Genomic DNA, 113678 nt, shown 5'->3' on the forward strand with positions numbered 1-113678 from the left:
GTTCTTCCAGCCAGAATTCGGTTGGCCGTTTTAGGGCCGCTTCGCAGCCCAGCGCGGGGCAAGCCCGCTCACTACAGCAACCCGTTCATAACAACCGGGCTGCTCACCACAGGAAAATTGTCGCTACTTGCTGCAAATGACAAGGTTATTTCACAGCTGTGAAAGCTTGTGCGTTGTTGCCAAAAACCGCCTTTTCACCCCGCGCCAACGCCTAGTATCGAGTCCTCGTGCGCCCCCACTCACATGGACTGAAGAATGATCAACCGACCCGAGAAAGCCGTCTCTCCCCGCGTCAGTGAAACCCGTGCGCCGGAACGCATTTTTGATGCGGCGCTGAACAAGGCAAAGACCCTGGCCGCCACCGGGGCCGGCGACAAACAGCTCAAGCCGGACGACTACAAGGAAGTCACCGCCCTGCCCGCCAAGCTGGATATCGACAAGCTCAAGGTGGTGTCCGAAGACAAGGACGCCGGGGTCATCTACTTCGAGCAGGACGGCAGTAAATTCAAAATCACCCGCGAAGGCGCCGAGAACGTCCAGGAAGGCTTCGACCTGCTCAAGGGGCTGCATTTCGGCCATGCCGTGGCACCGGTCAACCAAGGTGGGCCGGATGAGGGCACACCGCTCTACGACCTGTTGCACACCCTGGCCGAAACCCAGGGCACACCGGCCGGCAAGGAAATCCGCGAAGCCCTGGGCAACCCCGATCAACAGCTTTTGCGCGAAGACGACCCGACCGTGCGCCTGGCCAATATCAAGTCGGTGGGCGAAGCCAAGGACGGTGTGGTCAAAGTCACCCTGGAAAACGGCCAGACCCTGGTGATTTCCGAAACACTGACGCCCCAGGCCTTTGCCAGCTACAACAGCGCCGGCGTGACCAAGGAAGCGCTCAACGACGGCAAGGCCAAGGGTTACGAAGCTGTCACCAGCCTGCCCGGCGACCTGGACTTCAGCCAGCTCAAAGTCGTGTCCGAAGACCCCAAGTCCGGGGTGATCCTGTTCGAGCACCAAGGCAAGAAATACATGATCAGCCAGTCCGAGGCCGCCCTGCCGCAGCCGGGCGCGGACTTGAGCAACCCCAACCCCAATGCCGGCAGCAGCCTCTACAACTTCCTGCATGCCGTGCACAAAAGCGAAGGCTCCCAGGCCTTCGACTACATCAAGAACGCCCAGTCCCTGCCCGGCCAGGAACTCCTGCGCAAGGACGAAGCCAGCCTCAAACTGGGCGATATCAGCAAGGTCGATGCGCCCATGGATGGCATCCTGGTGGTCAACCAGGCCGACGGCAAATTGCTGGTGGTGTCCAAGGACATTACCCCGCAAGCCTTCGCCGCCTACACCACCAAGGGCCAGACCCTGGCCGGTATCGAGAAGGCCAAGGGCGATGGCTACAGCCTGGCCGGGCCGGACGCCTACCTGGCGTCCACCGAAGACATCATGAGCGTCGGCGGCGTGGGCGATTACGGCCCCGGCCTGATCGCCTTTACCCAGCACAAGCCGGGCGGTGCCGAGGAAAAAATCGTCGTCAGCGAAGACACCAACCCGCAGATGTTCGAGCAGATCTCGGGCTACCGCACCGACATCGCCCAGCAAACCACCGACGTCGACAAGCTGCGCGCCGACAACGGCCTGCCGCCGCTCAAGGACGTGTCCGTCGACAGCCTGGCCACCACCGAAAAGGATGAAAGCGGCAACTCGTTGTCGGTGCAGGACCTGTCGATGAAAACCCTGGTGGACAGCTATCGCGCCGGGGTCAAGGACGGCAGCATTGGCAAGGACGACCCGCGCGCCAAGTTCCTGCGCGCGGTGGAAGCCAAGAGCATGGCCGACAACGGCATGTCGATCATCCCCGAGCACGGCTTCGGCAACCAGGGCATCGCCACCACGCCCATCGACGTGACCTCGCGGGATGTGCGCGACAACATCTTCGACACCAAGTCCATCGACAAGACCATCGGCGAACTGCTCGGCGACTCGACCATCCAGGCGGATATCAAGGCCAATCACGACGCAGCCCTGGGCAAGGTCGACGGCGGCCAGGCCAAGGTCGACGAGGTCCGCCAGAAACTGGTCGACAGTACCTCCTCGGAGCATTTCACCCAGTACATCAAGGCCCTGCAGGACGACGGCAAGACCGAGCTGGCCACCCAGGAAATCCAGACCGCCTACACCGCCCTCGCCGACATCGACCCGGCCAAGGCTGACAATTTCCTGCAAAACCTGCAGATCGACGGCTACACCGATGCCGTCGAAAAAATGATGGACGACCCGAGCAAGATCAGCGACGACAACACCGCCCTGGCGACCACCGACAACACCCTGGCGATCCTCTCCATGCTCAAGGGCGGCGCCGATGGCCTGCCACGCCAGGCGCTGGGGGTGTATTCCAAGTTCGTCGACCAGTTGCTCAAGGACAAAGGCGCCGCCGCCGACTTCGGCAAGGCGATGATTTCCCTGGGTGACACCTGGCAGAAAAACGGCGTGATCAGCTTCAGCGACATCGAACACGCAGTGAGCAAGGAGATCATGCCGAGCCTCAGCGACGAGAACCGCAGTGCCTTCGTGAAGAACCTGACCTTCCTCAAGGACAACGGCGTGCTGGGGTCTGTGGGCGGCGCCATCGGCATGGGCCGGATCGTCTACCAACTGGCGGGCCAGGGCGGCAAATTGGCGGACACGCCGATGAAGCGCCTGGGGATTGCCAACGACTTCCTGGGCTTCCTTGGCACCGGCTCACACTTCGCGACCCTGGGCCTCAAGGTCTACGACAAGCTGCGGGGCACCAACGCTTACCAGTTGATGGGCTTCGATCGCTCCCTGCCCGACCTGTGGGCCAAGCCCGGCGAGGGTTACCACGCCCTGCCCAAGGACGCCGAGGCGGTGCAGAAGAAGTACTTCGAGATCGTCGACCAGGCCATGGACGACGGCAAGGACGTGGGCAAAGTGCTCAACAGCGGCGGCTGGAGCGATGAAGGCGCGAAGAAGGTCCAGGAAGGCATCGAAAAAGGTATCGCCAGCCGTGGTGGCGTAGCCGGCGCGGGCTTTGGCGCCAAGTTCGCCAGCAGCGCGATCAAGGTGATCGGCATGGCCACCGACGTGGCCGGCGGTGTGATCAGCGTGGTCCAGGCGGCCTTTACCCTGCGTGATGGCGTGCGCGAAAAGGATCCGGTGAAAATCGCCTCCGGCTCGCTGTCCATGGCCGGTGGTGTCAGCAGCCTGGTGGCGGCAGGTGGCGGCGTGCTCACCACCCTCGGTGTCACCGGTCGCATCATTCCGTTCCTGGGGCCCGTGGGGTTCCTGATCTCCGGGGCGCTGTCGTTCGTCGGCGCAATCCTCAGCACCGTGCAGTCACACAAGCTGCACAAGATCTCGATGCAGAACTGGGACCAGATCCAGGACTTCAAGCAGGATGGGTTGCTCAAGCCGAACGGTGATGAAGCCTATGTGTGGCTGCAAACCTACCTGTCCGACTGGGGCCAGCGCGATGCGCCGCAGGACCAGAGCATCTTTGATTTCCGCAAGGAAGAATGGGATGCCCGCTCGAGTATTCGCGGTGGCGATCACCGGCGTGATCACCCGGACTACATTGGCGACGGGAACAATCGCAATTCAGAGGACTATAAGTATTCGCTGAAACCGTCGGAATGGACCAATGACAACCACGACATTATCTGGCGGGTCGGCGACGGTTACGGTGGTGAATACCACGATGTAGACAAGCCCTGAAACCTGATAGACGGGGCCCGGTTTGGGGAACCATCAGTTCCTGTCAAAACCCAACTGCCGGTACAACGTTTTCATATCGTAGTAATCGGTGCTCTTCACGATTTCACCGCCCTCGATCCTGATCACGCAGCAGCCATCGACATTGATGGTCTTGTGCGAGGGGCCATGGCCGAACAGCTCGCCCTCATGGGTTCCCGTCATATGCCACTGGATCGTCCCGCCAGGCTCGCCAAGGCTGATCAAATCACTGATGACCTTGAAATCGGGCAAGGCCTTTCTGATCAGGTCGAAGAAGTTACCCAGCTCGTGCCGTCCTCGCATGATTTGCCCCGCGGCCTTGTCCTCATAGACAGTAGCCTCTGAAAAAATCGCGAGAAATCGTGCCTTGTCGGGGGTAGACCAGCTGTCGGCCCACTCCTGGATCAATTCACGGTGTTGATCTGTCATGTCGAAACTCCTCGGAAAATTGGATAAGTGCAGCGACACCCGTCGGGTTGCCGCTTGCGTCCATCGCCCGTGACAGATACACCTTCAGCTCCTGCTGAGCAGATACTCCCTCCGTACCAACGCGCTATACAAGCGTAGTACGCACGCCGCCTAAATCAATCGTGCCGCCACCAACCAATCCGCCACGGCCTGGAACGAGGCGTCCGGCACCGGGTCTCCGGGCACGGTTTTCCTGGCGATGTCGGCCGCCAGAGCCTTGTCCGGTGCATGCGGAATGCCCAGGTCATACGCCTCCTGCAACATCAACAGTGCTTCCTCCGGCGATGCCCGGCAGACGATCACCGGCACCGGTGTTTCCCCGCGCACATAGCGCACGCCAATTACCCAGCCATCGGTGGTGCCGATCATCATCGAGGCGCGGTTCAAGCCCAGTTTGGTGGCCAGCGCCTGCATTTCGTTGCGCTGGCGCCGGCGCTCGCTCTTGATCAGCGGGTCGCCGTCGATGTCCTTGCGTTCGCGCTTGGTTTCGCTGCGGGTCATCTTCATGTCGCGACCGAACAGCCAGCGCTGCATCATCACGTCCACCGCGCCCACCACAATGAACGCGCAGAGCACGGTGAACACCAGCGGCTTGAGCACCAGGAAGAACGTCGATTCCATGCACTCGGCGCCGCAACGCGACGATTCCATCAATGCCTGCAGCGCATGCTTGCCCACCACGTAGAACGCGATCGCCAGCACATGCACCTTGATCAGTCCCTTGATGAACTCCACCAGGTTGCGCAGGGCGAAGATCTTCTTCATGCCCTCTGCCGGGTTGATGCGCTTGAACTCGGGTTTGATCGGGTCCACCGAGAACACAAAGCCGCGCATGGTGATGATATTGGTCAGGATCACCACGCCTGTAGTCACCGCCATCACCGGCAGGGTGATGCCGATCACCAGCTGTTCGGCGTGGTCGAGCACCCTGGGCCACACCGTCGCGAAGGGTTCGATATAGATCTGCGCAGTGAGGTCGATCAGCGCCGTGACCTGGGCCTTGGCCCGCGGCGCGAGGATCGAGATGCACAGCGTACAGAACAGGATGACCATGCCCGACACCAGGTCCTGGCTCTTGGCAACCTGGCCTTTCTTGCGCGCGTCCTGGAGTTTCTTGTCCGTGGCCGGCTGGGATTTCTCTTCGCTGGTATCGGCCATGGGCTACTCCATGCCTGCCAGGGTCTTGAGCAGTTCGACGGTGCCGCGAAACTCCGCCAGTTGGTCGAGCATCAACGGGATCAGGAAGCCGATGTAGATCACCATCAGGATCGTGAAAAACAGGTTCTTCACCGGCAACGACAGGTCGAAGATGTGCAGGTTCGGCGCCATGCGCGAGAGGTAGGCGAGCATCAGGTCGGTGACCAGCAACGCGATCAGCAACGGCGACACCATCAGCACGCCGACGCGCATGATCTGGTCGAGGATCGACAACACCGCCAGCAACGCCGAGCTGGCGAAGACCGGCGTAAACGAGGTCACCGGCCAGAGCTGGTAGCTGTGGTAATAACCGTCGACCATCAGGATGAACCCGCCGGACATGAAGAACAGCGTGATCAGCATCACCGTGAGCAAGGTCGCCATTACGCTGGACTCCCCGGACGACAACGGGTCCACCAGTTGCGCCATGGTCGAGCCGCGTTGCAGGTCGATCAACTCCCCCGCCACCTCGGCCGCCCAGAACGGAATACCGAACAACAGGCCGATGAGGATGCCGATCAGGAATTCCTTGATCAGCAACCCGGCGATAAACACGCTGCCATGCTCCGGCATCGACGTCAGCGCTTCGAACACCGGGAAGAACATCGGGATGGAAATCGCCACGGCCACGCAGCCGCGAATCATCCCGGTGAGGCCCAGGCGGTTGAACGCCGGGGTGATCACCACCACGCCCATGGCGCGGCAGGCGGCGAGCGAGGCGGAGCTGATCACCGGGTAGGCGACTTCCAGGAACTGCGCGGTCAGGCTGGCATCCATGGGTGGTCAGCGCGTCCACATCGGGAAGTTATCCAGCACTTGGCCGCCGAGTTCCGCCACTTGCCCGGCGAGTACCGGCCCCAGGAACACGATGGTCAGCAACACCGCCACCAGCTTCACCACCTGGGGCAGGGTCTGGTCCTGGATCTGCGTCAGCGCCTGGAACAGCCCCACGCTCAACCCCACGATAATCGCCACCCCCAGCGCCGGCGCGGAGAGCATCAACACCGTCATCAGTGCCTGTTTCATCAACGATAAAAACACATCCTGGCCCATCACCCACCCTCTCTCTGCCCCCCTGCAGGAGCCGGCTTGCCGGCGATGGCGGCCTTGAGTATTGCAGTGTTCTCAAGGGCCTCATCGCCGGCAAGCCGGCGCCTACAAGGGTCAGCCGTAACTCAGAATCAAACCGTGCATCAGGCGCGACCAGCCGCTCAGGGACACGAATAAAAAGATCTTCAGCGGTATGGATATCAGGTTCGGCGAGACCATCGACATGCCCATGGCCATCAGCACGTTGGACACCAGCAGGTCCACCACCAGGAACGGGATATAGAGCAAAAAGCCGATCTCGAACGCACGGGTCAGCTCCGAGCTGACAAACGCCGGAATCAGCACCACCAGGTCATCGTCACGCAGATCGGCACGCGCCTCCGGCGACCAGATGGTCTCGGTGGCCTGCACGAAAAAGCCGCGCTCGGATTCATTCGCGAACCGCGAGAGATGGGCCTGCAACGGCGGACGCAAGGCATCACCCAGGTCCTTGAGTTGCTCCACATGCTCGATGTTGAGGTCGCGGCCCTCCACCTGCCGGTACATGTCGCCAATCAGCGGCGTGGTCACGTACACCGAGAGGATCAGCGCAATGCCGTACAGCACCAGGTTAGGTGGGGTCTGTTGCACGCCGAGGGCGTTGCGGATCAGGAACAGCACCACCGAGATCTTCATGAAACCGGTAAGCGTCACCACCGCCAACGGGATCAGCCCGATCGTGGCAACGACCAGGATGATCTCGATCAGGTTCGGCTGATAACCGGTCATGGGGTGGCGAAACTCAGCAGGCGCACGCCCAGGCCGTCACCGATTTTCACCAGTTGGCCCTGGCCGACGCGGCGGCCGTTGACCAGCAGGTCGACGCTGTCCACGCCCGGCGTGTTGAGCTGCAACAGGCTGCCTGCGCCCAGCTCGCGCAATTGCGCCAGGGTCAGTTCCAGGCTGCCCACCTGGCATACCAGTTTCAACGGCAAGTCATCCAGCGCCGTGGCGGCATCAACATCGGTCATGGTGTTCTCCGGTTCCAGAAAGGGGGCTTTCAAGGCTTCCTGCAGGCGCAGGACTTCGCCCTGGTATTGGCAGCGGGCTTGCATCCGGCCGTCGAGGTCGAGCAGCAGGCCGGGGCCTTGTTCCAGCATCAGCACATCGCCGGGACGCAAGCTGTGCAGTTCGCCGAGGCTCAGCCACTGCCGCCCCGCCACCACCGTCAGGGTCTGGTGCAGGGCTGGCAACGGGTCAGGTTCGACCCGGCCGTATTGCGCCAGCAACTGCGCCACCCACACGGCGGCGCTTTCGCTCAGATCGAGTTGGGCGCTCACCGCAGGCTGGTTGCCGAAGGTCAGCTCCAGCGCCATCTGCACGGCAAATACGTTCTCGCCCTCGCTGGTTTCGAGCAGTTGCACCGGATGACCGAGCAACGGCTCCAGGGTCTCGATCAGGTCGAGCACCGCCAGTTCCAGCAATAAGGAACGCGGCAACGCGGGCAGGTGCTGCACATCGAACGGCAACCCCAGCGGCAACAACAGTTGCTCCAGCGCAGCCGCTGACAAACGCAGGCGTACCGGGGCGCGGCCGAGCACCAGCAGCACGTCACGCGGTGCAGCCAGGGCTTGGGGCTCAGCGGCCCAGCTCACACGCAGTTCCTGCCCGGCGCAACGGCCTTGCCAGGGGCGGCGGCGGCGGTGCAACTGGTTATGCAGGGCCAGCAACGCCGGGTCGTAGTGGGTCAGCCACGGCGACAGTGGGTCGGCAAGGGCTGCGATCATGTGCCGGTGCCTTCATCACGCAGTTCGCCAAGGCGGCGCTCATCGCTTTCGCGGCCTTCCAGCAGGCTTTGCCAGGCGTCGGACTGACGCTGGCGGCTCAGGCGTTCCTGACGGAAAAGATCGCGCTCGCGCTCCTGGCTTTGCAAGGTGGTGGACACGTGGGTGACGTCGTTTTCCAGTTGCTGCTGGTCATCCGACAGGCCGCGCAAACGGTCCTGGGCGGCCTGCCAACTGGCCACCGACAAGCCTTCGATCAGCGAGGCATACACCTGGCGTGCCTCCTCGGCGATGGCTTCGCGGTGCAGGCGCAATTGCTCCTTGGCGTCGGTCAACACGCCGTGGGTGTGCTCGCAGCGCTGTTGCTGCGCAGCCAGTTGGCTCGCGGCCCTTTGCTCACGCAAGACCCGCAAGGATTGCAGGGTGCGCAGTTGTTCGGTTTTCATTCGGTTGTCTCCATTTTCATGCCAAAACACATCGAGGAACCCATGAAGATCCAATGTGGGAGCTGGCTTGCCGGCGATGACGGTCTACCCATCACAGACGTCGCTGACTGCCCCACCGCCATCGCCGGCAAGCCAGCTCCTACACGTACCCACGATGCGAAGCGAGCCGCTCTTGATCTTGCTCTTGCTCTTGCTCTTGCCTTTGATCTTGCTGTTGATCTGAGGCGCCCCGTAAAACCACGCTGGCCGAACGCAGGCTTGAATCCGTGGGTAACCCGGCAGGACGCCGGGTTAGCCGCCCCGCGCCATGGATGGCGCGTGGCGGCGGCCCACGGATTCAAGCCGGAGTGAGGGCATGCCGAGCCTAAGCGAGGCACCGAGTGGTGGGGCGAGGACCTTTTGGTTACTTTTGGGTCCTTCCAAAAGTGACCCGCTGTAAGAGCGGAACCATAAGTCGCCGTTACCGCAGCAATGGATATGTCCCCCCATAGACCGCCATCGCCGGCAAGCCAGCTCCTACAAAAACCAGCATATGCATCCAACTTCATGCCAACACCTGCCGCATGCGGATCAGGGTCTGCTCCAGACTGCTCGGTTCATCAGCGTTCTGACGCAAGAAGGCTTCGATGGCCGCGTGGCGGTTGATCGCTTCGTCGGCCAGGGGGTCGCTGCCGGCGGAGTATTCGCCGACACGGATCAGCATTTCGATCTCGCCATAACGCGCCATCAGTTCGCGGATGCGCATCGCCAGGTGTTTGTGTTCCTCACCGGCAACCTGCTCCATCAAACGGCTGCGGCTGCGCAAGACATCCACCGCCGGGAAGTAGTTGCGCTGGGCCAGTTCGGCGCTCAGGGCGATATGCCCGTCAAGGATCGAACGGGCTTCCTCGGCCACCGGATCACTGGCGGCATCGCCCTCGGTGAGCACCGTATACAGCGCAGTGATGCTGCCGGTGGGACCGGGCCCCGCGCGTTCCAGCAGGCGCGGCAAGGCCGAGAAAAACGAAGGCGGATAACCGCGTCGGGTCGGCGGTTCGCCCACGGCCAGGCCGATCTCGCGCTGGGCACGGGCGAAGCGGGTCAGGCTGTCCATCAACAGCAACACGTTGCGGCCTTGGTCGCGGTGGTATTCGGCCAGGGTGGTGGCGACAAACGCCGCACGCACCCGTTCGGCGGCCGGCCGATCCGAGGTGGCGACCACCGCCACCGCACGCGCACGGGCCTGGGCGTCGAGTTGCACATCCAGCAGCTCGCGCACTTCCCTGCCCCGCTCGCCGATCAGGCCGATCACGATCACATCCGCTTCACTGTTGCGAATGATGCTGGCAAGCAACGACGACTTGCCCACGCCAGGTTCACCGAAGATCCCCATGCGCTGGCCCTGGGCCAGGGTCAGCAGGCCATCGATGGAGCGAATGCCCAGCGCCATCGAGCGCACGATCAATTGCCGGGAAAACGGTGCTGGGGGTTCGGCGTGCAGCGGGTAATGCTGCAAGGCCACGGTCGGTGGCAGTCCGTCGCCGTCGAGGAAATCGCCCATGGGGCTGATCACTCGGCCCAGTTGCGCATCACCGACCGCCACGCCAAGGGTCTCGCCAGTGGCAGTGATTTGGGTGCGGGTGGACAGCCCCTCCATGGAGCCAATCGGCGACAGGATCGCCTCGTCACCGTCAAAGCCGATCACCTCGGCACTCAGGCTGCGGGCGCTGCCGGGGTCGCGCAGTTGGCACAGCTCGCCGATGCTCGCCCCGGCGACACTGGCACGCAGCAGCACACCGCGAATGCTCAACACCGTGCCGTGCATGGGTCGCAGGCGGGCCTGGGCCAGGCGCCCGGAAAGGCGTGGCAGCAACTGGTCCAGGTTCATGCCACGCCCTCTTCGGCGAAAGGCAACAGGCTGCGCCGCAGGTTTTGCAATTGGGCTTCGAGCCCCAACTCCACCGAACCGGCCGGGCTGTTCAGGCGTGCCTGGCCGGCGTGCAACTGTTCATCTGCATCCACCGCAATCGCCAGCCCTTCCAGCGTGAGACGCTGGCGCAACGCATCGACTTCCGCCGGCGGCACCCACAGAGTCAACGCCTGGTCCTGGCGGAACGCGCTCAAGGCCTGACGGGTACTGCGCACCACGCGGTCGGCATTGTCCAGTTCACCCAGCACTTCGCGCACGATGCCCAGGGCCAGGTCGGCCAGGGACGCTTCCAGGCTGCTCAAGTAGTGCTGCACCTGGGACTGGGTCTGCAGCAGCAGTTGCGCCACCTGTTCGGCGCCGGCTTGCCGGGCGCTTTCAAAACCTTCGGCGCGGGCGCTGCTCAGCCATTGCTCGCTGTCGGTCTTGATCTGTTCGGCCTCTGCCTTGGCCGCCTGCAGGAAGGCAAAACCGTCGCTCCACAACGCGGCGTCTTCGGCGCGCAGGATGCGGGCGGTGGGACGACTCGGCAATTCACTCATGGCGTAATCTCCTCGGCCAGCAGGCACGCGGCAGCGGCCTGGACGATTTCCAGGTCACGGGGCACCCGGGCGCCATGGCCCTGGGGGAAGGCAAACCGCAAACGCAGCCAGCCTTGCCAGTCGGCATGCTGGGCATGCAGCCACGCGGCGACACAGCCCTGGCCGTCGCGGTCGATGGCCTCGATCAACTCGCCGGGTTCACGCAGCAGATCCGCCGCGCCGCCAAGTTGGCGCAAGGCCAGGGCTGAAACAAAGACTTCTGCGCCGAGACCTTCGCGCAACTCATTGACCACCTCGCGACGGATCTCCCGGCTCAGGGTCGACGCATGCCAGATCGCCCCGCACAACCTTGGCAAGTGGGCAAACTGTAGTGGCGACAGCAACAGCACCGGCAAGTCGGCCGCCACGGGCGTGGTCAATTGATCCATGGGGGCCAATTGGTAATGGCTGACCAGCAGCTGTTCCAGGCGCTGGCGGAAGCGCGGCTGAGCCTGCATCGCCTGCAACACCGCCTCCGGCAAGTCATCGGCAAAACATCCGACCAGGCTGGACCCGCGCACGAACTGCAAGGGTTCGGCGACAAGCCCCTGCCAACGCTCGAACAGACTCATTCACCCTCCTTGAGCACATACAACGCCTGGGACTGACGGCGCGTCCACTGCTGACGCGCCAGCACCCCCAGGGCACCGAGTGCGATCAACAGCAACGCACCAAACATCAGCCGTGCCTGTGCCAGGTTGTCTTCCAGCAGCCACAGGCCCATGAAGCGTGCCAGGCGCGGTTGCGCCGGGTTCTGGCTGATGGCGACGGCGGCCTTGATGGCGGTCACTGAGACACCGTCGTAGCTCAGCCCGGAAATGCCGTTGGCGACCAGGGTCTTGATCTGCGGGATCAGCGTATTGATGTCAGTGCCTGGGTCGTAGCGCACCAGCACCGAGGCCGACGACGGCGAGATCACGCGCTTGAGCAAGTCGTTGTCCGGCAGCACCACGTGCACACGGGCGGCGACGATGCCGTCGATCTGCGACACCGAGTGCGACAGTTCTTCGCTCAACGCATAGATCATCTGCGCCCGCTCCTGCACCGGGGACGACACCAGGCCGTTGCCCTTGAACACCTCGCCCATGTTGGAGAAGCTCTGCTGCGGCAGGCCGGCGTTGTCGAGCAGGGTCATGGCTTCGGCAAAGCGTGACTCATCGACCACCACCTTGAGTTGGCCGTTGTCCTGGGCCTTGCGTTCTGCCGGAATGCCACCGCGCAACAGCACCGCGACCATGGCGTTGGCGTCACGTTCGCTGAGGTTGGTGTAGAGGTCGGTGTTGCACGCTTGCAACAGGCAGGCGAGCAGGCCGATCAGCAGCAGGCGCAGGGCGCGGTTTGGGCTTGGCATACGGTTATTGACCCTTGAGCAAGGTGTTGGCGGACCCGGAAATCTGCGTCGCACCGCGCACCACCATCTGGGTTTCGATGGAGTAATCGAACATCTTGCCCAGGGAGTGGACGATCTGGTCGACCTGTTGCTCGCCAACCTTTTTCCCCGGTTCGGCGCCTGGAGAGACACTGGCCGTTCGAATCTCCGTCGAGGCCGGCGGCGGCGCCGACGGGTTGTTGGTGAGCAGGTCGGCGCGCTCGGAAAACGCCCGCGTGCGGTCGATGAAACTGTTCATCCGCTCCATCAGGCCCGAGCCGATCTGGTGCGGGCTGGCGCCTTCGGGCATGCCCTTGGCGGTGTTGGCCATGTGCTCGAACAGGTTCTGCGAGGCCCCGGCGGGCCCCGCGCCGGCAGACGGCGGCAACGCCGAAGCGCCAGCGGCGAGACTGATAGTCATAGGGGCTTCCTACTCTTCGTCGTCATCGGACATGGCGTCGTTCAGCAGTTCCTGCATCTTCGGCATGATGATGAACTGACCGCCGATGGTGACCGCCTGGGTGATCAACGCATCGGTGAACTCGGGGTCATCGGCTTCGGTGGGTTTTTCGGACGCCTTGGCGTTATCCACCGCGGCATTGAACTTGGCTTCAGGGCTGGCGCCACCAGGGGCGAGATTGCTGTCTACGGCCGTTACGGACATGGTGCTGCTCCTTTACTGGGTTGGGGTTTCGGTACTGACTTGCGCGCCACGGAACACCCGCACACCGCGCTCGCGCACCACCGGAGTGGCCACGACCCTGGGTTGCAGGTGATCGACATGTTGTTGCACCAGCGCCAGGTACGGCGGAGGTCCGGACACGAACACTTCATCGCCCTCGGGACCGTTGCGCATGGACAGTTGCTGGCCGAACACGTCGAGGTTGCCGAGGTAGGCCTGCAGCTGGTCCAGGTCAAGGGCGCTGGCCTTGAACAGCTTGGTGCTGATTTCGTCACTGGTGTTGAGGTACAGCAGGTTGCCGTCGAAGTACCAGGTGAGGCCGTTGGTGCTGCACAGTGCCTGCAGGAATTCCCCGGCGGTGGCCGCGCGAAGGGTGCTGCGGGCCTTGCCACGGACCTTGTCGGAGAGCACCAGCGGCACGTCGAGGTTGTGCCCGAATTCTTCCAGGGCGCTACGTACATCCTGGTCGACCAGCACGTAGGCGTACGGCTGGGAGAACCACGCGGGCTCTTCGGCGGCGTGAGCAAAACTGGCGCTGAACAGGCATAGGACAGCCAGCAAAAATATGCTTACATGGCGTCCGCCTTCGCCAGACGAGTTGTGACGATGTCCAAGAATTTTCTGCTCGCCAGTACCCTGTTGCTGGCCGCCTGCTCCAGCAAGCCCGCGACCGATTCCGACAAGTCCCTGCAACTGGCCGATGACCTGAGCAAGCGCGGCGACTACGCCAGTGCGGCGGCACTGTACGAGCGTGCCGCACAGCAACCCAGTGCCGGCATCGAGTTGTGGCTCAAGCTCGGCAAGGCCAGGCTCGACGCCAAGGACGCGCCGGGCGCCGAGCGCGCCTACCAACAGGCCCTGGGTTTCGACGTACGCAATGCCGACGCCCTGCTCGGCCTGGGTACCGCGCAATTGCAGTTGGGCAAGACCCAGCGCGCTGTCACCGCCCTCGGACAGGCCGCCGATATCAGCGGCTTGCCAGTCGCCTACACCCGCCTGGGTGTTGCGCAGATCCTCAACGGCCAGGCCGGTGCGGCGCAAAGCGCTTTCGCCAAGAGCCTGAGCCTCAAGCCCGACGACCTCGACAACCGTTGCAACCTGGCCCTGGCTTACGCGCTGGGCGGGCAGTCGCAGCAGGCGTTGGACACCATCGCCCCGGTCGCCCAGTCGCCCCGCGCCTTGCCGAGGCATCAGCGTAATGAGTTGTTGGTGATGGTGCTGGCCGGATATGAGCAGCGGGTGGCTGGCTTGCCGCTGGATGACATTCCGGCTGCCGAGCGGGAGCGGTTGGTGAGTGAGGCCAAGCGTATCAAGGCCATCAGTGATCCGGTGGCGCAGGCTCGCGAACTGGGGCTGGTTGACCCGCGTTGAGCCTGTGATGGGTGGGTTTTGTGTGCTGATCGGGCTCACTGTGGTGAGCCGGCTTACTGTGGTGAGCGGGCTTGTTGTGGTGAGCGGGCTTGCCCCCGCGCTGGGCTGCGCAGCAGCCCCAGTTGAATTCATCGCGCACCTGCAGACGGTCATCAGCGCCTGGTTTTGGGGCTGCTTCGCAGCCCAGCGCGGGGCAAGCCCGCTCACCACAGAAAGCCTGTTCACCACAACAAGCCCGCTCACGACAGTAAGCCTGTTCACCACAACAAGCCTGTTCACCACAGAAAGCCTGTTCACCACAGGAGGGCCATTCACCACAGTCGTAGGTGTGATCTTCAAGGGTCATTGCTTACCCCCTGCCGCTTCGGCCTTGGCTTCTTGCTGATCCTTGCGCCGCTGCAATTGCTCGCGGTCGAAACCTTCGATGTACACCTGCGCCGCGCGGCCTACGGGCGCAGCCATCACCGGGCCGGTCGTGCGGCCTTGGGTCAGGTCCTGCTTGCGCTCGACCATCTGCATCAGGTTCAAGTTATTCGCACAGCCCAATGCAAGGGTCGGCTTGAAGTCTTCGCCCAGGCCGATGGTATCCGTCGCAGGAGGTTGCTGGCATTGGGTCGGCAAGCCATCGGCGCGGTACTCGGACGAGTAGTATGTCGGCGCCAAGTGGGTCTGGCAGCCCATCAGCGCCAGGGGCAACAGCATCAATACGCGCAAAGCAGTCATGGCAGTCCCCCTGATCAATTCATGTAGAAACCGAACGCCCCGCCGCTGCGCGGTCCGGTGGCCGCGGCGGTAGCCGGTTGTGCGTCCAGGGGCGTGGCAAGGGTGCGACCACGCACCGGCTCCACCAGGTAAGGCGTAATGAGGATCACCAGCTCGGTCTCATTGCGCTGGAAGCGTTTGGAGCGGAACAGGTTGCCGAGGATCGGCAGGTCGCCCAACAGCGGCAGTTTCTCGATGTCCTGGCTGCTCTCGCGCTGGAACAAGCCGGCGATGGCGAAGGTCTGCCCGCTGCCGACTTCCACCCGTGTATCGGCGCGCCGCACGCTGAAGGACGGCACATGGAAGTTGCCGAAATCCACGGTGCCGCCACTGACCACGCTGCTGACTTCCGGGCGTACTTGCAGGGCGATGCGACCGTTGGGCAGCAAGGTGGGGTTGAACAACAGCGACACGCCGAACGACTTGTATTCGATACCCACCAGGTCACGGTTGACCGGTACCGGGATCGCCACTTCACCACCGGCCAGGAAGCTGGCGGTCTGGCCGGTCATGGCGGTGATATTCGGTTCGGCAAGGATCTGCAGCACGCCGTTGGCCTGCAATGCGTCGAGCATGCCGTCGATATTCACATTGCCCGAGCCGGCACTCGCAGCCGCCAGGCCACCCGCCGTGGCGGCTGCCAAGGGGCCACCGGTGATCAGGCCGAAAGAGAACGTGCCGTTATTGAACATGGCGTTCCAGTTCACGCCGTAGTGCAGCAGTTCCGAACGGGACACTTCGGCAAAACGCACCCGCAGGTTCACTTGGGCGGAGCCTGCGTACTCGGTGCTGTTGATCGCGCTCTGGAAACCCTGGCCCTGGGGATTGAGCAAGGCATTCAGGTCCGTCGCTTCCGCCACCGAACCCAGGGTGCCCTTGGCGATCAGGCGGTTGCCGGCACCGCTGATCTGCGCGCCGTTGCCGGGGTGCAGGTCCTGCATCGGCGTGGTCACCGCCTGGCTGCCACTGCTGACGACCAGGGTCAGGCTCGCCAGCTGTTTGCCGTCACTGCCCAAGGCGATGAGGCTGGTATTGCCCGGCGCCTTGCCGAAGATATAGATCGTACCCGGCGACACCACTTGCAGGTCAGCCACATTGGGCTCGGCCACCAGCACCGAATCCACCGGCGCGACAAAATGCAGAATCCGCCCCTCCCCCGAGGACAAGGCGATAGAGCCGCCGGCTCCGGCAGCAATGTCCTGCGCCTGGCTCACACACGAAAAAACACTCAGCAACAGCACACAAAAACGCATCATGAGGCAGACGCCAGGGCAGTGACGGAAGCCGCGGCAGGCGCGCGGCGGTTGGAAATCTCGGTGAGGCTGATGGTCACCAGCGCTTGCAGGTTGTATTCGGTGGCCAGCTCGCGGAACGACAACACCGCCAGCTCCAGCTCGCCACGCAACACCAGGCGGCGCAGGCTGCGGCGCAGCTCGGGGTGCACCAGCAACACCGCGCTATTGACCTCGCGGGTGTTGTCACAGGCCTGACGCAGTTGAGCGAGCAAGGCGCGGCTGACTTCTTCGGGGATCAATTCGCGCTGTGGCTCCTGGCGCCGCAAGGACGCACGCAATTGGTCTTCGAGACCTGGCGCCAGCACCAGCGCGCCGATCACCCGGTTGCGGTCGGCGTACTGATGGCTGATCTGCCGCGCCAGCGCTGCGCGCAAGTGTTCGGCCAGGCGTCCGGCGTCGGTTTCGCGGGCGCCCCACTCCACCATGGCTTCGAGCAAGGCACGCTGGTTGCGGATCGACACACCTTCGCCGACCAGCAAGCGCAGGGTTTCGGCTACCCGCTGCAGCGGCACCAGGCGCAGGGCTTCCTTGACCAGTTCGCCGTAGGTCGCTTCGGTGCGCTCCAGCAGCAGGCGGGTTTCCTGGATGCCGAGGAAGTCGGCGGCATAGCGGCGCAGACTGCGTTCCAGCACGCCGCGCAAGACTTCGTCGGGCAGCAGGAAACCGATACCGGCGTTGCGCAGGACATCTTCGTGCTGACGCTCGATCCAGTGTGCGCTGCGGCCATTGAGCGGCGAATCGGCCTGCACCGTGGCAATGTCCAGCAATTGCACATGCACCGGGTCGTCCTGCAACAGCAGGCAGTTGATCGGCAGCTCGCCTTCGCTGACCGGCACGCCTTCCAGGGACACGCGGAAACTGCCCGGGGTGGCCTTGGCTTCCATGTAGATGCCCGGCACCGGCACGTCCACGCCGAGGTCGGTGCGCAGGTCGTGGCACAACGCTTCGACGCGCTGGCGCAGCAGTTGGCGCGGCGCACTCTGGGACACGCCGCTGCCGATGGTCAGCAACACGCGGGTATCGGGCAGCAGGTTGTCGTCCAGTTCGGCCTGCACTTCGACCACCGGCTCCGGTACCTCGACCAGCGCCTCCTGCTCAGGTTGGCGGTGATGCCGGCGATACATCATCAACGCCGCCCCGCCAAACACCAGGGACAACCCGAGGAACACCCAGGTGGGGAAACCCGGCAACAGGCTCACGCCAATCATGATCAATGCGGTCAAGCCCAGCGCGCGATAGCTGGCGCCCAGTTGCTTGATGATCTCGCTGCCCAGGTCCCCGGCTTCGCCGTCGCTGTTGACGCGGGTGACCACGGTGCCCGCCGCCACCGAAATCAGCAGCGCCGGAATCTGTGCAATCAGGCCGTCACCCACGGTCAACAACGAGTAGGTGTGCACCGCCACGCCAAAGGGCATGTCGCGCTCGATCATGCCGATCAGCATGCCGCCGAGCAGGTTGACCGCCAGGATCACCAGGCCGGCGATGGCATCGCCTTTGACAAACTTCATGGCGCCGTCCATCGCGCCGAACATCTGGCTCTCACGCTCCAGGCGCGAGCGGCGGCGGCGCGCTTCGGACTGGTCGATATCGCCGTTGCGCAGGTCGTTGTCGATGCTCATCTGCTTGCCGGGCATCGCGTCCAGGGTGAAGCGCGCGGCCACTTCCGCCACGCGCTCGGCGCCCTTGGTAATGACCACGAACTGCGCCACGGTAATGATCAGGAACACCACCATGCCCACCACCACTTGGCCTGCGATCACGAAGTCGCCGAAGGCCTTGACGATATGGCCGGCGTCGCCGTGCAGCAGGATCAAGCGCGTGGTGGTGATCGACAGTGACAGGCGAAACAGCGTGCTGAGCAGGATCAGCGGCGGCAGCGCGGAGAACTCCACCGAGTGGCCGATGTAGAACGCCACGATCAGGATCAGGATGCTCAGGGCGATGTTGAGGCCGATCAGCGCATCCACCAGATAGGTGGGCAGCGGGATGATCATCATCACAATCGCCATCAACATGAAGGCGACGATGATCACGTCGGTGCGCTGTGCAGCCAGGCGCGCCAGGTTGTTCAGGCGGTTGAGTGCACTCATGCGCCGGCCCTGCGTGCGGCCAGGTAGCGTTTGAAGCACTGGCGCGCTTCGTCCTTGCGCTCGCCGTACCACAAGGCGCGGGCGCGCAGCAACAACAGGCTGGCGGACTCGCCCTCCAGCGCCACCAGGCGGTCCAGGGCGCCGAGGGCGCGGGTCGGGTCGCCGCTGTCGGTGAAGGCCAGCACCAGCGAGCGCAGCAGCACGCCATCGTCGGGCGCGACGTTGACCGCGATCAGCAACATCACCAGGGCGCGCTGGGACTGGCCGTTGCGCCGGTACAGTTCGCCAATGCCCTTGAGCAGTTGCACGGCGTCGTCGTTATCGCGGGCCATCAGGCATGGACCTCCGAGCGTTGCTGTTCGAGGGTGCGGCGCATCTCGATTTCTTCGCCGATCAGTTCGACGGCCAGTTCCTTGATATGCGGTTCGGCGTCCAGGCTCGGCAGGATGTGTTCCATCACATGCTCCAGCAGCTCCAGGGAACGGGCGCTGCCGAACAGCAGCGAGTCAACGCCGGCGGCGCTGGTGAGTTCTTCCAGGTCACTGCGCAGGGAACGGCGAGTCTGGGTCTTGCGGGTCTTGAGCACCGCTTCGAAGGCGGTAGCCTGGCGCGAATTGACCGGGCGCACGGCTTCGACCGGCGCACTGCGTACGTCACTGGGGATCAACGGGCGGGGTTCGACTTTCATGAAAGGACTCGCAGAAACACTGTAGGAGCGAGCTGGCTCGCGAAGGTCGTGAACGATGACGCGGGTTGCCTGGAGGAACGCGCTGGCTGGGCGGTTTTCGCGAGCAAGCTCGCGCCGACAAGGGAGCGCTGGTTTTTCATAGGGTGAAGGTGAAGCGCTCCTCGCCACGGGCGAGGATGACTTGGTTGTTTTCGATGCGCTCCAGCACCCAGTTGTCCGCCAGCGCTGCGCCGGGGTACAGGCGTTTGCCGCTGTCGTTGATCACATAGGGGTGGGTGCCGAACCACACGGCCTGGAAGCGCACGCGTGGCGCCGCCGCGTCGGCCCGCACGGCAACGCGCGGGTTGAGCACGATCTGCTGGCCGTAACGCTGGTCGAAGGCTTGCTGCAAGGCCAGCCACTGCGGTTTCTGCGACTGTTCAAAAGTGCCGGTGGCGCTGAGTTGTCCGTTGCTGTTGGTGACCTTCACGGTATCCAGGTGAGCAGCTTGCAGTTGCTGCTCCAACCAGGCCTTGGCTTGCTCGCGGGAAGACGGTGTTTTCACCGGTGCAACGTCGACAGCGGCGGTTGCGGGCAGCCGTGGTGCTTCGCTACGCACCGCCAGCGCCCCCGCACAAATAAACAGCAGGACGAACGCGACAATCCAAGGGGTTAATTTGCGTGGCGCGTCCGACACTTTCTCAGTGCCTGCAGGCAAGGCCAGGCTCACGCCCGCCGTGCCGATGCGCAACTGCAACGGCAGTCGCGCGCGGTGGCCGCTGCCATGGGGAATTCGCACGTTGCCGGCCAGCAGCACATCACCGCCCAATGCTTCGACCGCCACCTGGCCGCCGTCAAAACGCAAGCGCAGGTGCAGGCCGGCAATGCCGGGATCACTGAGTACCAGGTCGGCAGCCAGGTCGGCGCCGAGGGTGTAGACGGGCTGGTCGAGCACCAGGGAACTGCCCTGATGCAAACCACCGGTCACCGTCAGGGTCGGTGCGCCAGTAGCGGCGACCGGCCCCAGGGAAATCAGGGCTGTCATAGTCGGGTTTGCCCCCTTGAGCATGTGCAACGGGGTCAAGAATCAGGATAAAACGGGCCTGGAGGTAAACGGGCAGCGCCGGCGCCGCCCGTTTGGCGAATCAGTTCTGCGGACGCTGTTTGGTGGCGTCGAGCTCCGCTTTTTTCGCGGTGCTGATTTCAGTGATCTTGGCCGACTTCTCGATAGCCATGTTGAAGGTCGCTTCCATCTTCGCGATAGCGTCGTCGGCGCCGCCTGCTTTTACTGGTGGGACATCAGCCATGTTCATCTCCTTGCATCGATAGGGAAGTTATTCAGTTGCGCAACAGCAAGCTGAAAGTATGCAAACCGGTGAATGCCCAAAACGTCAGACAGTGAGCCTTCGAACCGCCGTTGGTTTGCATGGGACCCATACTACTCACGATCAAAACGCCTTCGCTGTGAAAGCTTGTGAAACGTTTCAGAGGCGCGGTGTGAAAGGTTTGGCTCAACCTGGCGTTGAAAAAAACTCATCGCCGGTGAGGCATGGAACTTTTATTAAAAAACAAAAACACGCTGCAGGCCCCGTTTTACGGGCACTCTTTAGCCATCACCAGAAAGGAGCCGAACAATAAGCGGCGATTCACGCGACCAGAACAGGGAAGCTTCGCAGGTATTTTCTCGACGACTTCACATTTTTCACTAATAGCCTTTTGCCCAACTTTGCAGATATTTCAGTTTGTAACAGAAGCGACTTAATGATCGCGTTTGATAGCTCGTCCCAAGCGGCCTTATTGCTTGGTGACCAACTTTCTTTCGCGCCTGTTAGTGCAACTGCACTAATAACCAAAGGACTAGTTCGCAGGCGGGCTTAATATGAAACTTCCAGGTGATCTATGACCGACATGAATTATTCACCCAGAACGCTCCTCGAAGACGACGGTTGCACAGGGATTCACTTCGGCCCTTATCGACTGCTGCCCCAGCGCCATCAACTGCTCAAGCATGGGCAGCCGGTGAACCTGGGCAACCGTGCCCTGACCCTGCTGATTGCCCTCGCCTCACGGCCCGGCGAATTGCTGCAGAAAACCGAACTGCTCGACATCGCCTGGCCGAAACTGGTGGTGGAGGAATGCAACCTGCGCACGCAGATCAAGACTCTGCGCCGCGCCCTGAATGACGATGACGGGCTCTATATCGCCACGGCGCCGGGCCTGGGTTATCGCTTCGTGGCGCCGACCTGGTTCGAACGGGCACCGAAACCGGTGGTGAAGGCGCCGGTGGTGTTGGGTGTGTACGGCTGCCGCCATTGTCGCGGCGCGGGAATGATGCCGCTGTTTGCACAGATGGGTATGCAGAACAGCTGATAGCCTGAGGTTATTCCGTTGGAAAAATATGTTTTTTCCAACGGAATGTTTGGCGCGGCCCAACCGTTGTCATTCCTGAAACTGCCCAACCCCCCTAACCTTCAGGAACGTTTTTATGAATCGCTCTCTTATGCTCGGCCTGCTCAGTGTCCTCGCGGTCGGTTCCGCCCAAGCCGCGTCACTGCAAGTTCCGGTCAACCTGGTGAGTGCCGATGGCGCACCCCAGCCGGTCGGCAGTGTGACCATCAGCGAATCGGCCTATGGCCTGATCTTCACCCCCGACCTCAAGTCCCTGCCAATGGGCGTGCACGGTTTTCACATCCATGAAAACGGCAGCTGTGAAGCCGGTGTGAAAGACGGTGTGAAAGTCGCGGCGCTGGCTGCCGGCGGGCACTTTGACCCGGAAAAAACCGGCAAGCACTTGGGCCCTTACGCCGACGGTCATCTGGGTGACCTGCCTGCACTGTACGTGAACATGGACGGCACCTCGAACAACCCGGTACTGGCGCCCCGCCTGAAAACCCTGGCGCAGATCAAGGGCCACGCACTGATGATCCACGCCGGTGGCGACAACCACTCCGACATGCCCAAGCCCCTGGGCGGTGGCGGCGAGCGTGTGGCCTGCGGCGTGATCTAAAGGCCAGCACCCTCAAATGTGGACGGCTGTGGTGAGCGGGGCTTGGCTCACCACGGCAAGACCGCTCCCATCGTTCAGATTTTCGTTGCTGGGAAAACCGCACCCAGGTCCAAATGCCCATCCTTGATCGGCGGGCACCAGTAGTACCCCCCGGTCAAGGGGGTACTGATGCGATACAACCCATCAACAATCCCATCTTCCAGCCCACTCATGCGGCGCAGTTGTGCTTCGAACGCATCGAACGAATGGCCAAACGCGAGGAACATCAACCCCGCCTGACCGTTCTCGGCCCACGGCATCGAGCGGCGTACCACGAAGGCTTCCGGGGTGAAGCTCTCCTGAGCGGTGCGTTTGGTGTGCGCGGACTCGGGGGCGTCGTCGAGTTCTTCATTGTCGCCATGACGGCGGCCGATGATGTGGTCGCGCTCCTGTGCAGGCAAGGCGGCGAAGCCGTCGAGGTCGTGCTGCCATTGCTGGATCGCGGCAAAGCTGGCGCCGCTGTCGGTCAGGGCGGCGTCAACCGCTGCGTCGTCGTGGGGGTTTTCGGTGCCATCTTCGTAGTCGGTGAGGTCGAAGCCGGTCTTGTAGCGGAAACCTTCGGTCATCTGCACCAGGCGAAACGCCGGAGCCAGGGCCTTTTCCACAGCGCGGCTGCGCAACAGCAATTCGCCGCGGTCCTCACCGTGCAACCACACCCACAGCGCCTGCTGGGTGGACGGGTTATGCGCGCCCGGCCCGCTGACCGCGGGGAATGTGCGCAGGCCTTCAATGCGGGCGCCCAGTGCGGTAACCAGCGGCTCGCCAAACCCGACCACTGCCGCCGAATCGGTCAACTGCACCAGCGCATCCAGCGCAGCGGGCACGGCTGCCAGGGTATCCACGGCAAAAAACAGATGGCGTGCCTGCAACGGCACCGGTGCGGCAAGAATGCCCGGCTGGTAGTGACTCATGTGAACTCCTTCAAGAAAGCCGCGCAGTTTAACCTTCAGGCGCAGCGCAGCGAACAAGAAAGCGCGCAAGCCTTGCCATAGAGCCTGTTGTTGGGTGACTCTCTAGTCATGTTTTGCAACTATTCCAGGGGTAGCGACATGACCACCAGCAACCTGCTCGCCCAGCTGTTTCCCGTCTCCGCCGCCGCGATTCCCGAGCAGTTCCAACTCGGAGCGCCCATTGAACAGCGTGATTACCTGGTCGACGGCCAGTTGCAGGTCTGGAACGGACCCCTGGCCCAGGTTCTCAGCCCGGTACAGTTGGGCGATGAACGCGTGCATATCGGCAGCACACCGCTGCTGGATGCCGACACTGCCCTTACCGCCCTCGACGCCGCCGTGCGCGCCTATGACCGTGGCCAGGGCGAATGGCCGACGATGCGCGTGGCCGATCGCATCCAGCATGTCGAAGCGTTCCTGCGGCGCATGCGTGAACAGCGCGATGCGGTGGTCAAGTTGCTGATGTGGGAGATCGGCAAGAACCTCAAGGACTCGCAGAAAGAATTCGACCGCACCTGCGACTACATCACCGACACCATCAATGCCCTCAAAGAGCTGGACCGCCGTTCCAGCCGCTTCGAGCTGGAACAGGACACCCTCGGCCAGATCCGCCGCGTCCCACTGGGCGTGGCATTGTGCATGGGGCCCTACAACTACCCGCTGAACGAAACCTTCACCACGCTGATCCCGGCGTTGATCATGGGCAACACCGTGGTGTTCAAGCCGGCCAAGCTCGGCGTGCTGTTGATCCGCCCGTTGCTGGAGGCGTTCCGCGACAGCTTCCCGGCCGGGGTGATCAACGTGATCTATGGCAGCGGCCGCGAAACCGTCAGCGCGCTGATGGCCAGCGGCAAGATCGATATCTTTGCGTTTATCGGCACCAACAAGGCCGCCAGCGATCTGAAAAAGCTGCACCCGAAACCACACCGCCTGCGTGCGGCGCTGGGCCTGGATGCGAAAAACCCCGGCATCGTGCTGCCGGAGGTGGACCTGGACAATGCGGTCAGTGAAGCCGTCACCGGCGCCTTGTCGTTCAACGGCCAGCGTTGCACCGCGTTGAAAATCCTGTTCGTGCATGAAGACGTCGTCGACAGCTTTATCGACAAATTCAATAAGAAGGTGGCCACGCTCAAACCCGGCATGCCGTGGGAAGACGGCGTGGCGCTGACGCCATTGCCCGAGGTCGGCAAAGTCGATTACCTCAACAGCCTGGTCGCCGATGCCGCGCAACACGGCGCCAAGGTGGTGAATGAGCACGGTGGTGAAAGCCGCGGGTCGTTCTTCTACCCGGCGGTGCTGTACCCGGTGAACCCGCAGATGCGCGTGTACCACGAGGAACAGTTCGGCCCGGTGGTGCCAATCGTGCCTTACCGTGACCTGGAGACGGTCATCGAGTACGTGCTGGACTCGGACTTTGGCCAGCAACTGAGCCTCTTCGGCACCAACGCCGTGGAAGTCGGGCGCCTGGTGGACGCCTTCGCCAACCAGGTCGGGCGTATCAACATCAACGCGCAGTGCCAGCGCGGCCCGGACACCTTCCCCTTCAACGGACGCAAGAACTCGGCCGAGGGCACGCTGTCGGTGCATGACGCGTTGCGCGTGTTCTCGATCCGCACGTTGGTGGCGACCAAGTTCCAGGAGAGCAACAAGGCGCTGGTCAGCGACATCCTGCGCAACCGTGACTCGAGCTTCCTGACTACCGACTACATTTTCTAAGAACGGCGCCAAACACATGGTGGGAGCGGGCTTGCTCGCGAATGCGATGTACCAGCAGCGGATGTATTGGCTGACCCACCGCATTCGCGAGCAAGCCCGCTCCCACATTTGATCGCGCACATTCATACAATCGAGGCCACTTTAATACCGATGAATCTGCACCTACCTCTGTTTGCCCGGCGCCTGCTGCGTCCCCTGCTCGACCCCTACCGCCGCTATCGCCATGCCAAGCTGATCCACGCCGTGCGCGTGTCCATCGGTTTGCTGGCGACGATCCTGCTGACCACCGGCATCAACTTGCCCCACGGTGAGTGGGCATCGGTGACGATGCTGATCGTGATCGGTGGCTTGCAGCACCACGGCAACATCGGCAAGAAAGCCGTGGAGCGCGCCTACGGCACCTTGATCGGCGCCAGCGTCGGCTTGCTGCTGGTGGTGCAGCAGGCTTACTTCGGCCAGCCGTTTTTGACCTACCTGTTGATGTCAGCGGTGTGCGGGTTCTTTTCGTACCATGCCATCGGCAAGGGCGGTTACATCGCGCTGCTGTCGGCGATCACGGTGTTTATCGTTGCCGGGCACGGCGACAACCCGATCTCGGACGGCCTGTGGCGCACGGTCGATATCCTGATCGGCATCGTCCTGGCCCTGGCGTTCTCCTTTGCCCTGCCGCTATACGCTGTGTATTCGTGGCGCTACAACCTGGCCAGTGCCTTGCGTGATTGCGCCGCGATCTACAGCCGGATCATCAATGGCCAGTCGGTCACCGATGACGAGCACCTCAAACTGCTCAACCGCTTGAATGCGGCAATGCTGCAACTGCGCTCGCTGATGCCGTCGGTGTCTAAGGAAGTGCGGATATCGATGACCGAACTGGACACGATCCAACGTCATCTGCGCATGTGCATCAGCACCCTGGAGATTCTCGGCAATACGCGCCCGGATCCTCGGGATGAACAGGCGATGGCGCGGATGCAGGTGATGTTGAAGGCCGAGCACCGCCAGATTCGAGTGCAACTGGTGGGAATGGCGCGGGCGTTGAAGTCGGGCGTAACGGAGCGGCTGGAGCGGCCCAGTCACATCACGGGCACCGAACCTACGCTGGATGCGCCGGTGTACAGCGCGCTGGACGGATACCGGTTGTTGACGGTGCAACTGGCAGCAAACGTGGATGCGATGCGCCAGCGCCTGGCTAAAAGCGCCGGGCACTGGAAGATCTAGAAAGGTGGACCGTTGGCGTTTTTACCTACAAAAATACTTTCACACTTTCTCTTACATATTTTTCACGTTTTATTCACATCCCGAGACGTAGGGTGAAGCCTCATCCGTTACAAATGTTGCACATCAAGCCCGCCGCCCCAGCGGGCTTTTTTTTGCCTGCGCAAAACACTGTAAGAGCGAGCTTGCTCGCTCTTACAGGAAGGTCAGCGTGAGGCCTTGGCGGCGGGGGCTGCCGCTTGTTCGCGAATGGCCCGCTGCGTGTCCAGCACCTTGGCCAATGCGGTTTCCGCTTCCGGGCTCTGCTGCGGCACGCGAATCGCCGCCGACACCAGGGTGATCAACTTGGCCATCACCTCGGCATCCGTCGCCGGGCGGCCCAGGCTCATGGAGTTCATCAGCAAGCGCAGTTCGGTACCGGCCATCACGCCGGAAATCGCCTTGAGGGCAAATTGCAGGCGCACCCCCAGCTCATTGCGCGGCAGGTCCGGCAAGGCCAGGGCGAAGGCTTCGAAGAAACGCTGGAACACCGGCTGGTAATGCACCTTGAGGTATTCCTGGATAAATGGCGACGTGTCGCTGTAGACCCGTCCCAGGAAGCGGATGAACGAACGCCCTTCCCCACTGGCGCTGGCCGGATCGCTGCGCTCCAGGCCCATGGCCGGGGCGAACAGCACGCCGAGCAAGGTGTCGCAATCCAGCGGGCCGTCGGATTCGGCCTCGCAGCGTGCCAGCAGTTCCAGGCGCTGTTCGTTGAGAGGTTCCAGGCGCTGCTTGAGCAGGGTTTGCATCAGGGAATCCTTGTCCCCGAAGTGGTAGTTCACCGCCGCCAGGTTCACCTGGGCGCGCTCGGTAATCTGCCTGAGCAGAACGGCGTCATAGCCGTACTTGATGAAGAGAGCCTCTGTCGCATCCAGCAATCGAGTCTTGGTAATGTTTGGAGCGCTGACTTTCTTCGCGACCATAGAAGTTCCACGTGGGAAATATTGTTTTAAAAAATAATTTGATTTTTTATACCGGGGCCGTCGTCCGAAAGCAAGTAGTGACACACCGCCATATGATCGAAAGCCTTTGCAGCCGGGCTCGTTGAGGCGTGTCGAGAGGTTTTTTGGCGGCCTGCCGCCCCGCTGCAAAAATCGTTTCAAAGGGTGAAACCGCTCTATATCCATGGCTGGCGAAGCGGCTGGAACACGGTTAGTATTCAAACAATATTTTAAAAACAAGAAATAAAACCAGTCCGTGACGCGTACCAGGCAGCTCCCGAACTTGTAACAATGCTTTTCCGGGGGACAGCGCGGCACCGTCGAGACTGCAGGCGTAGTCATGATGACAGATACCCACGCGCACCCAGGCTTGATCTCCCTGCAAGGCATCGGCAAAAGCTATCAGCTGGCCGGGCAACACCTGTCCATTCTCAATGATGTCTGCCTCTCTATCGCCAGCGGCGACAGCTGCGGCATTCTCGGCGCGTCCGGCTCCGGCAAAAGTACCCTGCTCAATATCCTCGGCCTGCTGGACCTGCCCAACTGCGGCCGGTACCACTTTGCCGGCCACGATATTTTCAACGCCACACCCGACCAGCTGGCGGCGATCCGCAACCAGCAGATCGGCTTCGTGTTCCAGAGCTTCAACCTGTTGCCGCGCCTCAGCGCGCTGGACAATGTCGCCCTACCCCTGAGTTATCGCGGCGTGTCGCGCCATGAATCGGTGGAGCAGGCCCTGCGCATGCTCGAACAGGTCGGCCTGGCCGACCGCGCCCATCACCGCCCTGCCGACCTCTCCGGCGGCCAGCGCCAACGGGTGGCCATTGCACGGGCACTGGTGGGCAAGCCCTCGGTGATACTGGCCGACGAACCCACCGGCAACCTCGACAGCACCACGGCCCAGGACATCATGGACCTGTTGCTGGCGCTGAACCGTGAGCAACAGGTCACGCTGATCATCGTCACCCACGACCCGCACATTGCCGAGCGCCTGGAACGCAAGATCCTGGTGCGCAACGGTGTGGTGCACGAGGACGGGCGCCTATGACCCAGCAGGTAGAAAACCGCCTGCGGGTCGAACAGAGCCTCAGCCAACTGCTGCATGAAGCGTTCGTCAGCCTGCGCACGCTCGGCAAACGCTCGATCCTGGCGCTGCTGGGTATCGTCATCGGCAGCTCGTCGGTGGTGGCGCTGATCAATATCGGGCACAACGCGGCGGTGGACGCCGCGATGATCTTCAAGGACATGGGCACCGATACCCTGGTCGTCCAGTTCCCACCCAAAGCCGGCAGCAGTATCCCGATGCCCGCCCGCCTCGACCTGGATGCCGTACGTCAAACGGTACCGGGCATTGCCCATATCGGCGCCCTCACGGTGTTCAGCGGGCCCATCGTATTCCACGGCCGCACCGTCAACGCCAACTTCGTCGGCAGCACGCCGGATATCAAGGATGCGATGCGCCTGGCGGTGCAGCAGGGGCGCTTCCTGTCCAGTTTTGATGCCAACGAAACCTACGGCGTGATCGGCGACCAGGTGGCCCAGTCACTGGGAGCGCCGGGCGACCCGTTGCAACTGGGCGACCGCGTGCGCATCAACAATTACCTGTTCTTGATCGTGGGCATCCTGCGCGGCCAGTCACGGGCGATGCTGATGCCGGTGCAGGCCAACGATTCGCTGTTCATTCCCGCCGAAGGCATGCGCCGCATCTATGCCACGCCGCAGATCGGCAATGTGATCATCCGCGCCACGCCCGGCCAAGACATGGAACGCATTGCCAGGGATGCGGCGGCCGCCTTGAGACCCCAGCTTCCCGACCACGATGCGGACATCCAGGTGCCCCAGCAAATGATCGACGGCATGACCCGGCAAAGCCGTACCTTCGCCTACCTGCTGCTGGCCCTTGGCGCGATCTCCCTGGTGGGCGGTGGCGTGGGGGTGATGAACGTGATGCTGATGAACGTCTCGGAGCGACGTCGCGAGATCGGCATTCGCATGGCCCTCGGCGCGCGCCAGCGGGATATCCGCAACCTGTTCCTGCTCGAAGCCGTGACCCTCACCGCCGTCGGCGCCCTGTGTGGCGCGGTGCTGGGCATGACCGCGGCCTGGCTGTATGCCTGGCTGTCGGGCTGGACCTTTGCCCTGGCCGTCGCCGCCTTGCCACTGGGGGTGGGCAGTACGTTGCTGGTGGGCTTGTTCTTCGGCATCTACCCGGCGGTTTCGGCCTCACGGTTGCAGCCGGTGGAGGCCTTGCGCGATGAATAGGTGGCTGCTCCTGCTTGCACTGGTCAGCCTGCCGGGCGTGGCCGCCGACGTAGTGATCAAGCCGTCGGCACCGAGTACGACCCGCAGCGGTTACGACCGCAGTGTCTCGCTGAATGCCCAGGTCACCACCATGACCCTGGGCGATGCGGTATACCTGGGCCTGCGCAACAACCCGGCGATCCGCAGCGCGTACCTGCAACGGGTGGCACAGAAGTTCGACCTGCGCGTGGCCGAAGATGTGTTCAACCCCAAGCTCACCCTCAACAGCTACTACCGCAGCACCCGTGGCTCCGCCGACAATGCGCGCAATGCCAATGTGGCGCCGGCCACCAGCCTGCTCGGCGAGTACGGCACGCGCCTGAGCATGGCCTGGACCCAGCAACTGAGCAACGCCGACCGCGCCGGCCGCTACCGCAGCGACGGCCTGGACCTGGCAATTATCCAACCGTTGTTGCGCGGCGCGGGCTGGGACGCCACCACCGCACCGCTGCGCCTGTCGCGCCTGTCCGAGCAGGCCAACCGCCTGAACCTCAAGGCCACCGTGGCACAGACCATCAGCCAGATCATCGCCACCTATCGCGAACTGCTGCGCGCCCAGGAGCAATTGAGCATCGTGCAGGACGCCCTCAAGCGCTCCGGTACCTTGCTGGAAGTGAACAAGGCGCTGATCAGTGCCGGGCGCATGGCCGAATTCGAAATCGTCCAGACCGAGGCCGATATCGCCACCCAGCAACTGGGCGTGGAAGAAGCGCAGAACCAACTGGACTCCAGCCGCCTGGCCCTGCTGCGCTTGCTGGCCCTGGACCTGTCCACGCCGATCCGCGCCACCGAAGCCCTGGAGGCCAGGCCCATGCAGATCGACAAGCGCCAGGCGTTCAACCTGGCGCAGACCCAGCAGCCGGAATACCTCGCCGCCCTGCTCGGCAGTCAACAGGCTGACCTCAACTTGGTGATCGCCAAGGACTCCGGGCGCTGGCAAGTGGACCTGGTGGCCGGCGCGAACCAGGTACGCGACGCCTACGACAACGATGCCGGCCGCTCCAACAACCGTACCTGGGACAGCTACGCTGGGGTGCAGGTGCAAATCCCCATCGGCGATATCAGCACGCGCCAGGCCGAAGTGCGCGCGCGGGTCAATGTGGAGGACCAGGAGATCCGCATCACCGATGCACGCCAGGAACTGGAACGCAGCGTCAACGACGTGGTGCGCGACCTCGGCACCCGCTGGCGCCAATATGAAATCTCCCAGCGTGCAGTGGAGTTGTCGCGACGCAAGATCGAGATCGAGCGGGAGAAACTCAGCGCCGGGCGCTCCACCAACTTCCAGGTGCTGAGTTACGAGACCGACCTGCGCAACGCCGAAAACGCGCAGCTCAATGCGCTGATCGCTTATTTGAACGCCCAGACCCAGCTCGACTTGACCCTGGGCATGACGCTGGAAAGTTGGGAAATCGCCCTCAATGACTACTAATCAGAAACGCCTGCTGGCTGCTGTATTGATCGTGCTGCTGGGCGGCGCGGGCCTGGCCCTGCGCAGTCCGGCTTCCGATCCGGCCAGCACCACCGAGCAGTGGCTGGCCATCCAGCCCGACGCGCTGGTGCACCGGATCGGCCTGGTGGGCAAGATCGAGCCCGACACCACCATCACCCTCACTGCACCCTTCGACGGTAACGTGCAAGCCAACCTGGTGGAGCAAGGTCAGCGGGTCGAGGCCGGCCAGGTGCTGTTGCGCATGGACCCGGCCACCCTGGAGGTGCAACTGCGCGACGCCCTCTCCGCCCAGCTCAAGGCCCGGCGTACCGTGCAAGAGATGCAGGACTGGGACAGCAGCCCCGCTGTCGGTCGCGCGCGCCGCAGCCTGCGCACCACGGAAATGAACGCCGGCAATACCCAGCGCAAACTCACCGAAAGCGAAAACCTGTTCAAGCGCGGCATCATCCCGCGCAACGAACTGGACGACCTCAAGCAACAGGCCCAACAGCAACAGCTCGACCTCGCGTCCGCCCGCAGCGAATTGCAGCAGGCCATCGACCAAGGCAAGGGCGAATACCGCCAGATCGCCGACATGGAGCTGACCAACGCCACGGTGAAGTACGAAGCCCTGCACACGCTGCTCGAAGGCAAGGACGTCAAGGCGCCGTTCTCTGGCATCGTGGTACCGCCACCCGGCAACACCTCACCCCAGGGTGGCGGCACCAACAATGCCCCGGTGCAGGCCGGCAGCAAGGTTGGCCAGGGTCAGGTGCTGTTCGGCCTGGCGAATATCGAACGGCTGAAAATCGTCGCCAAGGTGTCGGAGCTGGACATCAACCAGTTGCATCAGGGCCAGGCCGTGGAAGTACTGGGGGATGGCTTTGATGGCGAGCGGCTGACCGGTTCGGTGAGCGTGGTCAGTGGCTTGGCGATTGCCAGTGACAGCCAGGGCAGCGCACAGTTTCCGGTGACCCTGTCGATTCCCAAGCTCACGCCGCAGCAGTTGCAGCGAGTGCGGTTGGGGATGAGCGCACGGTTGACCATCGTCACCTACAACAATGCGCAGGCCATTGTGATTCCGAGCCAAGCGATCCAGGCGGACAAGACCGTCGAATACCGCGAGGCGATGGATAAGCCGGTGGAGCGGGTGAAGGTGACCACCGGGCAAGCGACCGCCCAAGGCGTGGAAGTGTTCGGCCTCAAACCCGGTTTCGTGAAGACAAACCCCTTGTAGGAGCCGGCTTGCCGGCGATGACGGCCTGACAGCCGACCTCTCTCCAACTGTTGCCCCGCGATCCAAATGTGGGAGCTGGCTTGCCTGCGAAGGCGGCCTGAAAGCCGACCGCTCTCTAACTGCTGCCCCGCGATCCAAATGTGGGAGCTGGCTTGCCTGCGAAGGCGGCCTGACAGCCGACCGCTCTCCAACTGTTGCCCCGCGATCCAAATGTGGGAGCTGGCTTGCCTGCGAAGGCGGCCTGACAGCCGACCTGGATGTTGGATCTGACCGGGTACATATCCGTTATTTGGGTAACAGCTGCTTTGGGTTCCGCCCTTACGGCGGCTCACTTTTGAACAGCGCAAAAGTAAGCAAAACGCTCTTGCCCCAACACTCGGCACCTCGCCTAGGCTCGGTGTGCCCGTAATCCGACAGGAATTTGGGGGGCCGCCGCCACGCGCCATCCATGGCGCGGGGCGGCTAAACCGGCATCCATGCCGGTTTACCCCCCAAATACCTGTCGAATTCCGGCCAGCGTGTTTGATGGGGCGCTTAAGATCAAAAGCGAGATCAAGATCAAGAGCGGCTCGCTTCGCATCGTGGGTACGCGGTTTTGTAGGAGCTGGCTTGCCGGCGATGGTCGTCAACGATGACGCGGAAAGCCAGAAGGTATGCGGCGCTTTTACGTTTTTCGCCGACAAGCCGGCGCCTACAGGGTGAGTCGTGCGGCCAGTGCCTTGGCTTGCAGTGCTACATCGGTCACCGCCGTGCTTTCCCACCACATCCCGCGCAACGGCGGGCCCATGGCGAACAGGCGCCGGCTGACATTGCCCTCGGCGTCCAGCACCGCGCCCGACGCATCCGCCGCAATCCCCAACGCCAGCGGCCCTGGCTGGATCAGTCCGCGCTTGAGCAACTGCTGCGGCAGCGCACGGGCCACGCGGCGCCAGTCGTATTCGATACCGCTGGAGTTGATCAGCGCTGCGCCCGAGACCTGGGTGATGGCTTGCTCACCGCGATGACGCAAACGAATGGTCACGCCTTCAGCCGAAGGTTCCAAGCCCTTGAAGGAGGCGGCCCGAATCCGCAACCGCCCCTCATCATGCAAGCGCGCCACCAACTGCGCGCTCAACGGCGGCGAGCGGTGGTGATGACTTTCCCACCACGGCCGCACATGCCGCACGAACTGGCGTTTCTCGCGCTCGCTGGCCTGGCTCCACAGCCGGCCGATGTGCGCACGCACGGTGTCCAGCGGCGCTTGCCAATCGATGCCCTGCGCTTGCGCAATGCCGCATTGCCGACGCACCTCGCGCAACAATTGCCGTGGGCTGCGCAGGCGGTGATCCTCACCGAGAAAATCCACCCAGCTCGGCGGTTGCCGGCGCACATGGGGCAGCAGGCCATGACGCGAGAAAATCTCGATCGGCCCGCGATGCCCGGCCTGTTCCAGGGAGACCACGGCGTCGACCATGGTCAGCCCGGAACCGATGATCAGCACCGGCGCTTGTGGGTCAATGCCGGTCATCGCTTGCACATCCCACGGATCCACCGCCGCCGCGTTCAACCCGCTGGACTCCGTCTGCGGCGTACGCGCCGCCGGGAACATGCCGGTGGCCAGTACCGCAAACCCGCCGCGCAGTTGCTGGCCGTTATCGAGGGTCAGCAGCGTTGAGGCTTCCTGCACTTGCAGGTCGATCACTTCGCCGCGCACGTGTTCGACGCTGGATGCAGATTGCGCCTTCGCCTCGGCCAAGCGTTGCTGGGCATACAAACCAAAGATCCCGCGCGGCGGGAACAATTCGCTGATCGGCACGTGCTGCTGGTCCGACTCAGGCCAGCCACCGGCAGCGATGTAGTCGGTGAGCCATTGGGTCAGGTCGTCGGCATTGTCCGGGTCGACGCTCATGCGCGCCGCATTGCCGTTCAGGGTGTGACCCAGTTCGACAGCGCTATAGGCTTCGCCGCGCCCCAGTTCCGCGCGCGGCTCGATCACCAGGATCCGGCGCTCGCCAGGCAGGCGCAGCAGTTGCACGGCCAGCATCGTGCCGCTCAGGCCGCCGCCGATGATCAGTACATCAGCGTTGCGGATGGATTCAGTCATGCAGAGTCGCCCTTACTGTTTGCCCAGATAAATGTCATGCAAATCGCCCCGCGCCAGCAGTTCAGCGGCGCTGCCACTCAAGGCCACGCGTCCAGTATCCAATACGTAGCCGTGGGACGCATAGTTCAGCGCGACGTTGATGTTCTGTTCGGCGATCAGGAAGCTCACCTGCTGCTCGCGGTTGAGCTGCGCGATGATCGCGAAAATCTCCTGCACGATCATAGGCGCCAGCCCCATGGAGGGCTCGTCGAGCAGTACCAAAGTAGGACGGGTCATCAACGCCCGGCCGATGGCAACCATCTGCTGCTCGCCCCCGGAAGTGAGGCCGGCGCGGGTGTGGCGCTTGGTCTTGAGCCGTGGGAACCAGGCGTAGATGCGTTCCAGGTCGTGCTCCATGTCCCTGCGGCTCAAGCGCCGGACAAAACCGCCGCTGCGCAGGTTGTCTTCCACGCTCAGTTGGCCGAACACATGGCGACCTTCCAGCACGTGGACCATGCCTTGGCGCACGCGCTGGCTGGGGTCGATGCCGGCCAGGTCGGCACCGGCGTATTCGATCGAGCCACGGCTGACCTCGGCCCGCTCGGCACGCACCAAGCCGGAGATGGCCTTGAGCGTGGTGCTCTTGCCGGCGCCATTAGCGCCGAGCAGGGCCACGATCGCGCCTGTGGGCACGCTCAGCGACACCCCGGCCACCGCGAGGATCGCGCCGTCGTAGATCACTTCGATATCGTTGACCGTCAGCAGCGATGGCTGCGCGGCAGCGGTGGCGGGTTGGCTCATGATTTATTCATCCCCGGTGCAGGTACGTGGTGTCAGGCCTTTTTCCTTGGCGAACGCGGCCGACTTTTCATCGATCAGCGGGCGCAGCAGCGCACGGTCGGCGGCGATCCAGTCGCTGATCAGCGTCCAGTTGGCGCCGTCCCACTGTTGCACCCGCGCCGAGCCGCCGCCTTCGTGGTCGCGGCACGACAGCTTGAGGTTCTGCATCAGGCCCAAGTAGCCCATGTCCTTCAAGCGCGCATCGTCGATGTTCAGGTGTTCCAGGCCCCAGCGACCTTCTTCGCCATTGAGCGGGCGCTTGCCGAACCTGGCCTGGCCGGTGCGAATCGCTTCCACCGCCACGGCGGCGTTCACCAGGCCGGAGTTGTAGTAGACGCTGCCGAAGTTTTTCAGGTCCTTGAGGTCACTGTGGCCCTTGTCGAGGATGTACTGCTTGAGGCGTTTGTGGATCTCGAAATCAGCCCCGGCCGGGTATGGCGTAAGGGCCAGGTAGCCCTTGGCGGCGGCGCCTGCGGGCAATACGTCTTCGCTGGAACTGGCCCAGATATCACCGACGATATGGTCCACCGGGAAGCCGAAGCGCGCGGCCGTCTTCACCGCGACCGGCGTGGACACGCCCCAGGTGCGCAGGAACACCCAGTCCGGGTTGGCCTGGCGCACCTGGCGCCATTGCGCGGATTGTTCGTTGCCGGGGTCGGCCACCGGGATCTGGATATTTTCAAAGCCGTATTTTTCCGCCAGCAACTTCAGCGGGCCGAGGGTTTCACGACCGTAGGCCGAGTCGTGGTAGACCGTGGCGATCTTCTTGCCCTTGAGCTTGTCGAAACCGCCTTCACGCTGGGCGATGTAGTTCACCAGCGTCGACGCCTCGCTGTAGAAGGTCAGCATCACCGGGAAGTTGTAGGGGAACACAGTGCCGTCGGTGGCTTCGGTGCGGCCGTAGCCGAGGGTGATCAACGGGATCTTGTCCACCTCCGCGCGCTCGCTCAGCGCATACGCCGCCGGCGCGCCGTTGGGCTGGTACACCGCGACCGGCGCGCCATCCAGGCCATTCTTGAAGCGCTCGTAGCACTCGATGCCCTTCTCCGCCGTCCACTCGGTCTCGCACTCCTGCCACACCAGCTTCACACCATTGATGCCGCCTTCGACCTCGTTGATGTACCGCAGGTAGTCGATCATCCCGGCCCACACCTGTACACCGCTGGAGGCGTAGGCGCCCACGCGATAGGTGGCCAGGGGAATGAATTGCTGGTCGGCCGAAGCCACGGCCTGGGGCACAGCACCGGCCAATGCAGCCAGCGCAAAGGCAGCACCGACCATGGAACGTTTCAAGGATGCACGCATGGGAATTCTCTTGAGGGAATGTTAGAAACGCAGCGGCCACTGCCGCAGACGGTCACGCAGGTTGTGCAACAGGCGAATCAAGCCCTCGGGTTCCTTGATCAGGAACACGATGATCAACACGCCAAAGATGATTTTCTGCAGGTTCTGCAATTGGCCCGCATCCACCGAGCCACCGAACAGCGCCTGCCCGGCATGGCTGAGAAAGATCGGCAGCAGGCTGATGAAGGCCGCGCCGACAAAGTTGCCGGCGATGCTGCCCATGCCGCCGATAATGATGATGAACAGGATCTGGAACGAGCGGTTGATATCGAAGCTGCTGGCGCTGGCCGTGCCCAGGTAGGCAAAGGCCCACAGCGCGCCGGCTATCCCTAAGTAGAACGAGCTGACCGCAAACGCCAGGCGCTTGTAGCGCACCACCGGGATGCCGACCACGGCGGCGGCGGTGTCCATGTCGCGGATCGCCATCCAGTTGCGCCCGACCTGGCTGCGCACCAGGTTGATCGCGGTCCAGGTCAGCAGCAGCACGGTCACCAGCGTCAGCAGGTAACGGCCCAGCGGCGTGTTGAGGTCATGACCGAACAGCGCCAGCTTCGGCGCGGAGATGGTCCCGGATGAGCCGTAGTTGTAGAACCAGGGGAATTTGACGAACAGCCACTCCAGGAAAAACTGCGCGGCCAGGGTAGTGACCATCAGGTAGAAGCCCTTGATCCGCGAACTCGGCAGACCGAACAGCAGGCCGACCAAGGCGCTGATGACCCCGCCGCCGAGCAGCGCCACGGGCAAACCCAGCTCCGGCAAGCGCAGCAAAAACCCGTAGGTGGCAAACGCGCCGACGGCCATGAAGCCAGCCGCGCCCACCGAGGTCTGACCGGTGTAGCCGGTGAGCAGGTTCAGGCCCAGCCCGGCCAGCGACAGCACCAGGAACGGGATCAGGATCGCATTCAGCCAATAGTCATTGCCCCACAGCGGCACCCCGATAAAGGCCAGCGCCAACAGGCCGATCAGGGCCCAGGGGATGCGCCGCTGAATCAGCAACAGCGGCGCGGTTTCTTGAGCAACAGGAATCGACATGGTTTCAGACTCGCTCGATGGCGCGCTCGCCGAACAGCCCGGCGGGACGGATATACAGGAAGGCCAGGGCCAATACGTAGGCGAACCACGGCGTGATACCGCCACCGATCAACGGGCCGATGTAGACCTCGGCGAGGTTCTCCGCCGCGCCGACAATCAACCCACCGACAATCGCCCCGCCAATCGAGGTAAAGCCGCCGATGATCAACACCGGCAAGGCCTTGAGCACCACCAGCGACAGCGAAAACTGCACGCCCTGGCGCGCACCCCACAGCAGCCCGGCCACCAGCCCGACGATGCCGGCCACTGCCCAGACGATCTGCCAGATGCGGTTGAGGTTGATGCCGATGGACAGCGCCGCCGTGGTGTCATCCGCCACCGCACGCAGCGACACGCCGATGCGGGTCTTGTTGAACAGCAGCGCCAGCACCGTCACCAGCACCACGGCGGCGGCAGCGGCGATCAGGTCGAACTGGCTGAGCATCAGCGGGCCGACGAACAGCGGCACGTCGTCGATACCCAAATCCAGCGCACGCACCTGTGAGCCCATCACCCCCTGGGCCAGGCCTTCGATAATGAACGACAGGCCCAGCGTCGCCATGAACAAGGTGATCTGCGAACGGTTCACCAGCGGCCTCAGGACCAGGCGCTCGATGAGCAAGGCACCGACAATCATCACGATCACCGTCAACAGCAGCGCCAGGGCAAACGGCACGCCCTGGTCATGCAGGCTGACGAACGTCAGGGCGGCGAACAGCAGCATCGAGCCCTGGGCAAAATTGAACACGCCACTGGCCTTGTAGATCAGCACGAAGCCGATCGCGACCAGCGAGTACATGGTGCCGGCGAGCAGGCCGCCGAGCAGGGTTTCGAAGAAGAACGTCATGGGTTTACGACTCCCAGATAGGCCGCGATCACCTCGGGATTGGCCTGCACGTCGGCTGGCGTGCCATCGCCGACCTTGCGCCCGTAATCGAGCACTACCACGTGGTCGGACAGGCCCATCACCACGCCCATGTCGTGTTCGATCAACACCACGGTGGTGCCGAGGTCGCGGTTTACGTCAGCGACGAAGCGCGCCATTTCCTGCTTTTCTTCGGCGTTCATGCCGGCCATGGGCTCGTCCAGCAGCAACAAGCTGGGGCCTGCGATCAACGCCCGGCCCAGTTCCACGCGTTTTTGCAGGCCGTAGGACAAGTTGCCCACCAACACGTCCCGATGGGCTTGCAGCTCCAGGAATTCAAGAATGCCCTGGGCCCGCAACCGGAACGCCTCGGCTTCCCGACGTGCGCGGGGCAAGCCCAAGGCTTGCTCGATAAAGCTGCTGCGCATATGCCGTGACAGGCCGGTGAGGAGGTTGTCGAGCACGCTCATCTTCTTGAACAGCGCGTTGTTCTGGAAGGTGCGACCAATGCCCCGGCGCGCGGCACCTAACGGGTCGATGCGGTGAAAATGCTGGTCCTCGAAGACAATCTCACCGGCATCGAAGCGATACACGCCATTGAGCACATTGAGCAGCGAGCTTTTACCGGCACCGTTGGGGCCGATCAGCGCGCAGATCTCGCCGCGCGCCACGTCGAAGGACAAGGCATTGATCGCCTTGACTCCCTTGAACGACAGCGAGATATCCCGCACCTGGAGAATGGCCTGGCTCATGCGATGTCCCGTTTGAATTCCGCCAGCCACGACGGCGAAGGGCTGGATTTGAGGGGTTGCCAGATGTACGCCAGGCGCTGGAATCCGAGGAGTTTGCGCACGCGGTTTTTCAGCAGGCGACGCAGGCCGCTCTGCGGATGGGCGATGGCCCAGTCGCACAAGCGACGGCGCCAGGTGCCGTGGGGTGCCAGGCGGCTTTCGATCTCGTCGGCGAGGTGCTGCAAACGCGCGGGCGACAGCAGCAGGCCGGTGGGCGCGACTTCACTGCGATCGCTCCGCGCCGAAGCCTGGCTTTCCGGGAAGGCCAAGCCATGGCCGCTGTTCAGCCACTGCTCCAGGACTACCGCCAGGCCACCCTGCCAATGAGTGCCCTCTTCACTCCACAGCGCGGTCTCCCCCGTGGGATGCCACCAACGTGCGAGGTGTTGCGCTGGCTCCAACGGACCGAGCAACTGGGCGAAGTCCAACAGATTAGCCGACTGCCAATGCCGCACGGTTTGGCGGCTCTGCACATAAGAATGGGTGGGGCGAATGCGCCACAGGTGCTGCTTGAGCACCTCGGCTTCCAGGTTGTCGGCCAGGGTCAGGACCTGCCCGCCGATGGATTGCGCCGCCAGCGCCAGCAACAACAGGTTCGGCTCGAACGCACCGCTCAGGGCCAGCCGCGACTGCTCGCCGAACCCCTGCTGGCGCAAGCCATCGGCCAGGCGCTCGACGTCACGCAATGCGTCGATCCAGCGCCACGCGTACCACTGCCCCTGGCGCTTGTGGCGCAGGGCGGTGTGCAGCGGCGTGATCTGCGCCCAGTGCTGCAGTTGTTCCAACGCCTTGGGCAAGTCGCCGAGCAGTTCGGCGGGCCATTCCAGGACCAGCGGACGTTTGAGTTCGTGCACGCTCATAGGGGTGATGCTCCTATTCAAGTGATGTGCGTGCGGTGGTCCGCTGGCTGTTTTTTTTGAATCGACACCGATCTACTGTGGGAGCGGGCTTGCTCGCGAAAGCGGCAAATCAGTCGACATAAATGTTGAATGTCAGTCCGCATTCGCGAGCAAGCCCGCTCCCACATTGGAATGGTGCAAGGCCGCCAAATCGCGGTAACCGGCCCCCGGATGATTCGCCGCCAACCGCGCACCGTCGCCAAACAACTTCTCGCGCAGCGTGCCTTGGGCATACTCAGTCTTGTACACCCCGCGCTTCTGCAACTCCGGCACCAGCAGGTCCACGGCGTCGATGAAGGTTTCGTGGGTCAGCGCATAGGCCAGGTTGAAGCCGTCGACATCGGTCTCTTCGACCCACTCTTGAAGCAGGTCTGCCACGGTTTCCGGGCCGCCGACAAACAGGGGGCCAAAGCCGCCGATACCGACCCAGTCGGCCAGTTCGTTCGGCGTCCAGACCTTGTTCGGATCCGCCGTGGAGAAGGCTTCCACTGCCGACTGGATGGCGTTGGTGTGCACATGCTTGAGCGGTTCATCGGGCTTGAACTGGCTGAAGTCGATGCCGGTCCAGCCGGAGATCAGCGCCATCGCGCCTTCGTAGCTGACGTAGGATTTGTATTCGTCGAACTTGGCCTTGGCCTTCGCATCGGTCTCGCCGACGATCACCGTCTGCAGGTTGAAGATCAGAATCTTCTTCGGATCACGCCCGGCTTCGGCGGCACGGCGGCGGATGTCGGCGACGGTCTTTTTCAGCAGCACCTTGGACGGCGCGGCGACGAATACGCACTCGGCCTGTTCGGCGGCGAACTGTTTGCCACGGCTGGACGCGCCGGCCTGGTAGAGCACCGGCGTGCGCTGCGGCGACGGTTCGCAGAGGTGAATGCCAGGCACCTGGAAATGTTTGCCGATGTGGCGGATCTCGTGGATCTTGCTCGGGTCGCTGAAAATCCGGCGCTCGCGGTCACGCAACACGGCGCCCTCTTCCCAGCTGCCTTCCCAGAGTTTGTAGCAAACCTCCAGGTATTCCTCGGCGTAGTCGTAGCGTGCGTCGTGTTCGGTCTGGGCTTTCTGCCCGAGGTTCTTGGCGCCGCTTTCCAGGTACGAGGTGACGATGTTCCAGCCGATGCGGCCCTTGGTCAGGTGATCGAGGGTGGAGAGACGGCGGGCGAACGGGTATGGATGTTCGAACGACAAGGACGCCGTCAGGCCAAAGCCCAGGTGTTCGGTGACCAAGGCCATCGGCGCGATCAACGACAGCGGGTCATTGACGGGCACCTGCGCCGCCTGGCGAATCGCTGCGTCGCCGTTGCCGTTGTAGACGTCATAGATGCCCAGCACATCAGCGATAAACAGGCCATCGAACTTGCCGCGCTCCAGGATCCTGGCGAGGTCGGTCCAGTATTCCAGGTCCTTGTACTGCCACGAACGGTCACGCGGGTGCGCCCACAGGCCGGGAGATTGGTGGCCGACACAGTTCATGTCGAAGGCATTCAAGCGGATTTCACGGGACATCAAAGCACTCCGTTGAGGTGATAGTTGCCGACAACCTGGTACTTGCGGCGCAGGGGGTCGTCGAGGGTCGACGGCAGTGCGGTGCGCTGGCCGGTGAGTTCGAATTCGGCGTTGCTCGCGGCGATCAGGGCTTCGGCGGCGGCAATTTGCGCTTCGGTGGCGGCCACCGGGCTGGGATGGGTTTCGGCGCGTTCCAACAGGGCAGCGGCGACATCGACGCGAATCTGTAAGTCGCCAAAGCGGCTGATCACGTAGGGGTCATCGCTTTTCTCGACATGCCGACGGGTGCTGTCCAATAGTTGGCGCGCAAGGCTCAGTGCGGTCATGGTTAAGCTCCTTAGTTCCAGGCGTGGCGCGCGGGCTTCACGCCGTTGAGCACGAAGTTGCCGATCAGGTGGTATTTCCAGCGGGCCGGGTCGTGCAGGGTGTGGGTGCGCGCGTTGCGCCAGAAGCGGTCAAGGTTGTGCTTGCCGGTGACCGAGCGGGTGCCGGCCAGTTCGAAGAGTTTGCTGCTGGCGAGCAAGGCGGTTTCGGCAGAAAGGACTTTGGCCTGGGCGACCACCAGCGAAGCGTGGGCGACGGTGTCTTCATTGGGCTCGGCAAGAGCGCGGTCCACCGCCAGGCCGGCCTTGGCGAGGATGGCTTCGGTGCCGTGCACGCGCCATTCCAGGTCGCCGATGGCGGCGATGGTGAACGGGTCTTGCCAGCCGTGATCCTGTTGGCTGTCGATCCACGGTCGCGCCTGGCGTGCATGGATCTTGGCTTGTTCAAGGGCGCCCAGGGCGATGCCGGTGTCGACCGCTGCCTGGATGATCTGTGAAATCGGGCCGTTGGCGGTGGGTTGGTCGAAGGCTTGGTGAGCGGGGATCACCGCGCTGAGGGGCACGGTTACGCCATCGAGGGTCACGCCGCCGCTGGCGGTGGTGCGCTGACCGAAGCCGTCCCAGCTGTCGATCACACTCAGGCCTTGGGCATCGCGCTCGATAAAGGCGATGAACGCCTGGTCTTTTTCGTTGTTGCCAACCGTAGGCACGATGTGGGCGAACAGCGCACCGGTGCAGTAGAACTTCTCACCGTTGATTTGCGCGGTATCGCCGTGGAAACGAATCTGCGTGTCGAAGGTGCCGGCGTTCTTGCTCTTGGCTTCGGAGAAGGCATTGCCGAAACGATAGCCGGCGAGGATCTTGCCGAAGTAGTAGCGCTTTTGTTCCTCGGTCGCGGTTTGCAGCAGGATATCCACTACGCCCAGGTGGTTTTGCGGGATCTGCCCAAGAGACGGGTCGGCGACGGAGATCAGTTTGATCACCTCGGCCACGGTCACATATGACACTCCGGCGCCGCCGTAGGCTTTGGGAACGGTAATGCCCCACAAGCCGCTGGCAGAAAACTCGTCAAGCTCGGCGACCGGCAGGCGCCGCTCGCGGTCGCGCACGCTGGCATCGACAGCAAAACGTGCGGCCAGACGCGTGGCGACCTCGATGGCTTCCGCGTCCGAGCGGATGATATGGGCAGGGTGTTGAGGGTGGGCTGACATGGGCCGACTCCAGGCTCCGATAAGATACGGAAGCCACTGCAGGAGTCATGCCCGAAGCTGACCCTTAACAAAACAGGCCAGTTACACAATTATCAGGAGAAAAAATGGGAGCAAACCAACAAAGTGTTGAACCTCTGTTGCTCCATCAACAGTTGCTTGTCAAAAGCAACCTTCTCTCACCCATCACATACTAATTAATCTACAACTTGATATATAGCCTGATGCGAGCGCATTTCCCCGCTTTGTTTCTTAATCTTATAGTACGCTGACGCAGAGGTGGCGCCAACAAAGAGCGCATCATACAATCTTCGGGTAACGACTTCCGTTGTAGAGACGATCTCCCCATAGGTAAACCAATCCCACTGTCCATCAGTACCTACATAGAGCGAGTACTCATCGCCAACCTCAATATCGAGGTAAAGAGGAAGGACAAAAGTGGCTCTGTCACCTGCTACCTCCGAACGGGAGATCGTTTCATTTTGCGAAGGAACAATAGCTGGGGCTACGAGAAAATCCGCTCGAGATACTAATACTCCGTTCATATCCATATCCTTATATTGGGTTCTTGACAGTTCAATTATTGCGACAACACCAACAAGTCAACACATAGCGAATATGCAAAAACTTAGTGATTGACGCAAAAACACCATAACTGAAGGAAAAACCAAAAATAAGCTGTCAACTCTCACAGTTGACAAACTAAATAACGACATTCCGTACAAACTTCACGGCGACGTCCCCATCATTGCGATAGGCATGAGGCTGATGGCTGGCGAACATGAAAAACTCACCTGCGTTGATGGTGTTTTCTGCGTCCCCCACCACCAGGGTCAGGCTGCCCTCAAAGACAAATAGCTGCTCGCTCCACCCTTCCAGGTCCGGGTCCGGGCAGTAACGATCACCGGGTTCAAGGCGCCACTCCCACAACTCTACTTCACGCCGCGCGGTGGCTTTGGCCAGCAATACCGCCTTGCTGCCGGTAATTTCACCGGCCCAGGCCAATTCGTTGATCCGGCTGTGGTCACGCACATCCGGGGCCTGAATCAGATCACTGAACGCCACATCCAGCGCTTCGGCGACTCGGTCCAGCGTGGACAGGCTGACGTTTTTCTCCCCCGCCTCAATGGCCACCAGCATGCGTCGGCTGACCCCGGACTTTTCCGAAAGCGCGGTCTGGCTCAGGTCGGCAGCATGGCGCAGGCGACGAACGTTCTGGCTGACGTGCTGCAGGACCGAAGCCCGTTGCGGATTTTCTTTGTGCACTATATTGCTCAATGGGTGGATGTGCGCAGTATACTGCCCAGCGTGCGGCGCATTGTGCGGTCCGTACCTTTCCCTTGCAAGACTGAGCCGCCATGACCACCCCGAATCCTGCCCCGCGTTTCAACCGTTTCAGCAAAGCCGAATGCATCCTGGTGGTGATCACCATGATCTGGGGCGGCACGTTTTTGCTGGTGCAGCACGCGATGACCGTCAGCGGGCCGATGTTTTTTGTCGGTTTGCGCTTTGCGGCGGCGGCGATTGTGGTCGGGTTCTTTTCCTTGCGCACCTTGCGCGACCTGACGCTGTTCGAGTTGAAGGCCGGCGTGTTTATCGGCGTGGCGATCATGTTTGGCTACGGCCTGCAAACCATTGGCTTGCAGACGATCCTGAGCAGCCAGTCGGCGTTTATCACCGCGCTCTATGTGCCGTTCGTGCCGTTGCTGCAATGGCTGGTGCTGGGCCGCCGCCCGGGGTTGATGCCGAGCATTGGCATCATGCTGGCATTTACCGGCTTGATGCTGCTGACCGGCCCGGCGGGCGCTTCGCTGAATTTCAGCCCCGGTGAAATCGCCACGTTGATCGGCGCGGTCGCGATCGCGGCAGAGATCATCCTGATCAGCGCATTTGCCGGGCAGGTGGATGTGCGCCGGGTGACCGTGGTGCAACTGGCCACGGCGTCGTTGTTGTCGTTCCTGATGGTGGTGCCGATGGGCGAGGCGCTGCCGGGGTTTTCATGGTTATTGCTGTTCAGTGCAGTGGGCCTGGGCTTGACCAGTGCGGTGATCCAGGTGGCGATGAACTGGGCACAGCAAAGTGTTTCGCCCACCCGCGCCACGTTGATTTATGCCGGTGAGCCGGTGTGGGCCGGCGTGGTGGGGCGGATCGCGGGGGAGCGTTTTCCGCCGATTGCGATGGTGGGGGCGGCGTTGATTGTGGCGGCGGTGATTGTCAGTGAGATGAAGACCAAGGGGCAGAAGGCCCTCGAATTGCGCGATGAGCGGGAACAGGAACAGCAGGGATGAGGTCCGAATAGTTACAATGGCTGTCAGATTGCCATCGCGGGCAAGCCCGGCTCCCACAGGGGGCGGTGTCGCGTGCCCGAATCGGGTTTCCTGAAACAACGCGAAATGGGCGATTTCAGCTTAGCTTGTAGGATCCTGCCACATGTTGCCGTTTGGTGATCGTTAAAGCGGCACGTATGATGCATCCCAAACTCCTGCAGATTAGAAGCCTATGTCCCTGATAGTTCTACTGCTTCTGCCATTCATTGGCAGCTGTCTGGCGGCCTTGTTGCCGCACAATGCACGTAACACCGAATCCCTGCTGGCCGGCCTTGTGGCCCTGGTCGGCACCCTTCAAGTCGCCCTGCTCTACCCCCAGATCGCCCACGGTGGCGTGATCCGCGAAGAATTCATGTGGTTGCCCAGCCTCGGGCTGAACTTCGTGTTGCGCATGGACGGGTTTGCCTGGCTGTTCTCGATGCTGGTGCTGGGCATCGGCACGCTGGTGTCGCTGTATGCGCGCTACTACATGTCGCCGGATGATCCGGTGCCGCGCTTCTTTGCGTTTTTCCTGGCCTTCATGGGCGCCATGCTCGGGCTGGTGATCTCCGGCAACCTGGTCCAGATCGTATTCTTCTGGGAACTGACCAGCCTGTTCTCGTTCCTGCTGATCGGCTATTGGCACCACCGCGCCGATGCGCGGCGCGGTGCGTACATGGCGTTGATGGTCACCGGCGCCGGCGGTTTGTGCCTGCTGGCGGGCGTGATGCTGCTGGGGCATATCGTCGGCAGCTACGACCTTGACCAGGTGCTGGCGGCCGGCGATCAGATTCGCGCGCACTCGCTGTACCCGGTCATGCTGGCCCTGGTGCTGATCGGCGCCCTGAGCAAAAGCGCCCAGTTCCCCTTCCACTTCTGGCTGCCCCATGCGATGGCAGCCCCCACGCCGGTGTCGGCGTACCTGCATTCGGCGACGATGGTGAAGGCCGGCGTGTTCCTGCTGGCCCGCCTGTGGCCGTCGCTGTCCGGCAGCGAAGAATGGTTCTGGATCGTCGGCGGTGCCGGCGCCCTCACCCTCCTCCTCGGCGCTTACTGCGCCATGTTCCAGAATGATCTCAAGGGCCTGCTGGCCTACTCCACCATCAGCCACCTCGGGCTGATCACCTTGCTGCTGGGGCTCAACAGCCCACTGGCTGCCGTCGCGGCCGTGTTCCATATCCTCAACCACGCCACGTTCAAGGCCTCGCTGTTCATGGCGGCGGGCATCATCGACCACGAAAGCGGCACACGGGACATCCGCAAGCTCAGCGGGCTGGTGCGGTTGATCCCGTTTACCGCGACCCTGGCGATGGTGGCCAGTGCGTCCATGGCCGGCGTGCCGTTGCTCAACGGTTTCCTGTCCAAAGAGATGTTCTTCGCCGAAACCGTGTTCATCACCTCGACTGCCTGGGTGGAGTTTGCCCTGCCGTTGATCGCGACCATCGCCGGTACGTTCAGCGTGGCCTACGCCCTGCGGTTTACCGTCGACGTGTTCTTCGGCCCGACCGCGACCAACCTGCCGCACACGCCCCACGAACCGCCACGCTGGATGCGTGCGCCGGTCGAGATGCTGGTGTTCACCTGCCTGCTGGTGGGGATCTTTCCGGCCCAGGTGGTCGGTTCGATCCTCGCCGCCGCCGCACTGCCGGTGGTCGGCGGTGTGCTGCCGGAGTACAGCCTGGCGATCTGGCACGGCTGGAACGCGCCGATGATCATGAGCCTGGTGGCCATGTCCGGTGGCGTGGTGCTGTACCTGCTGCTGCGCAAGCAACTCAAGCGCGGCCGCTTCAAATACCCGCCGGTGATCAGCTACTTCAATGGCAAGCGCGGCTTCGAGCGCAGCCTGGTAGTGATGATGCGCGGCGTGCGCAGGATCGAGAAACGCATCAGCACCAAGCGCCTGCAGACGCAACTCTTCTTGCTGGTGCTGGTGGCGGTGATCGGCGGCATGATCCCGATGATCAACAGCGGCCTCAGCTGGGGCGACCGGCCGAAGATCCCGGGTTCCATCGTGTTCGTGACCCTGTGGCTGCTGGCGATTGCCTGTGCCCTCGGCGCCGCCTGGCAAGCCAAGTATCACCGGCTGGCAGCCCTGACCATGGTCAGCGTGTGCGGCCTGATGACCTGCGTCACCTTCGTGTGGTTCTCGGCGCCGGACCTGGCGCTGACGCAGTTGGTGGTGGAAGTGGTCACCACCGTACTGATCCTGCTCGGCCTGCGCTGGCTGCCACGGCGGATCGAAGAAGTCTCGCCACTGCCCAGCTCGCTGCGCAAGGCTCGCATCCGCCGCTTGCGTGACTTCCTGCTGTCTACCGTGGTGGGCGGCGGCATGGCGTTGCTGTCCTATGCGATGCTGACGCGCCAGACACCCAACGACATCTCCTCGTTCTACCTCAGTCGCGCCCTGCCCGAAGGCGGCGGCAGCAATGTGGTGAACGTGATGCTGGTGGACTTCCGTGGCTTCGACACCCTGGGTGAGATCACCGTGCTCGGTGCCGTGGCGCTGACGGTGTACGCCCTGCTGCGGCGCTTCCGCCCTTCCAAGGAAAGCATGCAACTGCCCGCGCAACAGCGCCAGTTGGCGCCGGACGTGGCCACCGACCTGGTCAACCCGCGCCAGGCCAGCGACACCGCGCTGGGCTTCATGATGGTGCCGGCGGTGCTGGTGCGCCTGCTGCTGCCGATTGCGCTGGTGGTGTCGTTCTACCTGTTCATGCGCGGCCACAACCAACCGGGTGGCGGGTTTGTCGCCGGCCTGGTGATGTCGGTCGCGTTTATCCTGCAATACATGGTTGCCGGCACGCAGTGGGTCGAGGCGCAGATGAGCCTGCGGCCGATGCGCTGGATGGGCTTCGGGCTGTTCTCGGCGACACTGACCGGGCTCGGTGCGCTGTTTGCCGGCTACCCGTTCCTCACCACTCATACCTGGCATTTCAGCCTGCCGGTGCTTGGCGATATTCATATCGCCAGCGCGCTGTTCTTCGACGTCGGCGTGTACGCCATGGTCGTCGGCTCCACGCTGCTGATGCTCACCGCCCTCGGTCACCAGTCCGTGCGGGCCCATAAACCGAGCAACCAGGCCAAAGTGGTTGCCGCAACGGAAGGAGCCGCCTGATGGAAGAAGTCATCGCAATTGCCATTGGGGTCCTGGCGGCCTCCGGCGTCTGGCTGATCCTGCGGCCACGGACGTTCCAGGTGGTGATGGGCCTATGCCTGCTGTCGTATGGGGTCAACCTGTTCATTTTCAGCATGGGCAGCCTGTTTATCGGCAAGGAACCGATCATCAAGGACGGCGTGCCGCAAGACCTGCTCAACTACACCGACCCACTGCCCCAGGCGCTGGTACTCACGGCTATCGTGATCAGCTTCGCCATGACCGCGCTGTTCCTGGTGGTGCTGCTGGCATCCCGGGGCCTGACCGGCACTGACCATGTGGACGGCCGGGAGCCCAAGGAATGACGTGGATGAATCAACTGATCGTCGCGCCGATCCTGCTGCCGTTGCTCACCGCCGCCCTGATGCTGATGCTCGGCGAGAAGCACCGGCCGCTGAAAGCGCGTATCAACCTGTTCTCCAGCATGATCGGCCTGGGCATCGCCATCCTGCTGCTGTACTGGACGCAACAAGGCGGCCCCGGCTCCATCGGCGTGTACCTGCCGGGCAACTGGCAAGTGCCGTTCGGCATCGTGCTGGTGGTGGACCAACTGTCGGCGCTGATGCTGGTGCTCACCGGCATCATCGGCGTGAGCGCGCTGCTGTTCGCCATGGCGCGCTGGGACCGCGCGGGCACCAGCTTCCACGCGCTGTTCCAGGTGCAGATGATGGGCTTGTATGGCGCCTTCCTCACTGCCGACCTGTTCAACCTGTTCGTGTTCTTCGAGGTGCTGCTGGCGGCGTCCTATGGCTTGATGCTGCACGGTTCCGGGCGTGCGCGGGTGTCCTCGGGGCTGCATTACATCGCGATCAACCTGCTGGCGTCGTCGTTGTTCCTGATTGGCGCGGCGATGATCTACGGCGTCACCGGCACGCTGAACTTCGCTGACCTGGCGCTGAAAATCCCGCTGGTGCCCGAGGCTGATCGCGGCCTGTTGCACGCCGGTGCGGCCATCCTCGCGACGGCATTCCTGGCCAAGGCCGGCATGTGGCCGCTGAACTTCTGGCTGGCGCCCGCCTACTCCTCGGCCAGCGCGCCGGTGGCGGCGATGTTCGCGATCATGACCAAGGTCGGCGTGTACACCGTGCTGCGCCTGTGGACCCTGCTGTTCTCCGGCCAGGCCGGGGCGTCAGCGCTGTTTGGCGGCGACTGGCTGGTGTATGGCGGCATGGCGACCATCATCTGCGCGGCGCTGGCGATGGTGGCGGCGCAGCGACTGGAGCGCATGGCCAGCTTGAGCATCCTGGTGTCGGCCGGGATCCTGCTGTCGGCAGTCGGTTTCGCCCAGCCAAGCCTGACCGCGGGCGCGCTGTTCTATCTGGTCAGTTCTACCTTGGCATTAAGCGCGCTGTTCCTGCTGGCCGAACTGATCGAGCGTTCGCGCTCGGCCAATGACCTGCCGCTGGACGAAGAGATCGATGCGCTGCCCAAGGCCATGGAGTCCCTGCATCCGCGCCCTGGCGTCAACCTCGATGACGAGCAGCAAGCCGTGGTCGGCCAGGTGATTCCATGGACCATGGCCTTCCTGGGCTTGAGCTTTATCGCCTGTGCCCTGCTGATTATCGGCATGCCGCCGCTGTCCGGGTTTATCGGCAAGCTCAGTCTGTTGAGTGCGCTGGTCAATCCGCTGGGCCTGGGCGTCAGTGTCGATGAACCGATTCGTCCCGCCGCCTGGGGCCTGGTGGCGTTGCTGATCCTCTCCGGCCTGGCGTCGCTGATCGCCTTCGCGCGCCTGGGCATCCAGCGTTTCTGGACCCCGGAAGAGCGTCCATCGCCGCTGTTGCGCCGCTACGAGTGCGTGCCGATCTTCTTCCTGCTCGGTCTCAGCATTCTGCTGACGTTCAAGGCCGAACCGCTGATGCGCTACACCCAGGCCACCGCCGTCAGCCTGAACAACCCGGAGCACTATGTGATGGCGGTGATGGCGACGCGTCCGGTGCCAAGCCCTGAAGCCCAGGCGGCCGCGCTGGAGGTGCAACCATGAAGCGACTGTTCCCTGCCCCGTGGTTGTCCCTGGCGTTGTGGGTGTTGTGGCTGGTGCTGAACCTGTCGGTCAGCCCCGGCAACCTGCTGCTGGGCGCCCTGCTGGGCTTTCTTGCGCCGTTGATGATGGCGCCGCTGCGGCCCTTGCCGATCCGCATCCGCCGTCCTGGCGTGATCATCCGCCTGTTTTTCCTGGTGGGCCGCGATGTGATCGTCTCCAACCTGCAAGTAGCCTGGGGCGTACTGATGTGCGGCTCCCGCCCGCCGCGTTCGCGCTTCATCAAGATCCCCCTGGACCTGCGCGACCCCAACGGCCTGGCCGCACTGTCGATGATCACCACCGTGGTGCCCGGCACCATCTGGTCGGAACTGGCGCTGGACCGCAGCATCCTGCTCTTGCACGTGTTCGACCTGGAGGATGAAGCGCCCTTCATCGAGCACTTCAAGACCACCTACGAGCGGCCCCTGATGGAGATCTTCGAATGAGCGCCCTGCTCTCCAATGCGATCCTGTTCAGCCTGTTCCTGTTCTCGCTGGCCATGGTGCTGACGCTGATCCGCCTGTTCAAGGGCCCTTCGGCCCAGGACCGGGTATTGGCGCTGGACTACCTGTACATCCTGGCGATGCTGATGATGCTGGTGCTGGGTATTCGGTATGCCAGTGATACCTACTTTGAGGCGGCGTTGTTGATAGCGCTGTTTGGCTTCGTGGGCTCGTTTGCCCTGGCGAAATTCCTGCTGCGCGGGGAGGTGATCGAATGATGCCGTTATGGGTGGAAATCGTTGTCGCAGTGCTGTTGGTGCTGAGCAGTGCATTTGCGTTGATTGGCGCGATCGGGTTGTTGCGCATGAAGGACTTCTTCCAACGCATGCACCCGCCGGCGCTGGCGTCGACGCTGGGGGCGTGGTGCGTGGCGTTGGCGTCGATCATCTATTTTTCGGTGCTCAAGTCCGGGCCGGTATTGCACGGCTGGTTGATCCCGATATTGCTGTCGATCACCGTGCCGGTGACCACGTTGCTATTGGCGCGCACTGCGCTGTTCCGCAAGCGCATGGCCGGTGATGATGTGCCGGCCGAGGTCAGCAGCCGCCGCTGATTCATCAAGCGAACACAGTAAAAAATGTGGGAGCGGGCTTGCTCGCGAATGCGGTTTTTCAGTCAGCACATCAGCGACTGACCCTCCGCATTCGCGAGCAAGCCCGCTCCCACATTTGGTTTTGCATTAGACAAATGATCTGATGTGCGCCGCCAACTCCGCTAGCTCGGCATCATCCGCCCGCACAAAATCATGGGACGAGATATAGCCCTCATAGGCTTCGAAGAACTTCTCCACCTTGGAGCTGATGGGTCTGAAGGTACTGTCCCCGCCCGTCCCATGCATGGGAAACAGCTTCGCATGCAGGTGATCCACGCCATAGCCTTCCAACATCATCCCCGTACGCGCCACATCGGGAAACGCACGGTCGATCTGTAGCGCGGTTTTCTTCGCTGCAACGGCAAGCCCGGCCAACACCTCATCCGACTGCGCAAACGCATAGCTGCCGTAATGCTGCTTGGGGATCACCACGCTGAAACCCGGTGTATTGGGAAAGATCGACAGGAAAGCCATATGCTGGTCGTCTTCCCACAGAATGTGCGCTGGGGAGGTCTTTTGAACAATGCTGCAGAAGATACAATCCATTTGAATCACCGCCGGTTTCATCGTGGGTTTGGTCGTGTCGACCATCTAAAGCCAGGCTGCGGCGGACGTCAAAGCAAATGGCAACTTTCCGAAATGTCCGAAGGGCGTATGCAATGAGTAAAACCTACACCCCTGCCACCGCGGCCGCCGACGTCGAAACCACGCTCGCCTGGCTTGGCGGGCGCTGGAAGCTGATCATCCTGTTCCACCTGTTCGGCGGCCAGGTGCAGCGTTACTCCGACCTTGAGCGGCTGATCCCGGATATCTCGCAGAAGATGCTCGCCCAGCAATTGCGTCAGCTCGAGGCCGATGGGTTGGTGCAACGCACGGTCTACCCGGTGGTGCCGCCCAAGGTGGAATACCGCATGACCGAGTGGGGCCAGCGCCTGTGCCCGGTGCTGGATGGCCTGCTCAAATGGCAGGCCGCCAAGCCGACGAGTTAGACCGTGGGCACGGTACCGCCGTCGATCACGTACTCGGTGCCGCTGATCGACGCGGCGCGGGGCGAGACCAGGAAGGCGATCAAGTCAGCCACCTCCTGGGGCTTGGCCGGCCGTCCAAGCGGAATACCGCCGAGCGCCTGCATGATGATCTGCTTGCCCCCCTCATAATCGGTTCCCGCCTGCTCCGCCAGGCGCTCCGCCAGTGCCACCGCCGCGTCCGTCTCCACCCAGCCAGGCGAAACCCGCACCACCCGAATACCCTTGGGCGTCACTTCTTTCGACAGGCTCTTGCTGTAGGTCGCCAACGCCGCCTTTGCAGCGGCATACGCCGTGGTCGACTCCGGCAACGGCAACTCCCGCTGGATCGACGTGACATGAATAATCACCCCGGCCCCACGCTCGAGCATCCCCGGCAGCAGCGCCCGATCCACCCGCACCGCCGCCATCAGGTTCTGGTTCAACGCATTAGCCCACTGCTCATCATCGAGCACGGCAAAACCACCACCCGGCGCGCTGGAGCCGCCGAGTACATTAACGATGATATCCACGCCGCCAAACCGCTCCTTCACCGCCTCGGCAGCACTCGCACAACCCGCGGCAGTGCCCAGGTCGGCGGCGATGAAATGCACGCCTTCTGGCGTCGAATCTGCCGCCGAACGCGCGACCGAAATCACCTGGGCACCTTGTTCACGCAACACCGCCACCACGGCGGCGCCGATACCTTTGGTGCCACCGGTGACCAGCGCACGAAGGCCTTTTAGTCCGAGATCAAAGCTCATGGAACCTACTCCTGGGTAAACGAAGACCGCAGGATAGGAACCGGGCGGACAGCCCACAAGAACGCACGAAAAGGTAATGGGCTAACCCAAAAGTGAGTGTCTGGTTTCAGGGGCCCTCGTAGCACGTCCACCTGTAGATACCGGCTGCCGGCGATGGCGGTGTGTCAGTCGCTGTCGATGTAGCTGATACGCCGCCATCGCTGGCAAGCCAGCTCCTACAGTGTATTTACAGGATCGGCGCGCCAAACCTGTTCAGGCGTGGCATCCAGTGATCCAGAATCTCCGCCGACGCCAGCACATGGTGCGCGCGCCCGATCAACAGCCGGCGCGGCACAACGCCGATGTACCGGGAATCATCGCTGTTGTCACGGTTGTCCCCGAGCATGAAATAGCTGTCGGCCGGCACCACCACCGGCCCGAAATTGCGCAATGCCCGCACCGTCGGCATGAACTGCACCGTGCGCTGACGGCTGGCCGCCCGCTCGTTCAGCTTGATCCCCGGCACCGTATGGCCGGGAACGATGGGCTCGCTGATGTCCTGCGCGTCACTGTAGGTGGCAGGCACGCCGTTGACCCACAACACCTCGTCTTTCATTTCCAGGGTGTCACCGGGAATGCCGACGATACGCTTGATCAGGCGCATGCCGTCCTTGGGCGATGAAAACGTCACCACATCGCCACGTTGGGGGTTATCGAGCTTGGCCAGGGAAATGTCCGTGAGCGGCAGCTTGAGGTCGTAGGCCACCCGGTTCACCAACACCACATCGCCCTCCAGCAAGGTCGGGCGCATGGAGCCAGAGGGAATGGGATTCCAGTCGGCCAGGGAGGTACGGAAAACGCCGAAGCACATCCAGAAAATGATTGCGTAACGGTAACGGTTCAACCAACTTCGCATACATCCTCGCACGGCAGAAAGGGGTATCAGGACTGTGTCTTAGACGCCCGGTTGTTGCACGCGAGGATTAAATTAACATTAGCGTCCACGCGCACTAAAAGGAGTTTTCGCCATGGATATCCAATGTTCAGTCTTCATCGCAGCCAGCATCGACGGCTTTATTGCCCGCCCGAACGGTGATATCGAGTGGTTGCACCGACCAGAGTACGAAACCGCCGAGTTGAACGGCGTGACCTATGAACGCTTCATCGCCACGGTCGATGCACTGGTAATGGGTCGCAAAACCCTGGAGAAAACCTTGTCATTCCCCGAGTGGCCCTACGAGGGCACGCCCGTCATTGCGCTCTCCCACCAGCCTCTGCAGATCCCTGCGCACCTGGAGGGCAAGGTCGAGTTGATGGCGGGAGACGTCACCTCACTCGTGGCGACGCTAGCCGAACGCGGTATGAAGCACCTCTATATCGACGGTGGCCAGACGATCCAGGCGTTTCTTGAAGCGGGCCTGATCGATGAGCTGATCATTACGCGTATCCCGGTTGTGCTGGGGCAAGGCATTCCACTGTTCAGCCAGATTGGCAGTGAGCGGGAGCTGCACCATGTGGGCACCTACGTGTCGGACAATGGTTTTGTGCAGAGTCGATATCAAGTGACGACAGGCGCTCACGCCGCGCCATAGGAACGGGAGGTCAGGATGACTCAACACAAGTGAGGGAATGAAGCGGGCACAGTAAAAAATGTGGGAGCTGGCTTGCCAGCTCCCACAATGGATCGAGTGAGCCGTTAAAACGATGTGCAAAAAAACGCCCCGAACCAGTCGGGGCGTTTTCATTCAGCCTTTACCGATCAAGCCTGATCAGCCAACCGCCACGTTGTTCCACCCTTCCCGTCTTCCAACACCACACCCATCGCGGTCAGTTGGTCGCGGATACGGTCGGATTCCGCCCAGTCTTTATTGGCGCGCGCTGCCAGACGCGCCTGGATCAGCGCATCTACCTCAGCCGCATCCACACGCCCTTCGGCGCCGGCTTGCAGGAAATCCTCAGGCTTCATTTGCAGAACCCCAAGCACACTGGCCAGCTCTTTCAGGCGAGCAGCAAGGCCGGCCGCTGCGTCGAGATCGCTCTCGCGCAGGCGGTTGATCTCGCGCACCATCTCGAACAGCACCGCGCAGGCTTCCGGGGTGCCGAAGTCGTCGTTCATCACTTCGGTAAACCGCGCCACGAACGCCTCGCCGCCGGCCGGAGCCACGGCTGGCAAGCCTTTCAATGCGTGGTAAAACCGCTCCAGGGCACCCTTGGCGTCCTTGAGGTTGTCTTCCGAGTAGTTGATGGCGCTGCGGTAGTGGCTCGACACCAGCAGGTAACGCACGACTTCCGGGTGATACTTTTCCAGCACGTCGCGAATGGTGAAGAAGTTGTTCAAGGACTTGGACATCTTCTCGCCATTGATGCGGATCATCCCGCAGTGCATCCAGGCGTTGGCGTAGGTCTTACCGGTGGCGGCTTCGCTCTGGGCGATTTCGTTTTCGTGGTGCGGGAACTCAAGGTCGCTGCCGCCGCCATGAATGTCGAAGGTGTCACCCAGGCAGCAGGTGGACATCACCGAGCATTCGATGTGCCAGCCCGGACGCCCGGCGCCCCATGGCGACTCCCAGCTCGGCTCGCCGGGCTTGGTGCCTTTCCACAGCACGAAGTCGAGCGGGTCCTGCTTGGCTTCGTCGACTTCGATGCGTGCGCCGATGCGCAGGTCTTCGATTTTCTTGCGCGACAGCTTGCCGTAGCCCATGAACTTGGCGACGCGGTAGTACACGTCGCCATTGCCTGGGGCGTAGGCGTACCCCTTGTCGATCAGGGTCTGGATCATCGCGTGCATGCCAGGGATGTGGTCGGTGGCACGCGGTTCCATGTCCGGTTTGAGGATGTTGAGGCGCGCCTCGTCCTCGTGCATCGCGGCGATCATGCGCTCGGTCAGCGCGTCGAACGACTCGCCGTTTTCGTTGGCGCGGTTGATGATCTTGTCGTCGATGTCGGTGATGTTGCGCACGTAGGTCAAGTCATAGCCGCTGAAACGCAACCAGCGGGTCACCAGGTCGAAGGCAACCATGCTGCGGCCGTGGCCGATGTGGCAGTAGTCGTACACGGTCATGCCGCACACGTACATGCGCACCTTGTTGCCATCCAGCGGCTTGAAGACTTCTTTGGTCTTGCTGAGTGTGTTGTAGATCGTTAGCACAACGGCTTCCTTAGAGAATCACTGGCCCCACGAATCACGCAAGGTCACGGTACGGTTGAATACCGGCTGACCTGGCTTCGAGTCCTTGATATCCGCGCAGAAGTAACCTTCGCGCTCGAACTGGAAACGGTCTTCCGGCTGTGCGTCGCCAAGCGATGGCTCGGCACGACAACCAGTGAGTACTTGCAGGGAGTCAGGGTTGATGTTGTCGAGGAAACTGGCGCTGTCTTCGGCCTTTTCAGGGTTAGGCGAGCGGAACAGGCGATCGTACAGGCGCACTTCGCACTCGATGCTGGCCGCCGCCGGCACCCAGTGGATCACGCCCTTGACCTTGCGGCCTTCAGGGTTCTTGCCCAATGTTTCCGGGTCGTAGGAGCAACGCAGCTCGACGATGTTGCCATCGGCGTCCTTGATCGCTTCGTCGGCACGGATCACGTAGCTGCCGCGCAGGCGCACTTCGCCATTCGGTTCCAGGCGCTTGTAGCCCTTGGGCGGCTCTTCCATGAAATCATCGCGGTCGATGTAGATTTCACGGGCGAACGGCAGCTTGCGCACGCCGAGTTCTTCTTTCTGCGGGTGACGTGGCAGCTCGAGGTGGTCGACCTTGTCTTGCGGGTAGTTGGTGATCACGACTTTCAACGGACGCAGCACGCACATGGCACGCGGGGCGTTGGCGTCGAGGTCCTGGCGGATGCTGAATTCGAGCATGCCGTAGTCGACCACGCCGTCGGAGCGGTTGGTGCCGACCATTTCGCAGAAATTGCGGATCGACGCCGGGGTGTAGCCGCGACGGCGGAAGCCCGACAGCGTCGACATGCGTGGGTCGTCCCAGCCGTTGACGTGCTTTTCATCGACCAGTTGCTTGAGCTTGCGCTTGCTGGTGATGGTGTAGTTCAGGTTCAGGCGGCTGAACTCGTACTGACGCGGGTGCGCCGGTACCGGCAGGCTGTCGAGGAACCATTCGTACAGCGGGCGATGGCTTTCGAACTCCAGGGTGCAGATGGAGTGAGTGATGCCTTCGATGGCGTCCGACTGACCGTGGGTGAAGTCGTAGTTCGGGTAGATGCACCACGTGTCGCCCGTCTGGTGGTGATGGGCATGGCGGATGCGGTACATGATCGGGTCGCGCAGGTTCATGTTCGGCGAGGCCATGTCGATCTTGGCGCGCAGTACGCGGGCGCCGTCCGGGAACTCACCGGCGCGCATGCGGGCGAACCAGTCGAGGTTCTCTTCCACCGAACGGTCGCGGAACGGGCTGTTCTTGCCCGGCTCGGTCAGGGTGCCACGGTATTCCTTGGCCTGCTCCGGGGTCAGGTCGTCGACATAGGCCTTGCCGGCCTTGATCAGCTCGACGGCCCAGTCGAACAACTGGTCGAAATACTTCGAGGCATAGCGCACTTCACCGGACCATTCGAAGCCCAGCCACTTGATGTCGCTTTCGATGGCGTCGATGTATTCCTGGTCTTCCTTGGCAGGGTTGGTGTCGTCGAAACGCAGGTGCGTGACGCCACCGAACTCCTGGGCCAGGCCGAAGTTCACACAGATCGACTTGGCGTGACCGATGTGCAGGTAGCCGTTGGGCTCTGGCGGGAAGCGGGTGACGATCTGCGTGTGCTTGCCCGAATCCAGGTCCGCCTGGATGATCGGGCGCAGGAAATTGACCGGGACGGCAGGTCCGGCCTTGGAATTCGAGGTAGGGTCGACAGTGGGCTTGCTCATAGGATCCTTGAACAGACAGGTTCGTGGCCGGTTGGGGCCAGATAAAACAAAGGCGATATCATAGCCGATGCTGTCAAGACACTGACAGAGCGCGGCCAAAAACTGCCGCTTTAATTGCCTCGGCGGTAAAAAACCACCTCGAAATTCCCGTCGGGCACGCTAAACTGCGCCCCTTGGCCGCAGTTTCGCCATACCGGTCGTGGTGCCCAGGCACCCAAACCCACGAATTCCCTGAAAAGAGTAGTGAACATGACTCAAGTCAAACTGACCACCAACCACGGTGACATCGTCATCGAGCTGAACGCCGAGAAAGCGCCGATCACCGTCGCCAACTTCATCGAGTACGTTAAAGCCGGCCACTACGAAAACACTGTTTTCCACCGTGTCATCGGCAACTTCATGATCCAGGGCGGCGGTTTCGAGCCTGGCATGAAAGAAAAGAAAGACAAGCGTCCAAGCATCCAGAACGAAGCGGACAACGGCCTTTCCAACGACAAGTACACCGTCGCCATGGCCCGCACCATGGAGCCGCATTCGGCCTCCGCGCAGTTCTTCATCAACGTTGCCGACAACGCCTTCCTGAACCACAGCGGCAAGAACGTGCAAGGCTGGGGCTACGCGGTATTCGGTAAAGTCACCGAAGGCCAGGACGTCGTCGACAAGATCAAAGGCGTGCAGACCACCGGTAAAGCCGGTCACCAGGACGTTCCGGTAGACGACGTGATCGTCGAGAAAGCCGAGATCGTTGAGTGATATTGCTGATTTCAGACTTGCATCTGGAAGAGGAGCGCCCGGATATCACCCGGGCGTTTCTGGATCTGCTCCACGGCCGCGCCCGCGGCGCCCAGGCGTTGTACATTCTGGGGGACTTCTTCGAAGCCTGGATTGGCGACGATGGGATGACCCCCTTCCAGCGCTCCATCTGCGAGGCTCTGCGCGAGCTGAGCGACAGCGGCACCCCGATTTTCATCATGCACGGCAACCGCGATTTCCTGATCGGCAAGGCGTTCTGCAAAGCCGCAGGTGCCACCTTGCTCAAGGACCCGAGTGTCGTGCAACTCCATGGCGAGCCTGTGCTGTTGATGCACGGCGACAGCCTCTGCACCCGCGACGTCGGCTATATGAAGCTGCGGCGCATCCTGCGCAACCCGATCGTACTGTTTATCCTGCGGCACCTGCCATTGCGAACCCGCTACCGGCTGGCACGCAAGCTGCGCAGTGAAAGCCGCGCGCAGACACGCATGAAGGCCAACGACATCGTCGATGTGACGCCCGAGGAAGTGCCACGGGTGATGCAGCAGTTCGGCGTGCGCACCCTGGTCCACGGCCACACCCACCGCCCCGCCATCCACAAGCTGCAGATCGGCGACCAGGCGGCCAAGCGCATTGTGCTGGGGGACTGGGACAAGCAGGGTTGGGCGTTGCAAGTGGATGAGCAGGGGTTTCAGTTGGCGGCGTTTGAGTTTGTAAACCCGCCGTTGGCGCTACCCGGCGCCTGATACACCGCGTTCCGGTGCGCTTTTTTGTGGTGAGCGAGCTTGCCTCGCGCGGGGCAAGCCCGCTCACCACAAAAGCAGGGACAACCTCCCAGTTAGTGGCCGGAAGCCGCCGGCCCCGCCTTCGCCGTAAACGGCGGCTTCGCCAGCCATACCAGCAGCATCAACCCCATGAACATCCACCCCAGCAACGTGAAGTAATCCACGGTAGACATCATGTACGCCTGGCTGGTGAGGATCTGGTCCAGTTGCGTGTAGGCCTTCTGCCCTGCCCCGCCCAGCGCCTGCAAGGCATCGCGGGTCGCGGAGTCGTAGGTGGTCATGTTTTCGCTCATGTACGCATGGTGCTGGTCCGCCCGGCGAATCCAGATCCAGGTGGTCAGCGAGGCCGCGAAGCTGCCGCCCAGGGTCCGCAGGAACGTCGCCAGGCCCGCGCCGTCGGCAATCTGGCTCGGCGGCAGGTCGGACATCAGGATGCTCAAGGTCGGCATGAAGAACAGTGCCACACCAATGCCCATGAACAGCTGCACCAGGGCGATATGCTGGAAATCCACCTCATTGGTGAAGCCCGCACGCATGAAGCAGCTCAAGCCGATCGCCAGGAACGCCAGGCCTGCCAGCAGGCGCAGGTCGAACTTATGCGCGTACTTGCCGACGAAGGGCGACATCAGCACCGGCAGGATGCCGATCGGCGCCACCGCCAGGCCGGCCCAGGTGGCGGTGTAGCCCATCTGGGTCTGCAACCACTGCGGCAGGATCAGGTTGATGCCGAAGAAGCCCGCGTAGCCGAGGATCAACACGATGGTGCCGATGCGAAAGTTACGGTAGGCAAACAGCCGCAGGTTGACCACCGGGTGTTTGTCGGTGAGCTCCCAGATGATGAACACCGCCAGGGCAATCACTGAAATCGCTGCACCTATGATGATGAAGTTGGATTCGAACCAATCCAGGTCGTTGCCCTTGTCGAGGATGATCTGCAAGGCGCCGACGCCGACGATCAAGCTCAACAGCCCCACGTAGTCCATCGGTTGGAAACTGGTGACCACCGGGCGCTTCTTCAACTGCGAACGCACCACCATCACCGCGAAGATGCCGATGGGCACGTTGATAAAGAAGATCCACGGCCAGCTATAGCTGTCGGTGATCCAGCCGCCGAGGATCGGCCCCGCAATCGGCGCCACCACCGTGACCATCGCCAACAGCGCCAGGGCCATGCCTCGCCTCGCCGGTGGGTAGACAGCTATCAGCAGCGTCTGGGTCATCGGGTACAACGGCCCGGCTACCAGGCCTTGTATGACCCGAAACGCGATCAGTTCCGGCATCGAGGTGGAAATACCACAGAGGAACGACGCCAACACAAACAGCATGGTCGCCCACAAGAACAGCTTCACCTCGCCAAACCGGCGGCTGAGCCAACCGGTGAGCGGCAAGGCGATGGCATTGCTCACCGCAAACGAGGTAATGACCCAGGTGCCCTGCTCCGAACTCACGCCGAGGTTGCCGGAAATGGTCGGCAACGCCACGTTGGCGATGGTGGTGTCGAGCACCTGCATAAAGGTCGCCAGCGACAGGCCAATAGTGGCCATCAACAGGCTGGGTGGCGTGAAGGAGGCGTTATTGCTCATCAGCGTTGCACAGCCTTGGGCGCGGCGATGCTGTTGTCATGGATCAACTGGGTGATCATGGCGTCAGCTTCGGCCAATTGGCGGTCATACACGTTGGTGGTGAACGAGGCCTTTTGTGGCGCCTGTTGCGCCAACACCGGGCCGCTCTGGTCGTGCAGGTCGACGTTGACCACGGTAGAGAGGCCTACCCGCAGTGGGTTCTTGGCCAGCTCGTCGGCGTTGATATGGATGCGCACCGGCACCCGTTGCACGATCTTGATCCAGTTACCGGTGGCGTTCTGTGCCGGCAGCAGGGCAAACGCGCTGCCGGTACCGGCGCCCAGGCTGTCCACGGTACCGCTGTATTTCACGTCACTGCCATAGATGTCCGACTCGATGTCCACCGGTTGGCCGATGCGCATATCGCGCAACTGGGTTTCCTTGAAGTTGGCATCGATCCACAGCTGGTTCAGCGGGATCACCGCCATCAACGCCGTGCCAGGCTGTACACGCTGGCCCAGTTGCACGGTGCGCTTGGCCACGTAACCGGTGACCGGTGCGATCAGGGTACTGCGCGCATTGGTCAGGTAGGCCTGGCGCAATTGCGCAGCGGCAGCCTGCACATCCGGGTGGGAGCTGATCACCGTGTCATCCACCAGCGCGTTGGTGGTTTTCAGTTGCTGCTCAAGGTTGGTCAGGGCGTTCTTGGCCGCAGTGAGGCTGTCACGGGCGTGGGACAGTTCCTCCTGGGAAATCGCCCCGCCCTGGGCCAGGGTTTTACGGCGGTTGAAGTTGTCCTGGGCGGTTTGCACGTCAGCTTTCTGTGCATTGACCTGGGCTTTCATACCGTCGACGTTGCTGTACAAGCCGCGAACCTGGCGCACGGTGCGAGCCAGGTTGGCCTGGGCACTTTGCAGGCCGACGGCGGCGTCGTTCGGGTCGAAGTTGACCAGCACCTGGCCTTCGTGGACCAGGTCGCCATCGTCGGCGCCGATGCTGACCACGGTGCCGGTGACCAGCGGGGTTATTTCCACCACGTTGCCGTTCACGTAGGCGTCGTCGGTGGTTTCGTTGAAGCGGCCGTAGAACTCGTACCAGCCCCACACGCCGACCACGCCGAGGATGACGATCAGCGCCAGGCCGATCAGCATCACTTTGCGTTTGCGTGGGTTGTTGTCTTTGGGTTGTTCGGTTGCGTTGGTGTTTTCGGCAGTGGCCATGACAAATACCTCAAATTATTCCGTGCGAGTGGCTGGGGTGGTCGCTGCCACGTTGTCGGCGCTGTAGCCGCCGCCCAGGGCCTGCATCAATTGAATCGACAGATCGATCTGCGCGGCATTCAGCGTCGCCAGCTGACGCTGGGCCTGCAGCAATTGCTGCTCGATGCTGAGCACATCCAGGTAGTTACCGATCCCGGAGCTGTAGCGCTGCACACCGGTGTCGTAGGACTGCTGGGCAATGTCCGCGGCATGTTGCTGGGCCTGGATCTGCCGGCCGGTGTCGCGCAGTTGCGAAAGGGTGTTACCGATATCGCCCAGGGCTTGCACCAGGGTCTTGTTGTACTGGGCCACGGCCAGGTCGTAGTCGGCGTCGCGGGCGTCCAGGTCGGCGCGCAGGCGGCCGCCGTCGAAGATCGGCAGCGAGATCGTCGGCGCGATGTTGAAGAAGCGGCTGGCCGAACCAAACATCGCATCCCCCAGCAACGACTCGGCCCCGGCGCTCGCGCTCAGGTTGAGGTTGGGGTAGAAGCGGGTCTTGCTCGCATCGATGTTCTTGCCCGCCGCCTCGACACGCCAGCGCGCGGCGATCAGGTCCGGGCGACGACCGAGCAGCTCGGCCGGCAGCACGGATGGCACGGCGACGGCGCTGGGTTTCAGCACGGCGGGCCGCGCCAGTTCATTGCCACGGTCCGGGCCTTTGCCGAGCAACACCGCCAGGGCGATTTTCGCGCTCTGCAATTGTTTCTCTGCATCGATCAGTTGCGACTGGGAGCTGGCTTCCAGGCTTTCGGTCTGCTGGTACTGGTACTGGCTGTCGATGCCCGAGTTCAGGCGGCGCTTGCCCAGGTCGAGCATCTGCCGGGTGCGTTTGAGGTCGTCGTTGGCCAGGTCCCGCACGATATGGGCCTGGCCCAGGTCGCTGTAGGCCTTGGCGACGTTGGCGGCCAGGGTCAGGCGCGCCGCCTGCTGGTCGACCTGGGCGGCACGCGCCTCACCCAGCGCAGCCTCCCAGGCAGCCCGCTGGCCGCCCCAGAGGTCGAAGTTGTAGTTGAAGCTGGCGCCGATGTTGCGCACGGTCGAATAGGCGTCGCCTTCACCGCGTGGGTCCTGGTCCTTGGCCAAACGCGAACGGCTGACGCCGGCACTGGCATCCAGGGTCGGCATGCGGGCAGCGTCGGCGGCATAAGCGGCGGCTTCGGCCTGGTGGGCGCGGGCACTGGCCACTTGCATGTCGGGGCTGTTTTGCAGGGCTTCCTTGATCAGGCCGTCGAGCTGTGGATCGCCGAGGCTTTTCCACCAGTCGGCAGTAGGCCAGGCGGCGCTCGACAGGGTCATGCCGCTGAGGGATTTACCGGTTTGCAGGGTGTTGGCGTCGAGGCGTTTGCCTTGGGTGTCGAGGCCACTGAAGTTGGCACAACCGGCCAGCGTCATCGCCGCCAGCACCAGGCTGAGTGCGCGTGTGTTCATGAATTACCTACCCGCTGGATGACGATGGCGTCACCGGCTGCGACGAGAATTTTCTTGAGGATGTTTTCCAGGGTTTGCAGTTCGCCAGGCTCCAGGGCGCCGGCCAACTCGTTCATCGACTGGGCGCCGATATGCGGCAGCATGTCCGCCAGGCGCTGGCCGTCTTCCGTGAGCACCAGCCGCACCTGGCGCCGGTCCTGCTCGGAACGCTGGCGTGCCAGCAGGCCCTTCTGCTCCAGGCGGTCGAGCATGCGGGTCATGGAGCCGCTGTCCAGGGACAGGTTGCGGCACAGTTCCGCCGGGGTATCGACGTCGAACTGGGCAATGATGATCAACACTTTGAACTGCGCGGCGGTCACGCCATACGGTTCCATGTGGGTGTCGATAATGCGGTCTTTGAGCAGTGCCGCCCGGCCCAGGAGCAGGCCGAGGTGGCAATTGCGAAAGCTGTCAGGGGTGAAGTGGGGCATCGAAAGTCACCTTATTACTGCCTAGGCAGTGAATGTATGACAAGATGTTACTGCTTAGGCAGCGAATGTCAAATGGAATTATTAGCTTGCTTGGTATTTGGCAGACAGGCGGCGGGGTGCGTACGACTGCAGGCGCCGGCTTGCCGGCGATGGCGCCCTTGAAATCAATGCAGATTCAAGGGCCTCATCGCCGGCAAGCCAGCTCCTACAAGGGGGAGTGGGTTAGAAATCGCGCTTGTAGAAGATATCCAGGGAACTGGCCACGCCGCTCGCCACTTCCAGGTAAACCTTCTTGCTCAGCAGGTAGCGCAAGGCAATCGTGCTGGCCGGCTCGAACACCCCTACCCCGTAGCGCAGGCTGAGTTTTTCGGTGATCTTGCCGCTGGCCACCACGGCGGTGTTGTTGCCGCTGCCCTGGGTATCGAGTTCGAAGTCCTGGATGCCGAGGTTCTTCGCCAGGTCCGACGTCACCCCGGCGCTGCCCATCAACCCCAGTCCCAACGCGGCCTGGGCCAGCATGTTGTTGTCTTCACCGGTGGTGCTCAACGGACGCCCCAGCACCAGATAGGACAGTGCCTGCTCCTGGCTCATGGCCGGTTCGGAGAAGATTTGCGTGGTGGGCTGTTCGGCGCTGCCGCTCAGGCGGATGCCGGCGATCACATCGTCGGTCTTGCGGATCGCTTCGATGTCCAGGTACGGCTGGTCCAGGGGGCCGGCGAACAGCAGCCGCGCACGACGCACATCGAGCTTCTGCCCATAGGCGCGGTAGCGACCATCGTTGAGCCACAGCTCGCCACGGGTGTCGAGGTTGTCGCCGATATGCACCTGGCCCTGGACCTTGGCGGTGAGGCCAAAGCCGGAGAAGTTGAGCTGGTCTTCCCCCACCACGACATCGATATCCATGGCCATCGCCATCGGCGGCTTGCCCTCTTCGGTCTGGCTGCCGACGATCACCGTGTCATCGGAGACCTTGACGGTGGACGGCGGCAGCTCGCGCACGGTGATATCGCCACGTGGGATGTGCACCTTGCCGGCAACCGCCAGCTTGTCGTTCTTCAGGCTGATCTTCAGGTCGGGCGCCACTTCCAGCACGGCGTAAGGTTCGACCGTGACCGGCAGTTGCGAGCCTTGCAGGCTGAGGTCCACCACCAGCGCCTGGCCCCAGTCGACCTGGCCCTTGAGGCTGCCCTGTCCCGCCTTGCCGCTGCGCCAAGCGCCGTTGAGCTGCACGCTTTCACCGGCGATCAACGCCTGCACGTTCAGGCCTTCGAGGCTGATGGGCAGTTCCGGACCGGAAATCTGGCCGCCCACCAGGTTCACATTGCCGTTGACCTGAGGGGCCAGCAAGCCGCCGGAGATGCGCCCGTTGCCATTGAGCTTGCCACTGAGGGTTTCCACCATCGGCACAAACGGCCGCGCCACGGCGAGGTCGAGGCCGACGAGGCTGAAGTTGCCGGTGATCGGCTTGTTCTTCGGCAATGGGTTGATCTGCGCCTGCAACAGCAATTCACCGAGCTTGCCGCCGCGGAAGTTCAGTTGCGTGTCGATGCGCTTGGGGTTGAGGGTGGTTTCCAGCTTCAACGTGTCGTAAGGAAAGTCCAGCCACTGGTCCTTGTCCTTGACGCGCAGGGTGCCGCCACTGGCGTCCACCGAGACCACGCCTTTGGGACCGCTGTCCGGCAGGTCCAGTTGCAGGTCGGCATTGAGCTTGCCCTGCCAGGCAAAATCCTTGGGCAAGAACGCCGCCAGGCTGTCGATGGGGAATTGCTTGAGGTGGTAGCGCAGTTTCGGTTCGGGCATCAGCCGCTGGTCTTCGCCACACAGGCTGGCAGGCCCGGACACCCAGCAGTGCGCGGCAAAGGTGAGCTTGCCATCGGCCATGCGCTCGATCTTCGCCGGCGCCTGCAGTTTCCAGTCCTGGCCACCCGCTTGTACGTCACCACTGGCCAGGCGACCGCGCCAGTTGCCCTTGTCGAGATTGCCGTCCAATGCCAGGGCCAGCGTGACCAGCGGGCCGGCCAGGTCCAGTTGGACTTTCTGGTTCTTGATATCGCCCTGGGCGCTGGCGCTCAGGGTGCCGACCTGAGTGTCGCCGGACTGAATGCCACTGCCCTTGAGGTCGATCCTGGCGCGCTGGGCGTTATCCAGGTTGGCATCGAGCGTGAGGCCTTGCAGGCGATTGTCAGCGAAGGCCAGTTGCTGACCCTTGAGGGCGAGCTTGCCTTGCGGGGCGTTGAGGCTGCCGGCGACGTCGAGTCGGCCGTTGACCTGCCCACGCAATTGCGGCCACAACTGGGCCAGGCGCGCCAGCTTGATATCGACCTGCCCGGCCAGGCGCTGTTGCAGGCTGCCACTGCCATTGATGCGGTTGTCGCCCAGGCGAATGTCCAGGTTGGCCAGTGTCCACTGCTCGCCCGCGCCTTCGGCCTTGGCCGCCAGCACCGCGGGTTGCCCGCGCAGGCGGCCCTTGAGGTCAAGGTCGGCATTCAGCGTGAGTTGCTCGTTCTTGAATTCGCCTTTGCTGCGCAACGGCCCGGCCAGGGTACCGGGCAATTCAGCCACCCAGTACGCCGGGTTCAGCGCCGACAGGTCGAGGGCTGTGTCCCAGGCAATGCCATCGGCAAATTGCAGGTTCACGTGGCCTTCGGCCTTGCCTTGGCCGGCGGTGAGTTTCAGCTCGGGCAGGAAGATTTGCTTGAGGTCGCCACTGAACGGCGTGACCACATTGAACTTGCCCGCCGGGCCATCGAGGTCGGCCTTGAGGTTGCCCAGGTAGTTGCCGTCTTTGTAGGATATCTCGCCATTGAACGTACGCAGAGCGACTTGCGGCTCGTCGATCACCGGATAGAGGCGATGCCAGGGGAAGTCCAGCCAGTCGATCCTCGCCTCGGCGCTGAAGCCTTGTTGCCAGTCCAGCTGGGCCGTCAGCTTCAGGCTCTGCTTGTCACCGGCATTCAGGTCCAGGCCGGCGATTTGTGCACCCTTGGCGTCGACCTTGCCTTGCAGCAGCAAGTCCACCGGGCCTTTTTCCGCCGGCAGCACGGCCTTGCCCAGCAGTTGGTAGCCGCGGTTCAAATCACCTTTGGCGGTGAGGTCGAGTTGATTGAGTTGCAGCGTGTCGGGCAGATCGGCGCTGGGCTTGAAACCGTCGGCGGTGATGTGCACTTGGGCTGGGAGATTTTCCACCAGAGGTTGAAGTTCCCCCGTGAGCTTGGCCGGCAAATAGCCGGTGCTGTCGGCGTCAAGCTTGAGGATCTTGAGCAGGTCGCCGTCGACCTTGAGCGCCACCTTCCACGGTGCACCGCCCGGCGCATAAGGCAGGCTCAGGTTACCGGTGGCGCTCAACGGCCAGTCGCCGGTGGGTTGCAGCAGGCCAGCCAGGTCCAGCACCAGGTCATCCCGTTGCAGGTGCACCGAATCAATCTGCATCCCGGCGGCGGTCCAATGCGCCACCAGTTGCAGGCCCTTGAGTTCTTCGCTGCCGTTGAACAGCAGGCTACCGACGCGCACGTCGCCCAACTGGATGGCCACGGGCAGCTTCAAGTCAGGCAGTACGATGGGGCCGCTGCTGTCCTCGGTGCTCGGCGGCAATTGCAGGCTGACCTGTTCCACGTTCAGGCGCTCGATACACAAGGTCATGCGCAGCAGGCACGCCGGCGACCAGTCAAACTGGGGCGCCTGGAGTTCGACGCGGCTGCTGTCCTGCTGCCACAGCAAATGGTCGGCGCTCCACTGGCCGCCCAGATGGCCCTGGAAATTCTCTACGCTCAAGCCCGGTACGCGTGCCAAAGCCCAGCGGCTGCCCGCCTGGGTGCCAAGTACCGCCCACAGTGCCAGCAACAGCACGGCAAGGATGGCCACCACGGCCAGCCCCGCTATTTTCACACCACGCATCACAACTCAGGCCCCATGGAAAAGTGCAATCGAACGCCGCCCGGATCTTCCAGGGCATGGGCCAGGTCAAGGCGGATCGGGCCGACCGGCGAGACCCAGCGGATACCTACACCCACGCCGGTTTTCAGGCTGGGCATTTCCAGGGTATTGAACGAATTGCCCTGATCGATAAAGGTCGCGATCCGCCATTTCTCGGCGATGGAATATTGGTATTCGGCGCTCAGGGCGACCATGTAGCGGCCACCGATGCGATCACCGCGATCGTTCTCGGGCGACAGCGTCTGATACTCGTAACCGCGCACGCTCTGGTCGCCACCGGCAAAGAAGCGCAGCGACGGCGGCACCGACTTGTAGCCATTGGTGGCACTGCCGCCCACCTGGGCACGCGCCAGGAAGCGGTGGTTGTCCCACAAAGTGGTCAGGCCTTTGACCATGGCCGTGCCGTAAAGCAGGTTGGTGTCGGAACCCAGGCCCTCTTTCGCCACCTTGGTATCGAATTGCAGGCGGTAGCCGTTGTGCGGGTCGATGCGGTTGTCACTGCGCAGGTAGGAGTAGCTGATTCCCGGCATCACCAGGTTGCTCAGGCCCGAGTCATTGCCCAGGCGATATTCTTCGCGCTGGTATTTGAGCGAGATCACCCGGGTCCAGCCGCTGGGCAGTTTGCTGTGCCACTCGGGGCCGAGGGTGAGCAATTTACTCAGGGTGTCGGTGTTGGCGATCTCTTCATTCTGATAACCGCCGGCAAAGCGCAGCTTGTCGGTGAGCGGTGGGTCGAGCGGAATGTCGTACCACAGGCCGACGTTCTGCCGTGGCGCCGACAGTTCGGCTTCCCAGCCATAGCTGTGACCCTGGGGGTTGACCCAGTGGCGGGTCCAGTTGGCTTTGCCGCGTGGGCCGACGTCGGTGGAAAACCCCAGGCCCAGGCCCATGGTGCGCGGCTTGCGGGTCTCCAGGCGCACGGCCACCGGGATGACGTCATTGGTCGAAGCCGCCGGGGCGGCGTCCACGCGCACGCCTTCGAAAAAACCGCTGGCCTGCAGGTTCTGGTTGAGTTCGGCGATCAGCTCGGAATCGTACGGCGTGCCGCTTTTGAACGGCACCATGCGTTGCAGCAATTCTTCGTCAAACGGCGTATCACCGGCAAAGCTGACGTTGCCAAGGGTGTAGCGCGGGCCGCTGTCGTAGATGAGTTCGATATCGGCGACACCGGCCTGCGGGTCTACCGAGAGTTTCTGGCGGGTGAAGCGCCCGCTGAAAAAGCCGTAGCGCGACGCCTGGTTCTGGATCAGACGCTTGGCGTCTTCGTAATGGCCGTGGTTGAGCACGGCGCCGGATTTGAGGTCGTTGCTGACGGGCACGCGAAAAGCCTTGAGGTCGGCGGCAGGACCGTCGACCCGAATGGTCACGTTACGCAAATGCACCGGCTCGCCGGGGTCGATGGTGAGGATCAGGCGCGGGTTCTTGCCGCCCTTCACGTCACTTTCGATCTGAGGCTGATAGAAGCCTAAAGCCTGCGCAGCTTTGCGCGCCTGCTCCTCGGCGCCACGGCTGAACCGCAGCAAGGCCTCTTCATCACGATCGCCCACCCCGCCGATATAGCCTTCGATGTTGGCTTTCAACGCGTCGTTTGAGGGTTTGATCCGCACGTCCAGTTCGCTTTGCGCCAACGCGCCGCAGCTTGTGAACAGCAGAATCAAGCCGCTGGTAAATCTTCCTGGAAACTTCATAGGCGCGGATGCTACACGACCTGGGGAGACTCTTTGAACTCGGAAATGTCTGAATAATTCTGTCTTAAGCCGTTGCAGCATGTAACGACTGGGGGTTGGGGTGAAAAAACACGTGCTCCAGGATAGGTCCTACAGCGACCTCACCAATTTCCTCATAGCCCTGACGCTTATAGAAGTCCAGGTAGCGTGAATTGCCCGTGTCCAGCACCACACCGGCCGAATGCGGGTCTTCGGCGCACCAGTTGTGCACGGCCCCCAGCAACTGCTCGCCATAATGTTTGCCCTGGAATTGCGGGTGAATACCCAGCAGTGGCAGCACATGCACCGACTCACTGGGCAGGCACGCCAGCACCGCGTGATGGTAATCGAGGTAGCGCCGCGTACCACGCACCCCCGTGCTCAGCCACATGCGCAATTGCCAGGCCCAGCTCTCGGTGATCCCCAGGCGCCGCTGCGGTGGCGCGATCAGGGCAATGCCGATCAGCCGGTCGTTGACGAACAGGCCAATGGCCGGCAGTTTCTGAAAGAAGTGCTGCTTGACCAGCTCGCGCACGGTGGCGCGTACCCGCTGCTCATAACCCGGGCGCTCGGCTTCGAAGATGTAGGCAAAGGTCGGCTCGTGACGATAGGCCTGATACAACAGGGAACGGGCCTCGCGGGAATAGCCGCTGTTGAGCAAGCGGATTTCGGCAATGGCAGTCGAGGTGTCAGGCATACGGTCAATCTCCCTGGGCACCGCTCAGGAGGCGGCGTTCTTATGGGTACGAACCCACGCAGCACGAGTCGTTCCCAGACATTAGCAGCGCATCTGTCCTACCGCCACGCTGGCCCCCGTCCGACTTGTCCGCTAGCATCGGCCTTTTGCCAGACTGGACTGCCGACCATGAAAATCGTCTCCTTCAATATCAACGGGCTGCGCGCCCGCCCTCATCAGTTGGCGGCGCTGATTGAAAAGCACCAGCCCGACGTGATCGGCCTGCAGGAAACCAAGGTCCACGATGATCAATTCCCGCTGGCTGAAGTGCAGGCCCTGGGGTATCACGTGTACTACCACGGCCAGAAAGGTCATTACGGCGTAGCCTTGCTCTCGCGCAAAGAAGCCTTGAGCGTGCACAAAGGCTTTGCCAGCGACGAAGAAGACGCCCAGCGTCGCTTTATCTGGGGCACCTTCGCCGACGAGAACGGCCACCCGGTCACCCTCATGAACGGCTATTTCCCCCAGGGCGAAAGCCGCGACCACCCCACCAAGTTCCCGGCCAAGCAGCGCTTCTATGAAGACTTGCAGCACCTGCTGGAAAGCCAGTTCAGCAATGACCAGGCGCTGGTGGTGATGGGCGACGTGAATATTTCCCCGGAAGACTGCGACATCGGCATCGGCGCCGACAACGCCAAGCGCTGGCTGAAAACCGGCAAGTGCAGCTTCCTGCCGGAAGAACGCGAATGGATGGCCCGCCTGAAAAACTGGGGTCTGGTGGACAGCTTCCGTCACCTCAACCCGGACGTGGCAGACCGCTTCAGCTGGTTCGACTACCGTAGCCGTGGCTTTGAAGACGAGCCCAAGCGTGGGCTGCGGATCGACGTGATCCTGGCCTCCAACGGCCTGCTGTCACGCGTCAAGGACGCCGGCGTGGACTACGACCTGCGCGGCCTGGAAAAGCCATCGGACCACGCGCCTATCTGGCTCGAATTGAGCTGACAACACCGTGCAGCCAGGTAACTGGTCGGCTGTCGGGCCGCCATCGCTGGCAAGCCAGCTCCTACAGTTAGATCGCGGGGTGACAGTTGGATTGTGGTCGGCTGTCAGGCCGCCTTCGCCGGCAAGCCAGCGCCTACAGTTGAGTCATATTTATGCAACCTGCCTGACTTATTCTTGCGGCACTCCCTTTGGCTTGAGAAGGTGGCGGCATGAGGCTGCGCGTTCTGTTCCTGCTGACCCTGTTACCCCTCGTTTCTGTTGCAGCCCCCCTACCCGCTCCCGACCAAGGACCTGCACTGCGCATCCAAGGTTCCAACACCATTGGCGCAGCGCTGGGTCCCGCGCTGGTCAAAGGCTTGATGGAACACCAGGGCCTGCTGGCCGTGCACAGTGAGCCGGCCGAAGGCGCCAATGAACAGCGCGTGATCGGCAAGACGCGCCAGGGCAAGACCGTCACCATCGAAGTCGCGGCCCATGGTTCCAGCACCGGGTTCACGGCGCTGAAAAAAACCACAGCCGACCTGGCGGCCTCGTCCCGCCCGATCAAGGACAGCGAACTGGTCGATCTCGAACCCCTCGGCGACCTGAAAAGCCCTGATGCCGAACAGGTGATCGCCATCGACGGCCTGGCAATCATCCTCAACCCGCAAAACCCGTTGAACAGCCTGAACACCGAGCAACTGGCGCAGATCTTCAACGGCGAGACCAGTACCTGGGAGGCATTGGGCGGCGTCGGCGGGCCGATTCATGTGTACGCGCGGGATGATCAATCCGGCACCTACGACACCTTCAAGGACCTGGTGCTGCGCCTGCGCGGCAAACCGCTCGTGTCCTGCGCCAAGCGCTTCGAGTCCAGCGAGCAGTTGTCCGATGCCGTCAGCCAGGATCCCCAGGGCATCGGCTTTATCGGCCTGCCCTACGTACGCCAGGCCAAGGCAGTGGCAATTGTGGATGGCGACTCACAACCCATGTTGCCGCTGAACAGCCTGATTGCCACCGAAGATTACCCGCTGTCGCGTCGCTTGTTCTTCTACCTGCCGCCCTCGGGGCACAACCCGTGGGCCAAGGCGCTGGTGGACTTTACCCAGAGCGGCAAGGGCCAGGCGATCGTCGCGGCCAACGGGTTTATCGCCCAGCAGGTGCAGGCGATGGACGTCGAGCCGCGCGCCTCGATGCCCGAGGACTATCAAACCATTTCGCGCACTGCTAAGCGCTTGACGGTGAATTTTCGCTTCGAGGAAGGCAGCGCCAGCCTGGACAACAAGGCACGCCAGGACCTGCAACGGGTGGTGGCTTATATAAAGAGTCACGACAAGCTCGATAAACAAGTCACGTTGGTGGGGTTCGGTGACGCGAAGAATGATCCGCAACGGGCAGCGTTGCTGTCGAAGCTTCGGGCGATGGCGGTGCGTCGGGAGCTGGTCAAGAGCGGCGTGGTGCTAAGGGAGATTCACGGGTTTGGCGCGCAGATGCCGGTGGCGGCGAATACGGCAGATGAAGGCCGGATCAAAAATCGGCGGGTGGAAGTTTGGGTGTACTGAGCATTGGGTTTTGTGTTGCTGCTACTGGCCTCATCGCGGGCAAGCCCGGCTCCCACAGTTGACCGAGTTGCTCAGGAGAACACGGTCAACTGTGGGAGCCGGGCTTGCCCGCGATTGCAGGCGACGCGGTGTTATTGGCCGCTGCGCATCAGCTCTTTAGGCACATACTTGCCGATCTCGAACTTGCCGATCGCCGCGCGGTGCACTTCGTCCGGGCCGTCGGCCAGGCGCAGGGTGCGTTGCATGGCGTACATGTAGGCCAGCGGGAAGTCGTTGGAAACACCGGCACCGCCATGGATCTGGATAGCGCGGTCGATCACCTTCAAGGCTACGTTCGGCGCTACCACCTTGATCTGGGCGATTTCGCTTTTCGCCACTTTGTTGCCCACGGTGTCCATCATGTACGCCGCCTTCAGGGTCAGCAGGCGCGCCATGTCGATCTCCATGCGTGAGTCGGCGATCTTGTCGATATTGCCGCCCAACCGGGCCAGCGGCTTGCCGAACGCGGTGCGGTTGACCGAGCGTTTGCACATCAACTCCAGTGCACGCTCAGCCATGCCGATGGACCGCATGCAGTGGTGGATACGACCTGGGCCAAGGCGTCCCTGGGCAATCTCGAAGCCACGACCCTCACCCAGCAGTACGTTTTCGTACGGTACACGCACATTGTCGAACAGCACTTCGGCGTGGCCGTGGGGGGCATCGTCATAACCGAACACCGGCAGCGGGCGCACGATTTTCACGCCGGGGGCATCCACCGGCACCAGGATCATCGAGTGCTGCTGGTGACGTGGCGCATCCGGGTTGCTCAGGCCCATGAAGATGAGGATCTTGCAGCGCGGATCGCAGGCGCCGGAGGTCCACCATTTCTTGCCGTTGATCACCCACTCGTCACCCTGGCGCTCGGCGCGGGCGGCCATGTTGGTCGCGTCCGAAGACGCCACATCCGGTTCGGTCATGGCGAACGCCGAACGGATCTCGCCGCGCAGCAGCGGTTCCAACCAGCGCTGTTTCTGCTCTTCGTTGGCGTAGCGCACCAGCACTTCCATGTTGCCGGTGTCGGGGGCAGAGCAGTTGAACGGCTCCGGGCCCAGCAGGGAGCGGCCCATGATTTCGGCCAGTGGCGCGTATTCGAGGTTGGTGAGGCCGGCGCCCAGTTCGGACTCCGGCAGGAACAGGTTCCACAGGCCTTCGGCTTTGGCCTTGGCTTTCAACTCCTCCATGATTGCGGTGGGCTGCCAGCGATCACCTTCGCTGACCTGGCGTTCGAACACCGGCTCGGCGGGGTAAACGTAAGCGTCCATGAACGCAGTGACGCGTTCACGCAGTTCCTGAACCTTGGGCGAATAAGCGAAATCCATGAGCAGCTCCCTTCTCTGAGAGGTTGTTTAGGTCATGCAATCGATGCTAGAACAGCGCTGATAATTTACCTAGCCTATTCTCGGCGTGTATTAACATTCATCACCGATATATGATCGACGTATGGCCACCTAACAATAAGAGCGCAACGAAATGAATCTGAGCAAGGTCGACCTCAACCTGTTTATCGTCTTTGACGCGATCTACACCGAAGCCAACCTGACCCGCGCCGGGCAGATTGTCGGCATCACCCAGCCGGCGGTATCCAACGCTCTGGCACGCCTGCGCGAGACCTTCAACGACCCGCTGTTCGTGCGCACCGCTCAAGGGATGGTGCCCACGCCGATGGCGCAGAACATCATCGGGCCGGTGCGCAATGCGCTGTCGTTGCTGCGGGTGTCGGTGCAGGAAAGCCGCATCTTCAACCCGCAACAGGCGGCCAAGACCTACCGCATCAGCATGACTGACCTCACCGAGGCGGTGATCCTGCCACTGCTGTTCCAGCGCCTGCGCCGCCTGGCGCCCACCGTGGTGATCGAAAGTTTCCTGTCCAAACGCCGCGAGACCACCAAGGAACTCGCCGCCGGGCGCCTGGACTTTGCCGTGGACGCGCCGCTGAACACTGACCCGCAGGTGCGCCACGTCAAGTTGATGGAAGACCGCTACGTGTGCGCCATGCGCAAGGGCCACCCCATGGCCAGCAAGGACAAGCTGACCCTGGATGACTACCTGTCGCTGACCCATATCCATATCTCCAGCCGCCGCAACGGTCTGGGCCACGTCGACCTCGCCCTGGGCAAGATGGGCATCCAGCGCAAGATCGCCCTGCGCTCCCAGCATTACCTGATGGCCTCGCAAGTGTTGCAGCAGACCGACATGGTCATGACCGTGCCCGAGCGCTTCGCCCGCCGCCATGAACTGCACTGGTTCAACCTGCCGGTCAACGACGTGCCGCCGGTGGAAACCCACTTGTACTGGCACGAAAGCACCGACCAGGACCCGGCCAACCGTTGGATGCGCGAGCAGATGATCGAGTTGTGCCAGCAGGTGACGGCGCACGAAAAGAAGCTCGACAAACAACAACCCTGAGATTGCCACGCCCCTGCAGGAGCCGGCTTGCCAGCGAAAAACGCACAGTCGCCGCACTTGTCCGGGCTTGCTGCGTCATCGTTGACGACCATCGCCGGCAAGCCGGTTCCTGCAGTGATTCGCTTGACGTTTACGTCAACCTGCCATTAGCTTAACGCCAAGACTTTCTTGAGCGCCCCCATGAGCACGACCTACAGCATTTCCGACCTCGCCCGCGAGCTCGACATCACCACCCGCGCCATTCGCTTCTATGAAGAACAAGGCCTGCTGGCCCCGGAACGTCGGGGCCAGGAGCGCATCTACTCGGCACGCGACAAGGTCAGCCTCAAGCTGATCCTGCGTGGCAAGCGCATCGGTTTTTCCCTGGCCGAATGCCGCGAGCTGATCGAACTCTACGACCCCACCAGCGGCAACCACGTCCAACTCAACAGCATGCTGGCAAAAATCGCCGAACGCCGTGAGCAGTTGGAACAGCAACTGCTGGATATCGAACAAATGAAGCTGGAACTGGACACCGCCGAAGAGCGCTGCACCCAGGCCCTGGCCCACACCATGCGCCAGGCCGGCCATTGATCAGAAGGTAACTGCCATGTCCCTCCCCTCACACGTACGCCTGGTGGAAGTCGGCCCGCGCGACGGCCTGCAGAACGAAGCCCGACCCATCAGCGTGGCGGACAAGGTCCAATTGGTGGACGCGCTTAGCGCAGCCGGCTTGAGCTATATCGAGGTCGGCAGTTTCGTTTCGCCCAAGTGGGTGCCGCAGATGGCCGGTTCGGCCGAGGTTTTCGCACAGATCCAGCGCAAGCCCGGCGTGACCTACGGGGCTCTGGCGCCGAACCTGCGCGGGTTCGAGGACGCATTGGCGGCCGGCGTAAAGGAAGTGGCGGTGTTTGCGGCGGCGTCCGAGGCGTTTTCCCAGCGCAATATCAACTGCTCCATCAGCGAAAGCCTGGAGCGCTTTGCGCCGATCATGGCAGCGGCCAAGCAGCACGGGGTCAGCGTGCGTGGCTATGTGTCGTGCGTACTGGGTTGCCCGTATGAGGGCGAGATCGCGCCGGAGCAAGTGGCGGTGGTCGCGCGGGAGTTGTATGCCATGGGCTGTTATGAGGTGTCCCTCGGCGACACCATCGGCACCGGCACGGCGGGCGCCACGCGGCGGCTGTTCGAGGTGGTCGGCGCGCAGGTGCCACGGGACAAACTGGCGGGCCACTTCCATGACACCTATGGGCAGGCCATCGCGAATATCTATGCGAGCCTGTTGGAAGGGATCACGGTGTTCGACAGCTCTATCGCGGGCCTCGGCGGCTGCCCCTATGCCAAGGGCGCCAGCGGTAACGTCGCGACCGAAGACGTGCTGTACTTGCTCAACGGCCTGGGCATCGAGACCGGCATCGACCTGCCGGCATTGATTGGCGCGGGCCAGCAAATCAGCAATGTGCTGGGCCGGCCTACCGGATCGCGTGTGTCGAAGGCGCGTAACGCCGGTTGAGTCGCTTAGCGGTAAGAATGTGTTACCGCCCTGCTACACATCGAGTAACACGGGAACATATTTTGTCGTATTTGCCGCAGGCCATTTCCCACAAAAAAATTAACTCATTGATTTTAAAGGAATTTAAAAAGTTGGCACGGCTTCTGCTATCTCTATGGCATAACAAGAATAAAAAGCACCAAACCTAATAAAAATAAGACGAAACGACTCTGACATAACAAAAACAACACGGCAGAGACGCAGCTAACAGATTTTTTTGGAGAAGATGTGCTTCGCAGGGTACGGCGTGCCGAAACCCGCAACCGGTTAGAGAAAAATAAAACTACCTCAGGTAGCTACCCACTGGTTGGATCGATAACGAAGAAGCAGATCAGCGCTCAAAAAAATACGTTTGCTCTTGACCCCGGATGGGGGTCGCCAAAAACAGCGGTAAAGGGTAACGGTTGCCAAAAACAACAACAGGCCGCCCCTCAATAATAAAAAAAGAGCACGCAACGACAAATTAAAGGGGACCCTCGGGTCCCCTTTGTGCTGTCTGTCGGAATGCTTATCAGGCGATGCGTCCAAGCTTGTTGGCCCGCCCCTCGTGGCCGCATCAAATTCAGACCTGAGCGCCGTGCGTCGCGCCGACTTTTTCAAGCACGCTTCGTGTCAAGGTTTGTAGATTAAGCCTTTCCTCTCGCGCCCGCTCGGCACCGAGCAGCTTCATTTCGTCATTGTAAAAAACACTTTGCATCGAGCCATCCACCAGTATCTCATCCCTGGTCTTGCCCAACAGGCTCGCCAGTCGGTCGACCACTTCATCATGCTTTGCCTGCCAGGCATCTTTTGTCGCTTGATCTGCAGCGTTATCCTGAACGTCTTGCAAGGCTGAAAGTTCATCCAACGCCGCGCTTTTTTCGTCTATTTCCTCAATAACCGGATCCATCAACGACGCGAATTCTCGTGAGTAGTGGCTGCGAAGATGTTTCTCCCAAAACGCCCTCTCCAAAAAGAAATCAACCTTGTTGCTGATAACACGCTCATCGACGAGCACTTGTGCATAGTGCATCATCGATAGCCGCCTGGCTCACATTAGCTTGCCGAGGAAACAGCATGCCGCGGGATTTGACCGGTAACCCAAGCCTGTCCGCCAGCCTGGTTCGATAGGCAAGAATGACTTCGACCTGCTCAGTAAAACCACGCCCTCGCGCTTCGACATCCCGCTGAGCGATGACGTCTACCAGCTTCAGGCGAAATAGCTGTTCGGCAGTAGCAATAAGCTTGCCTTCCACATCTCCCTCTCCTGCCATCTCGAGCGCCTTGGCCGCCAACAGCTCACTTTCCAGGTTCATGAACTCAACCGAACTGCCGTCCCCACAAGTGATTCGATCATCAGCGACCTTGAATAACGACTCACGAATGGCCTGGCTTTCCTTCGCGGCTTCAAGCATCTCCCAGACCCGCTCCACCATTGCAGGACGGGTCACGCCAGAGGCGTATTCGGCGCAACGGGTGGTGTCTGCCAGCACGGTGAAAAACGCATCCGACTGAGGGTTGAGCTTGACCTCATCCCAAGTCATGCCCCGGCGGACCCGCTCAGTTACGGTAGAGTCGTGCAGCCAAAGCTCTCGCGCTTCGTCGTGCGTAACGTGATCGTCCCATTGAGCCGGATCCAACGGGTCAAGTCGAAGGCGTGCACGGGTCGCTGCCGAAAACGGATTGTCATGCAAGTTGATGCGATCAAGATGCTGGTAAGCGTACTCAGGCAAGGTGGTGATTTGATTTGAATGCAGGTCGATCATGGCCAGGTTGGTCAACTGCTCAGCGCCAGCGGGAAACGTTGTGGTTCCAGTGTTCGCCAGGTAAATCTGGTTAAGATTGCGCAGCCCGTGCAGATTGGCCGCCCACCCCAATTGGCGGTTACCGGAGAGTCTGAGAATCTTCAAATTCTGCATGCTTTCCAGGCGCAAACGGCTCTGTTCGGTCAGTCGGATAGCGTTATTGCTCAAGTCGAGCCTGGTCACCGCGCCGTCAGCAAACTCCGGCAACCGGGTGAGGTGGTTATCGCTCATATTCAGCCAACGCAAGCGCCTGAATGAACTCAGAAAGGGCAAGGAAGCGTCTGTCAGCGCCATTCGAGGTAAAACCAAACTGCCCACATGGTCCATATTGGCGGTGATCAGGGGTAACTCTCCGACAACCTCGTCGGACAAATCGAGAATGTGACCGATGGGCGTTTGATCTGAGGCGAACGCTTGCGGGGAGGAACGCTGCCAGACTCCTTTCAGGGTATTGGCGACTCTGCGCCGGTCCCTGGCAGAACCAACCGCGCCCTCCTTCTGCTCCCAGTCCTTCAAATCGGCATTAAGTTGATTGAACTCCTGCTCAAGCTGCTCCAGTCTTGCCAACATCCCAGCATCGTCAAGCTCCTTGAGGCCCAGCATCTCTTCTACCGCCTCGATGGACTTTGACGGATAGAGCTTTGCCGCTTTCATTTCACACACAAAAGGCCGGCGGCCAGCGCCTCTCAACGGGCTTAGTGGATAACCAAAACGTCCGTCAGCGAGGCGCATTGGCGGTTTATACCCTGGTTTCACAGGCTGCATTTTCAGTAACTTGCGCAATTCATCACGCGGCATCAGCGGCTTCTGCTGCAGCGCTTGTTTCAGGCTCGCGCCACGGTCACCGGCCGTCAACTTCATCACCGTCAAATCCTCTGGCGAAACCGCCGCCTGCATAGCGCCATAGATATCGGACTGCAGGTTCAATACTCCGAACTTGTCATCCCGTACTTCATAAAGATTCTCTGGGCCAAACTTGATCAAAAATCGCTTAGCCGCGACACCCTCCGGCCCTATCGAGTCGACAACGCGCTCGCCTCCTTCGCTGGTCTTTTCCAGCACCTCGATGCGCAGGTCAGATGGCCAGCCAGGCAGCGTCTTCACGCTATGCAGAACCATACGTTGCGTATCGTCATTGCCCAGGGTCTTGCGATAGAGCCCTTCGTAAGCCCGCGCCAAGCGTACTTCTTGTTGATAGCAGCGGGCCTCCTCTGCCAAACGCAACGGTACGCGTTGGTGCTGCTCGATCATCTGCACTTCAGCCTTGCTGGCGTGGCTCAACAGCTCTTGCGCGACACTATCGGGCAGCGATCCGAACGACCGTTTGAGCAATCCGACCGCTGCACCGCTTTCGCTCTCGGTTGCCGCATAACGTTGCGCAAAAAGATCGGCCTGGTGTTTCGCCAATAATGACGCGCTGACACCCGGTTTTTTTTCACTCGCGATTGTCTCGTCGATGTCAAAACGCTTGAGAGTGTCTGCCAATAGTCCCGGTACGGGCCTCTGGTCTACATGCATCTTGCGCAGCATGCTGCTGTCCACCGCAGCCATTTGGCAGATGCGCTCAAGTTTTAAAGGTTGCTGTCCAAGCTTCTGCGCCACTGGCCCCAGGCGCTGCATCAATTGCGGCGTGGTCCATGTCAGCGGATTTTCATATTCATGTATCCAAGCCCCAGCCTCCGTAAGGCGAACCTGCGGCGAGTAGGCTGAAGGGTTTTGCGGATGCACAATCCGGTAGGTGTTACCGGTGCCCGACGGCTCCACCAAGTAATGCCCGTCGTTTTCCGCCAGGTATAAATTATCGTCGTGTTCAAACAACCCGTTTGCATTGGCCTTCACGGATTCGGGCAGTGATACCTGTCGCAGGTAAGGTTTCAGCCCAGGCGCATACAAACGCACATTGGCGTCAGGACAACGGACGTGTGTCAGTGACTGGACAAACGGGGTCTTGATCATCGGCAACAGCTTGGCGCCTACAACTGCCGTCGTCAGATTAAAGGCTACGGCCGAAACATGCGCCCACGCCTCTTTCATGTCGCCCTCTTCCCAAGCCTCTACGCCCGTAGCTATCTCATAGAGCATTTGCACCGAGCCAATCAGCAGCATCAACGGCGCCAGTTGCGGGACGACGAATGAGGCAACATTCAACACGGTCAACGCAATACTGGCCAACGACATCAACCATGCGTTACGGGCATTGTCATCGGCACTGGCGGTGGATACCACCATCGCCCGTGCATTGCTCAATATTAAATCGACTTTTTGCAGAGAATGATCACCCCACGTCCTAGGCATGCTGATGCCATAACCTGTTGACCAAGTAACGGTACGTGCTTTTGCAGGGTCGAAATCTTCGTCTTCGGCATACGTATTGAGTTGATCAAGGTGAAGTTTTACGGTACTAAAAAATTTCGTTTGTTGCTCGTAGGGCACATACTGGCTGAAAAAACGTCGATACTCGCCCGAGCACAATCTCTCGACGAGATCAGTCTGTAGACCGCCAAGATCGGCGTATTCTTTCAACTCACAAATAGGATCTCCAGAAATAAAGACAATACAAGGCGCCCTTTCAAACACTTTGACGCCTAGCACATATCCGAATTTCAGGGGCCCGATAACAATGATCTGCTTTAACTCAACATGCAGCATTTTCAAGTTTGAGAAATGTACACTCTTGCCTCTCCACGTCACATCAGTCTTCCAAAAAGCCAGCTCTTTTAATAGCGTGTAGGCGTCTTGCTTTATATTGCCGAGCTCCAGCGCTACTTCAGCGGCGAATAATAACTGTTGCCTCGTTGAAGCAGTGATTCGACTACGCACCCTTGCGGCACCGTTGCCTGAAACGCCCTCAGGCTTGTCCGGCGGTTTGACAATTGACGTTACATGCGCCAGGTACAGCTTGCCCAAATCCAGGTCTCGACATAAGCCGGCAAACACATGAGGCTTGAGAGGGTCACTACGCGCCAGCACTGTCCCTGCGTTGAGCGTCGTTGGCGCAGGCCGCCGATGAAAGTCGTAATGCGTGATAAGGCTGGAACCGTCGTCATTTGATTCAACGGCTTCATTCGCGGAGAAGTTCTGCAGGGCCGCCTCTATCAAGCTGAGACCTGTGTAGTAACAATACCCTGTTGCTTCAACGCCGGAGACCTTTGACCGATCAGCCGCCATGAATTCCTTACGCGCAAAAAAAACACGCTTTACATCAATGAATCGCCCGGTTTTCTGTCGTATCGCTTCCTGCAGCAAGGGTTCGGCGAATTCGATAGCACCTTTTAAATCCTTTAAAATCCCATCCAGCATATTAAGCGAACCCATACTTCTCTGATGGGCCGCTTCCAAGACTTTCCGTCTGTCCGGGCGCAGCGTTTTATACCAGTGCGGAATATTCAACTCCCACTCATGTAACGCTTGTTTGCGCTTGACTGTTGCAGCGCTGTACCACGATGACAGGCGCGCCTGCACAACGACGCCATGAACACTGCGCGTATCGTTTACCGGATTTTTTCCACTTTGTTCAAGGTCTGCCATGTGGCGAACTCTAATTGGCCGAATGAACGGTCAATATGTGATATTCGAGTGCCAACAGAGAGGTATATAAGCACCTTCAGCCCTGCCCCTTATAAGCTGGCAGGACTGGCAATCGATCAGAAACGATGAAGCCCATAATCGCCAATACTGATCTCGCGCATGCGGAATTTCTGGATCTTGCCCGTCACCGTCATCGGAAATTCATCCACGAACTTGAAGTACTTGGGCGTCTTGAAGTGCGCGATACGTCCCTTGCACCACGTCTGGAGTTCCAGCTCACTGGCCACATGGCCCGGATGGAACTTGATCCACGCAACGATCGCTTCACCGTAACGCTCATCCGGAATGCCAATGACATGCACATCCGCCACCGCCGGGTGAGTGAAGAAAAACTCCTCCAGCTCACGCGGGTAAACGTTCTCGCCACCGCGAATGATCATGTCCTTGTTGCGCCCGGCGATGCATACATAACCGTGGGCGTCCATGCTCGCCAGGTCGCCGGTGTGCATCCAGCCGGCGTCGTCGATGGCCTCGCGGGTGGCGTCGGGGTTGTTCCAGTAGCCAAGCATCACGCTGTAGCCACGGGTGCAGAGTTCGCCGATCTCGCCGCGCGCCACCGTATTGCCGTCGGCATCGATGATCTTGTTTTCCAACTGCGGCTGGGTGCGCCCGACGGTGGTCACGCGGCGTTCCAGATCGTCATCCGCCCCCGTTTGCAAGGACACCGGGCTGGTTTCCGTCATGCCGTAGGCAATCTGCACCTCGCTCATGTGCATCTCGCTGATCACTCGTCGCATCACTTCGATGGGGCACGTGGCGCCGGCCATGATGCCGGTGCGCAGGGTAGACAAGTCAAAGTCGCCCAGCTGTGGGTGATCGAGCATGGCGATGAACATGGTGGGCACGCCGTACAGGCCGGTGGCGCGCTCTTCGGCGACGGCGTTGAGGGTCAGCAGCGGGTCGAAGCCGTCACTGGGATAGATCATGGTGGTGCCATGGGTGATGCAGCCCAGGTTCCCCATGACCATACCGAAGCAATGATACAGCGGCACCGGGATCACCAGGCGGTCTTGCGCGGTCAAGCGCAGGCTTTCGCCGACCATATAACCGTTGTTGAGGATGTTGTGGTGACTGAGGGTGGCCCCCTTGGGGAAGCCGGTGGTACCGGAGGTGTACTGGATATTCACGGCCTGATCGAAGTGCAGGCTGGCCTGGCGGCTGTGCAACTGTCCGGGCGGGACGCCTGCCCCGAGCGCGGCCAATTGCGACCAGGGCAGGAATCCCGGGGGCGGGCTGGGGTCGAGGCTGATCATGCCGCGCAGATCGGGTTTGAGTTCCTGCAACATCGCATGGTAATCGGAGGTCTTGAACGACCCGGCGCACACCAGCCACTGGCAGCCCGACTGCTTGAGCACGTACTCCAGTTCACTGCTGCGGTACGCCGGGTTGATATTTACCAGGATCACCCCGAGCTTGGCGCTGGCGATCTGGCTGATGCACCACTCGGCGCAATTGGGTGCCCAGATCCCCAGGCGGTCGCCGGTCTGCATGCCGAGGGCAAGAAAGGCACGGGCATGCAAATCCACCGTCTCGGCCAACTGCCGCCAGGTGTAGCGGCGCTGCTGATGGCGCACCACCAGGGCCTCGTCCTCGGAATACTGCGCGACCGTGCGATCAAAGGCCTGGCCGATGGTCATGGCCAGCAAGGTCTTGTCCTGAGAGCCACGGCTGTAGCTCTGATTCGGTTGATCCATAACGACCCCTGTTGTCTTTTTTGTAGGTTGACGTAAACGTAAACTACGATTGACAGCGCCGTAACGCAAGCTTACGTTAACGTAAAGGTGAGCGCCCTCCCCTGGCGCCCTCCACACAACAACAAAGCTCACATTAAGGTGCCTGTCCATGAGTTACCCGTCCCTGAACTTCGCCCTCGGTGAAACCATCGACATGCTGCGCGACCAGGTGCAGTCCTTCGTGAGCAAGGAGATCGCGCCCCGCGCGGCCCAGATCGATATCGACAACCTGTTCCCCGCCGACCTGTGGCGCAAGTTCGGCGACATGGGGCTGCTGGGCATCACCGTGCCGGAAGCGTACGGCGGTGCCGGTTTGGGTTACCTGGCCCATGTGGTGGCCATGGAAGAAATCAGCCGCGGTTCGGCGTCGGTGGCGCTGTCCTACGGCGCGCACTCCAACCTGTGTGTGAACCAGATCAACCGCAACGGCAACCACGAACAGAAACTCAAGTACCTGCCCGCACTCATCAGCGGCGAACACGTCGGCGCCCTGGCCATGAGCGAGCCGAATGCCGGCTCCGATGTGGTCTCGATGAAGCTGCGCGCCGATAAACGCGGCGATCGCTACGTACTCAACGGCAGCAAGACCTGGATCACCAACGGCCCCGACGCCAGCACCTATGTGATCTACGCCAAGACCGACCTGGAAAAGGGCCCGCACGGCATTACTGCGTTCATCGTCGAGCGCGACTGGAAAGGCTTCAGCCGTAGCAACAAGTTCGACAAGCTGGGCATGCGCGGCTCCAACACCTGCGAGCTGTTTTTCGATGACGTTGAAGTGCCCGAGGAAAACATCCTCGGCGTGCTCAATGGTGGCGTGAAAGTACTGATGAGCGGCCTCGACTACGAGCGCGTGGTGCTGTCCGGCGGCCCTACCGGGATCATGCAGGCGTGCATGGACCTGATCGTACCCTACATCCACGACCGCAAGCAGTTCGGCCAGAGCATCGGCGAGTTCCAGCTGATCCAGGGCAAGGTCGCCGACATGTACACCCAGCTCAACGCCAGCCGCGCCTACCTCTATGCAGTGGCCCAGGCTTGCGAGCGTGGCGAGACCACGCGCAAGGACGCGGCCGGGGTGATCCTCTACAGCGCCGAACGCGCCACGCAGATGGCACTCGACGCGATCCAGATCCTCGGTGGCAATGGCTATATCAACGAATTCCCCGCCGGGCGCCTGCTGCGTGACGCCAAGCTGTATGAAATCGGTGCCGGCACCAGTGAGATCCGCCGGATGCTGATCGGTCGCGAACTCTTCAACGAAACCCGCTGAAGGAGCGCACCATGGCCACCTTGCACACCCAGCTCAACCCGCGCTCGGCGGAGTTTGCCGCCAACAGCGCGGCAATGCGCCAACAGGTCGACGCCCTGCACAATCTGCTTGCCCATGTGCAGCAAGGCGGCGGCGCCAAGGCCCAGGAGCGGCACACTTCGCGTGGCAAACTGTTGCCCCGCGAACGGATCAATCGTTTGCTCGACCCAGGCTCGCCGTTTCTTGAACTCAGCCAACTGGCCGCCCATCAGGTGTACGGCGAAGACGTGCCCGCCGCCGGCGTGATTGCCGGGATCGGCCGCGTGGAAGGCGTCGAATGCATGATCGTCGCCAACGACGCCACGGTGAAAGGCGGCTCCTACTACCCGCTCACGGTCAAAAAACACCTGCGCGCCCAGACCATTGCCGAGCAGAACCGCCTGCCGTGCATCTACTTGGTGGACTCCGGCGGCGCCAACCTGCCGCGTCAGGACGAAGTGTTCCCCGACCGCGAGCACTTCGGGCGGATCTTCTTCAACCAGGCCAACATGAGCGCCCAGGGCATTCCGCAGATCGCCGTGGTGATGGGCTCGTGCACCGCCGGTGGCGCGTATGTGCCGGCCATGGCCGACGAAGCGATCATGGTGCGCAACCAGGCCACCATCTTCCTCGCCGGTCCACCGCTGGTGAAGGCCGCTACCGGTGAGGTGGTGAGCGCCGAAGACCTGGGCGGCGCCGATGTGCACTGCAAGATCTCCGGCGTGGCCGACCACTATGCCGACAGCGATGAACACGCACTGGCCCTGGCCCGGCGCAGTGTGGCCAACCTCAACTGGCGCAAACGGGGCGAGTTGCTGCAACGCCCGCCCGTGGCGCCGTTGTACAGCAGCGAAGAGCTGTACGGCGTGATCCCGGCCGACGCCAAGCAGCCATTCGATGTGCGCGAAGTGATCGCACGCCTGGTGGACGGTTCGGTCTTCGATGAGTTCAAGGCATTGTTTGGTACCACCCTGGTGTGCGGTTTTGCGCACGTGCACGGCTACCCGATTGCGGTCCTGGCCAACAACGGGATTCTCTTTGCCGAAGCGGCGCAAAAAGGCGCGCACTTTATCGAGCTGGCCTGTCAGCGCGGCATTCCGCTGTTGTTCCTGCAGAACATCACCGGCTTCATGGTCGGCCAGAAATACGAAGCCGGCGGCATCGCCAAGCACGGCGCCAAGCTGGTGACCGCGGTGGCCTGCGCCAAGGTACCGAAATTCACGGTGATCATCGGTGGCAGCTTTGGCGCCGGCAACTACGGCATGTGTGGCCGCGCCTATGACCCGCGCTTCCTGTGGATGTGGCCGAACGCACGCATCGGCGTGATGGGCGCCGAACAGGCAGCGGGTGTGCTGGTGCAGGTCAAGCGCGAGCAGGCTGAACGCGCCGGCGTGGCGTTCAGCACTGAAGAGGAGGCGGCGATCAAGCAGCCGATCCTCGACCAGTACGAAACCCAGGGTCACCCCTACTACTCCAGCGCGCGCCTGTGGGACGACGGTGTGATTGACCCGTTGCAGACCCGTGACGTGCTGGCACTGGCGTTGTCCGCGTCGTTGAATGCCCCCATCGAGCCGAGCCGCTTCGGCGTGTTCCGCATGTAAATGGAGCTGTACCCCATGAGCGATTTCAATACCCTCGAACTGATCACCGACCGCCGTGGCTTTGCCACGCTGTGGCTCAGTCGTGAAGCCAAGAACAACGCGTTCAATGCCCAGATGATCCGCGAACTGATCATCGCCCTCGACCAGGTGCAAGCCGATCCCGCGCTGCGCTTTTTGGTCCTGCGCGGGCGCGGCAAGCACTTCAGCGCCGGCGCCGACCTGGCCTGGATGCAACAGTCGGCCGAACTGGACTACCACACCAATCTGGACGATGCCCGCGAACTGGCGGAGCTGATGTACAACCTGGCCAAGCTGAAGATGCCGACCCTCGCGGTGGTGCAAGGCGCAGCCTACGGTGGCGCGCTGGGCTTGATCAGTTGCTGTGACATGGCGATTGGTGCCGATGACGCGCAGTTCTGCCTGTCGGAAGTGCGCATCGGCCTGGCGCCGGCGGTGATCAGCCCGTTCGTGGTGCAGGCCATCGGCGAACGCGCGGCACGGCGTTATGCGCTGACCGCCGAACGATTTGACGGCCAGCGCGCGCGGGAAATCGGCCTGTTGGCGGAGAGCTACCCCATTGGCGAGCTGGACCAGCGTGTGGAACAGTGGATCGCCAACCTACTGCAGAACAGCCCGGCAGCCATGCGCGCCAGCAAGGACTTGCTCCGCGAAGTGGGCAACGGCGCCCTCACCCCGACGCTGCGCCGCTATTGCGAAAATGCCATCGCGCGCATTCGCGTCAGCGCCGAGGGCCAGGAAGGCTTGCGATCCTTCCTGCAGAAACGTCCACCGAGCTGGCAGTCTCAGGAGCCGCGTTCATGACGACATTGACGACCCTGCTGGTGGCCAACCGTGGCGAGATTGCCTGCCGGGTGATGCGCACCGCCAAGGCCATGGGCCTGACCACCGTGGCCGTGCACAGTGCCACAGACCGCGACGCACGCCACAGCCGTGAGGCGGATATTCGTGTTGACCTGGGCGGCAGTAAAGCCACTGACAGCTACCTGCAGATCGACAAACTGATCGCCGCCGCCCAGGCCAGCGGTGCCCAGGCGATTCATCCAGGCTATGGCTTTTTATCGGAAAACGCCGGGTTTGCTCGCGCGATTGAAGCAGCCGGCCTGATCTTCCTCGGCCCGCCCGCCTCCGCGATTGATGCCATGGGCAGCAAATCAGCCGCCAAGGCGTTGATGGAAACTGCCGGTGTACCGCTGGTACCCGGTTATCACGGCGAAGCTCAGGACCTGGACACCTTCCGCGCCGCCTGCGAGCGCATTGGCTACCCCGTGCTGCTCAAAGCCACGGCCGGTGGCGGCGGCAAAGGCATGAAGGTGGTCGAGGACGTCAGCCAATTGGCCGAGGCCCTCGCCTCGGCCCAGCGTGAGGCGCTGTCGTCCTTCGGCAATGGGCAGATGCTGGTGGAAAAGTACCTGCTCAAGCCGCGTCACGTGGAGATCCAAGTGTTTGCCGACAAGCATGGGCACTGCCTGTACCTCAATGAGCGGGACTGCTCGATTCAGCGCCGCCACCAGAAAGTCGTCGAGGAAGCACCGGCGCCAGGCTTGAGTGTTGAACAGCGCAAGGCCATGGGCGAAGCCGCTGTGCGTGCTGCACAGGCCATTGGTTATGTCGGTGCCGGCACCGTGGAGTTTTTGCTCGACGCGCGCGGCGAATTCTTCTTCATGGAGATGAACACGCGGCTGCAGGTGGAGCATCCGGTGACCGAGGCAATTACCGGCCTGGACCTGGTGGCCTGGCAGATTCGTGTCGCTCAGGGCGAGGCGCTGCCGATCACCCAGGATCAGGTGCCGCTGATTGGCCATGCGATCGAAGTGCGGCTGTATGCCGAGGACCCGACCAATGATTTTCTGCCCGCCACCGGGCACCTGACGCTGTACCGCGAATCCACCCCGGGGCCGGGGCGCCGTGTGGACAGCGGTGTCGAGCAAGGCGACAGCGTGTCGCCCTTCTACGACCCGATGCTCGGCAAGCTGATCGCCTGGGGCGAGGACCGTGAACAGGCGCGACTGCGGCTGCTGGGCATGCTCGACGAGTTTGCCGTGGGTGGGCTCAAGACCAACCTGGGCTTTTTGCGGCGCATTATCGGGCATCCGGCATTCGCGGCGGCCGAGTTGGATACCGGGTTTATTCCGCGTTATCAGGACGAGCTGCTGCCGGCGCCTGGGGACCTGGGCGATGAATTCTGGCAAGCCGCGGGCGCCGCCTATATTCAGAGCTTGCCGCCAGGTGAAGGGCCTTGGGCGGATAAGCGTGGGTTTCGTGCCGGGTTGCCGGCCGAGGTGTCCCTGCATTTGAGCTGCAACGGCCAGGATCGGCTGGTCACTCTGGCCGCGGACGGCGCCCAGCTACGCGGCGAACAGTTGCTGATCGAGCAACAGGGCGTGCGGCGCAGCCATTTGGCGGTACGCCATGACCACACGGTGTATCTGCGCTGGGACGGCGAGATGCAGGCTGTCACGCTGTTCGACCCGATTGCAGCCGTCGAGGCCAACCAGTCCCATCAGGGCGGCCTGACGGCGCCGATGAACGGCAGCATCGTGCGTGTATTGGTGGAGGTGGGTCAACACGTGGAAGCCGGCATGCAACTGGTGGTGCTGGAAGCGATGAAAATGGAACACAGCATCCGCGCGCCCCAGGCTGGAATGGTCAAGGCGCTGTTCTGCCAGGAGGGCGAAATGGTTGCTGAAGGTTGCGCGTTGGTGGAGCTTGAAAGCGCTGGCTAGAACCTCGCTGTGGCTTGAACCACCACGCCGAGGATGCGGCAATCGTCGGTCAGCAGCCGTTTCGGGTAAGTGGGATTGAGCGGCACCAGGTAGCGCTGGCCGCTCTCTTCCAGCAACTGGCGGAAGGTCGCCTGGGGGCTCTCGGCCCATTGGGCGACCACCAGCTTGCCGGGCTCGGCGGCGATGGCCGGGTCGACCAGGATCATCATTCCCGCACTGACGCTCAAGCCGCTGGGCGCGGTCATGGCGTCACCCGTGACGGGCAGCCAGAAGGCGTCGCCCTGGGCATGATAATCCGTCAGCTCGAAGCGGGCAGCGCCATAGGGCGCTCGCTCCTCGCGGATTTCGCACAGCCCTTTCCAATCGTTGACCGGGTAGCGGAAATACGGGTTGTAGCTTTTTTGCGCTGGCGCCTCTTCGGCCCGCTCGCGGATATCCAGCGCGACCTCCAGGTACCCAAGCCCCAGCGCCGCCAGTACCCGATTCATGTCCACCAGGCTTGGCGCACGGCGTTTGTTGAGCCAATGGCCCACGCCGCCCTGGGACATGCCCAGGCGCTCTGCCAGTTCACCCTGCGTGACCTTGCGGTCTTCCATGTTGGCCCTGACCAACGCGATCCAGTTATCCATGGGGGCTGACAATACGTCACGCAGTTTTCCGGGCAATAAACAGTTTGTAGTAATCCATAAAACGACATAAATACGATACGTACTATCATCGGGCATAAGGTTTTCGACACCCACCCAGAGTACCGCCCCTTATGACGACAAGCCCGTACCTCCTGCCTGAACTCCCCGAAGACACAGAGCTGCACGACCTGCGCAGCAGCGGTGCTGCGAAGCGCGCGCTGGACTTTTACTTGAAAGAAGATATGTCGGCATCAGCCCCCGACGAAGCCCTGTTTGCCATCAACCCAGGCATCAGCCAGGAGGAAGCCCTGGTGCACGCCTCGGACCTGCTGCGCAGTGCGGCAGCCACGGCCTATGAATCAGCGAGCTGCCATCAGGGCAGTCATCGGGACCTGGCGTTTTCAGTGGTGTATTTGATCGATATGGCGAAGGCGATGGTGGAGCGGTCGTTGCGAGCGCCAGAGGCTCAGGCGAACGGATAACAGGCGCGAAGAAAAAATATTTCTATCTCATGGATAAAAACATTTGACTTGCAAATGATAATGATTATTATTGGACCTAGCTGATCGCGAGATCAGTCGATAGACCAAGGGACCTTAGGTCGGACTCTTGGAATATCTCCTCATCAGGCTAATCACGGTTTTTGACCCGGCTCTTTGGCCGGGTCTTTTTTTTGCCAGTTTTTCCTGGCATGGCTTCAGGCTAATGAAGACTGTGTGTTGCTTGATGGCGCGCATGGTAGCAAAAGACCATCGCCAAAAGAAAGCCAGTCGAACGCTCTAGCTCACATCTCTGCGAAATAGCGCTTGAGAATCAATCTCATAGATTCTAAGCTGCTGCGGCGTCATGGATGACGCCCCCTCCCCCCGCGCAACAATTTTGCATCCAGTCTTTACCAAACTCCTGTGTAATATAGCCGCCACAACACTCATATTCAGGCAACCAGACTATGACCGTGGCCTTGACCTCCATCAAGATCAGCACCGACTTCGACAGTGGCAATATCCAGGTACTGGATGCCCACGATTCCTACCAGTTGCTGTTGGCAATCGAACCCGATACGCGCAGCGCACACTTCCAGTGGTTCCACTTCAAGGCAGAAGGCATGCACGTGGGCCACACCCACACCTTCCGCCTGAGCAACGCAAGCAAATCGTCCTACCCACACGCGTGGAGCGGCTACAACGCCGTGGCGTCCTACGACCATATCAACTGGTTCCGGGTGCCCTCGCGCTTTGATGGGGAAATCCTGCACATCAGCCTCGAGACCCGCGAGAAACACGCCTGGTTCGCCTACTTCGAGCCCTACAGCCGTGAACGCCACGACTGGCTGATCGAGCAGGCCCTGAGCCGCGCCGACACCCAATTGCTGGCAACCGGCAAAAGTGTCGAAGGCCGTGATATCCAACTGCTGCGGCGTGGCAAGGGCGACGAAGGCCGACGCAAGATCTGGATCATCGCCCAACAGCACCCTGGCGAGCACATGGCCGAATGGTTCATGGAAGGCATCATCGAACGCCTGCAACAGGACGGTGACGCCGAGCTGAAAAGCCTGCTGAAAGTCGCCGACCTGTACCTGGTGCCCAACATGAACCCGGACGGGGCCTTCCACGGCCACCTGCGCACCAACGCCATGGGCCAGGACCTCAACCGTGCCTGGCAGAGCGCGAGCCAGGAGATCAGCCCGGAAGTACTGTTCGTACAACAACAGATGGAAACGTACGGCGTCGACCTGTTCCTCGATGTCCACGGCGACGAGGAAATCCCTTACGTCTTCACCGCCGGCTGCGAAGGCAACCCCGGCTACACCCCGCGGATCGAGGCACTGGAAAAGCACTTCCGCAGCCACTTGAGCGGCCTGACCCGCGACTTCCAGACCACCTACGGCTACACCCGCGACCTGCCGGGCGAAGCCAACATGACCCTGGCGTGCAACGCGGTAGGCCAGAAATACGACTGCCTGTCCCTGACCCTGGAAATGCCCTTCAAGGACAACGACGACGCACCCAACGCTAAAACCGGCTGGTCCGGTGAACGCTCCAAGCAACTGGGCAAGGACGTATTGAGCACCGTAGCCGACATCGTCACAGTGCTGCGCTAACCCCCTTGCCCACCGGCATCACTCCTTGGTGCCGGTCATGCTCTGCAACACACCATCGCGGCGGATCAACCCATGGAACAGCGCCGCCGCCAGGTGCAACAGCACCGTCAGGAACAGCAAGTACGCCAGAAACCCATGGGCCTTGCGCAACACCGCGAACAACGGCGCATTCGCGCCCACCAGTGACGGCAGCTGCACTGAACTGCTGAGCATCACCGGGTCGCCCGCGGCCGAAATCATCGCCCAGCCCAGCAACGGTAACACCAGCATCAAGGCATACAGCACCAGATGGGACGCCTTGGCCGCCAACACTTGCCACAGCGGCAAGTCAGTGGGCAACGGCGGTTGGCGCGTGGAGAAACGCACCACCAACCGCACGATCACCAATGCCAGAATCGCGATCCCCAGCGGCTTGTGCAGGTGAATCAACCATTCATGTCGCTCGGAGACCGAGGCCGCCAGGCCGGCACCGATGAACAGCATGGCGATGATCATCAGCGCCATCAGCCAGTGCAGCAGGCGCGCCAGGGGCGCAAAAAACCGTGGTTGGGCATTCATGGCTTCGACTCCTGAGCGGTGCTGTGCAGCGGGCTGACTTCACCGGCGCGACGCAGGTACGAACTGGCATACGCCGCCGAACGTGCCGCCAGCAACGGGTCATTGGAGGCTTCGATGCCACTGGGCAGAATCAGCGGGTCGAAGTTGATATCGCGGCAATCGCCGTCCGCTTGCGGCTGGCTGCTTTGCAGCACCAGTGTGCCGGCGTTGATGACTTTATGCTCGCCGGTCCAAGCCTTGCTCGCATCGTCCAGCGGGTCGCCGGGGTTGGCCAGGGTCATGTTCAATTGCCAGCGCAGCGGCCCGGCCGACAGGCGCTGCACCAGGTCTTTTTCGAGGAAATCACTCCCGGCCGGCGCGGCATCCCCCGCCGCGTCCTGACTCTGGGGCACTACGCCCCAACGCACGGCCTGGCGCTTGCCATCGGCACCCACCAGGTAAAACGCGTTGATACCGTTGTAGGTTTCAGTCGCATAACTGGCCGACGGCTTGGCGGTCTTGACCCACGCCAGAAACGGCGCGGTCTCGGGGTGGGCGGCAAAAAACGCCGGCATGCTCGCCGGGTTCGGCTTGCCGGTAGCGGGTTCCGGTGCGCCGGCCTTGAGCATCTGGTAGAACGCTTCGGGCGTGCCCACCGGGAACACGGGCATGCTGTTCATGCCTGTGCGCCACTGCTGGCCGTTGGCCTGGCTGAATTGCACGGCAAAACTGCGAATCGGCACGCTGCTGTCCGGTGCATAGGGGTTGCCGCTGGGCAAGGCAAACCGGCCGACCAGCGGGGTCTTGGCCTCGTTGAACACTTGGGCGCTGGAGTAGGCGCGTGCTTCGGGATTGCTTTCGAAATACCCCGCGACACACACGCCCTTGGCATGGTTACGGCGGAAGCCGGGGTGCATGCCATTATTGGTTTCCAGGGCGTTTACCAGGGTTTTCGGGCGCAGGCGCTGTGGGTCGAGGGTGCCATTGACGTAGGCAAATGCCCCCGCCACAACCGCAACCACGGCACCGATTCCCGCCAGGCGCGCGATCAGGCTCGCAGTGCTCAACGGGGGACGGGGCGGTGATGAGTGATCTACCATGAAGGAACTCCAGGGCCAAAGGCCTTAGGGGTGAACATAAGGTCGGAGCATTAAGACGAACGCCGATCGGCTCTATTCCCTGGCCTTCGATTTATTTCCCGTCACGGGGAATAACCTTCAACGCCGTACGTCTCTCTAGTCCCAGCGTAGTAACCAGCCAGATTCCCATGCATGAACTCGACGAACAGTTACGTGAACTCATTCCCAGGCTGCGGCGCTTTGCCGTGTCCCTGACCCGTAACGCCAGCAGCGCGGACGATCTGGTGCAGTCGACCCTGGAACGGGGGATCATCAGTTGGGCCGACAAACGGATCGAAGGCGACTTGCGCGCCTGGCTGTTCTCGATCCTCTACCGGCAGTTCCTCGACGCCCATCGCCGTACCCGGCGCTACGCACGCATGCTGGAGTTCTTCACCGGACGCGACGATGCGCAGCCGTCGGTAGAGCGCACGGTGATCGCCCAATCGACCCTGCAAGCCTTCGATCAACTCAACACCGAGCAACGTGCGCTGTTGCTGTGGGTCTCGGTCGAAGGCTTGAGCTACAAGGAAATCGCCGAAATCCTCGATGTGCCCATCGGTACCGTGATGTCGCGCCTATCCCGCGCACGCCAAGCCCTGCGCCAACTCAGTGATGGCGAAATTGCCAGCCCTTCCCTGCGGATACTCAAATGATCAGCCTGCCCCCCAGCGAACGCGATTTGCATGCCTACGTCGATCACCAACTGCTGGAGAGTGATCGCCGTGTGCTTGAAACCTATCTGGCGGCCCACCCCGACGTCGCGGCCCAGGTCCACGCCTGGCAGCACGACGCGCAGTTGCTGCGTGCGGCGTTGGGCGGTGCCCTGCAACAGCCGGCCAACCCGGACCTGGACCCGGCGCTGATTCGCCAACGCATCAAGCGTCAATCGCGCCGCCACTTCGCCACCGCTGCCGTGCTGCTGATCGCCGTCAGCCTCGGCGGGGTCGGTGGCTGGCATGCCCGTGAAGCCACCCAGCCACCCCAACTGCCGATGGCCGATGCGATGCAGGCGTTCCGCTTGTTTGCCCAGGACGGCATCATGCCTGCCGACTACAAAGGCCAGGGTGGCGGCACGATGCAGGCCTGGCTTGATCGCTACTTCAACCAGGCCCATCGGCTGCCTGACTTGAGTGCTTCCGGGTTCACACCGGTCAGCGGGCGCCTGCTCACCACCGAGCAAGGCGCGGCCGCCATGGTGCTGTACGAAGACCCACAAGGGCGGCGCATCAGTTTCTACATCCGCCCACCGGGACCGGAAAACGGCTTCCTGCCCCGTGGCAGCCGCAGTGCCGATGGCTTGCAGGCCCAATACTGGTCCGGCGCGGGCTACAACTATGCGGTGGTCAGCCCGGTGGACCAGCCCGCCCCGGCGATGCGGACGTTCTAGAAGCTCACGTCGAATACCACATTGCTGGGGCCACTTCGGCGGTGGAGCTGTCACGCCGCGCCGCGCCCACATTGCCCCAGCGCGTGGTGCCGGCGCTTTTGGAAATGTCGCAGGCCAGGTAGTGGGTGCCTGAGATCATGCGTATTAACCTGTAAACCATGTCCCCGGTTAGATATGTAAACGATGTCCCCGGTTTGTAGCGGTTGCATCCGTGACATGCTTTTTCGAGATGGCTGGCAGCACCCTTCTCTATTGGTCAAAATGCGGTGAGCGCCCTAAAGTGAGCGACCACTGAAATACAGAGTGATTTGCATTGGCCGCGCGTTCCCTCATCCGTCGCCTGCTCGGTAAAAAGACCGACCCCCTCGACGCCTCGCCCATCCCTGCGTTCTTTCAGCAAAAAGCCGAGCAACAGGGTTACACCCTCAGTACCGGCCAAACCCGAGCCATTGCAGCCCTGGCGCGTGAAACCCAGCACCTGCTCGCGGGCCAGCCGACCCGCAGCCTGTATCTGCACGGGCCGGTGGGGCGCGGCAAAAGCTGGCTGCTGGACGGTTTTTTCCAGGCCTTGCCGATCGCCCGGAAGCAGCGCGTGCACTTCCATGATTTCTTTGCGCGCCTGCATCAGGGCATGTTCAAGCATCGCGAGCAGGACGACGCCCTCGCCATGACGCTCGATGAACTGCTGAAGGACTGCCAGGTGCTGTGCTTCGACGAGTTCCACGTCCACGACATCGGCGATGCCATGCTGATCACGCGGCTGTTCAAGGCCTTGTTCCAGCGCGGCGTGCTGGTACTGGTGACGTCCAACTATGCACCCGAAGGATTGCTGCCCACCCCCCTGTACCACGAGCGCTTCAAGCCGGTGATCGACCTGATCGCCGCGCGCATGGACGTGCTGGAAGTCAGTTCGCCCGAGGATTTTCGCAGCCTGCCCCAGGCCCGGAGTGCGCAACGTTTTACCAGCGGTCAATACGTCTGGCCGGGAACCGCGAGCCAGCGGGCGGCACTCGGCCTTCCGGCAGCGGACTGCCCGCCCCAACCCCTGGCCGTCGGCAACCGGACCCTGACGTGCCGCCACCACGCAGGGCGCAGCATTGCCTTCACCTTCAACGACCTGTGCGAACAGTTGACGGCAGTGATGGACTACCTGCTGCTGTGCCAGGACTACGACCACTGGACCCTCGACGGCCTGCCTCAGCTGGCAGAGTGCCCGATTGCCGTGCAGCAGCGCTTTATCAACCTGGTGGACGTGCTCTACGACCGCGACAAGCACTTGGTGCTGATCGGCGAACTGCCGCTCGCCGTTGCCATGGGCGGCCAGGCCATCGACCTGGCGCGAACCGCCAGTCGTCTTGGACAATTGCAGCAGGCTGACCCGCAACGCGCGTCCGACCCGGTATCATGAGCGCCATTTACGCCTTCTAGCCGAGTGACCGCGCCGTTCATGAATACCCTCGCCCAACTCAAGGCCGGCCAATTGGCCGGCATCACGCGCCTGGACCTGTCCTGCGGGCTGACCGAATTCCCGCGGGAAATCTTCGAACTGGCCGACTCCCTGGAGATCCTCAACCTCAGTGGCAACGCCCTGCGCAGCCTGCCGGACGACTTGCACCGCCTGCCGCACCTGCGCGTGCTGTTCTGCTCGGACAACGTGTTTACCGAACTGCCGGCCAGCCTGGGCCAGTGCACCAAGCTGAGCATGATCGGCTTCAAGGCCAACCAGATCAGCCATGTGCCCGCCGCCGCCCTGCCGCCGCTGTTGCGCTGGCTGATCCTGACCGATAACCGCATCAGCCAATTACCGAGCGAATTGGGCGAAAGGCCACTGCTGCAGAAGCTGATGCTGGCCGGCAACCAACTGGCGCAACTGCCGCAAAGCCTGGCCAACTGCCATAACCTCGAATTGCTCCGCATCGCCTCCAACCGCTTCACCCGCTTGCCGGAGTGGCTGCTGGCACTGCCCAGCCTGACGTGGCTGGCCTATGCCGGCAACCCGGTGGAAATGGCCGTGAATGTGGCGGGCGACGACGCCACACCTGACATTCCCTGGTCCGAGCTGGAACTGGCCGAAGTCCTCGGCGAAGGCGCTTCCGGCGTGATCCGCAAAGCGCTGTGGAAACCGTCAGGCAATCCTGTCGCCGTCAAGCTCTATAAAGGCAGCATCACCAGCGACGGCTCACCGCTGCACGAAATGCAGGCCTGCATTGCCGCTGGACGGCACCCCAACCTGATCAAGGTAGAGGGCCGCGTCGTCGGCCACCCTGACAACCAGGCTGCGCTGGTGATGGACCTGATCGACCCGAGCTACCGCAACCTCGCGGCCCTGCCGAGCCTGGCTTCGTGTACCCGCGACATCTATGAAACGGGCGCTCGCTTCAGTCTGGAAGTGGCACTGCGCATTGCACGCGGGATCGCGTCGGTGGGCGCGCACCTGCACCGGCACGGCATCACCCATGGCGACCTGTACGGCCACAATATCCTGTGGAATGAAGCGGGAGACTGCCTGTTGGGGGACTTTGGCGCGGCGTCGTTCCATGCCATGGCGGACACGGTGGAAACCAGGGCGTTGCAGCGGATTGAAGTGCGGGCGTTCGGGGTGTTGCTGGGGGAGTTGTTGGAGCGGGTTGAGGACCAGGCGAGTGATGGACTGGTCGCGCTGCAAAAAAGCTGCTGTCAGCCCGATGTGTTGGCGCGGCCGGGGTTCGACGAAATCGAAACCTTGCTGGGTTCTATCCACCACTAAACCAATGTGGGAGCGGTGAGGGGGCTGGTTCCCCCGACGGCTTCACTGAGGATCCAGTGGGGCCGCTTCGCAGCCCAGCGCAGGGCAAGCCTGCTCACCACAACAAGCTTGCTCATCACAGCAAGCCTGCTCACTACAGCAGGCCTGCTCATCACAACAAGCCCGGCCACCACAGCAGGCCTGCTCATCACAGCAAGCCCGCCCACCACGGCAAGCCTGCTCCCACATGTTTACCGTGTTTTAGCCCGCCAGACCGACGAACATATCCTGCACGTCATCATGGTTGTCCAGGCCTTCGAGGAAGGCTTCGACTTCCGCCATTTGCTCATCGCTCAAACCGCTCACCGGGTTCTTCGAGATATAGCCCAGCTTGGCCGACAGTACGGTGAAACCCTGCTCCGGCAAGGCTTTCTGTACGGCGTCGAGGTCGGTGATCTCGGTGATGAACAGGGTGGAGCCCTCTTCTTCGCCGTCTTCGAAATCCTGGGCGCCCGCTTCAATGGCGGCCATTTCCGGATCGGCGTCCGGGCTGTCCGGCGAGGCTTCGATCAGGCCTACGTGGTTGAAATCCCAAGCTACGGAGCCCGAAGCACCCAATTGGCCCTTGCGGAAGGCCACGCGGATTTCCGCCACGGTACGGTTGATGTTGTCGGTCACGCACTCGACGATCAACGGCACCTGGTGCGGGGCGAACCCTTCATAGGTCACGCGGTGGTATTGCACGGTTTCGCCGAGCAGACCGGCACCTTTCTTGATGGCGCGGTCCAGGGTTTCCTTGGGCATCGAGGCCTTTTTGGCCTGCTCCACCACCAGACGCAGGTGAGCGTTGGTCGCGGTGTCGGCACCGTTGCGGGCAGCGATGGTGATTTCTTTCACCAGCTTGCCGAAGATCTTGCCCTTGGCATTGGCTGCCGCTTCTTTATGTTTGACTTTCCACTGTGCGCCCATGACTCACTCTCTTCTATCCATCGCGCCGAGACGTCTACTGGCCGGCGCTTTGGGGGCAGAGTTTATAGGGCAAAAACGCAACGTTCCACCAAAAAACCGTCAGGGTGCCAACTCGAAAAACGCCTGAATCAGGCGCAATGAGCGGCGCCTCTCCATGCAGCCGAGCATGTGCCGGTTGACCAGCCCGTCGCCTAGCAAGCCGACCGCCTGCACCCGTGGGTCCGGGCTGACCTCCATGGACGACACCACGCCAACCCCCAACTCGGCGGCGACGGCCTCGGTCACCGCCTCGCGACTGTCCAGCTCCAGCAATACATTGGGCTGCACACCGGCGGCCAGGCAGGCGTCATCAAAGGTGCGCCGGGTAATGGAGTTGGGCTCACGCAACACCATGATCACCTCGTGCAGTTGCGCCAGGCGAATGCCCTCGGGCTGCCGGGCCCAGGGATGGCCCCTGGGCACCAACGCGCAGATCCGCGACTCGTTCAACGGCTGCAGGTGCAAGCCATTGCGCGGTTCCACTTCGGTGAGTACCGCCACGTCCGCATGCTCGGACAACAGCGCCGCCAGGGTTTCCTGGGCATTGCCCAGGCGCAGGTTGACGGTGACCCCGGGGTAGCGTGCCCGCAGGCTGGCGATCATCGGCATCACAAGGTGCGGTCCGTCGGCCGCCACTTCCAGGCGTCCGGTGAGCAATTGACGGTTGGCCTCCAGCATCGTCTGGGCTTCATCGACCAGGCCGAAGATCGCCCGCGTGATCGCCGCTAGGCGTGTGCCCTCCTCGGTCAGTTCGACACGCCGTGCGGTACGGCGCAGCAATGGGGTCTGGTAATGCTCTTCAAGGGCCTTGATGTGCCCGGTCACCGCCGGCTGGCTGATAAACAGCCGCGCCGCGGCACGGGTAAAACTGCCCTCGCGGGCCACGGCATCGAATGCACGCAGTTGGAACAGATTCATAGCTATCGGCCTCGCTGATAGCTTGCATAACAACAAACAATTTGATTGATGACAAGCCAAACTGCAATTTAGGCGCCGTAGTGTGAATCGACGGCTTTACGAGGATTTGAAATGACCGCGCCGCTCCTGCTCACCCCCGGCCCGCTGACCACCTCTGCCCGCACCCGCCAGGCGATGCTGGTGGACTGGGGTTCCTGGGACGACCGTTTCAACCAGCTCACCGCCAGCGTGTGCGAGCAATTGCTGGCGATCATCGACGGCGCCGGCAGCCACCACTGCGTGCCGTTACAAGGCAGCGGCACCTTCGCCGTCGAAGCCGCCATTGGCACCCTGGTCCCGCGTGACGGCAAGGTGCTGGTGCTGATCAACGGCGCCTACGGCAAGCGCCTGGCCAGGATCTGCGAAGTGCTCGGCCGCGATTTCAGCACGTTTGAAACCGCCGAAGACGAACCCACCACCGCCACCGATGTCGATCGCCTGCTGCACGCCGACCCGGCGATCACCCACGTCGCATTGATCCACTGCGAAACCAGCACTGGCATTCTCAACCCACTCCCGGCAATCGCCCAAGTCGTCAAGACCCACGGCAAACGCCTGATCATCGACGCCATGAGCTCCTTCGGCGCGCTACCGATCGACGCCCGCGAAGTGCCATTCGACGCACTGATCGCCGCCTCCGGCAAATGCCTGGAAGGCGTGCCGGGCATGGGCTTCGTCTTCGCCGACAGACAGGCGCTGGCCGCCGCCCAGGGCAACTGCCACTCCTTGGCGATGGACCTGTTCGACCAGCACAGCTACATGACCAGGACCGGCCAATGGCGCTTCACGCCGCCGACCCATGTGGTCGCCGCCCTGCATGAAGCGCTGCTGCAGTACCAGGAAGAAGGCGGTCTGCCCGCGCGGCATGAACGCTACGCCAGCAACTGCCAGGCGCTGCTCGACGGCATGGCCGAACTGGGTCTGCGCAGCTTCCTGCCGGTCGACATCCAGGCGCCGATCATCGTGACCTTCCATGCACCACAAGACCCGCGCTACCGGTTCAAGGACTTCTACGAACGGGTCAAGGCCAAGGGTTTCATTTTGTATCCCGGCAAACTGACCCAGGTGGAGACGTTCCGCGTGGGTTGCATCGGCCATGTCGACGCGGCGGGGATGCGAGCAGCGGTCAAGGCGATCGCCGAGGTGCTGCAGGAAATGGAAGTGCTCGAGATTTGACCCCCATTCAGGAGCCGGGCTGCCGGCACCTACAGCCCCATTTGCCCCACAGGATTCGTCACCATGAACTATCAAAACCCCAACACCCTCCAGGCCGTTATTCTCGATTGGGCCGGCACCGTGGTCGACTTCGGCTCGTTTGCTCCCACGCAGATCTTTGTCGAGGCGTTCGCCGAGTTCGACGTGCAAGTCTCCATCGACGAAGCCCGTGGCCCGATGGGCATGGGCAAGTGGGACCATATCCGCACCCTCTGCGACCAACCACAGGTTGCCGAACGCTACCGCAAGGCCTTCGGCCGCACGCCCACCGACGATGACGTGACCGCTATCTATCAGCGCTTCATGCCGTTGCAGATCGAGAAGATCGCCGAACACTCGGCCCTGATTCCCGGCGCCCTCGACACCATCGCCCGACTGCGCGTGCAAGGCATCAAGATCGGCTCCTGCTCCGGCTACCCCAAGCAAGTGATGGACAAAGTGGTCGCCCTGGCCGCCACCAACGGCTACATCGCCGACCACGTGGTGGCCACGGACGAAGTACCCAACGGTCGCCCATGGCCAGCCCAGGCGCTGGCCAACGTGATCGCGCTGAGCATCGATGACGTGGCTGCGTGCGTGAAGGTTGACGATACCGTGCCCGGCATCCTCGAAGGTCGCCGAGCCGGGATGTGGACGGTGGCCCTGACCTGTTCGGGCAATGCCTTGGGCCTGACGCATGAGCAGTTCCGAGCACTGGACAGCAGCACCCTCGACGGTGAGCGCAAACGCGTCGAGAAGATGTTCGAAGGCTCGCGCCCGCACTACATGATCGACACTATCAACGAACTGCCGGCGGTCATTGCCGACATCAACCGGCGCCTGGCCAAAGGCGAAATGCCCCAAGGCAACTGATCCCGTTGAATGTCGACCTGCATCAAGCCCTCACCTCGGTCAGCGAGGTGAGGCCTGGCGCCTGTCAGATCAGTTGTATCGCTGGGATATCGACGGCGTTTCTCCCGTCTACGACATAGGTTGGTCTGCTGCAGCAATCCACGGAGCCGCCGTGCCCAAACTGCACCCCCGAAGAGGCCCCCATCACCACACCCGTCCCGCGAGACTCATACAACGCCTGCCAGTTGGTGCGCCGAGCATAAGCCTCTAAACCCAAGCGTTTGAAACCATTGCCAACGTCCTTTCCTTCCTCAACGAAATCCAGCGCCTGATCAAAGCTTTCATGGCCCCTTTCGAGTTGTACACGCTTGATACTGGCGGCATTCATGAAGTTGATGTCCTTGGCCATTTCCGGGTCCTGGTCTTTGGGGGACCAGATCTTTGATCTTTTTTGTGCCCGGTCGATCTCATGCGCAGACAGTGTCAACTTGAACCCATCACGCATGACAACTTGATAGCCTGCCTCGCTATTCTTAATAGACGAATAAATACCTCGGGGATTTTGACCATATTTCATCATGGCCGCCTTTATTGAAGATTCGTTGTCGGTCTTCCTGTTATTCCGATTGAACTCGAGCCATACGTTTTTCGGCCGCTCACCAACTTTCATAGATGAGAGATGAGGAAACTGCGGTGTCACCGCTTCAACTTCATGAACAGGCGTAACAGGCGTCTCAGGTCGCCGCGTATTCGAAGCGTCTGCTTTTTCATTGACGACCTCTGCGTAGCCGACCAATCGCTTAAGCACCTGAAGGAGTGAAGACAGGCCCAGCAGCAAGGTCGCCAGTTCGCTTCTGGAGAACGCAGAGGCGCTCAACAAGGGACTCGACGACGCGGCACTCACCGTGTGTCCAACACCCTGCCTGGAGTTGTCAGGGACCGCTGCTGGTTGCATTGTCGAGCGGGTCACGCCAAGGGGTTCAAGACAAACCGATGAACAGCGAACAGTATTAGAACCTGACAAATAACCATTGACCATATAACTTTCCTTACTCAATAGATGGGTATCACCTGACACGGTGACCCGGCAAATCCTGCCAGCGAGCCCTAAGGCATAACAACCGCACAACTAAAACAAAGTACGTCAATAAAAAACCGAAAACACCTCTGCGGAGACATTATGCCGTTCGTCACCAGGCTTATTTGACAGCCCCATGAAAAGACAGAAACTTCATCAAACTTTTTGACAACAAATAAAATATATAAACCGTGATACTCAAGCGCAAAGCCGTCACCGAATCCAGACATTCCGTCAAGGCAAAATGACAGCCCCCCTCAACGGGCAACGTTTACCGCGGTGGATAAAAGACCACGACAATGGCCCCGACGCCGGGCAATTGCGCTGAAACCGGCATACAGTTAAATCACTCCGTCGCCAAAGAACGGAGGTTCGCCCTGATGAGTGAGGAACCCAGCGATGCCGTGGAAAAACTCCGATACGCGCTACAGCACTATGTCGATCGCGTTGCACTGGTTGATGGTGGTGCTGCTGGCGGTGGTCTATGCCTGCATTGAGCTACGCGGCCAGTTTCCCAAAGGCAGCGGTGCGCGAACGTTGATCGTCGAGATGCACTTCATGTTTGGCCTCACCGTGTTTGTACTGGTATGGCTGCGCCTGTTCGCGCGCAGCCTGGGAGTGGCACCGAAGATCGTCCCCGCCCCGCCGCAATGGCAAAGCCTGCTGGCAACCCTGATGCACGTCGCGCTATACGCACTGATGATCGGCATGCCGATTGCCGGTTGGCTGATTGTCAGTGCCGAGGGGCATTCGGTGATGTTCTATGGCATGGAGTTGCCGCCGCTGATCGGTGAGGACAAGGCATTGGCCAAGCAGATCGAAGGCTGGCATGTGTGGTTCGGCAAGGTCGGTTATTGGCTGATCGGGCTGCATGCGCTGGCGGGGATTGCCCACCATTACATTCTTCGGGACAACACCGCGTTGCGCATGATGCCAGGCAGACCCCGCTCTGCTGACTGACACCACTGCAGGCGCGAGCAAGAACTCGACGTTCCCCTCACGCCGACAGAAGGCCTCGGCGGCCTTGCAGCCCACCGGTGTGGATAAAGATCAGGCGAGTGCCGGGGGCAAAGCGCCCGGCTTCGATCTGTACCTTCAAGGCCAGTAACGCCTTGCCGGTGTAGAGCGGCTCCAAGGGCAACCCGCACGCCTGTTCGGTTGCTTCGATAAACTCGAGCAGCAACGGATCAACCTTGGCAAAACCACCCCGGCTGGCATCCAGCAACTTATAGCCGCCCTGCACGATAGCCTCGACGTTCTGCGCCACACCATGGTCATCCGGCACGGCCATGGCGCCGTACACCGGGTGTGCCCCCGCCTCTGCCAGCACCAACCCCGCCACTGTGGTGCCGGTGCCCGCCGCCAGCCACCAGGCGTCGTAATCAGCCCAGCCCAGTGCATGCAACTGCGCGCGAGCCTGCTCGACCAGCACACCACAACCTATTGCACCGGCTAGCCCACCACCGCCTTCGGGCACGGGATGGAGATGGGGATACCGCTCGCGCCAAGGTTGCCAAAAGCCCGGCTCATGTCGCGCACGATAGCCGCCATACCCCAACCAATGCAGCTGCATACCGAAGGCTTTCAGGTCGTGGAGGGTGGCGTTATCTTGAGGGTCGCCGCGCACCAAGCCGACAGTGGGGAAACCGAAGCGTTTCCCCGCCGCCGCCAACGCGTGCAGATGGTTGGAGTAAGCACCGCCCAGGCTGATGATGCCGCGAGCGGTGTGCGCCTGCGCCAAGTGCCCGCTGAGCTTGAACCACTTGTTGCCACTGATCAGCGGGTCGATGCGATCCAGGCGCAGTACGGCCAACTCGACGCCTTTCAGCCAGTCCAGCTGCAAGGGTTCAAGCGGAGCGTGGGGAAGCCAATCGAAGGGACCCATCGGGAAGGATCTGCATGAAAAACGGGGCGGTAGTCTAACACCGCCCCGTGCGGGGGCTTACAGCTCTGCAGCCAGACGCGAGCCTTGGTTGATGGCGCGCTTGGCATCCAGTTCGGCCGCCACATCGGCGCCGCCGATCAGGTGCACGTTCTGGCCAGCCGCGACCAGGCCGTCCTGCAATTCTCGCAATGGGTCCTGACCGGCGCAGATGATGATGTTGTCCACCGCCAGCACCTGAGGCTCACCCTCGGCGCCAATGCGGATGTGCAGGCCTTCATCGTCGATCTTCAGATACTCGACGCTGTTGAGCATCTGCACGCGCTTGTTCTTCAAGCCAGTACGGTGGATCCAGCCGGTGGTCTTGCCCAGGCCGTCGCCGACCTTGGAAGTCTTGCGTTGCAGCAGGAACACTTCCCGCGCCGGCGCATGGGGTTGAGGCTTGATCCCGGCAACACCGCCACGGGCTTGCAGGTGGGTGTCGATGCCCCACTCTTTCCAGAACGCTTCGCGGTCGAGGCTGGTGGATACGCCCTGATGCACAAGGAATTCCGAGACGTCGAAACCGATACCCCCCGCGCCGATCACAGCGACGCGCTTGCCCACCGGCTTGCGCTCAAGGATCACGTCCAGGTAGCTCAATACCTTGGCGTTGTCGATCCCCGGGATCGCCGGGGTGCGCGGCGCGATGCCGGTCGCCAGGATGATCTCGTCATAGCCACCCGCCGCCAGTTGCGCCACGTCCACACGGGTATTGAGGCACAGCTCCACGTGGGTGGTCTGCAGCTTGCGCTTGAAGTAGCGCAGGGTTTCGAAAAACTCCTCTTTGCCCGGCACACGCTTGGCAATGTTGAACTGCCCACCGATTTCGCTGGCGGAGTCGAACAACGTCACCTGATGGCCGCGCTCAGCCGCCACCGTCGCCGCCGCCAGACCGGCAGGGCCCGCACCGACCACGGCAACCTTCTTGATCTGCTTGACCGGCAGGTAGTTGAGCTCCGTCTCGTAGCACGCCCGTGGGTTGACCAGGCAGGTGGTCAGCTTGCCGCCAAAGGTGTGGTCCAGGCACGCCTGGTTGCAGCCAATGCAGGTGTTGATTTCATCGGCGCGGCCGGCGGCGGCCTTGTTGACGAACTCAGGGTCGGCCAGGAAGGGGCGCGCCATGGACACCATATCGGCATCGCCCTCGGCAAGAATCTGCTCGGCGATTTCCGGCGTGTTGATACGGTTGGTGGTGATCAGCGGAATCTGCACTGCACCGCGCAACTTGGCGGTGACTTTGCTGAACGCGCCACGTGGCACCTTGGTGGCGATGGTCGGGATGCGGGCTTCGTGCCAGCCGATCCCAGTGTTGATGAGGGTCGCACCGGCGCCTTCGATCGCCTTGGCCAACTGCACGATTTCTTCCCAGGTGCTGCCACCTTCCACCAGGTCGAGCATCGACAGGCGGAAGATAATAATGAAATTCGGGCCCACGGCTTCACGCACGCGGCGCACGATTTCCACTGCCAAGCGCATGCGGTTTTCGTAACTGCCACCCCAACGGTCGGTGCGATGGTTGGTGTGGGCCGCGAGGAATTGGTTAATGAAGTAGCCTTCGGACCCCATGATTTCCACGCCGTCATACTCGGCGACCTGGGCCAGCAACGAGCAGGTGACGAAATCCTGGATCTGCTTTTCGATGCCCTCTTCGTCCAGCTCCTTGGGCTTGAACGGGTTGATCGGCGCCTGGATCGCGCTGGGTGCGACTTGCTTGGGGCTGTAGGCATAACGGCCGGCATGAAGAATCTGCATGCAGATCTTGCCGCCCGCCTCGTGCACGGCCTGGGTCACGATCTTGTGCTTCTGCGCTTCGGCTTCGGTGGTCAGCTTGGCCGCGCCGGAATACACGCCGCCTTCATCATTCGGACCAATACCACCGGTCACCATCAAGCCAACGCCGCCACGGGCACGCTCGGCAAAGTAAGCCGCCATGCGCTCGAAACCACCGGGCTTTTCTTCCAGGCCGGTGTGCATCGACCCCATCAGGGTACGGTTGCGCAAGGTGGTAAAACCCAGGTCCAACGGGGCCAGCAGGTGCGGGTAGGCAACAGCGGTCATGGTCAAGCTCCACAACGGATCATCACGGGACGTGACACGCTCGAACGGCGTGCCATCGGTTTATGTCCCACAGACTAAGAGGCAGTGGACGACGGCTCAATGACTGAAACTGACAACTTATTGATCCAAATGCACAGCGCCCCTTGGCAAGCCCGCCCATGGGCCCTACCCTAGTCGCGAACCCTGCACACGGTCTGTTGTCTGTTCCCCCATGCGTAAACTCCTAGCTTTTACCGTCACCATGGCCCTGGTTGCCGCCGTCGCCGCGTATCTGGTCTGGACCCAGGAGCGCCCCGTGGCGCATTACCTGTCGGACCTGCGCATCACCCTCGCCGTCAACGAAGGCCTGCCTGCCGACCGTGGCAACTTGCTGGGCATCCAGCCAGAGCTGTTTCCCGCCGACTATCAGAGCCTGGAACGCCTGCACCTGAAGCTCGCGGCCTACCTGCAAAAAGCCCGCGACCAGGGGCTGATCAACGACAAGACCATCGTGGTGCTGCCCGAACATATCGGCACCTGGCTGATGCTCACCGGCGAAAAGAACGAGGTGTACCAGGCGCTCCACGTCAAGGATGCGATGAACTGGCTGTCGGTGAGCAACCCGCTGCTGTTCGCCCGCGCCTGGATCAGCGCCACGGGCGACAACCGCACCGACGACGCCTACCTGCGCATGAAGGCCTCCGGCATGGCGCGGGATTACCAAGTGTTATTTGGCGGCCTGGCCAAGGAGTTCGGCGTCACGCTGGTGGCCGGCTCCATCACCCTGCCCAACCCGAGCGTCAGCCAGGGGCAACTGCAGGTCGGCCACGGCGCGCTGTACAACGCCAGCCTGGTGTTCAGCGCCGACGGTTTGCCCATGGGCCAGCCGCAGCGCCAGCTTTACCCGATCTACGATGAACGCGGCTTTATCCAGCCCGGTGATGAAAACGTCGTCAGCGTGGTCGACACCCCGGCCGGGCGCCTGGGTGTGCTGGTCGGCAGCGACAGCTGGTACCCGGACAACTACCGCAAACTCAATGAACAAGGCGCGCAGTTGATCGCGGTGCCGGCCTTTGTGCTCGGTCGTGATACCTGGGACCGCCCTTGGCGCGGTTTCAAAAGCGTCTCTACTCCGAGCGAAATCAGCCTCAAGCCCGAAGAGCTCAGCGAGGGCGAAGCCTGGCGCCGCCTCACGCTGATCAGCCAGCCACCCGTCAGCCAGGCCAGCGCGGGCATGAGCGTGTTCCTGCGTGGGCAGTTCTGGGACCTGGGCACAGCCGGGCATAGCTTCCTCAGCAGCAATGGGCAAGTCAGCGCCGATGGTGAAGCCCGTGGCGCGCGCCTGTTGAATATCTGGCTGTGAAACCGGTACGGCTGGGGGACCTCTCGGTGGGCTTCGTGCACACCCTGGCCGATGCCATCCACAGCCACGGCCTGGACCCGCAACCGCTGCTGCTGCAATACGGACTCGACCCGGCGCGCCTCGCCGAGGCGGGGGCACGCTTGTCGATCCCGCGCTACATGCGCCTGGGCCACGCCGCCATCCAACTCACCGGCGACCCGGGCCTGGGCCTGCGCATGGGCCAGCTCAGCCGCTTGAGCCAGGCCGGGCTGGCTGGCGTCACCGCCGCCCAGGCCCCTAACGTACGCGAGGCGGCGCGCACGCTGACCCGCTTCGAAGCGCTTTATGGCTCCAATTATCGCGGGCAGTCGAGCTTCGTCGAGGATGCCGAAGGCGCCTGGCTGCGTTTCTATTCCATCAGCCCCTATAACGCCTACAACCGCTTTGTGGTGGACTCGATCATCGCCGGCTGGCTGCATCAACTGTCAAGCCTGGCCCAGCAACCGGTGCAAGCGCAGCGCATCGAAATCGAATTTGAAGCGCCGGACTACAGCGAAGACTACGAAGCGCTTGGAGACATTCACTTCGGTGCGGACGCCAATCAACTGCGCCTCAACCAGCAAACCCTGGCCCTGCGCAATCCGCAGCACTGCCCGAGCACCTGGCAATGGCTCTTGCAACTGTGTGAAAGGGAGTTGGAGCAGCTCACCCGCACCCGCAGCCTGCGCGAGCGCATTACCCGCTTGCTGGGGCCGATGCTCAATGGCGGCCGGGAACCCGACCTGGAAGAAGTGGCGGCACGCCTGAAGCTGCCAACCTGGACGCTGCGCCGCAAACTGGCCGAAGAAGGCACTCAGTTCCGCGCGATTCTCAACGATACCCGCCGCGACCTGGCCATGACTTACATTCGCGACACGGAACTGGCGTTCGGCGAGATCGCCTACTTGCTCGGTTTTGCCTCGGCCCAAGCCTTTCAAAGGGCCTTCAGGCGATGGAACAACCAGACCCCAGGGGAATTTCGCCGCAGTCAGCGGCATTCCGCCTGAAGTCGGTCTTACAGCTCTGTTGCATCGTCTGCCGGTTCCAGCGGGTCCAACTCAATCGCGTGGTACTCGAGCAGTTCTTCCTGGTAATCGTCCATGGTGGACTCCTTGTTGGCGTTAAAAGCGGCTGCTGATAAATGACCTGCACAGCCAGCCTAAAGTGCCGTCATGACGAAAAAATGTCTGCGCGATGACGTTCCTGCACTCAAGGATTAAACGTAGCAGCGTTGCCAGGATTTAGCACACCCCGCGCGCGCTCCCCACAACCTGCAGGAGCCGGCTTGCCGGCGAAGCGATGGTCGGCCGACTCATCAATAACTGAACAACCGTCATCGCCGTTGAAAGCCTTGGGGGAGGAAGACGTGTGAGAACGTCGGGGAAGCGACCAGCCGCTAAGGGATCAGCGTCGACAAGGCGACCCCGTAGCGGACTGAGTCACTGCGCAGGCGTCGGCAGGGGCGGAATCGCTTCTGTCGGCGGTGGCAGGTCCGGGTTGCTGGTTGGCGGTGCCGGCTCTGCCTGCGGCGCAATCGGCGCAGCCTCGGCAGGTGGTGTGACAGGTTCGGAAACGGCCGGCTGCGCAACGGCAGGCTCTTCCTTCGGCGGCTCGACCTTCTCGGCAACCGGTGCGGCTTTAGGTTCCGGCACGCCCAGTTCGGCCTTCGGCTGCTCGGGAATATGCTCGGCCTTCCTCACTTCCTGCGGCAAGAACACATCCACCAGCGCAAAGTAACGCTCGTAGAACTTCGGCGCCGAAACGGTCTCGCTTGCCACCTTCACCATCGAATCATCGGTAGAGCCGATCGGCATCGACACCGAACCCAGCACCCCAACCCCCAGGCTTGCGGAGTTGTTGACCTTCTTCAGCGCGTAGCGATCCTGCAGGGCGTTGGCGAACATCGTCGAATGGTTGGTGCCTTTGCCATCATCGGCACACACCACGTTGAAGCTGATCTGCAGGTGGGTCTCGCCGGTCTGCTGGAAGCTCTTGTTGCCCACGACCAGTTTCGGATCGCTGCTGGTGATGATGTAGCCCTGGCTCAGCAGGGCGCGCCGCGCGGCTTCGCACGCCGCGACATCGGTCACCGGGTAATCCCGGGAAAACGTACCGGAGTCGTCGAAATTCTCATGTTCGTAAATAGCGGTCTTGGGTGACGAGCAGCCCGCGGCGCCCGCCAACACAAGCGCCAGCCCGAGGCTACGCAAGTGAAATGATGTCGACATTGAAAATCCTGAGGAAAACGGTCTGGGCGGTATTGTGCAACAGAAAGAGGCCTTGGCGCGCGCATTCCTGTCGGTAAAACGTCACAAGCCTACACAGCGGTGCCCACACGAAAAAGCCCCCGGTCTTTTCAGGCCGGGGGCTTCTTGTTCAAACCGACATCAGTACTTCTTGATGTCAGCCTTGGTTTCCAGCTGCTTGCGGTAGGCCGCGAAGTCTTGCTGACCCACACGGGAGGCGAGGAAGCGGCGGTATTGCGCCTTTTCTTCGTCCGTTGGGGCAGCGGCTTCGTTGACGCCGTTCAAGCGCACGATCACCAGGCTACCGTCAGCCAGGGTCACCGTGGTGAAGGTCGGCTTGTCCTTGGCCGCAGGCTTGGGCATGCGGAACAGGGCTTGCAGCACGGCCGGGTCAATCGTTTCCTGGCTACGGGTAGCCGCTTCAGTGACCTTCCATGCCTGGCCGTCGACCGCCTGGTTCAACGGGGTCTTGCCATCGCGCAGGCTGGCGATCAACTCGTCAGCGTGAGCCTTGGCTGCCGCGCTGGCGCGCTCCTTGGCCATCTGCGTGCGAATCGCCGCTGCAACGCTTTCCAGCGGCAGTTGCGAAGGCTTCAGGTGCTCTTTGGCACGCAGCACGATGATGGTTTCCGGGTCCAGCTCGATGGCGGTGCTATTGGCGCCCTCATCCAGCACTTCCGGGCTGAACGCAGCGGTGACCACGGCACGGTTGGCCGCAACACCTTCGCCACCTTCACGGCCAAACGGCGCGGAGGTGTGCACGGTCAGCTTCAGGTCGGACGCTGGCTGGGCCAGGTCGGAGGCTTCGAATGCCGCATCTTCCAATTGCTTGGTCGCTTCGACAAAACGCTGCTCGACCTGCTGGGTCTTGAGCTCTTTGGTCAGCTTGTCTTTCAGGCTGGCAAACGTCGGCACTTGCGGTGCTTCAACGCCCAACAGCTTGATCAGGTGCCAACCGAAGGTGCTGCGTACCGGCGCCGAGACCTGGTCCTTGTTCAACGCATACAAGGCGGCTTCGAAGTCCGGGTCGTAGACGCCAGGGCCGGCGAAGCCCAGGTCGCCACCACTGTTGGCCGAACCGGGATCCTGGGAGAACTCCTTGGCCAGGGCTTCGAACTTCTCACCCTTGGCCAGGCGTGCCTGGATTTCTTCGATCTTGGCCTTGGCTTGCGCGTCGGTGACCTTGTCGTTGACTTCAATCAGGATGTGCGCCGCACGACGCTGTTCAGCGAGGTTGGCGGTTTCTTTCTGATAGGCAGCCTGCAGTTCTTCGTCCTTCACGGCAACCTGGTCGAAGAAGGAAGACTTCTTCAGCTCCAGGTAGTCGATGACCACTTGATCAGGGGTCATGAACTCTTTGGCGTGCTGGTCGTAGTAAGCCTTGACCTCATCGTCGGTGAGTTTCACCGCGGCAGGGTTGGCCTTGATGTTGACGGTGGCGAAGTCGCGGGTCTGTTTTTCCAGGCGGGCGAATGCCAGCACTTCGGCGTCGGTGACGAAACCGCTGCCAGCGATACCTGCGCGAACCTGGCCGATCAGCATTTCCTGGGTCAGCATCTGACGGAATTGCATACGGCTGTAGCCCAGCTGACGGATCACCTGGTCAAAGCGTTCGGCGCTGAACTTGCCGTCCACCTGGAATTCCGGCGTCTGCAGGATCACCTGGTCCAGCGCAGCTTCAGAGAAGCCAAACTTGGAATCGGCGGCGCCTTGCAGCAGCAGCTTGCGATCGATCAGGCCCTTGAGGGCCGCTTCGCGCAGCAGTTTTTCGTCCAGCAGGGAGGCATCGAAATCCTTGCCCAGCTGTTGCATCAACTGGCGACGTTGCATGTCGACGGCCTGGCTCAATTCGGTCTGGGTGATTTCTTCACCGTTGACCTTGGCCACGTCCTGCTTACTGTTACCCGAAGCCTGGAAAATGGCTTCGATACCGGTGAACGCCATCAATGCGACGATGATCCCGATAATGGTCTTGGCAATCCAGCCTTGTGAATTGTCCCTGATATTTTGCAGCATGCGTCCCCCAGAAACGGTTGAACTTCAAAAATAGGCAACCGTGGAGCGTGGGTAGAGTCCGGATAGAAGAAAGGCGCATCCGAGGATGCGCCTTCTCGTAACTGGCGGAGCGGACGGGGGTTTGAACCCACACCCCCGGCGTGGCGACCCGATGGATACGTGGGTCAGCTGCCGCTCCGCTGCCAGGTCGAACCTGCGTTCGACCCGGGTAGGTAAAGGCTTGATCGAAGCTTAGTTAACGGCTTCTTTCAGGGCTTTACCGGCTTTGAAACCTGGTT

Annotated in this window: 105 protein-coding genes (1 of these 105 running past the window's edge); 42 read left to right on the forward strand and 63 right to left on the reverse strand. The window is 61.9% G+C overall.

The window, feature by feature from the left end; all coding sequences use genetic code 11:
* Window positions 1-255: 255 nt before the first annotated feature.
* Window positions 256-3726, forward strand: coding sequence for a hypothetical protein (locus BM70_RS0110055; RefSeq protein WP_025855895.1), 3471 nt, complete (start codon window positions 256-258; stop codon window positions 3724-3726).
* A 33-nt stretch (window positions 3727-3759) separates the two neighbouring features.
* On the opposite strand, the gene BM70_RS31835 is transcribed toward BM70_RS0110055, so the two are convergent.
* From BM70_RS31835 to BM70_RS0110130, 14 genes are all read right to left on the reverse strand, one after another.
* Window positions 3760-4173: an ester cyclase gene (locus BM70_RS31835; RefSeq protein ID WP_025855896.1), complete on the reverse strand. Its 414-nt coding sequence runs from the start codon at window positions 4171-4173 to the stop codon at window positions 3760-3762.
* A 150-nt stretch (window positions 4174-4323) separates the two neighbouring features.
* Complete coding sequence (locus BM70_RS0110065; RefSeq protein WP_025855897.1) at window positions 4324-5370, reverse strand: EscU/YscU/HrcU family type III secretion system export apparatus switch protein; 1047 nt, start codon at window positions 5368-5370, stop codon at window positions 4324-4326.
* A gap of 3 nt (window positions 5371-5373) precedes the next feature.
* Window positions 5374-6186 (reverse strand): type III secretion system export apparatus subunit SctT, encoded by an 813-nt coding sequence (gene sctT / locus BM70_RS0110070; protein ID WP_025855898.1) that lies wholly within the window; start codon window positions 6184-6186, stop codon window positions 5374-5376.
* A 6-nt stretch (window positions 6187-6192) separates the two neighbouring features.
* Window positions 6193-6462 carry an EscS/YscS/HrcS family type III secretion system export apparatus protein gene (locus BM70_RS31170; protein ID WP_016969171.1) on the reverse strand — a complete coding sequence of 90 codons (270 nt, stop codon included), beginning with the start codon at window positions 6460-6462 and terminating at the stop codon, window positions 6193-6195.
* A 111-nt stretch (window positions 6463-6573) separates the two neighbouring features.
* Window positions 6574-7227, reverse strand: a complete 654-nt coding sequence (gene sctR / locus BM70_RS0110080) for a type III secretion system export apparatus subunit SctR (protein WP_025855900.1) — start codon at window positions 7225-7227, stop codon at window positions 6574-6576.
* Window positions 7224-8225: a type III secretion system cytoplasmic ring protein SctQ gene (sctQ, locus tag BM70_RS0110085; RefSeq protein ID WP_025855901.1), complete on the reverse strand. Its 1002-nt coding sequence runs from the start codon at window positions 8223-8225 to the stop codon at window positions 7224-7226. Before sctQ ends, sctR begins: the two co-directional genes overlap by 4 nt.
* Window positions 8222-8668: a hypothetical protein gene (locus BM70_RS0110090; RefSeq protein ID WP_025855902.1), complete on the reverse strand. Its 447-nt coding sequence runs from the start codon at window positions 8666-8668 to the stop codon at window positions 8222-8224. Before BM70_RS0110090 ends, sctQ begins: the two co-directional genes overlap by 4 nt.
* 544 nt (window positions 8669-9212) lie before the next feature.
* On the reverse strand, window positions 9213-10535 hold the full coding sequence (locus tag BM70_RS0110100; RefSeq protein WP_025855903.1) for a FliI/YscN family ATPase: 1323 nt from the start codon (window positions 10533-10535) through the stop codon (window positions 9213-9215).
* On the reverse strand, window positions 10532-11116 hold the full coding sequence (locus BM70_RS0110105; RefSeq protein ID WP_025855904.1) for a FliH/SctL family protein: 585 nt from the start codon (window positions 11114-11116) through the stop codon (window positions 10532-10534). Before BM70_RS0110105 ends, BM70_RS0110100 begins: the two co-directional genes overlap by 4 nt.
* Window positions 11113-11727 carry a hypothetical protein gene (locus tag BM70_RS0110110; protein WP_025855905.1) on the reverse strand — a complete coding sequence of 205 codons (615 nt, stop codon included), beginning with the start codon at window positions 11725-11727 and terminating at the stop codon, window positions 11113-11115. The genes BM70_RS0110105 and BM70_RS0110110 overlap by 4 nt, the downstream gene beginning before the upstream one ends.
* Window positions 11724-12506, reverse strand: a complete 783-nt coding sequence (gene sctJ / locus BM70_RS0110115; RefSeq protein ID WP_025855906.1) for a type III secretion system inner membrane ring lipoprotein SctJ — start codon at window positions 12504-12506, stop codon at window positions 11724-11726. Before sctJ ends, BM70_RS0110110 begins: the two co-directional genes overlap by 4 nt.
* 4 nt (window positions 12507-12510) lie before the next feature.
* Entirely contained in the window at window positions 12511-12945 is a 435-nt protein-coding gene (locus tag BM70_RS0110120; RefSeq protein ID WP_025855907.1) for a hypothetical protein, read from the reverse strand.
* 9 nt (window positions 12946-12954) lie between these two features.
* Entirely contained in the window at window positions 12955-13188 is a 234-nt protein-coding gene (locus BM70_RS0110125; protein WP_025855908.1) for a hypothetical protein, read from the reverse strand.
* A 12-nt stretch (window positions 13189-13200) separates the two neighbouring features.
* A complete protein-coding gene (locus BM70_RS0110130) occupies window positions 13201-13764 on the reverse strand; it encodes a hypothetical protein (RefSeq protein ID WP_025855909.1) in 564 nt (187 codons plus the stop codon).
* Between the two features lie 48 nt (window positions 13765-13812).
* Between BM70_RS0110130 and BM70_RS0110135 the strand changes: the two genes are divergently transcribed.
* Both BM70_RS0110135 and BM70_RS33055 read left to right on the forward strand, forming a co-directional pair.
* Complete coding sequence (locus tag BM70_RS0110135) at window positions 13813-14577, forward strand: tetratricopeptide repeat protein (protein WP_025855910.1); 765 nt, start codon at window positions 13813-13815, stop codon at window positions 14575-14577.
* A gap of 22 nt (window positions 14578-14599) precedes the next feature.
* Window positions 14600-14962, forward strand: coding sequence for a hypothetical protein (locus BM70_RS33055; protein ID WP_155952144.1), 363 nt, complete (start codon window positions 14600-14602; stop codon window positions 14960-14962).
* Here the strand turns inward: BM70_RS33055 and BM70_RS0110140 are convergent.
* The 7 genes from BM70_RS0110140 to BM70_RS33320 form a co-directional block, all read right to left on the reverse strand.
* Window positions 14920-15300, reverse strand: coding sequence for a hypothetical protein (locus BM70_RS0110140; protein WP_043274202.1), 381 nt, complete (start codon window positions 15298-15300; stop codon window positions 14920-14922). The genes BM70_RS33055 and BM70_RS0110140 overlap by 43 nt on opposite strands.
* Before the next feature lie 14 nt (window positions 15301-15314).
* The gene (locus BM70_RS0110145) at window positions 15315-16595 is read right to left on the reverse strand and encodes a type II and III secretion system protein family protein (RefSeq protein WP_025855913.1); all 1281 of its coding nucleotides are present in this window, start codon (window positions 16593-16595) and stop codon (window positions 15315-15317) included.
* Complete coding sequence (gene sctV, locus BM70_RS0110150; protein ID WP_025855914.1) at window positions 16592-18724, reverse strand: type III secretion system export apparatus subunit SctV; 2133 nt, start codon at window positions 18722-18724, stop codon at window positions 16592-16594. Before sctV ends, BM70_RS0110145 begins: the two co-directional genes overlap by 4 nt.
* On the reverse strand, window positions 18721-19056 hold the full coding sequence (locus tag BM70_RS0110155; RefSeq protein ID WP_025855915.1) for a tetratricopeptide repeat protein: 336 nt from the start codon (window positions 19054-19056) through the stop codon (window positions 18721-18723). The genes sctV and BM70_RS0110155 overlap by 4 nt, the downstream gene beginning before the upstream one ends.
* Window positions 19056-19412, reverse strand: coding sequence for a hypothetical protein (locus tag BM70_RS0110160; RefSeq protein WP_025855916.1), 357 nt, complete (start codon window positions 19410-19412; stop codon window positions 19056-19058). Before BM70_RS0110160 ends, BM70_RS0110155 begins: the two co-directional genes overlap by 1 nt.
* 136 nt (window positions 19413-19548) lie before the next feature.
* A complete protein-coding gene (locus BM70_RS0110165; protein ID WP_025855917.1) occupies window positions 19549-20436 on the reverse strand; it encodes an FHA domain-containing protein in 888 nt (295 codons plus the stop codon).
* A 100-nt stretch (window positions 20437-20536) separates the two neighbouring features.
* On the reverse strand, window positions 20537-20698 hold the full coding sequence (locus tag BM70_RS33320) for a hypothetical protein (protein WP_016969018.1): 162 nt from the start codon (window positions 20696-20698) through the stop codon (window positions 20537-20539).
* 601 nt (window positions 20699-21299) lie between these two features.
* Between BM70_RS33320 and BM70_RS0110180 the strand changes: the two genes are divergently transcribed.
* The gene (locus tag BM70_RS0110180) at window positions 21300-21761 is read left to right on the forward strand and encodes a winged helix-turn-helix domain-containing protein (protein ID WP_025855918.1); all 462 of its coding nucleotides are present in this window, start codon (window positions 21300-21302) and stop codon (window positions 21759-21761) included.
* Between the two features lie 115 nt (window positions 21762-21876).
* Window positions 21877-22398: a superoxide dismutase family protein gene (gene sodC / locus BM70_RS0110185; RefSeq protein WP_025855919.1), complete on the forward strand. Its 522-nt coding sequence runs from the start codon at window positions 21877-21879 to the stop codon at window positions 22396-22398.
* Between the two features lie 74 nt (window positions 22399-22472).
* Here sodC and BM70_RS0110190 read toward each other — a convergent pair whose 3' ends face one another.
* Window positions 22473-23348, reverse strand: a complete 876-nt coding sequence (locus tag BM70_RS0110190; protein ID WP_025855920.1) for a Dyp-type peroxidase — start codon at window positions 23346-23348, stop codon at window positions 22473-22475.
* 138 nt (window positions 23349-23486) lie between these two features.
* Here BM70_RS0110190 and BM70_RS0110200 point away from each other — a divergent pair, with 138 nt between their 5' ends.
* Together BM70_RS0110200 and BM70_RS0110205 are read left to right on the forward strand one after the other, a co-directional pair.
* Window positions 23487-25103 carry an NADP-dependent glyceraldehyde-3-phosphate dehydrogenase gene (locus BM70_RS0110200; RefSeq protein ID WP_025855921.1) on the forward strand — a complete coding sequence of 539 codons (1617 nt, stop codon included), beginning with the start codon at window positions 23487-23489 and terminating at the stop codon, window positions 25101-25103.
* Between the two features lie 156 nt (window positions 25104-25259).
* On the forward strand, window positions 25260-26321 hold the full coding sequence (locus BM70_RS0110205; protein WP_025855922.1) for an FUSC family protein: 1062 nt from the start codon (window positions 25260-25262) through the stop codon (window positions 26319-26321).
* A 203-nt stretch (window positions 26322-26524) separates the two neighbouring features.
* On the opposite strand, the gene BM70_RS0110210 is transcribed toward BM70_RS0110205, so the two are convergent.
* The gene (locus BM70_RS0110210; protein ID WP_025855923.1) at window positions 26525-27283 is read right to left on the reverse strand and encodes a TetR/AcrR family transcriptional regulator; all 759 of its coding nucleotides are present in this window, start codon (window positions 27281-27283) and stop codon (window positions 26525-26527) included.
* 358 nt (window positions 27284-27641) lie between these two features.
* On the opposite strand from BM70_RS0110210, the gene BM70_RS0110215 reads away from it, so the two are divergent.
* Genes BM70_RS0110215 through BM70_RS0110230 form a run of 4 tightly spaced genes read left to right on the forward strand, consistent with a single transcriptional unit; the run spans window position 27642 to window position 32271 of the window.
* Complete coding sequence (locus tag BM70_RS0110215; RefSeq protein WP_025855924.1) at window positions 27642-28349, forward strand: ABC transporter ATP-binding protein; 708 nt, start codon at window positions 27642-27644, stop codon at window positions 28347-28349.
* Window positions 28346-29563 (forward strand): ABC transporter permease, encoded by a 1218-nt coding sequence (locus BM70_RS0110220; protein ID WP_043274203.1) that lies wholly within the window; start codon window positions 28346-28348, stop codon window positions 29561-29563. Before BM70_RS0110215 ends, BM70_RS0110220 begins: the two co-directional genes overlap by 4 nt.
* Complete coding sequence (locus tag BM70_RS0110225) at window positions 29556-31034, forward strand: TolC family protein (RefSeq protein ID WP_025855926.1); 1479 nt, start codon at window positions 29556-29558, stop codon at window positions 31032-31034. Before BM70_RS0110220 ends, BM70_RS0110225 begins: the two co-directional genes overlap by 8 nt.
* Entirely contained in the window at window positions 31024-32271 is a 1248-nt protein-coding gene (locus tag BM70_RS0110230; protein WP_025855927.1) for an efflux RND transporter periplasmic adaptor subunit, read from the forward strand. Before BM70_RS0110225 ends, BM70_RS0110230 begins: the two co-directional genes overlap by 11 nt.
* A gap of 691 nt (window positions 32272-32962) precedes the next feature.
* Here the strand turns inward: BM70_RS0110230 and BM70_RS0110235 are convergent.
* The 12 genes from BM70_RS0110235 to BM70_RS0110290 form a co-directional block, all read right to left on the reverse strand.
* Complete coding sequence (locus tag BM70_RS0110235) at window positions 32963-34354, reverse strand: FAD/NAD(P)-binding protein (protein ID WP_025855928.1); 1392 nt, start codon at window positions 34352-34354, stop codon at window positions 32963-32965.
* 12 nt (window positions 34355-34366) lie between these two features.
* Complete coding sequence (locus tag BM70_RS0110240) at window positions 34367-35134, reverse strand: ABC transporter ATP-binding protein (RefSeq protein WP_025855929.1); 768 nt, start codon at window positions 35132-35134, stop codon at window positions 34367-34369.
* Window positions 35135-35137: 3 nt separating this feature from the next.
* A complete protein-coding gene (locus BM70_RS0110245; RefSeq protein ID WP_025855930.1) occupies window positions 35138-36478 on the reverse strand; it encodes an ABC transporter substrate-binding protein in 1341 nt (446 codons plus the stop codon).
* 21 nt (window positions 36479-36499) lie between these two features.
* The gene (locus BM70_RS0110250) at window positions 36500-37549 is read right to left on the reverse strand and encodes a branched-chain amino acid ABC transporter permease (RefSeq protein WP_025855931.1); all 1050 of its coding nucleotides are present in this window, start codon (window positions 37547-37549) and stop codon (window positions 36500-36502) included.
* A gap of 4 nt (window positions 37550-37553) precedes the next feature.
* Window positions 37554-38435, reverse strand: a complete 882-nt coding sequence (locus BM70_RS0110255) for a branched-chain amino acid ABC transporter permease (RefSeq protein ID WP_025855932.1) — start codon at window positions 38433-38435, stop codon at window positions 37554-37556.
* Entirely contained in the window at window positions 38432-39205 is a 774-nt protein-coding gene (locus BM70_RS0110260) for an ABC transporter ATP-binding protein (protein ID WP_025855933.1), read from the reverse strand. The genes BM70_RS0110255 and BM70_RS0110260 overlap by 4 nt, the downstream gene beginning before the upstream one ends.
* Window positions 39202-40104 carry an AMP-binding protein gene (locus BM70_RS0110265; protein ID WP_025855934.1) on the reverse strand — a complete coding sequence of 301 codons (903 nt, stop codon included), beginning with the start codon at window positions 40102-40104 and terminating at the stop codon, window positions 39202-39204. The genes BM70_RS0110260 and BM70_RS0110265 overlap by 4 nt, the downstream gene beginning before the upstream one ends.
* Before the next feature lie 132 nt (window positions 40105-40236).
* Window positions 40237-41652, reverse strand: a complete 1416-nt coding sequence (locus tag BM70_RS0110270; RefSeq protein ID WP_025855935.1) for an LLM class flavin-dependent oxidoreductase — start codon at window positions 41650-41652, stop codon at window positions 40237-40239.
* The gene (locus BM70_RS0110275) at window positions 41652-41978 is read right to left on the reverse strand and encodes an acyl-CoA dehydrogenase (RefSeq protein WP_025855936.1); all 327 of its coding nucleotides are present in this window, start codon (window positions 41976-41978) and stop codon (window positions 41652-41654) included. The genes BM70_RS0110270 and BM70_RS0110275 overlap by 1 nt, the downstream gene beginning before the upstream one ends.
* Before the next feature lie 11 nt (window positions 41979-41989).
* On the reverse strand, window positions 41990-43186 hold the full coding sequence (locus BM70_RS0110280) for an SfnB family sulfur acquisition oxidoreductase (RefSeq protein WP_025855937.1): 1197 nt from the start codon (window positions 43184-43186) through the stop codon (window positions 41990-41992).
* Between the two features lie 194 nt (window positions 43187-43380).
* Window positions 43381-43728: a hypothetical protein gene (locus BM70_RS0110285; protein WP_025855938.1), complete on the reverse strand. Its 348-nt coding sequence runs from the start codon at window positions 43726-43728 to the stop codon at window positions 43381-43383.
* A gap of 157 nt (window positions 43729-43885) precedes the next feature.
* Window positions 43886-44449, reverse strand: a complete 564-nt coding sequence (locus BM70_RS0110290) for a helix-turn-helix domain-containing protein (RefSeq protein ID WP_025855939.1) — start codon at window positions 44447-44449, stop codon at window positions 43886-43888.
* Between the two features lie 92 nt (window positions 44450-44541).
* On the opposite strand from BM70_RS0110290, the gene BM70_RS0110295 reads away from it, so the two are divergent.
* From BM70_RS0110295 to BM70_RS0110325, 7 genes are all read left to right on the forward strand, one after another.
* Window positions 44542-45471 carry a DMT family transporter gene (locus BM70_RS0110295; RefSeq protein ID WP_025855940.1) on the forward strand — a complete coding sequence of 310 codons (930 nt, stop codon included), beginning with the start codon at window positions 44542-44544 and terminating at the stop codon, window positions 45469-45471.
* Between the two features lie 211 nt (window positions 45472-45682).
* The gene (locus tag BM70_RS0110300; protein WP_025855941.1) at window positions 45683-48604 is read left to right on the forward strand and encodes a monovalent cation/H+ antiporter subunit A; all 2922 of its coding nucleotides are present in this window, start codon (window positions 45683-45685) and stop codon (window positions 48602-48604) included.
* Complete coding sequence (locus BM70_RS0110305) at window positions 48604-48948, forward strand: Na+/H+ antiporter subunit C (RefSeq protein ID WP_003192163.1); 345 nt, start codon at window positions 48604-48606, stop codon at window positions 48946-48948. The genes BM70_RS0110300 and BM70_RS0110305 overlap by 1 nt, the downstream gene beginning before the upstream one ends.
* A complete protein-coding gene (locus tag BM70_RS0110310) occupies window positions 48945-50627 on the forward strand; it encodes a monovalent cation/H+ antiporter subunit D (RefSeq protein ID WP_025855942.1) in 1683 nt (560 codons plus the stop codon). Before BM70_RS0110305 ends, BM70_RS0110310 begins: the two co-directional genes overlap by 4 nt.
* Complete coding sequence (locus BM70_RS0110315) at window positions 50624-51112, forward strand: Na+/H+ antiporter subunit E (RefSeq protein ID WP_025855943.1); 489 nt, start codon at window positions 50624-50626, stop codon at window positions 51110-51112. The genes BM70_RS0110310 and BM70_RS0110315 overlap by 4 nt, the downstream gene beginning before the upstream one ends.
* Window positions 51109-51387, forward strand: coding sequence for a K+/H+ antiporter subunit F (locus BM70_RS0110320; protein WP_005789171.1), 279 nt, complete (start codon window positions 51109-51111; stop codon window positions 51385-51387). The genes BM70_RS0110315 and BM70_RS0110320 overlap by 4 nt, the downstream gene beginning before the upstream one ends.
* A complete protein-coding gene (locus BM70_RS0110325; protein WP_025855944.1) occupies window positions 51384-51722 on the forward strand; it encodes a Na+/H+ antiporter subunit G in 339 nt (112 codons plus the stop codon). The genes BM70_RS0110320 and BM70_RS0110325 overlap by 4 nt, the downstream gene beginning before the upstream one ends.
* Before the next feature lie 126 nt (window positions 51723-51848).
* Here BM70_RS0110325 and BM70_RS0110330 read toward each other — a convergent pair whose 3' ends face one another.
* The gene (locus BM70_RS0110330) at window positions 51849-52307 is read right to left on the reverse strand and encodes an HIT family protein (protein WP_025855945.1); all 459 of its coding nucleotides are present in this window, start codon (window positions 52305-52307) and stop codon (window positions 51849-51851) included.
* A 113-nt stretch (window positions 52308-52420) separates the two neighbouring features.
* Between BM70_RS0110330 and BM70_RS0110335 the strand changes: the two genes are divergently transcribed.
* Entirely contained in the window at window positions 52421-52750 is a 330-nt protein-coding gene (locus tag BM70_RS0110335) for a helix-turn-helix domain-containing protein (protein ID WP_025855946.1), read from the forward strand.
* Here BM70_RS0110335 and BM70_RS0110340 read toward each other — a convergent pair.
* Complete coding sequence (locus BM70_RS0110340) at window positions 52747-53529, reverse strand: SDR family oxidoreductase (RefSeq protein WP_025855947.1); 783 nt, start codon at window positions 53527-53529, stop codon at window positions 52747-52749. The genes BM70_RS0110335 and BM70_RS0110340 overlap by 4 nt on opposite strands.
* A gap of 226 nt (window positions 53530-53755) precedes the next feature.
* Window positions 53756-54424, reverse strand: coding sequence for a signal peptidase I (gene lepB, locus BM70_RS0110345; RefSeq protein WP_025855948.1), 669 nt, complete (start codon window positions 54422-54424; stop codon window positions 53756-53758).
* A 112-nt stretch (window positions 54425-54536) separates the two neighbouring features.
* On the opposite strand from lepB, the gene BM70_RS0110350 reads away from it, so the two are divergent.
* Entirely contained in the window at window positions 54537-55100 is a 564-nt protein-coding gene (locus BM70_RS0110350) for a dihydrofolate reductase family protein (RefSeq protein ID WP_025855949.1), read from the forward strand.
* 167 nt (window positions 55101-55267) lie between these two features.
* Here the strand turns inward: BM70_RS0110350 and cysS are convergent, their stop codons facing one another.
* Both cysS and BM70_RS0110360 read right to left on the reverse strand, forming a co-directional pair.
* Complete coding sequence (gene cysS / locus BM70_RS0110355) at window positions 55268-56656, reverse strand: cysteine--tRNA ligase (protein WP_025855950.1); 1389 nt, start codon at window positions 56654-56656, stop codon at window positions 55268-55270.
* Window positions 56657-56674: 18 nt separating this feature from the next.
* On the reverse strand, window positions 56675-58375 hold the full coding sequence (locus BM70_RS0110360) for a glutamine--tRNA ligase/YqeY domain fusion protein (RefSeq protein ID WP_025855951.1): 1701 nt from the start codon (window positions 58373-58375) through the stop codon (window positions 56675-56677).
* 249 nt (window positions 58376-58624) lie between these two features.
* Here BM70_RS0110360 and BM70_RS0110365 point away from each other — a divergent pair, with 249 nt between their 5' ends.
* Together BM70_RS0110365 and lpxH are read left to right on the forward strand one after the other, a co-directional pair.
* Window positions 58625-59128 (forward strand): peptidylprolyl isomerase, encoded by a 504-nt coding sequence (locus BM70_RS0110365; protein ID WP_025855952.1) that lies wholly within the window; start codon window positions 58625-58627, stop codon window positions 59126-59128.
* Complete coding sequence (gene lpxH, locus BM70_RS0110370) at window positions 59125-59874, forward strand: UDP-2,3-diacylglucosamine diphosphatase (RefSeq protein ID WP_025855953.1); 750 nt, start codon at window positions 59125-59127, stop codon at window positions 59872-59874. Before BM70_RS0110365 ends, lpxH begins: the two co-directional genes overlap by 4 nt.
* Window positions 59875-59966: 92 nt before the next feature.
* Here the strand turns inward: lpxH and BM70_RS0110375 are convergent, their stop codons facing one another.
* The 7 genes from BM70_RS0110375 to BM70_RS0110405 all read right to left on the reverse strand — a co-directional run bounded on the left by BM70_RS0110375 (window position 59967) and on the right by BM70_RS0110405 (window position 70968).
* On the reverse strand, window positions 59967-61496 hold the full coding sequence (locus tag BM70_RS0110375; protein WP_025855954.1) for a DHA2 family efflux MFS transporter permease subunit: 1530 nt from the start codon (window positions 61494-61496) through the stop codon (window positions 59967-59969).
* Window positions 61496-62695 (reverse strand): efflux RND transporter periplasmic adaptor subunit, encoded by a 1200-nt coding sequence (locus BM70_RS0110380; protein WP_025855955.1) that lies wholly within the window; start codon window positions 62693-62695, stop codon window positions 61496-61498. Before BM70_RS0110380 ends, BM70_RS0110375 begins: the two co-directional genes overlap by 1 nt.
* 15 nt (window positions 62696-62710) lie before the next feature.
* Window positions 62711-64162, reverse strand: a complete 1452-nt coding sequence (locus BM70_RS0110385) for an efflux transporter outer membrane subunit (protein ID WP_025855956.1) — start codon at window positions 64160-64162, stop codon at window positions 62711-62713.
* Entirely contained in the window at window positions 64159-64632 is a 474-nt protein-coding gene (locus BM70_RS0110390; RefSeq protein ID WP_025855957.1) for a MarR family winged helix-turn-helix transcriptional regulator, read from the reverse strand. Before BM70_RS0110390 ends, BM70_RS0110385 begins: the two co-directional genes overlap by 4 nt.
* A gap of 222 nt (window positions 64633-64854) precedes the next feature.
* A complete protein-coding gene (locus BM70_RS0110395) occupies window positions 64855-68526 on the reverse strand; it encodes a translocation/assembly module TamB domain-containing protein (RefSeq protein WP_043274204.1) in 3672 nt (1223 codons plus the stop codon).
* The gene (locus tag BM70_RS0110400; RefSeq protein ID WP_025855959.1) at window positions 68526-70253 is read right to left on the reverse strand and encodes an autotransporter assembly complex family protein; all 1728 of its coding nucleotides are present in this window, start codon (window positions 70251-70253) and stop codon (window positions 68526-68528) included. Before BM70_RS0110400 ends, BM70_RS0110395 begins: the two co-directional genes overlap by 1 nt.
* 64 nt (window positions 70254-70317) lie before the next feature.
* Complete coding sequence (locus BM70_RS0110405; protein ID WP_025855960.1) at window positions 70318-70968, reverse strand: N-acetyltransferase; 651 nt, start codon at window positions 70966-70968, stop codon at window positions 70318-70320.
* A 168-nt stretch (window positions 70969-71136) separates the two neighbouring features.
* On the opposite strand from BM70_RS0110405, the gene xthA reads away from it, so the two are divergent.
* Together xthA and BM70_RS0110415 are read left to right on the forward strand one after the other, a co-directional pair.
* Complete coding sequence (gene xthA, locus BM70_RS0110410; RefSeq protein WP_025855961.1) at window positions 71137-71949, forward strand: exodeoxyribonuclease III; 813 nt, start codon at window positions 71137-71139, stop codon at window positions 71947-71949.
* 209 nt (window positions 71950-72158) lie between these two features.
* Window positions 72159-73490, forward strand: a complete 1332-nt coding sequence (locus BM70_RS0110415; RefSeq protein WP_025855962.1) for a substrate-binding domain-containing protein — start codon at window positions 72159-72161, stop codon at window positions 73488-73490.
* A gap of 131 nt (window positions 73491-73621) precedes the next feature.
* Here BM70_RS0110415 and BM70_RS0110420 read toward each other — a convergent pair whose 3' ends face one another.
* Window positions 73622-74851 carry an acyl-CoA dehydrogenase gene (locus tag BM70_RS0110420; RefSeq protein ID WP_025855963.1) on the reverse strand — a complete coding sequence of 410 codons (1230 nt, stop codon included), beginning with the start codon at window positions 74849-74851 and terminating at the stop codon, window positions 73622-73624.
* Between the two features lie 151 nt (window positions 74852-75002).
* Between BM70_RS0110420 and BM70_RS0110425 the strand changes: the two genes are divergently transcribed.
* The 3 genes from BM70_RS0110425 (at window position 75003) to BM70_RS0110435 (ending at window position 77427) form a co-directional block, all read left to right on the forward strand.
* Window positions 75003-75938: a LysR family transcriptional regulator gene (locus BM70_RS0110425; RefSeq protein ID WP_025855964.1), complete on the forward strand. Its 936-nt coding sequence runs from the start codon at window positions 75003-75005 to the stop codon at window positions 75936-75938.
* Between the two features lie 180 nt (window positions 75939-76118).
* Entirely contained in the window at window positions 76119-76511 is a 393-nt protein-coding gene (locus BM70_RS0110430; protein WP_010209471.1) for a MerR family DNA-binding transcriptional regulator, read from the forward strand.
* A gap of 16 nt (window positions 76512-76527) precedes the next feature.
* Window positions 76528-77427 carry a hydroxymethylglutaryl-CoA lyase gene (locus BM70_RS0110435; protein WP_025855965.1) on the forward strand — a complete coding sequence of 300 codons (900 nt, stop codon included), beginning with the start codon at window positions 76528-76530 and terminating at the stop codon, window positions 77425-77427.
* A 601-nt stretch (window positions 77428-78028) separates the two neighbouring features.
* Here the strand turns inward: BM70_RS0110435 and BM70_RS33590 are convergent.
* The 3 genes from BM70_RS33590 to BM70_RS0110445 all read right to left on the reverse strand — a co-directional run bounded on the left by BM70_RS33590 (window position 78029) and on the right by BM70_RS0110445 (window position 84532).
* Window positions 78029-78481: a hypothetical protein gene (locus BM70_RS33590; RefSeq protein ID WP_256220882.1), complete on the reverse strand. Its 453-nt coding sequence runs from the start codon at window positions 78479-78481 to the stop codon at window positions 78029-78031.
* Window positions 78450-82778, reverse strand: a complete 4329-nt coding sequence (locus BM70_RS31175) for a dermonecrotic toxin domain-containing protein (RefSeq protein ID WP_256220883.1) — start codon at window positions 82776-82778, stop codon at window positions 78450-78452. The genes BM70_RS33590 and BM70_RS31175 overlap by 32 nt, the downstream gene beginning before the upstream one ends.
* A gap of 116 nt (window positions 82779-82894) precedes the next feature.
* Window positions 82895-84532 (reverse strand): AMP-binding protein, encoded by a 1638-nt coding sequence (locus tag BM70_RS0110445; RefSeq protein WP_025855966.1) that lies wholly within the window; start codon window positions 84530-84532, stop codon window positions 82895-82897.
* Between the two features lie 148 nt (window positions 84533-84680).
* Between BM70_RS0110445 and BM70_RS0110450 the strand changes: the two genes are divergently transcribed.
* The 4 genes from BM70_RS0110450 to BM70_RS0110465 are packed head-to-tail and all read left to right on the forward strand — an operon-like array spanning window position 84681 to window position 90207.
* Window positions 84681-85844 carry an isovaleryl-CoA dehydrogenase gene (locus tag BM70_RS0110450; RefSeq protein WP_025855967.1) on the forward strand — a complete coding sequence of 388 codons (1164 nt, stop codon included), beginning with the start codon at window positions 84681-84683 and terminating at the stop codon, window positions 85842-85844.
* A gap of 11 nt (window positions 85845-85855) precedes the next feature.
* Entirely contained in the window at window positions 85856-87463 is a 1608-nt protein-coding gene (locus BM70_RS0110455) for a carboxyl transferase domain-containing protein (protein WP_025855968.1), read from the forward strand.
* 15 nt (window positions 87464-87478) lie between these two features.
* Window positions 87479-88285 carry a gamma-carboxygeranoyl-CoA hydratase gene (locus BM70_RS0110460; protein ID WP_025855969.1) on the forward strand — a complete coding sequence of 269 codons (807 nt, stop codon included), beginning with the start codon at window positions 87479-87481 and terminating at the stop codon, window positions 88283-88285.
* Window positions 88282-90207, forward strand: a complete 1926-nt coding sequence (locus tag BM70_RS0110465) for an acetyl/propionyl/methylcrotonyl-CoA carboxylase subunit alpha (protein ID WP_025855970.1) — start codon at window positions 88282-88284, stop codon at window positions 90205-90207. Before BM70_RS0110460 ends, BM70_RS0110465 begins: the two co-directional genes overlap by 4 nt.
* Here the strand turns inward: BM70_RS0110465 and BM70_RS0110470 are convergent.
* Complete coding sequence (locus BM70_RS0110470) at window positions 90204-90836, reverse strand: LexA family transcriptional regulator (protein ID WP_025855971.1); 633 nt, start codon at window positions 90834-90836, stop codon at window positions 90204-90206. The genes BM70_RS0110465 and BM70_RS0110470 overlap by 4 nt on opposite strands.
* 131 nt (window positions 90837-90967) lie before the next feature.
* On the opposite strand from BM70_RS0110470, the gene BM70_RS0110475 reads away from it, so the two are divergent.
* Entirely contained in the window at window positions 90968-91318 is a 351-nt protein-coding gene (locus BM70_RS0110475; RefSeq protein ID WP_025855972.1) for a DUF6124 family protein, read from the forward strand.
* Between the two features lie 467 nt (window positions 91319-91785).
* Window positions 91786-92937 (forward strand): M14-type cytosolic carboxypeptidase, encoded by a 1152-nt coding sequence (locus tag BM70_RS0110480; RefSeq protein WP_025855973.1) that lies wholly within the window; start codon window positions 91786-91788, stop codon window positions 92935-92937.
* Window positions 92938-92955: 18 nt separating this feature from the next.
* Here the strand turns inward: BM70_RS0110480 and BM70_RS0110485 are convergent, their stop codons facing one another.
* Together BM70_RS0110485 and BM70_RS0110490 are read right to left on the reverse strand one after the other, a co-directional pair.
* Window positions 92956-93495 carry a cytochrome b gene (locus BM70_RS0110485; RefSeq protein ID WP_025855974.1) on the reverse strand — a complete coding sequence of 180 codons (540 nt, stop codon included), beginning with the start codon at window positions 93493-93495 and terminating at the stop codon, window positions 92956-92958.
* Window positions 93492-94574, reverse strand: coding sequence for a catalase family peroxidase (locus BM70_RS0110490; RefSeq protein WP_025855975.1), 1083 nt, complete (start codon window positions 94572-94574; stop codon window positions 93492-93494). Before BM70_RS0110490 ends, BM70_RS0110485 begins: the two co-directional genes overlap by 4 nt.
* 167 nt (window positions 94575-94741) lie before the next feature.
* On the opposite strand from BM70_RS0110490, the gene BM70_RS0110495 reads away from it, so the two are divergent.
* Together BM70_RS0110495 and BM70_RS0110500 are read left to right on the forward strand one after the other, a co-directional pair.
* On the forward strand, window positions 94742-95248 hold the full coding sequence (locus BM70_RS0110495) for an RNA polymerase sigma factor (RefSeq protein WP_025855976.1): 507 nt from the start codon (window positions 94742-94744) through the stop codon (window positions 95246-95248).
* Window positions 95245-95982, forward strand: coding sequence for an anti-sigma factor (locus BM70_RS0110500; RefSeq protein ID WP_025855977.1), 738 nt, complete (start codon window positions 95245-95247; stop codon window positions 95980-95982). The genes BM70_RS0110495 and BM70_RS0110500 overlap by 4 nt, the downstream gene beginning before the upstream one ends.
* A 4-nt stretch (window positions 95983-95986) precedes the next feature.
* Here BM70_RS0110500 and BM70_RS33595 read toward each other — a convergent pair whose 3' ends face one another.
* Window positions 95987-96121 carry a hypothetical protein gene (locus BM70_RS33595; RefSeq protein ID WP_256220886.1) on the reverse strand — a complete coding sequence of 45 codons (135 nt, stop codon included), beginning with the start codon at window positions 96119-96121 and terminating at the stop codon, window positions 95987-95989.
* Between the two features lie 174 nt (window positions 96122-96295).
* Between BM70_RS33595 and zapE the strand changes: the two genes are divergently transcribed.
* Together zapE and BM70_RS0110515 are read left to right on the forward strand one after the other, a co-directional pair.
* Entirely contained in the window at window positions 96296-97390 is a 1095-nt protein-coding gene (gene zapE / locus BM70_RS0110510; RefSeq protein WP_025855978.1) for a cell division protein ZapE, read from the forward strand.
* A 39-nt stretch (window positions 97391-97429) separates the two neighbouring features.
* Window positions 97430-98728, forward strand: a complete 1299-nt coding sequence (locus BM70_RS0110515; protein ID WP_043274206.1) for a protein kinase — start codon at window positions 97430-97432, stop codon at window positions 98726-98728.
* A gap of 240 nt (window positions 98729-98968) precedes the next feature.
* Here BM70_RS0110515 and BM70_RS0110520 read toward each other — a convergent pair whose 3' ends face one another.
* On the reverse strand, window positions 98969-99676 hold the full coding sequence (locus BM70_RS0110520) for a YebC/PmpR family DNA-binding transcriptional regulator (RefSeq protein ID WP_025855980.1): 708 nt from the start codon (window positions 99674-99676) through the stop codon (window positions 98969-98971).
* A gap of 99 nt (window positions 99677-99775) precedes the next feature.
* Window positions 99776-100633 carry a LysR substrate-binding domain-containing protein gene (locus tag BM70_RS0110525; protein WP_025855981.1) on the reverse strand — a complete coding sequence of 286 codons (858 nt, stop codon included), beginning with the start codon at window positions 100631-100633 and terminating at the stop codon, window positions 99776-99778.
* Window positions 100634-100744: 111 nt separating this feature from the next.
* Here BM70_RS0110525 and BM70_RS0110530 point away from each other — a divergent pair, with 111 nt between their 5' ends.
* Window positions 100745-101848, forward strand: coding sequence for a 2-aminoethylphosphonate--pyruvate transaminase (locus BM70_RS0110530; protein WP_025855982.1), 1104 nt, complete (start codon window positions 100745-100747; stop codon window positions 101846-101848).
* A 63-nt stretch (window positions 101849-101911) separates the two neighbouring features.
* Complete coding sequence (gene phnX / locus BM70_RS0110535) at window positions 101912-102739, forward strand: phosphonoacetaldehyde hydrolase (RefSeq protein WP_025855983.1); 828 nt, start codon at window positions 101912-101914, stop codon at window positions 102737-102739.
* A gap of 64 nt (window positions 102740-102803) precedes the next feature.
* On the opposite strand, the gene BM70_RS31840 is transcribed toward phnX, so the two are convergent.
* Window positions 102804-103757, reverse strand: coding sequence for a hypothetical protein (locus BM70_RS31840; RefSeq protein ID WP_155952147.1), 954 nt, complete (start codon window positions 103755-103757; stop codon window positions 102804-102806).
* 438 nt (window positions 103758-104195) lie between these two features.
* On the opposite strand from BM70_RS31840, the gene BM70_RS0110545 reads away from it, so the two are divergent.
* On the forward strand, window positions 104196-104756 hold the full coding sequence (locus BM70_RS0110545; RefSeq protein ID WP_025855985.1) for a cytochrome b: 561 nt from the start codon (window positions 104196-104198) through the stop codon (window positions 104754-104756).
* A gap of 37 nt (window positions 104757-104793) precedes the next feature.
* On the opposite strand, the gene BM70_RS0110550 is transcribed toward BM70_RS0110545, so the two are convergent.
* Window positions 104794-105681, reverse strand: a complete 888-nt coding sequence (locus BM70_RS0110550) for a 1-aminocyclopropane-1-carboxylate deaminase/D-cysteine desulfhydrase (protein WP_025855986.1) — start codon at window positions 105679-105681, stop codon at window positions 104794-104796.
* A gap of 57 nt (window positions 105682-105738) precedes the next feature.
* Window positions 105739-107778: an NADPH-dependent 2,4-dienoyl-CoA reductase gene (locus tag BM70_RS0110555; RefSeq protein ID WP_025855987.1), complete on the reverse strand. Its 2040-nt coding sequence runs from the start codon at window positions 107776-107778 to the stop codon at window positions 105739-105741.
* 211 nt (window positions 107779-107989) lie between these two features.
* Between BM70_RS0110555 and BM70_RS0110560 the strand changes: the two genes are divergently transcribed.
* Complete coding sequence (locus BM70_RS0110560) at window positions 107990-109120, forward strand: carbon-nitrogen hydrolase family protein (protein WP_025855988.1); 1131 nt, start codon at window positions 107990-107992, stop codon at window positions 109118-109120.
* Window positions 109117-110145, forward strand: coding sequence for an AraC family transcriptional regulator (locus BM70_RS0110565; protein WP_025855989.1), 1029 nt, complete (start codon window positions 109117-109119; stop codon window positions 110143-110145). The genes BM70_RS0110560 and BM70_RS0110565 overlap by 4 nt, the downstream gene beginning before the upstream one ends.
* 432 nt (window positions 110146-110577) lie before the next feature.
* Here BM70_RS0110565 and BM70_RS0110575 read toward each other — a convergent pair whose 3' ends face one another.
* The 3 genes from BM70_RS0110575 to BM70_RS0110585 all read right to left on the reverse strand — a co-directional run.
* Window positions 110578-111366, reverse strand: a complete 789-nt coding sequence (locus tag BM70_RS0110575) for a DUF2242 domain-containing protein (protein WP_025855990.1) — start codon at window positions 111364-111366, stop codon at window positions 110578-110580.
* A gap of 159 nt (window positions 111367-111525) precedes the next feature.
* Window positions 111526-113400: a SurA N-terminal domain-containing protein gene (locus BM70_RS0110580; protein WP_025855991.1), complete on the reverse strand. Its 1875-nt coding sequence runs from the start codon at window positions 113398-113400 to the stop codon at window positions 111526-111528.
* Between the two features lie 231 nt (window positions 113401-113631).
* A protein-coding gene (locus tag BM70_RS0110585) for an HU family DNA-binding protein (RefSeq protein WP_003174819.1) crosses the window boundary here: on the reverse strand, window positions 113632-113678 show its 3' portion. The gene runs 226 nt beyond the window's last position; only the last 47 of its 273 coding nucleotides appear in the window; the start codon falls outside the window, past its right edge — the gene reads right to left on this strand; it ends in the stop codon at window positions 113632-113634.

The organism is Pseudomonas sp. CHM02 (assembly GCF_000612585.1).
GTDB lineage: Bacteria > Pseudomonadota > Gammaproteobacteria > Pseudomonadales > Pseudomonadaceae > Aquipseudomonas.

Excerpts from the sequence above, each read along its gene's own strand:
- BM70_RS0110110 (WP_025855905.1), bottom strand. The coding sequence starts at position 11,727 with ATGAGTCTGTTCGAGCGTTGGCAGGGGCTTGTCGCCGAACCCTTGCAG.
- BM70_RS0110120 (WP_025855907.1), bottom strand. The coding sequence starts at position 12,945 with ATGACTATCAGTCTCGCCGCTGGCGCTTCGGCGTTGCCGCCGTCTGCC.
- BM70_RS0110520 (WP_025855980.1), bottom strand. The coding sequence starts at position 99,676 with ATGGGCGCACAGTGGAAAGTCAAACATAAAGAAGCGGCAGCCAATGCC.
- BM70_RS0110335 (WP_025855946.1), top strand. The coding sequence starts at position 52,421 with ATGAGTAAAACCTACACCCCTGCCACCGCGGCCGCCGACGTCGAAACC.
- BM70_RS0110400 (WP_025855959.1), bottom strand. The coding sequence starts at position 70,253 with ATGAAGTTTCCAGGAAGATTTACCAGCGGCTTGATTCTGCTGTTCACA.
- sctJ (WP_025855906.1), bottom strand. The coding sequence starts at position 12,506 with ATGCCAAGCCCAAACCGCGCCCTGCGCCTGCTGCTGATCGGCCTGCTC.
- BM70_RS0110135 (WP_025855910.1), top strand. The coding sequence starts at position 13,813 with ATGTCCAAGAATTTTCTGCTCGCCAGTACCCTGTTGCTGGCCGCCTGC.
- BM70_RS0110545 (WP_025855985.1), top strand. The coding sequence starts at position 104,196 with ATGCCGTGGAAAAACTCCGATACGCGCTACAGCACTATGTCGATCGCG.
- BM70_RS0110300 (WP_025855941.1), top strand. The coding sequence starts at position 45,683 with ATGTCCCTGATAGTTCTACTGCTTCTGCCATTCATTGGCAGCTGTCTG.
- BM70_RS0110350 (WP_025855949.1), top strand. The coding sequence starts at position 54,537 with ATGGATATCCAATGTTCAGTCTTCATCGCAGCCAGCATCGACGGCTTT.
- BM70_RS0110480 (WP_025855973.1), top strand. The coding sequence starts at position 91,786 with ATGACCGTGGCCTTGACCTCCATCAAGATCAGCACCGACTTCGACAGT.
- BM70_RS0110365 (WP_025855952.1), top strand. The coding sequence starts at position 58,625 with ATGACTCAAGTCAAACTGACCACCAACCACGGTGACATCGTCATCGAG.
- BM70_RS0110305 (WP_003192163.1), top strand. The coding sequence starts at position 48,604 with ATGGAAGAAGTCATCGCAATTGCCATTGGGGTCCTGGCGGCCTCCGGC.
- BM70_RS0110390 (WP_025855957.1), bottom strand. The coding sequence starts at position 64,632 with ATGCCCCACTTCACCCCTGACAGCTTTCGCAATTGCCACCTCGGCCTG.
- BM70_RS0110090 (WP_025855902.1), bottom strand. The coding sequence starts at position 8,668 with ATGAAAACCGAACAACTGCGCACCCTGCAATCCTTGCGGGTCTTGCGT.
- BM70_RS0110470 (WP_025855971.1), bottom strand. The coding sequence starts at position 90,836 with ATGGATAACTGGATCGCGTTGGTCAGGGCCAACATGGAAGACCGCAAG.
- BM70_RS0110500 (WP_025855977.1), top strand. The coding sequence starts at position 95,245 with ATGATCAGCCTGCCCCCCAGCGAACGCGATTTGCATGCCTACGTCGAT.
- BM70_RS0110415 (WP_025855962.1), top strand. The coding sequence starts at position 72,159 with ATGAGGCTGCGCGTTCTGTTCCTGCTGACCCTGTTACCCCTCGTTTCT.
- BM70_RS31835 (WP_025855896.1), bottom strand. The coding sequence starts at position 4,173 with ATGACAGATCAACACCGTGAATTGATCCAGGAGTGGGCCGACAGCTGG.
- BM70_RS0110165 (WP_025855917.1), bottom strand. The coding sequence starts at position 20,436 with ATGACAGCCCTGATTTCCCTGGGGCCGGTCGCCGCTACTGGCGCACCG.
- BM70_RS0110100 (WP_025855903.1), bottom strand. The coding sequence starts at position 10,535 with ATGAACCTGGACCAGTTGCTGCCACGCCTTTCCGGGCGCCTGGCCCAG.
- BM70_RS0110295 (WP_025855940.1), top strand. The coding sequence starts at position 44,542 with ATGACCACCCCGAATCCTGCCCCGCGTTTCAACCGTTTCAGCAAAGCC.
- BM70_RS0110235 (WP_025855928.1), bottom strand. The coding sequence starts at position 34,354 with ATGACTGAATCCATCCGCAACGCTGATGTACTGATCATCGGCGGCGGC.
- BM70_RS0110430 (WP_010209471.1), top strand. The coding sequence starts at position 76,119 with ATGAGCACGACCTACAGCATTTCCGACCTCGCCCGCGAGCTCGACATC.
- BM70_RS0110560 (WP_025855988.1), top strand. The coding sequence starts at position 107,990 with ATGCGTAAACTCCTAGCTTTTACCGTCACCATGGCCCTGGTTGCCGCC.
- BM70_RS31175 (WP_256220883.1), bottom strand. The coding sequence starts at position 82,778 with ATGGCAGACCTTGAACAAAGTGGAAAAAATCCGGTAAACGATACGCGC.
- BM70_RS0110445 (WP_025855966.1), bottom strand. The coding sequence starts at position 84,532 with ATGGATCAACCGAATCAGAGCTACAGCCGTGGCTCTCAGGACAAGACC.
- BM70_RS0110320 (WP_005789171.1), top strand. The coding sequence starts at position 51,109 with ATGAGCGCCCTGCTCTCCAATGCGATCCTGTTCAGCCTGTTCCTGTTC.
- BM70_RS0110250 (WP_025855931.1), bottom strand. The coding sequence starts at position 37,549 with ATGTCGATTCCTGTTGCTCAAGAAACCGCGCCGCTGTTGCTGATTCAG.
- BM70_RS0110245 (WP_025855930.1), bottom strand. The coding sequence starts at position 36,478 with ATGCGTGCATCCTTGAAACGTTCCATGGTCGGTGCTGCCTTTGCGCTG.
- sctQ (WP_025855901.1), bottom strand. The coding sequence starts at position 8,225 with ATGATCGCAGCCCTTGCCGACCCACTGTCGCCGTGGCTGACCCACTAC.
- BM70_RS0110325 (WP_025855944.1), top strand. The coding sequence starts at position 51,384 with ATGATGCCGTTATGGGTGGAAATCGTTGTCGCAGTGCTGTTGGTGCTG.
- lepB (WP_025855948.1), bottom strand. The coding sequence starts at position 54,424 with ATGCGAAGTTGGTTGAACCGTTACCGTTACGCAATCATTTTCTGGATG.
- BM70_RS0110270 (WP_025855935.1), bottom strand. The coding sequence starts at position 41,652 with ATGTCCCGTGAAATCCGCTTGAATGCCTTCGACATGAACTGTGTCGGC.
- BM70_RS0110530 (WP_025855982.1), top strand. The coding sequence starts at position 100,745 with ATGACCGCGCCGCTCCTGCTCACCCCCGGCCCGCTGACCACCTCTGCC.
- BM70_RS0110360 (WP_025855951.1), bottom strand. The coding sequence starts at position 58,375 with ATGAGCAAGCCCACTGTCGACCCTACCTCGAATTCCAAGGCCGGACCT.
- BM70_RS0110125 (WP_025855908.1), bottom strand. The coding sequence starts at position 13,188 with ATGTCCGTAACGGCCGTAGACAGCAATCTCGCCCCTGGTGGCGCCAGC.
- BM70_RS0110285 (WP_025855938.1), bottom strand. The coding sequence starts at position 43,728 with ATGAACGGAGTATTAGTATCTCGAGCGGATTTTCTCGTAGCCCCAGCT.
- BM70_RS0110230 (WP_025855927.1), top strand. The coding sequence starts at position 31,024 with ATGACTACTAATCAGAAACGCCTGCTGGCTGCTGTATTGATCGTGCTG.
- xthA (WP_025855961.1), top strand. The coding sequence starts at position 71,137 with ATGAAAATCGTCTCCTTCAATATCAACGGGCTGCGCGCCCGCCCTCAT.
- BM70_RS0110315 (WP_025855943.1), top strand. The coding sequence starts at position 50,624 with ATGAAGCGACTGTTCCCTGCCCCGTGGTTGTCCCTGGCGTTGTGGGTG.
- BM70_RS0110055 (WP_025855895.1), top strand. The coding sequence starts at position 256 with ATGATCAACCGACCCGAGAAAGCCGTCTCTCCCCGCGTCAGTGAAACC.
- BM70_RS0110210 (WP_025855923.1), bottom strand. The coding sequence starts at position 27,283 with ATGGTCGCGAAGAAAGTCAGCGCTCCAAACATTACCAAGACTCGATTG.
- BM70_RS0110375 (WP_025855954.1), bottom strand. The coding sequence starts at position 61,496 with ATGAGCAATAACGCCTCCTTCACGCCACCCAGCCTGTTGATGGCCACT.
- BM70_RS0110340 (WP_025855947.1), bottom strand. The coding sequence starts at position 53,529 with ATGAGCTTTGATCTCGGACTAAAAGGCCTTCGTGCGCTGGTCACCGGT.
- BM70_RS0110460 (WP_025855969.1), top strand. The coding sequence starts at position 87,479 with ATGAGCGATTTCAATACCCTCGAACTGATCACCGACCGCCGTGGCTTT.
- BM70_RS0110105 (WP_025855904.1), bottom strand. The coding sequence starts at position 11,116 with ATGAGTGAATTGCCGAGTCGTCCCACCGCCCGCATCCTGCGCGCCGAA.
- BM70_RS0110265 (WP_025855934.1), bottom strand. The coding sequence starts at position 40,104 with ATGAGCGTGCACGAACTCAAACGTCCGCTGGTCCTGGAATGGCCCGCC.
- sctR (WP_025855900.1), bottom strand. The coding sequence starts at position 7,227 with ATGACCGGTTATCAGCCGAACCTGATCGAGATCATCCTGGTCGTTGCC.
- BM70_RS0110145 (WP_025855913.1), bottom strand. The coding sequence starts at position 16,595 with ATGATGCGTTTTTGTGTGCTGTTGCTGAGTGTTTTTTCGTGTGTGAGC.
- BM70_RS0110475 (WP_025855972.1), top strand. The coding sequence starts at position 90,968 with ATGACGACAAGCCCGTACCTCCTGCCTGAACTCCCCGAAGACACAGAG.
- BM70_RS0110485 (WP_025855974.1), bottom strand. The coding sequence starts at position 93,495 with ATGAATGCCCAACCACGGTTTTTTGCGCCCCTGGCGCGCCTGCTGCAC.
- BM70_RS0110215 (WP_025855924.1), top strand. The coding sequence starts at position 27,642 with ATGATGACAGATACCCACGCGCACCCAGGCTTGATCTCCCTGCAAGGC.
- BM70_RS33595 (WP_256220886.1), bottom strand. The coding sequence starts at position 96,121 with ATGATCTCAGGCACCCACTACCTGGCCTGCGACATTTCCAAAAGCGCC.
- BM70_RS33590 (WP_256220882.1), bottom strand. The coding sequence starts at position 78,481 with ATGATGCACTATGCACAAGTGCTCGTCGATGAGCGTGTTATCAGCAAC.
- BM70_RS0110405 (WP_025855960.1), bottom strand. The coding sequence starts at position 70,968 with ATGCCTGACACCTCGACTGCCATTGCCGAAATCCGCTTGCTCAACAGC.
- BM70_RS0110155 (WP_025855915.1), bottom strand. The coding sequence starts at position 19,056 with ATGGCCCGCGATAACGACGACGCCGTGCAACTGCTCAAGGGCATTGGC.
- BM70_RS0110160 (WP_025855916.1), bottom strand. The coding sequence starts at position 19,412 with ATGAAAGTCGAACCCCGCCCGTTGATCCCCAGTGACGTACGCAGTGCG.
- BM70_RS0110225 (WP_025855926.1), top strand. The coding sequence starts at position 29,556 with ATGAATAGGTGGCTGCTCCTGCTTGCACTGGTCAGCCTGCCGGGCGTG.
- BM70_RS0110220 (WP_043274203.1), top strand. The coding sequence starts at position 28,346 with ATGACCCAGCAGGTAGAAAACCGCCTGCGGGTCGAACAGAGCCTCAGC.
- BM70_RS0110065 (WP_025855897.1), bottom strand. The coding sequence starts at position 5,370 with ATGGCCGATACCAGCGAAGAGAAATCCCAGCCGGCCACGGACAAGAAA.
- BM70_RS0110465 (WP_025855970.1), top strand. The coding sequence starts at position 88,282 with ATGACGACATTGACGACCCTGCTGGTGGCCAACCGTGGCGAGATTGCC.
- BM70_RS0110555 (WP_025855987.1), bottom strand. The coding sequence starts at position 107,778 with ATGACCGCTGTTGCCTACCCGCACCTGCTGGCCCCGTTGGACCTGGGT.
- phnX (WP_025855983.1), top strand. The coding sequence starts at position 101,912 with ATGAACTATCAAAACCCCAACACCCTCCAGGCCGTTATTCTCGATTGG.
- BM70_RS0110490 (WP_025855975.1), bottom strand. The coding sequence starts at position 94,574 with ATGGTAGATCACTCATCACCGCCCCGTCCCCCGTTGAGCACTGCGAGC.
- BM70_RS0110275 (WP_025855936.1), bottom strand. The coding sequence starts at position 41,978 with ATGACCGCACTGAGCCTTGCGCGCCAACTATTGGACAGCACCCGTCGG.
- BM70_RS0110515 (WP_043274206.1), top strand. The coding sequence starts at position 97,430 with ATGAATACCCTCGCCCAACTCAAGGCCGGCCAATTGGCCGGCATCACG.
- BM70_RS0110525 (WP_025855981.1), bottom strand. The coding sequence starts at position 100,633 with ATGAATCTGTTCCAACTGCGTGCATTCGATGCCGTGGCCCGCGAGGGC.
- BM70_RS31170 (WP_016969171.1), bottom strand. The coding sequence starts at position 6,462 with ATGGGCCAGGATGTGTTTTTATCGTTGATGAAACAGGCACTGATGACG.
- BM70_RS0110140 (WP_043274202.1), bottom strand. The coding sequence starts at position 15,300 with ATGACTGCTTTGCGCGTATTGATGCTGTTGCCCCTGGCGCTGATGGGC.
- sctT (WP_025855898.1), bottom strand. The coding sequence starts at position 6,186 with ATGGATGCCAGCCTGACCGCGCAGTTCCTGGAAGTCGCCTACCCGGTG.
- BM70_RS0110240 (WP_025855929.1), bottom strand. The coding sequence starts at position 35,134 with ATGAGCCAACCCGCCACCGCTGCCGCGCAGCCATCGCTGCTGACGGTC.
- BM70_RS0110385 (WP_025855956.1), bottom strand. The coding sequence starts at position 64,162 with ATGAACACACGCGCACTCAGCCTGGTGCTGGCGGCGATGACGCTGGCC.
- BM70_RS0110450 (WP_025855967.1), top strand. The coding sequence starts at position 84,681 with ATGAGTTACCCGTCCCTGAACTTCGCCCTCGGTGAAACCATCGACATG.
- BM70_RS0110575 (WP_025855990.1), bottom strand. The coding sequence starts at position 111,366 with ATGTCGACATCATTTCACTTGCGTAGCCTCGGGCTGGCGCTTGTGTTG.
- sodC (WP_025855919.1), top strand. The coding sequence starts at position 21,877 with ATGAATCGCTCTCTTATGCTCGGCCTGCTCAGTGTCCTCGCGGTCGGT.
- BM70_RS0110495 (WP_025855976.1), top strand. The coding sequence starts at position 94,742 with ATGCATGAACTCGACGAACAGTTACGTGAACTCATTCCCAGGCTGCGG.
- BM70_RS0110380 (WP_025855955.1), bottom strand. The coding sequence starts at position 62,695 with ATGGCCACTGCCGAAAACACCAACGCAACCGAACAACCCAAAGACAAC.
- BM70_RS33320 (WP_016969018.1), bottom strand. The coding sequence starts at position 20,698 with ATGGCTGATGTCCCACCAGTAAAAGCAGGCGGCGCCGACGACGCTATC.
- BM70_RS0110425 (WP_025855964.1), top strand. The coding sequence starts at position 75,003 with ATGAATCTGAGCAAGGTCGACCTCAACCTGTTTATCGTCTTTGACGCG.
- BM70_RS0110190 (WP_025855920.1), bottom strand. The coding sequence starts at position 23,348 with ATGAGTCACTACCAGCCGGGCATTCTTGCCGCACCGGTGCCGTTGCAG.
- BM70_RS0110395 (WP_043274204.1), bottom strand. The coding sequence starts at position 68,526 with ATGCGTGGTGTGAAAATAGCGGGGCTGGCCGTGGTGGCCATCCTTGCC.
- BM70_RS0110435 (WP_025855965.1), top strand. The coding sequence starts at position 76,528 with ATGTCCCTCCCCTCACACGTACGCCTGGTGGAAGTCGGCCCGCGCGAC.
- BM70_RS0110200 (WP_025855921.1), top strand. The coding sequence starts at position 23,487 with ATGACCACCAGCAACCTGCTCGCCCAGCTGTTTCCCGTCTCCGCCGCC.
- BM70_RS0110280 (WP_025855937.1), bottom strand. The coding sequence starts at position 43,186 with ATGTCAGCCCACCCTCAACACCCTGCCCATATCATCCGCTCGGACGCG.
- BM70_RS0110420 (WP_025855963.1), bottom strand. The coding sequence starts at position 74,851 with ATGGATTTCGCTTATTCGCCCAAGGTTCAGGAACTGCGTGAACGCGTC.
- sctV (WP_025855914.1), bottom strand. The coding sequence starts at position 18,724 with ATGAGTGCACTCAACCGCCTGAACAACCTGGCGCGCCTGGCTGCACAG.
- BM70_RS0110260 (WP_025855933.1), bottom strand. The coding sequence starts at position 39,205 with ATGAGCCAGGCCATTCTCCAGGTGCGGGATATCTCGCTGTCGTTCAAG.
- BM70_RS0110550 (WP_025855986.1), bottom strand. The coding sequence starts at position 105,681 with ATGGGTCCCTTCGATTGGCTTCCCCACGCTCCGCTTGAACCCTTGCAG.
- BM70_RS0110455 (WP_025855968.1), top strand. The coding sequence starts at position 85,856 with ATGGCCACCTTGCACACCCAGCTCAACCCGCGCTCGGCGGAGTTTGCC.
- BM70_RS0110310 (WP_025855942.1), top strand. The coding sequence starts at position 48,945 with ATGACGTGGATGAATCAACTGATCGTCGCGCCGATCCTGCTGCCGTTG.
- BM70_RS0110580 (WP_025855991.1), bottom strand. The coding sequence starts at position 113,400 with ATGCTGCAAAATATCAGGGACAATTCACAAGGCTGGATTGCCAAGACC.
- BM70_RS0110180 (WP_025855918.1), top strand. The coding sequence starts at position 21,300 with ATGAATTATTCACCCAGAACGCTCCTCGAAGACGACGGTTGCACAGGG.
- BM70_RS0110255 (WP_025855932.1), bottom strand. The coding sequence starts at position 38,435 with ATGACGTTCTTCTTCGAAACCCTGCTCGGCGGCCTGCTCGCCGGCACC.
- BM70_RS31840 (WP_155952147.1), bottom strand. The coding sequence starts at position 103,757 with ATGGTCAATGGTTATTTGTCAGGTTCTAATACTGTTCGCTGTTCATCG.
- BM70_RS0110330 (WP_025855945.1), bottom strand. The coding sequence starts at position 52,307 with ATGGATTGTATCTTCTGCAGCATTGTTCAAAAGACCTCCCCAGCGCAC.